The following is a 115343-nucleotide window of genomic DNA, read 5'->3' as shown; positions in this document are numbered from 1 at the left end:
CCGAACGGGACGTCCAACACGCCCTGACGAGAGCGCACGCGGGGCCGGTTGACCCGCTCCACATGCTGTCGGTGCGGGCTTCACGGATCGTCACGCGGCTTTCGCGACAAGGTGCCCATCACACCGCGGCGACAACATCCTTGCCACCAAGCCGGGATGGTTGTCTCATCGGTCTCAGCGTAGCGGTACGATGCGTGGCCCCGTCCTGTACTGTCCGCGATGCTCGATCACCGGTTCCGGCTGCGAGGGAGAAGGAATGCCCGCCGGGCAAGACAACGGGCCCTACGAATACGACGCGTTCATCTCGTACACGTGGCGACCGGACCTGGATATGGCCGGAGCAGTGCAGGACGGCCTGCAGCAATTGGCCAAGCCCTGGGCCAAACGGCGCGCTCTGCGAGTCTTCCGCGACGACACGCACATGGAGGCCACCGACGATCTGTCCAGCGGCCTTGAGGCAACGCTGGCCGGCTCGCGTTTCCTGGTCCTGGTGGCGTCGCCGCACAGCGCCAAGTCCAAGTACGTCCGCAGGGAGGTGCGGTGGTGGCGGGCCCATCGCAGCAGCCAGGACTTTCTGATCGCCTGGGTCGACGGCTCCCTGACATGGGACGACGACCACGGGGACTATGACTGGGAGCGGACCACCGCGCTGCCGGACGAACTGCGCGGCTGGTTCCGGGCGGAGCCCCTGACAGCGGACATGCGGGAGTTCACGACACGGCGGGAGGTGACGCTGCGCACCGACGACCGGTTCCGCGGGCGGGTGGCGACGCTGGCGTCGAGAATCCACGGCAGACCGAAGGACGAGTTGGTCGGCCGTGATCTCGATGAGCTGCGCAAGGGCCGCAGGTGGCGGCGCGCGGCTGTCGCGACGGTGTCCGTGGTGACGATCGCGGCGTTGACCGCCGGGGCATTATGGCTTCGGGAAGGCGGCCGTGCCGAGCGTGCGGAAGATGTCGGTCTTTCCCGGAGTCTGGCGAAGGCCGCGGAGAGCCGGTTGGCCGACAACGCCACCGACGCCGCGCGATTCGCACTGGCCGCCCGAGCGGCTGCCGACACCCCCGAGGCCCGGTCCGCACTCATGGCGGCCGTCGACGCCAATCGGTACACCGTCGGGCATGTCCGCGGGCCGGTCCCTCTGCCGTCCCGCAACCTCCCCGCTTCGGCGCCCCCGGATGCCGGCGTCGCGCTGAGCGACGACGGGGACCTGCTCGCGTACGGCACACGGGGCGAGGGGGTCGTCACGCTGTGGGACACCTCCGAACAGCGTGCGGTCGGGACACTCGATCCCCGGCGGTACGGCTCCGACGCCGGCGTACAAGAGCTGCGGTTCCTCCCCGGCAGCCACCGCCTGCTCGGTGTGCATGACGACCGCCACACCTTCCTGTGGGACACGGGCAGCCGCCGCGTGATCCACTCATTCGACTGCGGAGGCGGCTTCCCGGAGATGGCCGTCTCACCGGACGGCCGCTACTTCGCGGTACTCGACCTCGACCCGCCGCTCACCGCGCGGGACGTGACCTCGTCGCCCCGGATCTGGGACCTTTCCTCGGGACGTGAACTCCCCTCCCCCGAGCCGCCGTTCAGCGCCGGGCCGGATATCGTGTTCAGTCCGGACAGCGCGCGACTGCTCACCTTCGACGCCAAGGCGGACGATGAACCGTGGCCGCTGATGTCGTACGACATTCAGCAACGGCGTTGGAGTCAGGAGGACGCCGTCGTGGGCGGCTTCGGGGCTGCGCTGGCCACTGCGGTCGGGGGCTCCCGGCTTGCGCTGATCCGCGATGGCGCGATCGAGTTGTGGAATGACGCGGAGGGCCGCAGGATCGCTACCGCGAAGCCACCGGCTGATGGCACCTACCAGTCTGTGGCGCTGTCCGCGGACGGGGAGACCGTGGTTGCCGCCGACAACGCGTTCCGGATCTATGCCTTCGATGCCCGACTAGGATCACGTTCCTACCTGGGACAGCATGGGGAAGGGGTACTCGACCTGGCCCTGTCCCACGACGGTACCCTGCTCGCCTCGACCGCGATCGACTTTTCCGTCACCCTGTGGTCACCCGGGACGGACGCCCGGCTGCTGTCCCCCAGCGGTCACATGAACGTCCCGAGCGAAGTATCGGCGCTCGCGGTCAGCGCCGACGGGCACCGTACCGCTGTGGTGTCGAAAGGCGCGGCACAGGTGCTGCGCAGCGAAGACGGCCGGAGGATGAGGACGTTCGCCCTTGATACTCCGACGGGCGATCCCTTCGTGCACCGAGGCTATGCCGCGCTGGACCGGGACGGCGGCCGTCTGGCCGTTGTCCTGGGCGGCACGCTTCGTGTGTGGGATGTTTCCAGCGGGCGGGAACTGCTGTCACAGAAGCGCCCGATCCCTCAGGAGGCTGTATACGGTTCGGAAGGAGCGCGCTTCCTCCCCGATGGCCGTTCCCTTCTCGTCGACCGGGAAGACGGCCCGGAAGTGATCGCACTGCCCACCGGGCACGTACGGCAGAGGCTGCCGATTGACGTCCTGGGCGGGGGCTTTTCCGGGGCGGAGCAGGGGCACACGATTGTCGTCGCGGAGCAAATCCGGGCCGAAAAAACCCTGTTTGCCGTCTACCGCTGGTCCAGTGATCGTCTGAAGCGTGCCGAGACGTTCTCGACTCCCGGCATAGCTTACGAACTGGCCTTGAGTGACGACGGCAACCGGATCGCGGTCGCGAACCGGGACCGGCAGATCACACTGCGGGAGATGCGCAGCGGGGCCCTGCGGACGGTTCTCCTGGGACGACAGGACGTGTACTCGCTCTCGCTGCCGGGTACCGGCGACACCGTCGTCGTCGGCAGCGGGGACACGCTCGCGATGTGGGACTTCGCCTCCGGGCTCAGGCTCGGCGCCTGGGACACCGACGGACACCCCATGGCGGAGGGCGGCACCAGCGCTCGGCTGACGCCCACTGCCGACGGTGACGGCGTACTGGCCGCAGAGGGGCAAGGCGCGATGGCTAACTGGGCGGTGGACCCAGTGACGTGGCGCACGACTCTGTGTGGACTCGGCCTCCCGGAGCTCACCAAGGCAGAACGTGAACGCCACCTCCAGGGCCGGGACATCGGTTCACCGTGCCCCTGATGCGAGTCGAGGTCGTCCGCGCGACCGGGACACCACTACCCGGCACCCGCCCACCAGCCGTCCACCACCAATGGCGTACGGATCCACGACCCGGACCACCTGCCGGTTCGGAGCAGTAAGGCCGGCCGCAGTCGTCCTCTCCGGCGGGTCGGCCCGGCCTTGGTCGGCCGACCGGTCACGCGGGGAAGGTTCGGCCGGGGCGGACCGCGCCGGCGGCTGAGGCGGCTGAGGCGGCTGACTCAGGCAAGTAAGTCAAGCCTTACTTTCGTGGAAATCTGGCTGCATAGTGAAGGGCCGAGTCGAGAGGAAGGCCGCTGTTGTCGCAGTTCAGTGAGGGCGCCGTAGGACAGGTCGAAGTGGAGCAGGCCCACGTGTCCGCCATGTACGGCTTGCTTGATCAGCAGATCGCGGATGTACAGGTGCAGTTGGCGAAGGTGTTGAGGTCGTCGGCCGACAGCGCGGGCGAGGTGTACGCGCGGGATGTTGCCGCGGAGCGTCTGCCGAGGCAGCTTCGCCGGCTGGAGGGGGCCGAGGAAGGTTTGGTGTTCGGCCGGATCGATCACGCGGACGGAACCGTCCTGCACATCGGCCGGATCGGCCTGCACGTGGGTTCCCAGGGCCTGCCGCTGCTCGTCGACTGGCGAGCGCAAGCCGCGCGTCCCTTCTACGCGGCGACGGCCGTCCACCCGATGGGACTGCGGCGCCGCCGCCACCTGCTCGTCGTTCACCGTGTGGTCCACACGGTGAACGACGAACTGCTGGATGGATCCGCACCCGCGGCCGACGACATCGTCGGCGACGGTCCGTTGACGGAAGCGCTGGAAGCGCGGCGCACGGGGCGGATGCGTGCGGCGGTGGCGACGCTGCAGGCGGAGCAGGACGCGATCGTCCGGTCCCCGCACCAAGGGGTGACGGTGGTGCAGGGCGGCCCCGGCACGGGCAAGACCGTCGTCGCCCTGCACCGCGCGGCGTACGTGCTCTACGCGTTCGCGCGGGCCGCTGAGCGCGGTGTCCTGGTGCTCGGGCCGAACGGGCGGTTCCTCGACTACATCTCCCAGGTGCTCCCCTCACTCGGGGAGAACGACGTGGTCCTGACCACATGCGCGGATCTGACCGGGATGGTGCCCGAAACCGTGGAGCCGTCCGACGTCGCGCGGCTCAAGGGAAACCTCGCGCTGGCCGAGGCGCTGGCAAGCCTGGTGCGTTCCCGGCAGGCACCACCGGACGACGGGTTCGCCCTGCGGGTGGGGCAGGAGTGGGTCCGCCTGAAGAGCGCGGATATCGCGGCGGCGCGGGAAGCCGCGGCAACAAGCGGCCTGGCACACAACCGTGCGCGGGAGGTGTTCAAGGAGCACCTGATCAGCGCGGTCACCGACGCTCTGGAGCGTGGCACCGTCAAGGTTCTCAAGCACATCGACGCCGAGACCGCCGAGAGCACCGGCCTGGACCTCGATGCCGTGGCCGAGGCGGATCTGCGTGCCCTGGGCTTCGATGTCGACGACGCGCCTGCCGCGGACCCGCTGGAGATATTCGACGCGGACGCCGTCCGGGCAAGCCTTGGGGCCGATGCCCACCTGGACCGCGCGATGGGTTCCCTGTGGCCGCGGCTGACGCCCGAGGCGGTCGTACGGGACCTGCTGACGGACGCTCGTACGATGACCACGCACCTGCCCGTGCTCAGCGACGACGAGCGTTCCTGCCTGCTGCGTTCTCCTGGTGCCGCATGGACAGACGCCGATGTCCCGCTGTTGGACGAGGCGGCACACCTGGTGGATGGGCCGCCGGAGCGGACGTTCGGGCACGTCGTCATCGACGAGGCCCAGGAGTTGACCGCCATGCAGTGGCGGATGGTACTGCGCCGGTGTCCGGCCACATCGATGACAGTGGTCGGCGATTTCGCCCAGGCGGGACCCGCGACGGCGGCAAGCGACTGGTCTCAGGCGCTCGGCCCGCATCTCGACAACCGGTTCATCCTCCACACTCTGACTGTCAGTTACCGCACGACGCGTGAAATCCTGGCGACGACCCACGACCTGCTCTCGCGGATCTCCCCCGGTCAGGCCCCAAGCCGCTCGATCCGGCAGGGCGCCCCTCCACGCCACCTCACCGCATGCCCGCGCACCCTTACCAGCACCGTGACCGAGGAACTCCGGGCGCAGGCCGCCGCTCACCCTGGCGAACTGCTCGCCGTGATCTGCGCGGATGCCCGGGTCAAGGACATGGCATCCGCTGGTGTCGCCCGGTGGGCACGTCTCGTGCCGGCATCCGAGGCCCGGGGCCTTGAGTTCGACGCGAGCGTTGTCGTCGGCCCGGAGGAGATCGTCGCCGCTCGCCCCAGCGGCGAGCGAGACCTTTATGTCGCGCTCACCCGTGCCACCAAGAGGCTGTGCACGATCACCGTCCACCCCGTGTCACAGCGCGCCTCATCGCCCCCGCCCACCTGATCACCAGCCTGCCGCCCGGCGCGGCGACGCGTGCCCAGTTCGCCGACTGGATCAGAAGGCACTGGAAGATCGAAAACCTCCTGCACTGTGTCCACGACCGCTGCCACCATGATCGACCAGCCAAGAGATCTCGCGGGTAGGGGCGCCGTCGCGAGCGCCGCGATACCGCCGCCCGGACCGGCGGAATCTCTTGGTGATCGAGCGATGATCGGTCATGGCGACGGACCCGCGAGGGCGGTTTGCCGTCGGGGGCTGAGTAGTGCCCCACGCGCTCGGCCGAGAATTGACAGTTTGTTACTCGCTACAAACGGGTGCTCTGGTACGTCTGGCCGAAACGGTCGAACTGACAGGACACACATTCCCCACGCCTCCGAATTCCGGACAGAGACGTATTTGCGTTGGAGCGCACTCCAACTTCTAGGTTCGGAAGCATGCGATACATCAAACTCGGAACGACCGGACTGGAAGTCTCCGCCATCACCCTCGGCTGCATGAGCTTCGGCGAACCGGACCGGGGCGGCGAGCCCTGGTCGCTGGGCGCGGACGCCAGCCGGGACATCATCAAGCAGGCTCTGGAGAGCGGCGTCAACTTCCTCGACACGGCCAATGGGTACAGCGCCGGAAGCAGCGAGGAGATCGTCGGCCAGGCGGTCAAGGACTTCACCCGGCGCGAGGAGGTCGTTCTCTCCACCAAGGTCTGGATGCGGATGCGCCCCGGCCCGAACGGCGCCGGGCTGTCCCGCAAGGCGATCTTCGCCGAGCTCGATGCCTCCCTGAAGCGACTGGGGACCGACTACATCGACCTGTACCAGATCCACCGCTGGGACTACGACACCCCGATCGAGGAAACCCTTGAGGCGCTGCATGACGCGGTCAAGTCCGGGAAGGTCCGCTACATCGGAGCCTCTTCCATGTACGCCTGGCAGTTCACCAAGGCCCTTTATCTGGCTGACCTGAACGGCTGGACCCGGTTCGTGTCGATGCAGGACCACTACAACCTCATCCACCGAGAAGCAGAGCGGGAGATGCTCCCGCTCTGCGCCGACCAGGGCATCGGCGTGATCCCGTGGAGCCCGCTGGCGCGGGGCAGGCTGACGCGGGTCCGGGACACCGCCACGGCGCGTGCCGAGACCGACGAGGGCGGCAAGATCCTCTACCGCAACGAGGACCAGGCAGTGGCCGAGCGCGTCCACGAGATCGCGGGCAAGCGGGGTCTGTCCCCGGCCCAGGTCGCCCTGACCTGGGTCATGCGCAACCCGGCGGTGACCTCGCCCATCGTCGGGGTCACCAAGCCGGCCCAGCTGGCGGACGCGGTCGCCGCGGTGGACGTCGAACTCGACGAAGACGAGGCCGCCTACTTGGAGGAGCCCTACCAGCCGCACGAGGCCGCCTACCTGGAGGAGTCCTTCTACAAGCCGCACCCAGTGGCGGGCTCCCGGTAGTCCGGGCTACCGGTAGTCCGGACTACCGCCGGGCCTTCGACGAGTCCTTGGCTTCGGCCTTCACAGCCCTTGACCGGCCCGGCGGTGCTAGGTCCTGCGCGATTGCGTGATCCGCGCGCTGCCCGCCAGCGCGGTGAGCAGGATGCCCGCCACCGCGGCCGGCAGCAGGGCCACGCGCAGCGGAACGTGCCCGTGGGCATCGAAGTAACTGCTGGCCTGCTCCTCAGCGACCTCGACCTGTCCCGCGAGCGGCTCGTCGTACGGCGCCCCGGGAAGCGGCACATCATCTACCTGGACGAACTCACCTACCGCTGCGCTTCCGCGTGGATCCGCGAGCGCCACAACCGGTGGCCGGTCACGAGCAACCCGCATCTGCTGATCAACCGCTGGACCGCGATAGACACCACCCACTCTCCCACTGGACGTCAGCTTGACGTTCCGGGGTGGTTGGCGGATCCAGCCTGAGCTGTCGACCGACACCAGGGCACGCGCGTCCGCATTCACGGGCGACGGTGAGCCGCAACCGAGTCACCCGTCAGAGACGGCCGTCTTGCGGGCGCGGGCGAGTCTTGCGCGGCTCCCGTAACGCGGGTCGACAGGGATGTCGTGGGCGTCACGGCTGCGGTGGAGCATCTCGTCCGTGAGTTGAGTCCGATGGCGCGCACGGCAGGCTTGAACCTGCGTGCGGAGATCTACGATTCGGGGGACTCGCGTACCGGTTCCCGTGGCTTAGCGACCAGGATTCCTGGAACCCGCGCGCCTTCCCGTGCGGCGTGTGGGAGGCCGTCCACATCATCGAGGTCTGCCCGAGAACACGAGCGAGGTGCAGCCGACCACGGTGCACGCCGATACGCAGGGCCAGGGTGTGCCTTGCTGGTGGCGCCCCTTCGGGGGGCCGGGCCGGTATACGCCGGAATCCTGCCGCCAAGGGTTGTCCCGTAACTGCTGGTCACAACGCTGGCCAGCTTGTCGAAAGTGCGTAGCTGCTGAGTTCGCGGTGCCGGTATCGTCTGGTCTCCCGACCCGCCGTACCCGCGGCCTACGTTCAGAGAGCGATGCAGATGACCAGCCGGCAAGCAACGACGACCCTGTGGCGCCCCACCGGCCCCAAGGAGCTGGATCTGGTTCGGGAACTGCATTGGCGTGCCTGGCCACCCCGACTACCCGAGCAGCCGATCTTCTACCCGGTCCTCAACGAGGACTACGCGGTAAGGATCGCGCGGGACTGGAATGTGAAGCACGATGGCGCCGGCTTCGTCACTCGTTTTGAGGTCGAGTCGGAGTTCTTGAGCCGGTATCCCATCCAGCAGGCCGGCGGGCAGACGATTCTAGAGCTCTGGGTTCCGGCTGAGGAGCTGGACGACTTCAACGCCCACATTGTCGGCGAGATCCAGGTGGTTCACGAGTTCCGCTGAGGCGGAGAGGCCTGCTGGCGGGGCACGCTACGGTGCGATGATCCTGGCGTGGCTGGTGTGGTCACGGCGTCGGAGCCGTCCTGGACAGCTCCGTTCACCGGGCTGAGCCCGCGTGCCTTCGGGAAGCCGGTGACCGTGCTGCGGCGCGAGGGTGCGGACGCGGTCCGCAAGGGTCGGCCGTGGGGCCTGTCCCTGGATGACCGGGCGCTGCTGGTCGCGGCGTACCGGCCCACAAACCTGACGATGCGCCAGCTCGCCCCGCTGTGCGGGGTGTCGAGATCCGCCGCGGACCGCGTGATCAACCATCTCGGCCCGATGCTCGCGCTCCAGCCTCGCAAGCGGTTCGCCAGGGACATCCTGCTCATCGTCGATGGCACCCTGGTGCCCACCCGCGACCACACCATCGCCGAGCAGTCGAAGAACCACCGGTACTCCACCCATCACCAGGCCGTCATCGATGCCGACACCCGGCTCGTCGTCGTGGTCGGCCGACCGCTGCCCGGGAACCGCAACGACTGCAAGGCGTGGGAGGAATCCGGCGCCAAGGCCGCCGTCGGCAGGACACTCACGATCGCCGACGGCGGCTGTCCCGGCACGGGACTCGTCATGCCCCATCGCCGATGCAAGGGCGAAGACCTGCCCGACTGGAAGGAAGCACACAACAAGTCCCACAAGCAGGTCCGCGCCCGTGTCGAGCACGTCTTCGCCCGCATGAAGACCTTGAAGATCCTCCGTGACTGCCGCCTCAAAGGCGACGGAGTCCACCACGCCATGCGTGGCATAGCTCGGATGCACAACCTCGCCCTCGCCGGATAAGGGAGCGGGCCTCACGATGGCCAAACACGCCCGAGTTCACCCAAGATCACTTACGGGACAGCCCTTAAGGTCAGCCTCCAACACCGTGGCCTGGGCGGGTGATCCGCTAGCACTGCCGTGGGAACGGGGTTTTTGGCGGTTCTTGTGAGCCAAAGCCGCGTTTCAGAGGGCCATCCGCGCTGTTCTGCCTGCGGTGAACCCCGGCCCGACCGGGCTCGACGATCACTAAAGTCCCGTCTCATGACGACGATTACAACGCGCACGGTCGAGTACCCGGCCGACGGCCTGACCATGATCGGGCACCTCGCACTCCCGGCCGGTGCCGACCGCCGGCCCGCGGTGCTGCTCGGGCCGGAGGGCATGGGGCTCAGCGACGTCGAGCGCCGCCGGGCCGATGCTCTCGCCAAGCTGGGATACGTAGCGCTGGCCTTCGACCTTCACGGCGGGCGCTATTTGGGCGACCCCGAGGAGATGCTCGCCCGTTGCCTGCCGCTGCTCACCGACCCCGACCGGATGCGGGGCATCGGTCATGCGGCGCTCGACGTGTTGCGCGCCGAACCGCGGACCGACCCCGACCGGATCGCCGCCGTCGGCTACGGCACCGGGGGCGCCGTCGGGCTGGAACTCGGGCGCGACGGCGTCAACCTGCGCGCGATCGGGACCGTCAACGCGCTGACCACGGGCCGGCCGGGCGAGGCGGCGCGCATTCGCTGCCCGGTGTGGGCCGGGGTCGGATCGGAAGACCCGATCATGCCGCCCGCGCAACGCGACGCGTTCACCGCCGAGATGCAGGCCGCGGGCGTCGACTGGCGCCTCGTGGTCTACGGCGGCGCCTTGCACGCCTTCCACCACCCGACGGTCGACCACCCCGTGGTCCCCGGCGTCGGCTACCACCCACGGCACGCGCAGCGAGCCTGGCGCGACGTCGTCGACCTGCTCGCCGAGTGCCTGCCCGTGACGGAGGATCTGATCAGTCCAAGCCCGGCCACCCGCTGACCAGCGCCTACCGGCCACTACGGCACATTTCTTGCCTGTTCCGGTCCCCTCCCTTCCTTCAACGCCGCAGAACGCCGGCGACGCGCTCTCTGCCCAAGATCGGGGCCTCCACGCAACCTTCGGGAGTGACGAGGGGCTGCCGACCCACTTGGTGGGGCTCGGGAACATCGCAAGCCCGCAGATGAGTCGCCGCCCTGATCAGTTCAACGACGGAAGGCATCCTCGGTTCCGCTGGCCGCAGTCGCAACAGGCTCCACACGTACCGACGCACCCGCGCCCGCACCTTGGCAAGCCGCGTCGGTGTCGCCTCGTCGAGCGCGACCGGCGTGCGGAGGGCAGTGAGTTCCGGGGCCTCGGGCGCGAGCACCAGCCAATGACACAACGGAAGTTGCTCGGCCGCCGACAGGTTCGCCGCCCCGGCACGATCGCGACCGCGAGGTGCGCGGGCGTCCCCGCCGGTCCCCTCCGGTCGCCGCCGGCGGCCATCGCGCTGGACGGCAGCTACCCTGACCAGTGCGTCCGTCTGCCCCGTCCGGTCCACACACCGATGGGGCGCCACCGCCCCCGCATGCCCGATCAGCCTCTTCCCATCGGCCACCACCGACAGCACGCGATCCCACCACCTACGGGTCGGAGCCGCTCGTTTGACAGACACACTGCTGCCCGCGCAAGGAGGTCTCCACGTTCGGACGGGATTGCCGGCCACCACGCGGAATCCTGTGCGGGATGCTGGAACCACGGCGCTGACGAGGGAAGAGGACCGGCTGTGAAACTCCGCGGCATCGGCAAACGCTACGGCCGAGAGACAGCCGAGAGACATGGGTCCTCGCGGATGTGGACGTGGATCTGCCGTCCGGCGAGCTGATCGCGTTCAGCGGTGGTAACGGATCGGGGTAGTCAACCCTTCTGAAGATCCTGGTCGGTGTGACGCGGCCGACCACGGGTCGGATACCGGACCGGCCGACCCAAATCGGTTACGTGCCCGACCGGTTCCCGCCCGACCAACGGATGTCGGCGCACAGCTATCTGACCCACATGGGCCGTGTCAGCGGATGAGTGACCACGCGATCACCCCAGACGACATCCTGGTCGGCGTGCTTGCCCAACTGACCGGTGCGAGCACCGGTGTGGCAATCGGCCTGCTGGTTTCCCGTCCGGTGATCCGCCGCACCGGCTACTCGCTGATCACGGCGCGCGATCGCCAGATGATCAATTCCAAGGGATGCCTGCGGAGGGTGTGGGGTGGGCGGCGGCCGAAGCCACCGTGAGACGGTCAGGCGGCGGGCCGTCGGCCCTGGTTGTCGAGGTGGCAGCGGACAGTCAGGCGTCGGGGTCGACTTCGGGGTGCGTGAACCGCACGGGCTTGCCCAGCGACCGGGCGTAGCCGATTTCGGCTCGGGTACTGTCTCCGATGTAGTCGCCGACTACGAGCACCTCATCAGCGAGCCGGATCTTCGCCCGGTGCAGATCGTCGAGTCGAACCTTCAGTGCCTCGGCCTCGACAGGATCGGACCAAAGTTCGTGCGGCGACTTCATGTCACAGCCCGGTTTGACGACAATCTTTCCGGCTTTGGTCTCCCGCAGATCGGCCTCGTTCATCTCGGTCATGAAGCGGGTGGAGCCGCAGATCACGACGATACGCGGGAGGCCCAACAGTTTCTTCGCGTCGGCGAGCTTCTCCTCGGGGGTGAGCAGGTGCGGGGATGACACTGGTTCCTCCTGGTGGTGTGGTCCAAGGGGTGCCTGCGGAGACGGGAACGAGGCTGTCCACGATCGTCTTGCGACGAACGAGACGGACACCCTCGCGACAGCACCCTATGCGACCGACGACATGCTGAAGAAGCATCCCGACCCGGCGCCATGCCGCCCATCGGTCGGCATGACGCCCGCCTGAGCGATGCCGAACTGGTCACCCTCGCAACGACGCAGGCCATACTCGGCTACACCTCCGAGGCCAAATGGCTCCGCCACGCCCGTGCCCACCTGCGCCACCTCCTCCCCCACCCGCCTCAACAGCCCGCCTGCAACAAGCCGCTGCGCAAGGCCGCCGGTCTGATGCGAAACGTCATTGATCATGGTTTCACACGCGAACTGTCCGAGCGTGGAGTCCAACGGCGTGGTCAGCGTCGATCCTCTTGGCCGCCAGGGAGAACATCTTGGAGCTGAACCCCATCTGCTGCTTCTGCTACCTGATCATTGATCTTGATGAGGACGAGGGGGCAACCGTAGTCAAGCTTGGTGCAGTTGATCCGGCGAAGGGCGGTAACGTGACACAGCGTGCCTACTCGCACTCGGGCTGTCTGCGCGAGCGAGTCCACCCGAACATTGATCTCTGGTGGGAGTTCTGAGGCTTGGGTACCTCTCAGCGGCTCCGTCGATCTCGCCTTCAGCGTCGGCAGTGGCCTGGACGCACTGGAGGAGCATCTCCCAGGTGCCGTCGGCCGACCACTGCAAATGTCGCTTGTGGACGGTCTTCCACGGGCCGAAGCGCCAACCTCCCCTCCGCGCAACGCCTCCGCGATCAAGGCCGCCCATCAGCGACCGTCGATGGCGCTCGACCATGCTTTCGACAACCCCGTGGGAGACTGCCACAGCTCGCAGTAGCGGACGATCCGATTCCCCTCCGGCGTGCCCGGTCGCCTCGCCCGGCCCCGCTGTCCAGTGCCCGCGTCAGGCCACGTTCGCCCTGTCGGCGGTTTCGGCACCGGTTCCCGTTCGGAGGGCTCTTCGGCGGCGGACGAGCCGGCGTATCGCGGTGGGCGCCAGGCCGACGCCGGCCGAGAGCACGAGGGTTGTCGCGGCCAGGCTCGTCGTGCGCCAGGGCCAGGCCGGCCCCGACAGCTTCAGATGTCCCGAGGGGTACTCGGAGAACTTCGCGGTCATCAGCGCGGTCGCCCGGTCGGTGTGTGCGGCCAGGTCCCGCAGCACCGGATCGAAGCCGAATTCACCGCCGGCCCGTCCACCGCCGGGCATCTCCACCTCCAGACCGTGCCGGGAAGCCCAGCCCCGCAGCGGCTCGTTCACCTGCGAGGCGCGCGTGACGCCTGGGACGACCAGACGGTCAACGCCGTACGAGCCCGCGCCGTCACCCGCCGGCTGGGCGAGGAGCACCACGCCGTGCCGGGTGGTCACGCGCCCGCCCGCCGCCAGCGGGACGGAACGGAACGCGAACGACACCCCTTCGTAGACCTCGAACGCCGCCGCCGCGTCGATCTCGCCGACACCGTCGACCAGCCCGATGCCGAGCGTCGGGCGAAGCCACGGGAAGGCGGCGCCCAGGGCGTACGGAAGGTCCGCGGGGGCCTGCCGGTTCTCGGCGATCCTGGTGGGACCGTCCAGACTCCAGCCGGGGTAGGCGAGACCCTGCCCGATCCGCTCGGCCTCCGCGGTGCCCGCCAACTCCTCCACCACGCGCAGCGCGCCCACCGTGCCCGAAGTGATCCCGGCGGTCGTGGTGATCTCTCCGTCCTCGACGTACCGCTCACCGCGCTTCCAGTGCACCTTCGGGTAGTCGCGCTCAAGGGAGCCGATGTTCGACCAGAAGGAGGTGGCGTCGCGTCCGTCGAGCAACCCGGTCGCCGCCACCAGTTCGGAGCCCGCGCAGACACCGAGCACTCGGGCTCCCCGGCCGGCACGTTCGGTGATCCAGTCCCGGAGCGGTTCTTCCTTCTCACCGGACGGGTCGATGACGGCGGGGACGACCACGACGTCCGGTTCGGGCAGAGCGGCGGTGCCGGTCTCCTCCAGGGTGTGGTCGGGCAGCAGGCTCGCGCCGCCGGAGAGTGGTGAGGGCCGCCGCTTCTCGGCGACGGTGTAGACGAAGAACCGGTCCGAGGAGGCGAAGACCTCGAAGGGCGCCAGCACATCGGCGGCGACGGACCCTTCGTTGCTGACGGCGACGGCGACCGTGATCCGGCCCTCGGGCACGGCCGCCGCCGGGGGCAGCCCGCCTCTGAGCGCGGCCTTCGGCGCGGCGGTGAAGCTGTCACTCATGCCGGCGGACACCCCGGCAAAGGCGATTCCCGCGAAGGTGGCGAGGGAGAGAAGGGTGCCGAGCAGCACCCAGACAGCCCGGCGAAGCAGGCGTGACATCGAAGAACTCCGTTTCCGGGCAGGGCGAAGCAACGCGCCGTGCCCAGGGTCGAATGACGATACGAATGAAACGCGAGGAATCGGAAGAAAGGGGGCGAACCCTTGGAGTGGGTCAGCACGTGGGTCAGCGGGGGAACCCCTGGAGTGGATCCGCCCGTGGATCCGCCCGTGGATCCGCCCGTGGGTCAGCCCGTGGATCCGCTCGTGGGTCAGCCTGGGTCAGCCCGTCCCGCGCTCCGGATGACGGCCCACCGCTTCGGCGCGCGCCTGGGAGGGCGGGGTGCCGTGGTGTTCGGCGAAGAGCCGCCGCAGTTGTCTGGCGTCCCGGAAACCGCAGTGCTCGGCCACCGCCTCCACCGTCAGATCGGTCTCGGCCAGGAGCGCCCGCGCCCGCTCCAGCCGCAGCTGACGCTGGTATTCGAGCGGGGTGATCCCGGTGGCCGAGGTGAACGCCCGGCTGAGGCCGCGCGGCGACAGATGCGCCACGGCGGCGAGTTCCGCGAGGGTGTGCGGGGTGTCGAGATGCTGGGCGAGGTGATCCTGCACCCGGTGGACGGCGGGCTGGAGATGCGCCCGGTGCCGCAGGAACGCACTGATCTGTGGACTCGTCGCATCCCGGCGCAGATAGACGACCAACTCCCGGGCGACGGCGGCCGCGAGCGCCGGTCCGTGATCACGCTCGACGAGTGACAGGGCGAGATCGACACCCGCCGAGATACCCGCGCTGGTGCTGATCCGGCCGTCGTGCACGTAGAGGACGGCCTCCCGCACCCGGGCGGTGCGATAGCGCTCTCGCAGTGCGCCGGTGAGCGCCCAGTGCGTGGTGCACACCCGGCGGTCCAGCAGCCCGGCCTCGCCGAGCGCCGCGGCTCCACTGCACACGGAGGCGATCCGGGCCCCCGCGTCGTAAGCCGCGCGCAGCCAGTGCACCGCGGCTTCCGGTACGAGCGGGCGCGCGGCGGACGGCCGGTCGGATCCGGCCGTGAGCCGGGGGCCCGGGACCAGGACCAGATCGCCCGGCCCCACCACGGTCTCCGGCAGCGCGGCGAGCCCGGCCAGCCGCAGCCCCTGGGCCGAGGCCGTCTCGGGCAGCTCGGACACGTACTCCAGCCGGTAACCGGCACCGAGGAAGGCCGCCGTGTCGAAGACCTGCACGGGACCGGCCAGGTCCAGCAGGTTCACCTCCGGCAGCACCAGCACCACCGTCCGGCCGGTGCTCACCACATCCTGTTCGCTCACCCCTCCACCGTAGGCACCACCGGACCAGCCGGACAGGGCGGTACGGGACACTGAGCGGACGGATCTGGCACCCGCGGCCGAAGGCCCGAGCCCGACGAGAGAGGCACCCGCCCCGGCGTGTCCCCGACCAGGGTCCGTCGCGGGCGGGGGCGTCGGCGCCGCGCAGATCGCACACGCACCAGCCCTCGTGGCCGCCGGGGCCGCGAACGCGTGAAGGGACTGACCGGCGGCCCTGGCAAAAAGGACGGTCACGCGGTCTCGGCGTTCAGGACGCGCGCCGCGGGCTTGCGGGTGTGGGCCCACGCGGGAAGGGCGGCCAACGCCGCGACGGCCAGCAGTACGGCGAGCGCGGCGGTGAGCAGCCACGATCCCGGCGGCGTGATCCGTGTGCCGAAGAACCAGTACAGGCCGAGGCCGGCCGGAATGCCCGCCGCCACCCCGTCACGGCGAGCGTCTGCCCGACGGGCACCTCACGATCGACCTCATCGACGGCCCGCACCAGCCCCTCGTCCTGCCCGTAGGCGCGCGCCAGACCCACCGCCCGCAGCACCGGCGCACGCCCGTCAACGAATCCGCGGTCCCACACGTCACTCGTCATCCGATTCCTCCGCTTTCCCCATGCGAACCGCGGGCCGACCAGGTCCGCCCACACGCCTCCAACCAGCGCAGATCTGCCTGAAGCCGCAGGGCGATGCCCTCCAGGAGCAGTCCGGCCTCCGAGTCCGTGTCATGAGTGAGAGCGGCGTGCTGGGCTTCGGCGAGGCTGTGCAGCAACTCCCGCCGCCGCCCGTCCACCAGCACGAGCGGATCGGCCAGACCCGACTCGGCGGCGGCCACCAGCTTCAGATGAAACTCCGTCACATCCGCTCTGGGCCCGGCGCTCTCCGCCATCCACGCGGTCACCCGCTCCCGCCCCTCAGCCGTCAGCGCGTACACCTTGCGCTGCGGGCCACGCACCGGCGCATCCACCCGCTCCAGAACGACCAGCCCCGCCTTCTCCAGCCGGCCGAGCGTCACATAGATCTGCCCCGCGTTCAGCGTCTGTCCCAACGGTCCGAGCGCCACCGCCAGCCGGCGGCGCAACTCGTACCCGTGCGACGGCCCCTTGACCAGCAACGCCAGCACCGCATCCCGCACGGGCCATCCTCCTCCACGACACGCAATAGAGAGCGGTTATCCATTGAGTGTGTCAAAGCAGCCCACAGCCGCCGGGTTCGGCGAGGCGCTGAGCAGAAGGCCGAGAACGCCGGAGACACCTTTCAGGGCCCGGTCGCGCCTCGCCGCCGGCTCCGGCCATGCGGCGGCGCGGCTTTACCGCGATCCCGGGGAGCCCGCGAAGCGGGCCGAGTCGTATGTCTACCTCAGCGACCGCTGTGGGAACAGCGGTTGTCGTCCGGCCCGGCCGCCCGGCCTGATCGGCGACCGCGTCACTCCGAGCCGTAGTACAGCTGAAGGAACTCCTCCATCGCCGCGTCGACACCGGCGCGGTCACCGGTGGCGAGCAGGTCGAGCAGCAGACCCCGGACGGTGGCCAGTCCCAGTCTGGCGCGGTTCCGGGCCACGGCGGGGTCCGTACCCGCGGCGACCTCGGCGGCCATGAGCGGCTCCAGCCAGTCGTTCACGAACCCTTCGAGGAACAGGGCGGTTTCAGGACGGCCCCGCAGCGCGTGCCCGCAGATTTCGAAGAAGAGCCGCTCCTGACCGGCCAGCCGAGGGTCCGTCAGCTGCCGCCAGAGGAGCCTCGCGGCGTCGGAGGGCGAGAGACCGGGTTCCAGGCGGAATTGGGACAGCAGATCGCGCTGGCGCCGCTCCGAGGTGCGGACGATCTCGACGAGCAGCGCTTCCTTGGAGCCGAAGTAGTGGATCAGCATGCGGTGGCTGACGCCGATCGCGGCGCCCAGGCCGCGCAGGCTCAGGTCCGCGAAGCCATGTGCCGCGACGTAGTCGACGGCCGCGTTCACCAGTTGAGAACGCCGGTCCCCGTCCGTGCCGGGCGCAGCCTCACCCTCGGGATGTGAGCCGTCCATATTCATCACGTCACGAGTGTACCGATTGGTACATGCCCTGTGTACCGTGTGGTACATGAAGGCTGTCACCGTGTCGATCGACGTTCCGCAGACCCCAGAGCAGGTCTACGACTTCCTCGATGTCATGGCTCACCACGAGCGATTCACCAACCACTACCTGACCGGATGGCACTACAGCGGCCCGGGCCGCGGCATCGGATCGTGCGCCACGGTCACCGCCACGCTGGGCGGCAAGAAGACCGACGTCGCCATCGAGGTCGTCGAGGCAGACCCACCGCGGCGCATCGTCGAACGGAACGTCAGCGCGGCCGGCCGACGGCTGGCCCAGGGCGTCTACACCATCGAACCGCTGCGGATCGGCGGAAGCCGGGTCTCGTTCACATACGCCTGGGAGCGCGCCCCGCTCACCGACCGTCTGCTGGCCCCCGTCGTCCGGGCCACGATGCGGAGCGCCAACCGTACGGTCATGCAGCGCCTGGCCACCGAGTTGGCTCGCCACGTGTCCACCGCCGGATCCTGACGTCGGTCCACTTCCGCTCCGCTGTCACCGGATCAGCGGACTGCTCGTCACCATCGGCTCGTGGGGCAAGCGCCGACGTCGGCACGGCACGCCCTTCCGGACACCGTCCGTCCGCCGCCGTGCCGCCTCCCGACGCCGAGGCGGCACCCACCTCGTGCGACAGCGCACTCAGGCGGAGGCGGAGGCCACGAAGAACGGAATGGCGACGAGGAAGCGGCCGGCCTCGGCGCGTCGGCGCTGTTCGGCGAGCCACGCGTCCGCCTGGTCAGGGCCGACGGCGCCACTGGCGCAGGCCTGCTCGGCGAGCCTCACGAGCAACGACAGCATCGCGGGGTCGGTGAACACGGTGGTGTGCGCCTCGACCGTGACATCGTCGAAGCCACCGGCCAGGAGCAGGTTGCGGTACTGGCGGCCGGCGCGGGGTGTGCCCAGGAGGTCGGCGCGGGCGTGCACCATCGTGCGGGTGAGCGCCGCGTCATCCGAGTCGATCATGATGGCGTCCCAGTCCTGACCGACCAGGACGATCCTGCCGCCCGGACAGAGAACCCGTCGTGCCTCCGCCACCGCGCGTTCTGGCTCCTGGAGTACGTGAAAGACCTTGTCGGCACGGTAGCCGCGCACGCTTGCGTCGGCGAACGGCAGAGCCTCCGCCCCCGCCTCCCGGAACTCCGCCTGCGACCACCGCTTCCGCGCCGCGGCCAGCATCCAGGGGCTGGGGTCCACGCCCACCGCGTGGACGCCGCGTTCGACCAGTTCGGCGACGGCCCGTCCGGCGCCGCAGCCGACGTCCACGACGGTCGAGCCCGGGACTGGGGACAGCAGTTCGTAGGAGCGGGCCCGCAGCCGAACGGCGCTCGGCATCTGGTCCGCGGCGTCGAGGACGGCCAGCAGGGCTTCGGTGTCGCGGTGCTCTGCCACCGCATCCTGATTCTTGGACATGGACGTCATGCTGCGACTTAATGTCGGCATGAAGTCAAGCGACGACGGACCGGCCGGTACGTTGAGCATCGGCGCCCTCGCGGCACGTTTCGGCCTGGCCACACACGTGCTGCGACATTGGGAGGCGATGGGCCTGTTGCACCCCGGACGGGACGCCGGCGGGCGCCGCCGCTACGGTGCGGACGACCTCACCCGCGTGGCGACGATCCTCATGTTGAAGGACGCCGGCCTTGGTCTGAGCACCATCAGGAGCCTGTCCGCGACCATCGACCGCGGCACGCGGCACGCGATCCTGCGCCCCGCGGCCGAGGAACTCCGGTCGAGAATCGCAGCGGCCCAGGCCTCATTGGAGCTCATCGAGGGCGGCCTGAACTGCGCGTACGAGGACGTCTCCCAGTGCCCGAACTACCGGCGGCTCATCACCGAGCGGGCCGGCCCCGACGTCGGGCCGGAGAGCCGGTGAACGGGGCCGTGGCACCGACCTCATGAGACAGGATCTCGTCGTCGATCTTCACGCACCGGCCGGTGATGAAGGCGTCCAGGCGCTCGGTCGGCATGGCTGTCCTGATCGCGGCGCGCGCTGCCGAGCTGAGGTGTGGGGCATCGCGGCGGTGCGATGCCCCACTCATGCCGGATGATCCGCCCCGTTGCCGTGCGGTCACCGAATGGGGGCGGCCTCGGCGGCTTCCGCGTCGTTCGTGGGCGAGGGGGCTGGGTTGCTCGGGCCGCGGAGTGCGATGTGGACGAGCAGCACGCCCATGACGGCGACGCCTGCCCACATGGCCTGCTGCCATCCGTCGACGAAGGACTGCTGGGCGGCGTGGACCAGGTCCTGTGCGTATGAGCCCGCGCTGTCGGCGGCCTCGACGGCGTTGGCGATGCCTTCCCGCGCGGTGTCCGCGGTTGACCGCGGGATGCCGTGCAACCTGTCGTCGATGGCGCCGCGGTACCCGGCCGACAGAAGCGCGCCGAGCATGGCGACACCGAGTGCGGTGCCGAACTCGCGGGTGACGTCGTTGAGAGCGGAGGCGACGCCCTGCTTCTCGCGTGGCAGGGAGCTGGTGATGGCTTCGGTGGAGGGCGTCATCGACAGGCCCATGCCGATGCCCATGGCGAGCATGCCGGGAAGGATGGACACATAGCCGCCGTCGACGGAGACGAAGAGAGCCATGAGGGCCAGACCGGCGCCGGCCAACGCGATTCCCACGGTCATGGTCGCGCGGGCGCCGACGCGCGCGGCCATGGTGGGGGCCAGGCCGGAGGTCGCCATCATCATCACGGCCATGGGCATCAGCGCGAGCGTGGACAGCAGTCCCGACCAGCCGAGCACGGCCTGGAAGAACGGGAAGAGGACCACGGCTATACCGGCCTGCACACCGAAGACCACGAGCAGCGTGATCGAGCCGCCGGCCAGGCCCCGCTCGCGGAACAGGCGCACGTCCAGCAGCGACGCGTCCCGGCGGCGCAGCTCCCAGGACACGAAGGCGATGGCCGCGATGAGCCCGACGGCGAGGCTGATCAGGGTGGCCGGAGCGGTCCAGCCGCGCTCCGGTCCCTCCTGTAGGACGAAGATGAGCCCGACCACGGCGACGGCCGATAGCAGCGCGCCGACGGAGTCGAAGGAATGGCCGGACTTCTCGCGGGAGTTGGGAACCGACTTCAGCGTCATGACCAGGGCCACGACGATCAGCACCACGGGCAGGACGAACAGCCGGCGCCAGCTCGCCACGTCGACCAAGAGCGCGGAGAGGAACATGCCGATGATGCCGCCGCCTCCGGCGACGCCCGTCCACACACCGATCGCTCTTCCGCGCTGCTCCTCGGGGAAGGTGGAGGTGATGACGGCAAGGGTGATGGGCATGATCACCGCAGCGCCGATACCGCCGGCCACGCGCGCGGCGAGCATCACCTCGGCCGTCGGCGCCAGGCCCGCCGCGACGCTCGCGACGCCGAAGACGGCCAGCCCGGCGATCAGCATGGGCCTACGGCCCAAGCGGTCACCGATGGCGCCGAGCGGCAGCAGCAGTGCGGCCAGGGTCAGGGTGTAGATGTTGATGATCCACAGGACCGTGCTCTGCGAGGCGCCGAACTCGACGGCCATGTGGGTCTGGGCGACGTTCAGCCCGGACACCGACGCGATGACGGCCATCAGCGCGATCGAGACGGTGACCAGGATCGCGCGCAGCTGACGCTCGTCGGGCGCGGCTGCGCCGATCGCGGCAGCGGCTGCCACCTGCGGAGGCTGGTTCGTAGGCATGGATTCCTCTCAAAACGGCATACGGAGTCAGCGCCGGAGCACGGCCGGTCGCCGAGTGAACGGGGTGGGGGCCGCGCGCCGTGTGATGCGGTCGCGCGGTGGGCCGGTACGGGCCGGGCGTCAGGCGGGTGGTCCCAGCCGTTCTGGATCACTACGAGGACCGTAAACGCACTGTGCGTCGAGGGCATACAACGTTGCCTACGACGCAAGAGGATGGCGAGTTGAACAGCCTGGTACGCAAACGGATCCGGGCTCGCGCGGGCACGGGGCCGGTCTCCGAAGGAACGTCGAGAACGGTCGGCGCGGCCTCGCACCGGACCAGTTGGTCACCCTCGCCCACGCCCGGGACACTTTCCCGGGCCAGCTGGTGGAGACCGCCTTCGAAGTGAACCGGGAGATGGTGTGGCGCCGTCAGTCGCCGGTTGGGTGGGGGCGGATGAGCAGGAGGGCGATGTCGTCGCGGCGTGGGGCGGACCGTTCGGCATGGCGGATGAGGTCGTCGGCGAGATTGCCCAGGTCGTGGATCCGGGCGTGTGCGAGGTGCTGGGCGAGGGCGTTGGTGGTGTCGTCGATGTCGACGCCGGGGGATTCCACGAGGCCGTCCGTGTACAGGACGAGTACGGCGCCGGGCAGGAGGGGGATTTCGGTGGTGGGGTAGTCGGCATTCGGGTCGATGCCGAGCAGAAGTCCGGTGGGCAGGCGCAGGACTTCGGTGTGTCCGTCGGGATGGCGGAGCAGGGCCGGAGGATGTCCTGCGGTGGCGAGGTGGGCACGGTGGTGGACGAGATCGAGTTGTGCGACCAGGCAACTGGTGAACAGCCCGGCGTCGAGGTCGGTGAGGAGGCGTTCGTGCGGGTGAGGAGGTCGCCAGGGCGCGTGCCGGCGGCCGCGTGGGCGTGGACGGCGGTGCGGACCTGTCCCATCAGGGCGGCGGCGGTGGTGTTGTGGCCCTGGACGTCACCGATCGCCGCCGTGGTGGCGAGGGGTGCGTGGATGAGGTCGTAGAAGTCGCCCCCGATGTCCATGCCGTGGCCGGCGGGCTGATAGCGGGCGCCGATGTCCAGTCCGGGGACGTGGGGCAGTGCGTGGGGCAGCAGAGCGGTCTGGAGGGTGTGGGCGAGGGCGTGTTTGGCGTCGCAGAGGCGGGCGCGGTCCAGGGCCTGGGCGATCAGTCCGGCGAGGGAGGTGAGAAGGGCGCGTTCGGCGGGGACGAAGGTGCGTGGCCGGTCGTAGGAGAGGGCGACGGATCCGATGACGCGGCTGGAAGCGGTCAGGGGCAGGAAGGCCCAGGCGCTCCTGGCCTTGTAGCGGGGTGCCTCGGGGTAGGCGCGCCGGAAGTCGGCGAAGGTGGGGAAGAAGGCCGGATCACCCGAGGCCAGTGCCTCTGTGGCCGGGGTGTGGGAGGTCAGGCGCGTACCGTCGAAGGGTCTGAGGAACTCGGCGCTGTAGCCGCGGTGGCCGATGATGTGCATGCGGCCCTCCTCGGCGACCATGAGGACCAGACCCTGGGGGCCGAAGGCGGGCACGATCTGGTCGGCGACCACGTCGATCACGTCATGGACGCTCGCGGCCTCGGCGAGGGTGGCCGCCAAGTGCGTCAAGTGGTACAGCGCCATCGCGCCGACCGGTTCGTCGGATGCCGGAGTCCGCGCGGCGACCGTTTCCCCCGTGGAGGGCGTGATGTGGACGCTGATGCCGCTGTCGTCGGGGTAGAGCTCGAAGAGGAGTGCCGTTCCCGGGGGGCGCACGGCGGTGAAGGAAGTGGGCCGACAAGTGACCACCGCTGCCCGGTAGCTGTCTTCGCTGACCGGGGCGTGCATCCACGGCAGTACGTCCCAAGGGCGATTCCCCGTGAGCGAGGCGGCGTCGGCGCCCATCAGTTCGGCACCCGCGGAGTTGATGAAGGTGAGCCGGCCGTCGAGGTCCACGGTGCAACAGCCGACCGGCAGGCGTTCGGTGAATTCGAGCGCGGCCCTCGCCCGGTCGGGATCGGCCCCTTTGAGCGGTGGCGGAAGCGACCAGGGTTCCTCGGGGGGCAGCAGCGGAGTGCCGTGGTCGGCGGCTCGCTCAAGAAGATCCGTCACCTGCCCACAGCATGTGCTGACCGCTTCACGCTGATGCGGGCTGAGCCGTGGCGGCTGGCTGACGGGCCACAGCAACACGATGCCGCCCCACACCACGGTGCCGCTGGTGAAGGGGGCCGCCGCAAGCATGAAGTCGTACGGCAGCACGAGGCCCAGCTGCGGGTAGCGACGCGCCACCTCCTCCCGGCTGTCCAGCCACACCAGATGGCCATGGCGCATGGCATCCGCGACCGGCGTCGACGCGTCCACGAAGGCGCGGGCCCAGGGCGCGGCGATCTCCTGGGAGACACCGCACGTCAGAGCGAGCCGCAGCAGTCGTTCGCCGGGCGGCAGCAGGTAGAACAGGCCAATCGACGCGCCGGTCTCGCGCATCACGTCAGCCATGAGGGATTCCATATGCCCCTTACCGGGGCCGGAGCCGGAGGGCTCATGCATGGGCACTACCCGGCCCTCGTAGCGGATGCGGTGGCCGGGTGAGTGCGGGCCTTCCGGGAGCGGCCGACGCGTGCGGTGGGCGCCTCCCGAGCAACCGTGTCCTGGCCACCACGGCCTCCTGCCAATGGCGGCATGGGCACCAGGCCGCCTGCCGGTGCGCGGGCCGGGGGCCCTGGCGGCCGTGCGCCGACCACCTCAGAAGAGGAGTGCCGCACCAGTCGCACCGAATATCGCGCATATAGGGACAATACGCACATATGGGCATGACGTCCATGGTGGTGTGACGGCACAGTGTGGTGGTGTGACGGCACAGTGTGCGCGAATCGTGCCACTGAGGGGCACGGGCTCATTCGCCACGGCGCCGTTCACGGTTTCGCGATGCCGTCCCATCGCGGCGTGCGACACCAGCCTGGGCATCCGCGACCTCGCACCGTTCGCGATCCGGGCAGTCGTACATCTGCCGGCCACCGCCATCGAGGAGGGCCGGAACCTGTCCCCGATGACGGCGGTCTGGCCGGCACCGCCTACCGTCTGCTGCCCGGCAGACGACTCAGCCTCACTTCAGGTGTCGGCCGAAGAAACGGTCCCCGTCCTCGACCTCGAACCACGGAGTGCCGGTGTGCCCGCCCATATTGGCGTGCAGCGTCTTCTCCTTGCTGCCGAAGGCGTCGAACAGGTCCAGGGCCCGTTGCCGGGGGTTCCCCTCGTCGTCCCACTGCAGCAGGAACAGCAGCGGAACGGTGACCCGCCGGGCCTCCTCGCGCTGGGCGAGGGGCACGTACCCCCCGGCGAAGAAACCGGCGGCCGCGACGCGCGGCTCGACCACCGCCAGCCGAATGCCGAGGGCGGCCCACCCCGAGTACCCGACCGGGCCGCCGATCCCGGGCAGCTCAAGGAGGGCGTCCAGAGTGCTCCGCCAATCCGGGACCGCGTTCTCGACCAGCGGGCCGATGAACGACTCGAAGATCTCGTCGACCGGCTCACCGGCCCGCATCGCCCGCCGGAGGTCGACACGGGCCTGATCGTCGGCGGCGGAACGGGGCCGGTCGCCGCAGCCGGCGGCGTCGATGGCGGCGACCGCGTAGCCGCGTGCCGCGGTGTAACGGGCCCGGGCCACCAGCCGGGGTTCCGCCTTGGGCAGGCCGTTGTTGTGGGCCATCAGGACCAGCGGGACCGGTGCGGCGGATTCAGGCGTCCACAGGGTGCCGGGAATCTCGCCGAGGGAGAATGCGCGTTCGAGGACGCCCTCGTCGAGGCGCTGCTCGGAAGTGAAGTGCATCGTCGTGCCTTTCGGGAGTGCTCAGAGCGGCGCTCCCGGACGACCTATCGCCCGACCGTGACCCCGGAGGGGAGCACCCATGTCGATACTGCGTTCACGGGTACCACCTCCACGTTCTCTCGCACGGCCTCCGGGAAAGTAGCACTGGCCGCCGTGGTCCGCCAACGGGTTTTCGCGGAGGCTCCGCGGCCGGACGCACCAGGACTATCGGACAGGTGGAGCGTCGACGATGCGATAGCCCACTCCGGGCGTCGTCGTGATGACCGGCGGGCTGCCCAGTTTGCGGCGCAACCGGCCGATGGTGACGGTCACCGTATTGGTGAACGGGTCGGCGTTCTCGTCCCACACCTGTTCCAGGAGGTCCTCGGCGCTCAGGAAGCCCGGGCTGGCGCGCAGCAGCGCCTCCAGCACGGCGAACTCCTTGACGGACAGCTCCTGGGGACGGCCGTCGCGCAGGGCGGTCCGGCGTACCGGGTCGAGTTCAATGCCGGCGGCGCGCAGCGTGCGGGCCCGGGCGGTCGGCCTGCGGCGGGCCAAGGACCTAATGCGCAGGACCAGTTCCGGGAAGTGAAAGGGCTTGGCGAGATAGTCGTCGGCGCCGAGGGTGAGACCGCTGACCCGGTCGCCGGGCGCCCCGGCCGCGGTCAGCATCAGCACCATCGCGCGATCGTCCCGCTCGGTGATCATCTGGCAGAGCGTGTCGCCGTGGATGCGGGGCAGGTCGCGGTCGAGGACCACCACGTCGTACGCGTTCACGTCGAGCTTGGCGGCGGCGGCCAGACCGTCGTGCGCGACGTCGACGGCCATCCCCTGGTCCCGCAGACCCTCGGCGACGACTTCGGCGAGCGACCGAGCGTCCTCCACGACAAGAACCCTCACGGTGTCATCCTTCACAACCGGCTGCCGACGGCAGCACCGCCGCGACGCACAGGCCGCCCTCCGGCCGGGCGAGGAGGGCGAGGCGGCCGCCGTGCGCTTCGACGATCGCCGCGACGATCGACAGCCCCAGACCTGAGCTCCCCTCCGACCCCGTCCGGTCGGCGCCCAGGCGCTCGAACGGTCGCGTGAGCCCGTCCACCTGGCTCTGGTCGAGGACGCGTCCGCCGTTCTCGACGACAAGGCGTGTCTCGGTGTCGTCGTGTTCGGCGGCGATCCGGATCCAGCCGCCTTCCTGATTGTGCACGACCGCGTTGTCGACCATGTTCTCCACCATCCGGGACAGCAGCGCCGGACTCCCCCGCGTCCAGGCGTTCGGCAACACCTCGTCATCGACGGACAGTGTCTTCGCGGTGATGGCGGCCGCCCGAGCGGTCAGCGCCTCCTGTGCCAGCTCGCCGAGCGACACGGAGGTCCGGTCGGCCAACGTGCTGTGCTGCGCCCGCGCGAGCACGAGGAAGCCGTCCAGCAGGTGGTCCACCCGGTCGAGCTCGATCCGCAACCGGTCGGCGAGTGCGGTGGTCTGCGCCGCGGGCTCCGGTTTGGCGACGGCGACGTCCAAAGACGCCCGCATCGTAGCCAGCGGCGTACGCAGTTCATGCGCGGCGTTGCCGACAAACCGGCGCTGCGCGACGAATGAGGCTTCGAGGCGCTCCAGAAGACCGTCGACGGTGTCGGCGAGCTCCTTGACCTCGTCGACGGGGCCGGCCACGGCGAGGCGCTGATGAAGGCTCTCCGCGGAGATCCGCCGTGTCGCCGCGGTGATCAGCCGCAGTGGGCGCAGTACCCGGCCGGCGAGGACCCGGCCGAGCAGGAGTGAGACGCCCACCATCACCACCAGCGCGATCAGCGAGCCGACCAGCAGCTGGTGGTTCTGCTGCGCGTGCACGTCCGCGAGTTGCCTCCGCAGATCGCGGATCTGCTGCTCGGCGCCGGCGAGGTCGGGCGGGCCGCTCGGGGGCTGTTCAGGAGCGACGCTTGTCAACCGGCTGCCGGACATCAGGAAGGTCAGGGCGAGCAGCACGGTGCCGGATCCGAGGAATCCCGCGGCGTACAGGATCGTGAATCGCCGTCCAACGGTCGCGCTCCGTAGCTTGCCCATGGTCCTCTTCCCCCACTCGGGTCCGCCCGGACTCAGGATGTCCCACCGCACCTAACAGCGGCATGACAGGGGTGGTTCGGATCCTGTCATGGCCGGATCCGTAGAACCGGATCCATGCATACGGCGAACGAACCCACGACCAACGAACCACTCCGGCGGGAATGGACCGGCTTCCGGCGTCCGGGCCGGCTGATCTCCATGGCGGCCGCGGCTCTGGTCGTCATCACCTTCGGACTGCTCTACGCGTTCGGCAACCACGCGTCCTGCGACGGCCCGTGCCCGGCCGAACCTGTCGGGCCGGACGGCTCCCTCGTCAACGACCAGTTCTACTTCCTGCATCGCGATCTCGGCGAGAGCGGCAGCATCACCGTCCGGATGACCTCCATGACGGGCACGATCACCTACCCGCCGCCGAACCATGACCAGATCGTCCCGGGCCTGGTGCCATGGGCGAAGGCCGGGATCATCATCAAGGACGGGGTCCAACAGGGCTCCTCCTACGCGGCGTTGATGCTCACCGGCAGCCACGGCGTGCGAATGCAGTACGACTACCGCCATGACACCGCGGGCAGCGCCGGTGGGGTCTCGGCCAAGTCGCCGCGCTGGCTGCGGCTGACGCGGTCGGGCGACACCATCACCGGCTACGAGTCCGCCGACGGCGAGCGGTGGGCCAAGGTCGGCACGGCGAAGCTGTCCGGGCTGCCCAGGACCGTGCGGGTCGGCCTGTTCGCCACCTCTCCCGGAGACCTGACGCTACGGCCTGTCGGCCTGGGCGGTGCCACGGAAGAGGTGCGCTTCACGCAAGCCGGCGCTGTCTTCGACAACGTCGGCCTCCAGGGCTCGGCCACCAACGGGGGCTGGAGCAAAGACGCCGTCGGCGAGATGAACCGGACCGACTGGGAGAAGTACCACAAGGCGTCCGGGGCCGTTGAGGAGAACGGCACGTTCACCGTCACCGGCATAGGCGACATCGGGCCGGCAGGTTCCGGGAGCGTCGGCCGCCCGGTGGAGCGTACCCTCGGCGGACTGGCCTTCGGGCTGGTCATCGTGCTCGTGGTCGCCGTTCGGTTCGTCACCTCCGAGTACCGCCGCGTGCCCGCGCGCGCTGTGCCGGTCACCCGACGAATGCTCATGGCGAAGGCGATCGTCGTCGGGGCCGTCACGTTCGTGACGGGTCTCCTCGCCGTGGGCATCGTGATCCCGGTCGGCGTGGCGATCCTGAAGGGGAACGGGATCCCCGTCATCGACGTGTCTGCGCTCACCGGGGTGCGGGTCGTTCTCGGTACGGCCGCCGTACTCGCCCTCGCCGCCGTGCTCGCGCTCGCGCTCGGCGCCCTGCTTCGGCGGGCGTGGATAGCGATCCTCGTCGCCGTCCTGACGATCGTGGTCCCGTACGTCATGACCTCCTTCCCACTGCTGGCCGACGGCCTGTCACAGTGGCTGCTGCGGGTCACTCCGGCCGCCGGATTCGCCGTCCAGCAGACCCTCACCGAATATCCGCAGGTCGTCGCCCACTACGCGCCCTCGGCCGGATTCTTCCCGCTTCCGTGGTGGGGCGGGATCGCTGTGCTGTGCGTGTACGCGGTGATGCTTCTGGGGCTTGCTCTCAGCCGCCTCCCGCGAGGAGGTCAGCGGGCCGGGCGGCCGGCGGACTGGAGGTGACCCTTGACGGCGCGGGGGCCCGCGGGTCCCCGCGCCGTCACCGCGGCCGGCGCCACCGCCACCGTGCGCACCCCACCAGCACGCCGGTGTTCGGGAACACCTTCCGCGCTCGGTTCATGACGGGCGCCCGCCGAACTGCCAGTTGTGTACCTCGATGTCCGCGTACCCGTCCGAGGTCAGGACGGCGCGTGCCGTCTCCGGGTCGGGCGCTCGGATCAGCACCGCTGTGCCCAGCCAGGTGGCGCCGTCGTCGGACAACAACGGCCCGTAAGCGATCAGATCGTCCCGGACGGGCGGCACCGCGAGGTCCACGGCCTGCCCTGTGCCGAGGCCGAGCACCAGGTACCGGTTGCCGCCGGTCCGGCCACCGGAGAAGTCCCACATGGTGCGTCCCAGTGTGTTGCGCCACCGTCGCAGTAGCACGTCCCGGTAGACGCCGGCCTGGTAGTTCGGCTCGTCGAAGGCGAACGCGCGGGCGGCGGTGGGATCGGGCAGGTCGACCATGTGCACGCTTCCGGTGGGTGTGTCGCCGTCGTCGGCGAGGGTCGGGCCCCGGGCGATCATCTCCTTCGCGTACTGGTCCATATAAGACCAATGCTCTTCCAGCAACTCGTACCGCAGCACCGCGGAGTCGGGCCGGTCACGGTGATAGCAGAGGAACTCCATGCCCAGAGGATCTCTCCAAGGAGATATCCAGGTCGAGCGACTTTCCTCGCGACGGTTGCTCGGGAGCCTCCCCCAGAGGCACGTGTGCCGACTCCGTGCGGGCCTGGTCGGGCCGACGGTCACGACGAGGACCCCGCGCCGCGGCGGTCACGCCGAGGACCCCGCGCCGCCTGCGGCCGTTCGTGGACCTTCCCGATGACCGTCAGCGGCAAGGTCCACAAGGTCGAACCGCGGGAGGCCGGCGGCGCGGGACCCTCGGCCGGGTGATGAGCCGGATCAGCGAATCCGGGTGACCCGGTGCTCCTTCAGGGCGGCGCAGTTGGAGTTCTCCACCGACACGTACACGTTGTCGATGCTGCCGCCCCAGCTCACGCAGTAGCCCTTGCCGTAGACGTAGGAGGGTCCCGCGTACGACGTGTAATTCCCGGAGTCCCCGGCCCACTCGTCGGTGTCGGGGACGTAGATGTACGCGGACATGTACGTGGCCGTGCCGGGGTTGGCGCGGATGGTGGCGACGCAGTTCTTGCCGTTCGAGGAGTTGTACGTCAGGTACACGGTGCCCAGCTTGCCGACGGGCACCGAGTTCACGGTCTTGTAGGCGCTGCCGCAGACGCCCTGCGGTGTGACGTTGGGTGCGGCGGAGGCGGTCGTGCTGAACGCGGTCGTGGCGCCAGCCGCCAGTGCGGTTAATGCCCCGACGGCCACGATATTGCGTGTGATGCTCATATTTCCCCCTTGATTCCCTGAGAGCCGTTTGCTCCCACTTGATGTGACCCGCGAGCGGCACGGATGGTTGTGCCGTGTTCACGTTGACGGTGACGCCGCGCCGACGCGCAGGACGTTGACACCGCCCAGGACACTCGGGAACCACGGTCGGGAACTGGCGCGATTCGTCGCGCTGGCTTGCGGTCCCGGCCGATACGCCCGTCACACCGGACGTCGAGGCAGACCCGAACTATCCGGTGCTCAGGTGTGAGGGATGGGCATCAGAGTGGCTTGATGCGGGCCTTGAGCAGGCAGAACTCATTGCCCTCGGGATCGGCCAGAACATGCCACGATTCCTCCCCTGTCTGGCCGATGTCGGCCGGGCGCGCACCGAGCTTCAGAAGGCGTTCGAGCTCGGCGTCCTGATCGCGGTCGGTGGCGTTGACGTCGATGTGCAGCCGGGATTTCGCCTCCTCCGGCTTATCACTGCGGCTGAGGAAGATCGTCGGCTGCGGGCCACCGAACCCTTCGCGCGGCCCGATCTCCACCGAGCCGTCGTGCTCGCGATCGAGCACGACGAAGTCCAGGACCTCGCACCAGAACCGCGCCAGCGCCTCGGGGTCGCGACAATCGAGCACGAGCTCACCGATACGACATGCCATGACGAAACCTGCCCTCAGCCGGGGGAACTGCCGGGGCGGGAGGCCATACGCGAACCTCATGCGCTCCCAGCAGTGAGAACGACCCCGCGACCGTACCGGACCAGCCGAGCACGGGCGAGGAGATTTCCGGGGCGAACAAGCTCATCGTCGGCACATGAGCTTCACCCGGCCGGTAGCCCCCGTAGCGGCGGACCTGGTCGGCGGCCGGCCGCCCGGCTCGGTCAGTCGGCGTGCAGCGCCTGGAGCCGGCTGTCCGCGCTTGCCAGCAGCATGTCCAGAGCGACCGGGTAGGCGCTGTGGTTCATGCGTGCGGCGAGCAGCTGTGCGGTCGCCGCGATGTGCGGGTACTTCTCGGCCGGCAGCCGGGCGTAGGTGGATTCCCATTGCCGTTCGTCGGAGGTGCGGGAGGTCTCGGTCAGGGCGAGGGTGCCGGCGTCGAGGGCCGCGAAGGCCAGGCTCTGGTCGATGAAGGCGTGGAAGACCAGGACCGCGTCGGCGTCGGGGAAGCCGGCGGTGCGCAGGATGCCGAGGACTGTCTCGTCGGCGGCGATCTCGCGGGGGCGACCGGTCACACGGCCGGCGGTGAGCACGGCGGCCTGCGGGTGGTCGAGGTAGGCGCCGTGGATGCGCCGGCCGAGTTCGCGCAGGTCGGTGCGCCAGTCTCCGGTGGCGGTCCAGCCGTCGAGGGCTCGGCCGATCAGTTCCTCGCCGATGGCGAGGGTGAGGCCGTCCATGCCGTCGAAGTACCGGTAGAGGGTGCTGGGGTCGGCGCCGAGGGCGGTGCCGAGGCGGCGGACGGACAGCCCGGCGCTGCCGTGTTCGCGCAGCATTCGCAGGGCGGTCTCGATGATCAGCCGTTCGGACAGGACGGTTCCCTGCCGGGTGGGGCGCCGCCGTCTGCGTGCCCCTTCGGGTACCACTTGTTTGGCCATCGCGTATGCCTCTCGTGCCGGAGGACGGACGATCCCGCCCCGCCGGGCCGGTACCCGGTCCTTATGCCAACACCATTGACTTTAACTCGTGCGCCCGGCTTTCATCCCCTCCCATGGGGCGCGGATCGCGCGTACCCCACGGAGAGAGGGTTTCCTCATGCGTGTTCTGCTTGTTGGCGCCGGTGGCGTCGGTACCGCGATCACCCGGATCGCGGCCCGCCGGGATTTCTTCGGCCACTTCGTGGTCGCCGACTACGACCTCACGCGCGCCGAGGCGGCCGTGGCGGCGCTGGACGACGGCGCGGGCCGGTTCATCGCGCGCCGTATCGATGCCTCCGACCAGGCCGCGGTCACCGCCCTGCTCGCCGAGGAGAGGTGCGACGTGCTGCTGAACGCCACCGATCCGCGTTTCGTGATGCCGCTGTTCGAGGCCGCTCTCGCGGCGGGCAGCCACTATCTGGACATGGCGATGTCGCTGTCCCGGCCGCACGCCGCGCAACCGTACGCGCGGTGCGGGGTCAAACTGGGCGACGAGCAGTTCGCGCGGGCCGACGCGTGGCAGAAGTCGGGCCGGCTGGCGCTGGTCGGCATGGGGGTGGAACCCGGGCTGTCGGACGTCTTCGCCCGGTACGCGGCCGACGAACTGTTCGACGAGATCGAGGAGATCGGCGTCCGCGACGGAGCGAATCTGACCGTCGAGGGATACGACTTCGCCCCGTCCTTCAACATCTGGACGACGATCGAGGAATGCCTGAACCCGCCGGTGGTGTACGAGCGCGAGCGGGGCTGGTTCACCACCGAACCGTTCAGCGAACCGGAGGTCTTCGACTTCCCCGACGGCATCGGCCCGGTCGAGTGCGTCAACGTCGAACACGAAGAGGTACTGCTGGTGCCGCGCTGGGTGGACGCCCGGCGAGTCACCTTCAAGTACGGGCTGGGGGACGACTTCATCGACAAGCTGAAGACCCTGCACGCGCTGGGCCTGGACGCGACAGAGCCGGTCACGGTCCGCGACGCGGACGGCGCGCCGGTGCGGGTCTCCCCGCGTGACGTGGTCGCCGCCTGCCTGCCGGACCCGGCCACGCTCGGCGAGCGTATGACGGGCAAGATCTGCGCGGGCACCTGGGTGAAGGGCGTCAAGGACGGCCAACCGCGCGAGGTGTACCTGTACCACGTGGTCGACAACCAGTGGTCGATGCGGACGTACGGTTCCCAGGCCGTGGTGTGGCAGACCGCGATCAACCCGGTTGTCGCGCTTGAGCTCGTGGCCGGCGGGGTGTGGGCGGGGACCGGCGTCCTGGGCCCGGAGGCTCTCCCGCCGCGCCCGTTCCTGGATCTGCTGACCGCGTACGGCTCCCCGTGGGGGATCCGCGAGCACGGCTCCGAACAGCAGGACTGACTCTGACACCCCCCCAGGTCATGCGTTCCATACGCGCAGCGCGGACCACTGGAGGACGGCGAAACCGGCGACGGTCAGCGCCTGCACGGGGATCCAGACGGCGCCGGCCGTGGTCGGGGCGAGCCAGAGCGCGAGCGCGGCGACGCTGACGACGGCCCACAGCAGATTCGCCTCGACGACCACCTTCACGGGTAGCCGCGGCGGCCGGTGACGGGTGGCGAGAAAGCCGACTCCGGCCCCGAACAGGGTGAGAAATACGCCGAGGCCGAGCAGGAGGGTGTCGTCGACCCCGAGCAGCCGGCCGAGTGGCCCGGATGCCGCGACGTACGCCAGTCCGTTGACGCCGGTGGTGAGAGCGTCGAGGGCGAGGAACCGGCGCAGCATGGTCTGCGGCGCAGTGGTGCGGGCGATGCCGGCGAGCAGAGTTGCGGACATGGCGAGACAGCCTCCATCGAGGTCGTACCGGTTGGCGGGAGCCGGTACCCGGACGGAGTGCGCCGCCCGGGTTCCGGTACCGCAAGGCTGCCAAGTGAAGCGGGAGGCGTCGATTACGCGCGAGGTAATGGAGACAGGGGCCCGGCGGGCGTACGTGACGCCCCCGGGCCCGCTCCTTGGCCGCTCTGGGCCCGCGTCAGCTCGCCAGCGGCAGCGCCTTCCGCGACGGCACCGCGCTCAGCATCTCCGCTCCCACCGGCTCCCCGCTGTCCGCGTCCAGGAAACTGACGCGGACGACGGGATCGCCGGGGGTGTCGCGGCTGAAGGTCGCGTCGAGTGCGAACACCACGGAGACCGGCCGGGCATCCTCCGCCGTCTCGTACACACCCGAGAAGAGGAGAACGCGCCAGCCGTCCTCCTCCCAGTGGTCCAGCAGAGCCGACCGGACCACGGGTGAAGCCGCTTGCCAGGCAAGGGAGTTCTCCAGTAGCTCGACGCTCGCGGCGACCGGCACATGGCCTCCCGCCCCGGTGCCGAAGAGCGGATGCCCGAAGACACGCAGCCTCGCCCGACGCAACGGCAGCAGCCACCACCGGTCGAGATCGGCCGAGAGCGCGATCAGTACGATCGCGGCGGCGGCCAGGAACCCCAGCGACCCGGCGGGTTGCCCGGAGACCGTGGACCACCAACTGTCATGCGCCACGGCCGCCGCCACACCGCCCATCAGCACCACCGCGGCGCGTGCGAACGCGCGCCAGGTGATCGGCGTGTCCTCGTTCGCCGAGCAGCCGCACGACGACTCCGGGGCACGTGCCCGACCGTAGCCGAGATAGCCGAGAAAGCCCGCGCCGAGCAGGGCTGCGGCCGCCCCCGGCACCGGGTTCACCGGCGCGGCCAACAGCCCTGCGGCGATGAGCAGTTCTCCGGCGCCGACAGCGCGCAGCACCAGTGCCGCGCGCTCGCTGCTGCTCAGCATGCGGGCCAGCGCCGTCTTCGGCGCCGCGAGCACGGTGCCACGGCTGAACAGCTTGACCGCGCCGGTCCAGCCGAGCAGACCGGCAAGGACCAGCGGGGCGAGGCCCGTTGTCAGTGAGAGCATCTCCGCGTCCTCCACCTCACTCCCGCCGGTCAGTGCCCGACCGAGACACGGACGACGTCCACGGAGTTGTCGGACGGCCGCCAGGCTCCGAGAACCTGGGCGCTCTGCCCGATGCGCAACCGGGACAGGTCGGACGTGAGCGCGCGGCCCGCGTACGAGGCATTCGTGGTGTCCGCGAGGACGTTGCCGACGACTTCGTGCCGGCCGTGGGCGAGGTGGAGCCGGTTCTTCGCGATGCCGCGGATCTGGGTGTCGAGGTTCACGATGTTCACCCATACCGCGTCGGCGGCGACGGTGCCGTCGGGCATCGGCACACCACGGGCGTAGAGACCGTCACCGATCTCGATCGCCGCGGCGGTGACGGCCCGGACCTTCCACACACTGGTGGCGTTGGTCATCTGGACACGCGCGTGGTCACCGTAGGAGCCGGCGACCTCCAGGATGCTGCCGGTGATGCCGGTGATCCGGCCCTCCACGAAGGAGGACTTCGCGATCGCGGGGTCGAGTGACGGCTCGGCGGCGAAGGCGGCGTCGGCGTCGATGCCGCCGAGCGCGGTCGCTCCGACGATGGTGGCGCCGCTGAGGGCGGCGGTGGTGAGGAAGCGACGGCGGCCCAGGCCGCGGTGGTCGCCTTGGCGAGAGGTCATGTCCGCGTCCTTTCTCACTCGTAGATGTAGACCGGCAGCTTGCCGGAGCTGAGGTTGCCGATGGCCGAGAAGGCGGCCGGGGTCAGATCCAGGACGCGGTTGGTGCGGCAGGCGCCGTTGCAGCAGGCTGCCTCGCCGCACCATTCCTTCGTCCGCGGTCCGCAGTCGGTGATCGTGATGCACACCGTCGCGCCGGAACACTGGTGTCTGACGTTCATCACGGCGCCGCAGCCGCGTCTGGGTATGTTCTCGCCGCACAGGTCGGGCCGGGTGATGTCCCAGCATGCCTGTGACGCGTTGGGCCAGGCGCCGTGGTTGGCGCTTGACCGGCAGTTGCCGCAGGCGCCTCCGCCGGCGCTGCCGCACGGACCCCACGCGGATCCGCAACAGAACCAACTCGTTTCACCAGCCCACAGGCTGGTCGATCCGCAAGCCATGGTGCCGCCTCTCTCCGTTCAAAATTGACGTGCATATGTCAAATTCGCGAGAAGGTCGCGCGCTTGAAGCACCCCCATGATGCTGTTATCTACGCGCGTTGGCTAGAGGGCGGCTTGAGAGCCACCTTCACCGCGAGCCTTACCCGGCCGGGGCCGGGTCCGTGGCGATCCCTGATCGGGGACGGCGCCCGTATGCCGGCCGGACCAACCCCAAATGCCCCAGTTGCGAAGTTGATTGACACCACGTCAGCCGGGTGATTAGAAAGTCCACGCCCTGACCGGCTCCGTTCGCGTGAGGTCGCTTCCGATCCAAGGAGACGGCCTGGTTCCGCATGCCCTTGACAGCTGGTCAGAACCGGTATGCCAACGAAAGGAATGGCGTGAAACTCAGATACGGGCGGGCGATGGCCTGCCTCGTGGTCTCGGTGATAGCCGCGACCACGTTGCCACAAGTCGCGTACGCGGCACCGGTTTCGAGTGACGACAGCACGGCTGGAAGCGGCTGGTTCTCGGACGAGGCGAACGACCCGCCAAAACCGCCTCGGACCGGTGGAACTCCGACGCTGCCGGTGCGGGAGAAGCTCCCCAAGGGCAAGGCGGCTCCGAAGCCGAAGCGGGTCGGTGAGCTGCCCGCGCGACGTACGGCGCACGCGCGGTACTGGCAGTTGTCGGACGGTCGGGTGCAGGCCGAGGTGTCAGCGACGCCGACGGGGTATCGGTCGGGGAAGTCGTGGAAGGACATCGACCCGACGGTCCGGCCGAGTTCGGTCGCGGGTTTCCCGTTCGCCAACACGTCGAACGCGGCGCGTACGTCGTTCGGTTCGGATGCGGGCCGGCTGCTGCGGTTCGAGGCCGAAGGTCACACGGTGACGCTGGGCCTGAAGGGTGGTGCGGGGAAGCTGTCTCCGGAGGCTGCCGGCGACACGGTCACCTACAAGAATGTCGTCGCCGGGGCCGACCTCTCGTATCAGGTCGGCCCGGGGCAGGTGAAGGAGAACATCGTTCTCGACCGGAAGCCTTCGGGTCCGGTGTCCTTCACCTTCACGCTTGACGCGGGTGGTCTGGCGCCGAAGGCGAACAAGGACGGTTCGATCTCGTTCTACGGTGAGGGCGCGGACCCGGTCCTGGTGATCCCGGCCGCTTTCATGACGGACGCGAAGAAGAACGCGGCCTCGGCCTACGGCACGGGCTACAGCTCCGCGGTGACGCAGAAGCTGGCCAAGTCCGGCCAGGACTGGACGCTGACGGTCACCCCGGACGCCAAGTGGCTGGCGGCGCCCGAGCGGCAGTATCCGGTCGTCATCGATCCGACCATCTCGATCGCTCCGACGCCGACGACGGCGCAGGACGTGATGATCTCGTCGGACGGTCCGGCGACGAACTACAAGGACAACTGGCGTCTGTCGGTCGGCAACACCACGACCGGCACCTCGCGCGCGCTGATCCGCTTCCCGATCACCGGCGTCCCCGCCGGGACGAAGCTGGACTCGGCCGACCTGAAGCTGTGGTTCGACCAGACACACACCACGGGCGATTCCGAGGTGCGACTGGAGGCGCACCGCGCCACCCAGGCGTGGAGCGAGGACCAGGCGACGTGGAACAGCGCGAACGCCCTCACCGGTGAGCTGTCCGGTACCTCGGTGCTGGTGGACAACGGTGAGGCGGGACGTACGGCCGCGGTGGGCGCGTGGCCGGCGTCGGGGAACACGGCGTACACGCAGTACGCGGTGAACCAGACGTACATGTACAACAAGGATTCGGTCGCGGGTGACACGTACACCTGGCAGCCGAGCCTCCCGGAGGACGGCACGTACCAGGTCGAGACGCACTACGTCCCGGCCGAGGACCGCGCGACCAACGCCCCGTACACGGTCACGTACGACGGCGGCACCAAGCAGTACCTCGTCAACCAGCAGACCGGCACGGCCGGCGTGTGGAAGACGCTCGGCAGCCACCCGTTCAAGGCGGGCACGCTCGGCAAGGTCGTCCTCGGTGACGGTCCCGCGTCGACGACCACGGCGGTGCTGGCCGACGCGATGCGGTTCACCAAGGGCGGTGTGGTCACCAAGCAGCCCGGTGAGCTGAACACATGGCACACCTTCCCCGTGACGAAGACGGTCCAGCAGTGGATCGACGGCACGTACCCGAACAACGGCTTCGTGATCAAGGCCGGTGACGAGTCCGCCAACGGCCCGAAGGGCGGCCCTCGCTATGAGGGCAGCGAGTTCGGATACGGCGGTGAGACCGCGAACTACCCGCGTCTGCTCCTGACCTTCGGGCGGCAGGGCGTCGACCTCGCCGCCCCGACCACGATCCACGACACCGGTGCGGAGCTGTCCTGGTCCGCGTACGACGACCTGGATCCGATCGGCACCGGTGACGACCTTGTGGAGTACCAGGTCCACCGGTCGATCAACCAGACCTTCACGCCGTCGGCGGCGACGCTCGTCGCACCGGTCGCGCCGGGGACGACCTCGTACACGGACACGTCGGCGACGCCGACCAAGGCGGACGACCCGGACCCGTTCGGCCGCGCGTACTACTACATGGTCGCCGCCAAGACCAAGGACGGCCAGGTCGTCGCCGCCCCGACCCAGCTGGTCCGCCTGCCGAAGGCCGGACGGACGACGAAGGTCCTGGACGCGACGCAGGACACCACCTTGTCCTCGTCCCGTACGACATCGACGCACGACACCATCGACGACGGAGGCCCGAAGAACTGGCTCAGTGTCGGCAACAACTCCCCCACCTACGGCGACACCCGCGCCGTCCTGAAGTTCCCGGCCCTCGGTATCCCGGCGACGGCACGCGTCCTGGACGCCAAGGTCCGCCTGTGGTCGACCCAGACCGCCACCGACGCACCCGGCGCGCTGTACGAGATCCGGCCGCTGACGCGGGACTTCGACGAGGCCACCGCCACGTGGGTCAAGGCGAACGCCACGACCAACTGGACGAGCGGCGGCGGTGACTTCGGCGCGGTCGTGGGCGACACGGGCGCGAAGACGAACGACCCGGCCCGCCACGACTGGAACATCACCTCTCTCGCCCAGTCCTGGGTGACCACGCCCGCCTCCCAGCAGGGCGTGGTCATCAAGATGGCCGACGAGTCGGCACAGCAGGAACGCACCCTGTTCCTGTCCTCCGAGGGCACTGAGCAGCGTCTGCGCCCCAGAGTCGTCGTCACGTACATCGACTCCACCACCGAGTCCACGTACTACGCGCCGCAGACCCCCGCGCGCATGACCCCGAACAGCGACTACACGGTCGACCTCACGCTCACCAACACGACCACCGGCACCTGGAACGCGGCCGATGACGTCCTCACCTACAAGTGGACCCTGCCGGACGGCACGGATGTCACCAACGGCGGCAACCAGGTTCACACGGCGCTACCGCACGATGTCGCCCCCGGTGAGACGGTGCACCTACCGGCGCGGGTGAAGACACCGATCAACTCGGACAACGGCAACAAGCGCACCGACTCCGTACTGACCTGGGACGTCTACAACAAGACCGCCGACAGGTGGCTCTCCGGCACCACCGGCATCCCGGGTCTGAAGCAGAACGTGGCGGTCGAGGATCCGACCTCCAACCAGCTCGGCATGGAGAAGTTCTACTCCTACACGGGCAAGAACACCGGCGCCGGCTCCACGGTGATGAACAACCTGGCCGCCGGTAACAGCGTGTGGCAGTACAACGCGTTCAACAACCCCGGCCGAGGCCTCAACACATTCTTCCGGGCGGCGTACAACTCGCTGGACACCTCGGACACGGTCGCCGGCCACGGCTGGTCGTTCCAGGCCGCGGGCCCGATCAGGCTGGGTGCGCCGCTGGACTTCCACCCCAACCCGAACCCGACGGAGATCCGCCTCCCGGACGGCGACGGCACCACACACGTCTTCCGCAAGCAGGCCGACGGCACGTGGAAGGCCCCGGCCGGCGTCCACTACCGGATCACGCCGAAGGCGGGCCTGGACTGCACCCCGGCCAAGGACCCGATCCCGGACGCCTGGACGCTCACGCGCCCCGACGGCACCCGCTTCCTGTTCGGCTGCGACGGCTACATGACGTCCGCGATCGACAAGAACGGCAACACGCAGACGTTCACGTACGAGGAACGCAAGTCCAACAACAAGCCGACCAAGTTCCTGGTCTACATCACCGACCCGGCCGGCCGGCAGTCGCTCACGGTCGACTACTACGACAAGGCCGAGGCGACCTCGCCGAAGATCGAGGACCACGTCCAGTCGGTCACCGACATCTCGGGCCGCAAGCTCACGTTCGAGTACTCGGACAAGGGCCTGCTGACCAAGATGACCGACGGCGCGGGCTCGGACCAGCCGAAGGTCTTCGGCTTCACGTACGACGCCACGCAGGGCAACAAGAACGTCAAGCTGGTCCAGATCAACGACCCGCGGAACAACGCCACGAAACTGGCGTACAACGAGCCGTCGGCCGGTGACGACCCGAAGTACCACTGGTGGACGAAGGCGGTCACCGACCGTCTGAACGGGACGACCGGGTTCACGTACGCGGCCAACGCGTCGAACGCGAAGTTCACCGACGCCCAGGTGACGGACGCGGAATCGCACACCACCTCCTATGTGGCGGACGACTTCGGCCGTCCGGTGCAGACGACGAACGCCAAGTCCCAGACCACCAAGATGGCGTGGGACGCGGACAACAACGTCACATACCTGGAGGAGGCCAACGGCGCCAGAACCGCGTACTGCTACGACCAGTCGACCGGCTATCCGCTCTGGTCGCGGGACGCGGAGAACAACAAGTCCGGTGTTCCCGCCGCTTCGGAGTGTGCTCCGGCTACGTACCCGGCCAACTCGCAGCGGTACAGCTACCAGACCCGTCCGGACGGCTACTCAGCCGACCTGTCCACCAAGACCTCTCCGGAGGGCCGTAAGTGGCAGTTCGGCTATGACCCGTTCGGCAACCTCAAGACGGTCACCGACCCCAAGGGTGTCGCGACGTCGACGCCGGGCGACTACACCACCACGTACGAGTACGACGCCTACGGTCAGATGACCAAGACGGTCGACGCCAACGGCAACCCGACGACCAACAGCGACTTCGGTCCCACGGGTTACCCGGCGAAGATCACCGACGCGCTGGGCAAGGCGACGTCCTTCGTCTACGACGGGCGCGGCCAGGTCCGCGAGATCACCGACGCGCTGGGCAAGAAGACCACGCAGGCGTACGACGCGTTCGGCCGCCCGATGGTGAAGACGGTGCCGAAGGACCAGGCGGCGGGCGTCCTGATCACCATGCCGGCGCCGGTGTACGACGCGAACGACAACGTCATCAAGGCGACCGCGCCCAATGGTGCGCAGTCCACGGCGGTGTACGACGCGGCGGACCAGATCAGCTCGGACAACGCGCCGAAGGACACGCCCACCTCCAGCGAGCGCAAGACGGTCTTCACCTACGACAAGGTCGGCAACCTCAGGACGACGACCGAGCCGAAGGGCGCACTGACCACGTCGGATGCGACCGACTACGTCACGACCAACGCGTACGACGAGATCTACCAGCTCACCTCCGTGGTGAACTCCGACCAGGACAAGATCTCCTACACGTACGACAACGTCGGCAACGTCACCCAGATCGTCGACCCGAAGAAGAACGCCACGGCGGACACGTCCGACTACCTGACCAAGACCGCCTACGACCTGAACCGCCGGGTCACCACGGTCACGAACGCGGCCGGCAAGTCCACCTCGACCACCTATGACAAGGACTCCCTGGTCATCCAGACCAAGGACGCCGAGGGCAACATCACCTATGTCGACTACGACGAGCGCGGTAAGCAGAAGGAGGTACGGGTCCCTTACGAGGGCTCCACGTTCCGCACGACCCAGTTCGAGTACGACCAGGTCGGCAACACCACCAAGGTGATCACACCGCGGGGTACGGCAACGGCCACCGCGGACGACTTCGCCCAGCGCACCGAGTACGACGCGCTGAACCGTCCGGTCAAGCAGTTCCAGCCGTACGACCCGGCCGACGGCCGCTACAACAGCCCGAACGTCTACACCCAGACGGTGTACGACGCGGTGGGCCGGGTGACGAAGAGCTCGCTGCCGCCGTCGGAGGGCCAGACGGTCCGCAACGACACGGTCTTCGAGTACTTCGACAACGGCTGGACGAGGAAGTCCACCGACCCATGGGACATCACCACCACCTTCGACTACACCGAGCTGGGGCAGCAGAAGGCCCGCACGCTCACCTCCGCGGGCGGTTCCTCGGACCGCACCATGACATGGTCGTACTACGCCGACGGCAAGCTGAAGTCCAAGGCGGACGACGGCGTTCCGGCGGGCAAGTCGGTGGTCCTGGTGGACAACTCCGACACCCAGCACACCTCGCCCACAGGTACGTGGGCGACGGGCGACATCGCCGGGCAGCAGGGCTACGACCACCGCACGCACGCGGCCGGCACGGGCACCGACGCCTACACGTGGACGCTGAACATCCCCAAGGACGGCGACTACACCGCGTATGTGAAGTTCCCGAAGGTGACCGGCGCCGCGACCACGGCGAGGTACACCCTGTCCCAGGGCACGACCAGCCACCCGGCGGTGACCAAGGACCAGAACGCGTCCACGGGCACCTGGGTGCCGCTCGGCTCCTACAGCCTCAAGCAGGGCAACGACGCCAAGCTGAAGCTGGAGCAGAACGCCGGTGGGATCGTCGTCGCGGACGCGGTCAAGCTGGTGCGGGACACCTCGGGCGAGACCGACGGCGAGTCGAAGTCGTTCGCCTACGCCTACGACGTCAACGGCAACCTGACCTCGATCGACGACACCTCCTCCGGTGCGAAGATCGACGCCTACACGATCGCCTACACGGGCCTCAACCAGGTCCAGAAGGTGACCGAGGCGCTCGCCGGCCAGGAGAAGAAGGCCACGTCGTACGAGTACGACGCCAATGGCAAGCCGGAGACGATCACCCACCCCGACCAGTTCTCGAAGTACGCCTACGATCCGCGTGATCTGGTTCAGTCGGTCTCGGTGGGCAAGAGCGCCACGGACGCCTCGCCGAAGGTGACGTCCTACACGTACACCGACCGCGGGCTGAAGCTCCAGGAAACCAAGAACAACAAGAACACGGTCGACTACACCTACTACCTCAACGGTGCGGTCAAGACGGCCACCGAGAAGAAGCCGAACGGCACCCTCGTCTCCTCGCACACCTACGCCTACGACCCCAATGGGAACAAGGCGCAGGACGTCGCGAAGAAGATGAACGCCGACAACAACGCGGCGTACCTCGAATCGACGACGGACTACACCTACAACCCCGCGAACCGGCTCGCCAAGTCGGTCAAGACCGGCAACGGCGCCGGTACCGAGACGTACGTCCACGACGACAACGCCAACGTCATCAGCCAGACGGTCAAGGGCACGTCCACGACGTACACCTACGACCGCAACCGGCTGCTCTCGGCGACGGTGGGCGGCTCGACGGCCACCTACAACTACGACCCGTTCGGCCGTCAGGAGTCCGTCACCGGCGGTGGCAAGGTCATCGAACGCTCGGTGTACGACGGCTTCGACCATGTCGTCGAGTCCCAGAAGATGGACGACGCCGGCGCGCTGAAGTCGACGAAGTACGCCTTCGACCCGCTGGACCGCACGACGTCCAAGACGACCGACGGCAAGACCACCGACTTCACCTACCTCGGCCTCTCGACCGAGGTGCTGGGTGAGGAGGTCGCCGGCGAGCTGACCAAGTCGTACCAGTACAGCCCGTGGGGCGAGCGCCTGTCGCAGGTCGCGCACAACAGCGACGGCACCAGCGAGGACGGCTACTACGGCTACAACTCGCACACCGACGTCGAAACCCTCACCGACAAGGACGGCAACTCCAAGGCCACCTACGGCTACACGGCCTATGGCTCGGACGACGAGTCCGAGTTCACCGGCATCGACAAGCCCGACGCCGGTGACCCGACGAAGGAGGCCTACAACCCCTACCGTTACAACTCCAAGCGGTGGGACGCCCACGCCGGCACCTACGACATGGGCTTCCGGGACTACAACCCCGGACTCAACCGGTTCACCAGCCGGGACATGTACAACGGTGCCCTCGCGGACATGGGCCTCGGCTCGGATCCCTACACCGGGAACCGGTATGCCTTCACCGGTGGCAACCCCACGACCTTCGTGGAGATCGACGGGCACTGCTTCGGGTGGGATGCCTGCGAGGAATTCTTCGATGACGCCGCGGACGTTGTCGTCGGTGGCGCGAAGAAGGCGAGGGGCGGCTGGCTCACCGTCGTCGACACGTTCCTCACCGGTATCGGCTGGTACAACGAAACGGCCTCCAACGGGTACACGTCCGAGCCCACGGGCGACCTCAGCAAGGGCCGGCTCATCACGCCCGAGAACGAGTGGGACTGGGTACCTGGAGCGGCGCGGTTCCCGTTCACACAGGACAACTGCGGCGATGGCCAGAGCGCGGTGTTCTACCAGCCACTCGACCAGTACGACCGGGCGCAGGGAGTGCGAGCCTGCCTCAACAGTGGCGACTTCAGCTGGATCAACGACAGCGGCCAGACGATCGGCAACTCCGACTCCATGATCGCGGGGTCTCCGGTTCCGCGTCCCATGAGGAATTACCCGGAGACCATCACCCCGGGCATGAAGGCGGGGATGAACCGCGGTCATCTGTTGGCCAATCAGCTGGGCGGCAGCGGAACCGACCGCCGGAATCTGGTCTCCTTGTACGCCAGGCCCAACAGGTCCAACATGAAGAAGGTGGAGAACCAGGTTGCCAGGATGGTGGAGGCGGGGGACTCGGTCTACTACGAGGTAACCGCCCACTACACCGGCCGAAATGCCGCTCCCGATTACCTGACCATCTATTGGCTGAACATGGACACCGGGGAAGTTCCACTCGATCCCATTACGATCTGGAATACACCCTCAGGGCTCCAGCCCTGAGTTAGCCGGCCAGTTCGCCTGAGATACACTGGGTGTGGGTGAATATCGCTGGTGATATTCACCCACACCCTTTTCCTTCTGAAAGGTTGCCGTATGTGGGTGCAGCGTGTGATCGAGCTGACCGGGTGGGAGCCACTGGGGGTTTCTGTCGACTGGGCGGCGATGGAAGAGGAGCTGCGGTTCCCACTGCCGACGGACTACAAAGAGCTCTTCGAGGCCTTTGGTGGCGGCGTATTCTCTGATTCCGTCTTCTTTCTCGCGCGGGACGAGGGCCTCGCTTTCGACTTCCTCACGCAGTGGCGAGCGGACCTTTCGGTCGATCAGGACAGAGGGGCCGATGAAGTCTCCGCCGTGGATCCCCACTCGGTGTACGCGCCGGGCGGAAAGGGCCTCGTCACCTGGGCCTCCACGGAGTGGGGCGATGAGTACTGTTGGCTGATCGACGCCCAGCGGCCCGGCGAGTACCCCATTCTCGCCCGAGTCGAGGACAATGAGTGGCGCCGGTACGACATGTCCACATCGGAATTCCTCTACAGAGTTCTCGCGGACCCCGACTTCCAACCTTTCGGAATCGCGCGGTTCGACCTCGGCACGACGTTCAAGCCCGGCTCCGGCGACGACACCTGACGCGCTGACACCGACGTTCGAGCCGGTCACGGCCTCCGCCGTGACCGGCGCGCTCCCGTCGCGGCCCGGACCGCAGGGGCGTGCCGGAGAGGGCCTCGGTTGGCGTGCACGGGCGAAGACGACCACAGCTGAGCGGTTCGCGCGGCGTCGGCGGTAAGACGCCGTTATGTAACGTCCCATAAGGTTATTCCGGGGGGATCGCCGGACATTCGGCACCCCCGGCCTCAGTCAACGATCGGAATGTGGAAAGAATGTCGGTCGAGCGAACAGCTGGACGTGGATTGCGGATTGCCGGATGGGCGCTGGGCTCTGCCGGATTGGCTCTGGCCGCGGGCGCGATTCTGCTGATCGGCACCGGGTACACGTCGGCCAGGGTCAACAGCGACGCCATGGATCCGACCTATTCCCCCGGTGAAGTCGTCTTCCTCGAAAGAGTCGACGCGGGTGCGATAGAGCGGGGTGATGTGGTGCTCTACCGCACGGAAAACCGTTACGAGGGCATGGCCGTACTACAGCGCGTGATCGGCATGGGTGGCGACCACGTCAGGCAGAGCCCCGGCGGGCCCGTGACGGTGAACGAGAAGCCGCTTGTCGAACCGTACCTCAAGGACAGCGGTCCGTCCGGCGTGGTCCGGGCGTACGATGTGGTGGTGCCCGAGGGACGGCTCTTCCTGCTCGGCGATCACCGTGCGAACGCCAACGACTCCCGCTTCTTCCTCACCGAGCAGTCAGGCAGCATCGCGGCCACCGCGGTCCGGGCACGGACCCTCGACAGCCACACCGGCCTGCTCATGCTGGCATCGACCGCCCTGCTCGGGCTCCTCCTCGCCGCGGGCGGGCTCGCGGCCGGAATTGTCTCCTGGGTCAAGCGGCGGGCGGGGCGTTCCCTTATGCGGTGAAGTCCCAGGCACTGACACACGCTTGGCCGTCGGTTCATGCCGACACTCCGCTGAACGGCGACGCCCCGAGGAGCATCGTCAACCGTACGGGGACCGGAGGCGGGGCCCAGCCGGCCATTGCCATGTCTTATTGGTTTGCCACCGGCCGGCGCGGTCGGATAGGAAGCTCGCATGCTAAGGGGCAGCAAGGTCGGGCTCAGGGCCCGGCACGAGGACGACATCCCGATCCTACGAACCGAACTCTACGACGACGTGGTCAACGCCTCGCGATCCGAGGTCCGGCCATGGCGGCCGATCTCACCCGGCTCGAAGGACTCGCGGCTCGTCGTGGACGACACCGAGCAGGGCAACGTTCCGTTCTCGGTGGTGGAGTTGGACGGCGGCGCCCTGGTCGGCACCGCGGCGCTGTGGGGCATCGACAACCACAACCGGTCCGCGCACATCGGACTGGGGCTGCTGCCGTCCTCCCGCGGCAAGGGCTACGGAACCGACGTGGTCGCGGTGCTGTGCCACTACGGTTTCGTCGTACGCGGCCTGCGACGGCTACAGATCGACACGCTGTCGGACAACGCCGCGATGCTGCGCTCCGCCGAGCGCAACGGCTTCGTCCGCGAGGGCGTGCTGCGCTCCTCGGCCTGGGTGATGGGCGAGTTCCTGGACGAGGTGCTGCTCGGCCTCCTCGCCCAGGACTGGAAGCCGACCGCCGGGGTCTGAATTCTGTCCAGCGCATCACGGAAGTGCGTGGTCCGTTGGCCCGTCGCGCGGCTGCGGAACAGCCAGTCGAAGACGGGTTGGTACGGCGATCAGGCCGACGACCGCGCGAAGGCGGCTCCGCGTCGGCCGGGACGAGGTCCCGGCGCGGCGGGTCCGGTGTGACTGACGGGCCTCACTGCGCCAACAAGAGCAGGATCAGGATCAGGGCAGCGGGCGGAACGAGCATCATGGTGAGGTGGCTCAACGCCGTCCGTCGCATGCCCAGGACAAGGAACAGCACCAGTCCGGCCGCGAGCCAGCCACCGAAGATCCGGATGGCGGTGTGCTGGGCTGCCGTTTCCTGCTCACGGGTCGTGATCTCGTAGAACGGTACTGTGCCGATCATCATCAAGAAGAGCACACTGCTCATCAGCAGATTGCCCGCCCCGATGATGACCGCCGTCGGCTTGTCCCTCCGACGCGCGCTCTCCCAGACCCGTATGCCGCTCATTGGAGGATCCTATCCACCTGCCACGACTCGTTCGAGGCGTGGCAGGCCTGGCGGAAACGAACACCGGCGACCGGGCCGTTCGAATCGACCGAGATGCCGCGGCCCGGCCCACTCTGGGACATGACTCATGAGCACACAGGGCTCCTGTGTCGAGGTGTCGTCAAGGCTCCATGTCAGGTTGGGGCGAGGACGCAGAACTCGTGGCCCTCCGGGTCGGCCAGGCACGTCCACGGGACATCGCCCTGACCGAGGTCGAGGTCGGTGGCGCCGAGGGCCCGCAACCGGGCCACCTCCGCCGCTTTGTCGTCGCCGGGGTGGGGAAGCAGGTCAAGATGGACGCGGTCCGGCACGGTCTTCGCATCGGGCGTACGGATGAATTCGAGATACGGGCCCACACCCTTGGCGGAGCGCAACACCGCCTGATCGTCGGTCACCTCGCTCAGGGGCCAGTCCATCGCCTCGCCCCAGAACCGGGCCATGGCCCGCGGATCCACGCAATCGACCACCACCGCGGCGATCGGCCCGGTGTCCCGGTAGACCTCCCGAGGCTCCAGCACACAGAACTCGTTGCCCTCGGGGTCGGCGAGGACCGTCCACGGCACGTCGCCCTGGCCTACGTGGGCAGGCGTCGCACCGAGAGCCTGGAGGCGCGTGACCAACTCCGCCTGGTGGGCGGCAGAGGTGGTGGCGAGGTCGAGGTGCACACGGTTCTTTGTCGCTGTCTTGGGTTCCGGGACGGCGACGACGTCGACGCAGACGGCGACCGGGTCCGGCCAGACGAGGCCGCCGACGGGGCCAACGTAGGTGGTCACGCCGGAAGCTGAGCGGTAAGCACTCCAGCCGAGCGCCTCCGCCCAGAACCGCCCGACCGCCGCGTCGTCCAGAGCCTTGATGTTCACCTGAACAGGTCGCAGTGCCATGCCGACGATCCTATGCGCCCTCGCCGCGTCGGATCGGGCGATGTCGCCACGTTTGGTCCGTTGCCCGCGCTGCGGCTGATGGTCGTCGGCAGCGCGCGAGTCCACGCCGCCTCGTTGGCAGCGTGGACGCGGCCCAGCGGGATACCGCTGCTCATGGAGCGCCCCCGCGTCAGATCTCAGTCAGGTGTCAGTCAGACGTCAGCGGCAAACGGTGTCAGATGGAAACGGCGACACCGTTGAACGTCGTCTCGGGCGTCTGGGGGCTGGTGAAGCGGGCGTTGACAAGGTAGAGGCGATCGCCCCAGCGCGCGGCCGTGGTGGGAACGTCGAAGCGGGGGTCGGTGATCGTACGGCGCAGGGTTGCGGTGCGGACCTTGGCGTCGAGATCGAACACGCTGATCAGATTCAGCCGGTTCTGCACGACGTACAGCGTACGACCGATGCGGACGAGACCGTCGCCGTTGACGACGTTGTCCGCGCCGCTCAGGGCGATCTCGGTGGCGTGACCGGTCTTGAGGTCCACGTGGTAGAGCCTGCCGGCCGTGCTGCTGACGACGATCAGCCCGCGGCCGTCGGGGGTGCCCACGACGCCGTTGGCGTTGTTCACGTCGGGCAGCTGCACCCAGTCGCCACTGAGCGGCAGGCTGAGCACTTCCCCTGCGCGGCCGCGCGGTACTCCGTGGAGCACGCTGTCGCGCGAGTCGGTGAACCAGGCGCGACCGCCGAGCAGAATGACATCGTTGACGAAGTGGCCGCTCTGGCCGGTAAGTTGGTACGTGCTCACGAGCTTGCCGGTGCGGGAGTCGATGACCCGCGCGGATCCGCCGCCGCCTCCGGCGACGTAGAGCAGGCCGTCCCGGTCCAGTTTGAGGCCGATGGCCACCGTGCCGGTCGCCCCGGCGTAGATGAATCCGCCCTTGCCAGTGCGCAGATCGGTGCGGTAGACGGCGCCGTTGGCGCGCGATCCCATGTAGGCGTACGGCTTCTCGCCGATGCTGATCCCCTCGGGGAGAAACCCGTCGGGAAGCGGGAACTCGGTCGGGTACGCGCGAGTCGGGGCGCCGGAAGCGGCGCTCGCCGTACCGGCGTTGGCCGCCACCGCGAGCGCGGCGGCGGCACCGGCGAGAAGCGTGCGTCGGGACGGACTGGGATGGTTCTGGGACATGGTTCCGGGCCTCCGGGCAATGTCGGATGGGACTCGGCGGACTCAGTGGTTCAACGTTCCAGTAACTCGGTCAACGGCGTCAACTCTGTTGCGCCTTTTGCCCGTTCGTCACGGACCGTCAGCTGCGAGTCGCCGTGAACGTACCGTCCGTACCCGATCCGGACAGCGGTAGGTCACTTCCGCCGACGAAGGGCACGCGTCGCGATCCGTGGCGTCAGCAAGGTCTCGGGGCGGCGGTTGAGTGAGAGCACCCCGAAGAACGCTTCGGCGACGACCGGGTCGGTGTTGGCCACGGCCAGCACGCGCGCCAGGTAGTCCTGCTGCGTCCTGCCGAGCCGACCCGTCCGCGGTCCGTCCGTGCCCGGGTACCGGCGGTCCTCACCCGTGGCGATCATCCAGGCCGGCCTCACACACATCGCCACCGCTCTCTGCGTCTGTCGTGTCCGGGCAGCGATGTCCATCGGCTCACGCCTGTGGATCTGGCCCGCAATGACCTGGGCTTGGAGGGCCGCGACCGTCATGCCGTGCCCGTAGACGGGGTTGAACCGGCACAGGGCGTCTCCGACCACCAGCAGTCCGCGCGGCCACCGTTTCACGCGTTCGAAGTGCGTCCACTCATTCGCCGTCGCCCGGAAGGCGACCGCGTCCGACAGCGGCACCGCGCCCTTCAGCGCCTGCGACAACTCGGCCGAACGCAGCGACGCGGCGAACGCGAGCCATTCCTCCTCATCGGTGGGTGGTTGGTGTTCGCCTTGTCCGATGAGTGTGACCAGCCAACGGCCGCCGTCGACCGGAAGGAGCACACCGCCGCGTGGCACGTCCGGGTTGCCCTGGAGATACATGGCCTTCCAGGGTTCCTCGTCGTCCGGGCGCCGGTAGTAGCGGGAGGAATAGCCAAGACGCGCGTCGATCCGCTCGGTCGTCGGCATGGGGCGGCCCAACTCGCTCAGCCAGCCCGCGGCACGGGAACTGCGACCGGCGGCAACGACCACCAGCTCCGCCTCGACGGTGAACTCCGCTCCGTCCGCGCCCCGTTCACGCAGCCTCACGCCTCCCACCGCCTGCCCGGCCCGCGCCGGAAGAAGCCCGGTCACCTCATGACGGTCCAGCACGGTCACCGCGGACCCGTCCGCGACGACCGCGCGGCGCAGGGCCGACTCCAGGAGTTCGCGTGAGACGGACAGGTACTCCGTTCCGCGTACGCCGGTGAACCACCGTGCGGCGGAGAGCCACCGCATCTGTTCAGGGGCGCCGACCACAGCACCCCCGGCGGCTTCGAGGCGGGTGACGACACCCGGCAGAAGGTCTTCCAGCGCCGCCATGCCGCGCGACCACAGGATGTGCGCATGCCTGGACTGCGGTACGCCGGGCCGGAACACCGGGGGCCCGTCGCGGAGCGCGTCCCTCTCGATCACCGTGACACGCTCGAAGCGCCTGCCCAGCACATGGGCGGCGAGCAGACCGGACAACCCGGCGCCCACCACCAGCGCGTGACCCGTCACATCACCCGTCATCACGCACACCCTTCAACGGCGATCGCGCTCCGTATCATCTCGCACACGTCGGGTGGGCGACAGGGGGCACGAGGCAACGGCACACGTGCGCGGCGCGAGTCACGGTACGAGACGGCCCGTCATATCGCGTCGCGCTTGCGGGAGTTCACAGGGAGGCCGATGGTGCGGTCGGACGGCGAGCAGGCCCTGCCGCTGGAGTGAGACCGGCTGCCGCTCGTCCACGGCGGTGTGTCCGGGGACAACACCTCCTACGAGATACACGATCCGCACAGCGGTCGGATACGCGTCTTCACCGGTAGCCCGTACCGCGCCTCCACCGCCTACTGGCTGTCGGAGGTGGAGGACCGCAACGGCAACAGCATCTCCTTCTGGCGCCGCGATGGAGCACCGACGGCCGTGCGGCGGGACAGCGCCCGTCGGGGCTGTGTCGTGGACAGTCATGGACTTGTCGAATATCGATATGCTCCGCTAGCCTCCGGCATATCGACAATCGATGGGGAGGGGTGCGATGAACACGCGACTCACGAGGACTCTGGCCTCGGTGACCTTTGCGCTGGCGGTGCTCTGTGGGCTTGCCTTCGTCGGCAAGGGGGTCGTTCACATGGCCGACGACGGGGCGGTCTGCGTGCAGACGGACTTCTGGCGCAATGCCTCGCTGACGCACGGCCTGCCGGTTGCCACCGGCGTAGACGCGTCCAGCAGTGCCGCGACCCTCTGCCAGGACAGCCCCTCCGCGGGTCAGCGCGCCGCCGATCTCGGGGGCGCGCTGCCCTGGCTGCTGTTCGGCTCCCTCGCGCTGCTGCTCTTCTCCCGGCTGCTCAAGGCCGTCCTGCTCCAGGGGCCGTTCACCGACGCGGTGTCGCAACGGCTCTCCGTGCTCGGCTGGTTCGTCGCCGTGGGTACGCCGCTGGTCGGCCTCGTCGTCGGCTGGTCGCATTCCTGGCTCGTCGCGAGCATGGCGCCGATCGTAGGATCCGAGCCGACGGTCTCCGGGCCGACGGTGCTGGTCCTCGCCGGCCTCGCCGCGGTGATCATGGGGAAGATCATGCGGGAGGGCGTACGCATGCGAGAGGACCTCGAAGGGACCATCTGATGCCCGAGGAGGAACTCCACACGATCCGGATCCACCTGGACCGGCTACTCGTCGAGCGCGGCATGACGCTCACCGAACTGTCCGCACAGGTGGGCATCACCGTCGTGAATCTGTCCGTGCTCAAGAACGGGCGGGCCAAGGCCATCCGCTTCTCGACCCTGTCGAGGATCTGCGAGGTCCTCCGGTGTCAGCCAGGAGACCTGATCACCCACGACCCCGCCGAGCCCAGCTGAGCCGCCTCCGCCCTCCCGCGGCGGAGGGTGCGGGCGGGCAGTGGATGCGGGGGCGTACACCGTTGCGTCCCCGTCTCGCGCGCGAGAAGTCGGGCCCGAAGCCGAAGCTTTGGCGGCGCGCGCCGATTCGGCCGGTGAACGCAACGGCGTGGCCCTGGGTACGCCCGCGGCGCGGATGTGCGCCGCAGGCGCGGCGAACCCCTCTATGCTCAGGCGTTGATTGACGGCATTTGCCCCATCTTGCGGTGTACCTACCCAAGGAATCGGATACCGACATGCCACTGCCAACCTCCGCATGCGACGCCCCGGACGCGACCGGGAACCCCACCGCCCTGATGGCCGCGCTGGAATCGGTCATCGAGCAGACCATCGCCCCCCAGGCCGACGAAGTGGACGCCACCGGCCGTTTTCCCCGCTCCGGTGTAGAGGCGCTGGGCCGCGCCGGGATCCTCGGCGCCACCAGCGCGACGGCTGTCGGGGGCGGCGGCGTCCCGCTCGGCCAGGCCGTCGCCTTCGTACGACAGCTCGCCCGCTCCTGCGGCTCCACCGCCATGGTGGTGCTCATGCACTACGCCGCCACCGCGGTGATCGAGGAACACGGCCCCGACAAGACCCGGCGCGCGATCGCGGAGGGCTCCCACCTCACCAGCCTCGCGTTTTCCGAGGTCGGCTCGCGCAGCCACTTCTGGGCCCCCGTGGGGACCGCGACGCCCGACGGTGAGTCCGTCCGTCTCGACGCGCGCAAGAGCTGGGTGACCTCGGCCGACCAGGCGGACAGCTACGTATGGTCAAGTCGCCCCCTGCGGGCCGACGGGCCGATGAGCCTGTGGCTGGTGCCGGGCGACGCGCCCGGGCTGACCGTCGCGGGCGCCTTCGACGGCCTGGGTCTGCGCGGCAACGCCTCCCGCCCCATGACCGCCGAGCGGCTGACCGTACCGGCCTCCGCGCTGCTCGGCGCGGACGGCGCGGGTCTGGACCTGGCACTGGCGCTCGCGTTGCCCCGCTTCCTGGTCCTCAGCGCCGCCTGCTCGCTCGGCACCATGGACGCGGCCATGGAGCTGACCCGGACCCATCTGACCCGGACCCGCCTTTCCCACCTGGACCAGACCCTCGCGGACCAGCCGACCGTCCGCGCCCGCTACGCTCCGCTGCGCATCCGGACCGACGAGGTGTCCGCCTTCCTGGACGACACCGTGGCCGCCCTGGAGTGCGGTCGCGCGGACGCGACACTGCGGGTCCTCCAGGTCAAGGCCGTCGCGGCCGAGGCCGCACACGACGTGACGAGCGAGGCCATGCGGCTGTGCGGCGGCTCCGCCCTACGTCGGGAGTCGGGCCTCGAACGCCGCTTCCGCGACGCGTTGGCCGCCCGGGTCATGGCCCCCACCACCGACGCGCTGTACGACTTCGTCGCCCGGGCGAGCCTGGGCCTCCCGGTCTTCGGGGAGGCCGGCGCATGACACTGCTGGTGGGCGCGGTCGCCTACGACCCCAAGACCGTCACCATCTGGGCAGGTTTCCGCTCCTGGCTGGCCGAGCGGGGAGCGGCGACGGACTTCGTGCTCTACTCCCATTACGAACGGCAGGTCGAGGATCTCGTGGCCGGCCGCATCCAGGTGGCCTGGAACTCCCCGCTCGCCTGGCTCCGCGCCCGACGGCTGGCCGCGGCCCGCCGCGTCGTCCTGCGCCCGCTGCTCATGCGCGACACCGACCGGGACCTGACCTCGGTGGTCGTGGTGCGGCACGACTCCCCGCACCGCAACGTCACCGACCTGAAGGACACCACCGTTGCGGTCGGAGCCCTCGATTCGCCCCAGGCGACGTTGATCCCGCTGTCCCATCTGAACGGCCTCGGCCTACGCCCTCACGATGACTTCCGGGTGGTACGGCACGACGTGGGCGTGGGCCTGCACGGCGACCACATCGGCGGTGAACGCGACGCCGTCCGCGCCCTGCTCGCCGGACAGGTCGACGCGGCCTGCCTCCTCGACGCCAACCACCCGCTGTTCGGCCGTGAGGGAACGGTGCCGGTCGGCGCCACACGCGTTCTCACCCAAACCGCTCCCTACGACCACTGCCTCCTGGTGGCCGGCGAGACAGCACCGCCCGACACCACCGACCGGTTCACCGCCCTGCTGCTCTCCATGTCGTACGCGGATCCGGACGCCCGCCGCCTCCTGGACCTCGAAGGCATGACGGCTTGGTGTCCTGAACGCACCGACGGCTACGCCGCGTTGGACCTCGCGGTGGAGGAGAGCGGCTTCTACGACGCGGACGGCCGGGTCACCGCGCCGGGATACCGGCCGTGACCTGGGAGCACCCCACCACCTCCGACGGGTCTCCCGTCGTCGATCTCCAGGACCTCGGCTTCGACGAGGGAGCCCACCTCCTGGTGGGACGCGCGCTGGCGCGGGTGCCACCCGGCGAGGAGATCGCCGTAATGGGCTGTCGCCCCGACCTGACGACCGGCCTCGCGGCCTGGTGCCGAAGCGAGGGCTGTGAGGTCCGGTTCCCCGGCCCGTCCGACGCGCGAGACGGCCGACGGTCCGACGCTCAAGGTGGCCGGCCGGGCGGCGCGCCGCGGGCGTGGGTGCGGCCCGGGCGCCGCGTGGCGGATCGCTGGTCGGGGGCCGAGCGCGCCGGCGGCGCGGCCCCCGACGGTGTCGCGGCCCGGCCCCCAGCACACTGGGGACTGGCCGCGCGCGGGGCACTCGTCGAGGCCGGCGGGCCGGAGACGGCCTTCGACTTCGCCGACCGCGATGTGGTGTGGAGCGAACTGGCACCCAGCCTCTACGCCCACGCCGCGGCAGCCCAGTGGGATCCGGCGACCGCGATCCCCTGGGACAGCCCCTTCACGCTCCCCGACGCCGTGGAGCAGGCCGTCGTGCAGATCATGACCTACCTGGTGGAGAACGAGCAGGCCGCGCTGATCATCCCGGCGCGGCTGCTCGCCCGGGTGCATCCGCACTTCCGCGAGGTGCTGCAACTGCTCGCCGTGCAGGCGGCCGACGAGGCGCGGCACGTCGAGGTGTTCACCCGCAGGGCGCTCCTCAAGAGCGGCCGTATGGGCACCTCGTCGGTCGGCGGGCGGGCCTCGCTGACCACGCTGCTGGCCGAGCCCGACTACTCCCTGGCCTCCTTCCTGCTCTCCGTCCTCGGCGAGGGCAGCTTCCTCAGCCTCCTTGCCTTCCTGGACCGCCACGCACCCGACCCCGTCACCCGGCGCGTCGTCCAACTCGCCCGCCAGGACGAGGCCCGTCACGTGGCCTTCGGCATCGCCCACCTCGCACACCAGGCCACGGTCGACCCGGGACTGCGCCACCGGCTGCGGGCCGCCGTCGAGCGACGACACGACGCCTTGGCCGACACCGCGGGGCTCAACCAGGACGTGACGGACGCGCTGATCGTCATGGCGGCCGGGGAGTGGACGCCCCGGGCGATCGCGCGCGGCCACCGCGAAGTCCTGCGGCTCCAGGCGCAGATGGACGAGGGACGCCAGCGTCGGCTGGTACACCTCGGCTTCCCGCACCACGAGGCCGCGGATCTCTCCGCCCTGCACACCCGCAACTTCATGTGAAGGAGACTGGAGCGCAAGGCTCTCGCGGCTCATGGCCTGACAGTCTCCCCGAGTCTTCGGGCAGAACTCACTCGCAGAGATGACTCCTAGGAGTCGACTGTCATGAAGAGGCTGTTGAGGCCCTCGGCCAGCAACGGGTGCGTGAAGATCGCGTTCGCCATGGTGGTGAAGGGAAGCTCGCCCAGCATGGCGACCTGAATGATCGTCATGATCTCGCCGCCTTCGGCGCCCAGCACGGCGGCGCCGAGGATCCGCTGGGTACGGGCGTCGATGACCGCCTTCATGAAGCCGCGCGTCTCTCCGGTCTCCAGAGCCCGGATCACGGCGCTCATCGGCAGCTTCGCGACGCGGACCGCACGGTTCTGTTCCCTGGCCTGCCGCTCGGTCATGCCCACGCGGCCGAGTTGCGGGTCGATGAACACCGCGTAGGGGACGATCCTGTCCCGTGTGCTCACCTTCTCGCCGCCGAGCAAGTTGGTGTGCAGGATCCGGTAGTCATCGTAGGAGGAGTGGGTGAAGGAGGGGCCGCCCTTGACGTCCCCCATGGCGTAGACGCCGGGGACAGAGGTTTCCAGGTACTCGTCGACCTCGATGAAGCCCTTGTCGCGCAGCCGGACACCGACTGCCGCCGGCGCGAGCGCCTCCGTGTTGGGGATACGGCCGATGGCCGCCAGCAGGTGTGAGCCCTCGATCCGCCGCTCGCTGTCCGACGTGCGAACCGTCAGCCGCACCCGCCCGCCGCCCGCCTCCTCGACCCGGTCCGGCTTCGCCGACGTCAGGACCGTGATCCCGTCATCCCGCAAGATGGCGGCGACCTCGTCGGAGACGTCCTCGTCCTCACTCATCAACAGGCGCGGGCCGGTTTGGACGATCGTGACGTCGCTGCCGAATCTGCGGAACATCTGCCCGAACTCCAGCCCGATGTAACCCCCGCCGAGGATGATCAGGTGCTCGGGAAGCTCGCCCAGCTCCATGATCGACGTCGAGTCCAGGACAGGGACGTTCCGCGCGCCGCTGATGGCCAGGGGTTTGGCCCTGGCGCCCGTGTCGATGACGATCACAGGCGCACTGATCTCCCTCGTCCCGCCGTCCCTCAGGGCGATCTCGACCGTCTTGGGCGCCATGAAACGGGCCTCGCCTTTGATCAGGTCGAGCCCGTCCTGATCCAGTCGTCTCGCGTAGTTCTCCCGAGCGCCGGCGACCATCGCCCGCTTGCGTTCCCGTACGGCGGCGAGGTCGACCGACACCGGGCCGGTCCGTACCCCGTACTCGGCGCCGCGCCGTGCCTGGTAGGCGAGGCGCGCGCTGGCGACCATGGTCTTGGTCGGGGTACAGCCGGTGTTCACACAGACGCCTCCCGTGTGGCCGCGCTCGACGAGCGCCACCTTCTTGCCCGCCTTCGCCAGATCGACGGGGAGGAACCGGCCTCCCTGGCTGGTACCGATCACGATTACGTCATAGCCTTCGTCTGCCATGCGCCACAGCATGATCGGCTCCGTCCGGACCGAAAAGGGCCAATCCGGTGCATTCGGTCAAGTCGTTGGGCACTGCGACGACCGGCGCGCGACGCGCCGAACCCCCGGCGCCGTGCGACGCCGAGGAGAAGGCGTGTCACTCACCGGGGTAGGCGACGTCCAGGTCGCGGCGGATCTCGTCAAGGGCGCGCATGACCCGCAGGGTCTCGTCGAGGGGCATCAGGTCGGACTCCAGCCGCCCGGCGGCGACGCATCGGGCCGCCTCGGCGGCCTCGTAGCACAAGCCGCCCTCGCGCACCGGGGGAACGTAGGAGTCGAGCAGTCCGCGCTCGCGGCTGATCAGGCGGACCGTGGCGGGGGCGTAGAAGGCGCCCTCGATCTCCAGGCGGGCGTGCGTGCCCGAGATCGACGCCGTGGTCGGGGTACGGGCGAACAGCGTGGTGTTCAGGACGCCGTGCGCGCCCGATCCGTTGGTGACGACGATCGACGCCTGACCGTCGACGCCGGTGAAAGCCTTCTCCCCCACGGCGGTGAGCGACGCGAACGGCCCCAGCACCATCGACGCGAAAGAGACCGGGTAGACGCCGAGGTCCAGTAGCGCTCCGCCCGCCAGTTCGGGGGCGAAGAGCCGGTGGGCCGGGTCCGGATTCATGAACTGGCCGTGGTCGGCGGCGACCGTGCGCACCTCACCGAGCAGCCCGGAGTCGAGCACCTGCCGGACCACGTCGATGTGCGGAAGGAAGCGCGTCCACATCGCCTCCATGAGGAACACCCCGCGTCCTCGGGCGGCCTCGATCAATCGCTCCGCCTCGTGGGCGTTGCGAGTGAAGGCCTTCTCCACGAGCACATGCCGGCCGGCCTCGATCGCCCGCATGGCGTGGTCGAAGTGCGCGGAGTGCGGAGACGCGATGTAGACGATGTCCACGCGCGGGTCGTCGAGCACTTCGGCGTAGCTTCCGTAGGCCGCCGGTATCCCGAACCGGTCCGCGAAGGCGCGCGCCCGCAGGGGATCGCGGGATCCGACCGCCACCACTCGCTGTTCGGTGCGTGTGCGCAACGCCTCGACGAAGGAGGCCGCTATGCCGCCCGGGGCGATGACACCCCAGTTCAGCGGGGGCGCGTCGCGGGGAGAAGGCGTCCTCGGCGCGGGCAGCGGTCCGCCTGCCGCGTGCTGCGGATGTCCGTCGGCCTGGCGTGGGTGCGGCATGGGGCTCCTGTCCGGAACGAGGTACGGAGGTGACACGATGCAAAGGTACGAGATGCGCGAGCAACGCGGGGCGGAGACGACAGGGTACGGAAGTCGGATGTGCGGCGCCGGAGTCGCGTCGGCGCGTCGACGGGCGGTGACGTCGGACAGGCCCGGGGGCCGATGCGGCAGCGCGCGTCGGCCTCCTCGGCGAGTGTCCGACCACGCGCGACCGACCAAGCGCCGAGGAGGTGTCCCACCGCTGTGGAGCGGCGTCACCGGCCGGCGACGCCGCTCGGCCGGATCAGCCTGTGTTCACCTCGGAGGAGAAGGAGTTGACCTTGAGGCCTGCTCCGCCCTCCCACGGTTCGAAGCCCGCCTGGACGCTCGTGAGGTACCACGAGGAGTCACCGAAGCCGCGGCTGTTGGCGTGGTTGACGAACTCCTTGACGTCGAACCGAAGGTCGGCGACGGCGGTCGGCGCCACATAGGAAATGACCCTGTTCCGGCCGTTGTCGCCCTCCCACACCTGCCACGTCGTGCCCGCGATCGTCACGGTAGCGCCGGTGTTGGAGCCGATCGGCTGGATGGGGCCGACCTTGTTGGTCCAGATCATGATCTCGACCGCGGACACACCGTCCGTCCTGGGCTCGGGGTCGAGCCAGATGTCGTAGGAGGCGTTGTAGACCCCACCAGCGGTGTATCCGTAGGACACGCTGGTCGGCGCGCCGCTGATGGAGCTGATCCGCGCGGGCAGTTCGGTGCCGGGCGAGCACGCCGTGTAGTGACAGCCGTTGTAGATCGACGGATACGACTTGGGGGCACCGTCGGTGGGGACCCGCCCCTCCGCCTTCGTCAGCTCGAAGCCGGAACCGGTGGGGTTGACGCACTGCTGTCCGGAGGCGGGGTTCCACACATTGTTCTGGACCGTGTACGCGCCGACCGTGGCCCTGTCGTACTGACCACACATCTCGGCGGCTTGCGCGGGGCCGCCCAGCGTCATCAGCGCCGCCGACGCGGTGAGGGCGGGCAACAGGGTGTGGACGGCGGTTCGCGTGGAGAGGTTCATCGCGTTCTTCCCATCATGTGGGGATGACATGGAATGGTTCGTGACCTGCCAGGACTCAGGACCTGCCAGGACTGGGACTCACCGGTGGAGAAGGAGTGGAGATCAGCGCCGGGCCGCACCGCCACCAGCGAGGTCGATCTCGGTGTTCCAGTACGCGTCCGGAGGCAGGGTGTCCCAGGGGTTCTTGTCCGCCATGGTGTCCGGGGTGACGTAGACATGTCCGGCATTGCGCCGGCGTGAGAGTTCCATGACCTCACGCATCCGGCCCTCGTCCGGGACGCCGTGGACGAGGTGCCAGACCTTGCCGGGGGAAGCGCTGCTCTCCCATGGCTCCGGCCGGTGACCACGGTAGGAGTTCTCATCGCCCTCGAAGGTGACCAGGGTGTCGGCGGCCTCGGTGTAACACTCCTCGACACCGGTCCCCGGGTTGTCGACGACCACCGCGTCGTCGCCATGGCGGCTCTCGACGTAGTTCCTCAGCTCGATGTACCGGGCGACGTCGGTGTTTTCGGAACCGCATCGCGCCATGCCCTCGTCGAAGAAGATGCCGGCGAGCCCCGCTGCGCCGTAGAGCTGGTACCAGAGGTCGACATCGGAGGTGATCTGCCGCATCCAGTCGTCCGGGTCGGTGGAGCCGGACCGCGTGGTCATGCCGGTGGTGCCGAAATAGCCGGTCGCCACATAGCCGATGACGGAGATACCGGCGGCGTCGGCCTTCTTGATGGCGGCGGTGTACTGGTCATCACCGTCGCCGGGGCCGTTGTACGGGTTGGCGACCGCCAGCCCCACCCCTGTGCCTGCCTGGGTGAGCCGGTCCCACAGTGGGCCGGGATAGAAGTAGGCGGGTACGGAGATCTTCTGGGCGCCCGCCCGAGTGGCACTGCCCGCGGGCGCCTCCCGGGCGGCGGTGGCCGGAGCCGCGCACAGGGTGAGGGCTCCGGCGGCGGCGAGCACGGCGCACATCAGGGAGCGTCTGGAATGCGACGTCATGGTGAACCTCTTTCGTGGGGGGTATACCGGTGGTCGAGTGCGCGTCTGTCGCGGGCGCGATCGGCCGTCGGCCGGGTGAGGCTAGGCGGCGACCGCCCGTCGGTGGGGCCTGTGGGGCGTGCCGCGGTGCGGACGAGTGCGACTGGAACGTGACTTCGGAAGGTTCGTTCGTGCGTACAACAGCCCTTCCGCCGCCCACGGCAGGGAGGATCGGAAGCGCTCCCGCACACTCTAGGAGCCGCCTTTCCGGCTCACAAGACCGATGGTGACGCACCGTCACATCCCTTCGGGAAGTTGATGACCGAGCGCGACGAGAGGGTGAGATCGGGATCGACCGCGCGGTGGTTCGTGCGATCGGTCGAGGGTCGGATCGACGGCGGTCGGCGCCGGTCTCCACGCCGTGTCCGTACCCGCGAAAGCGCCCGCCGCAGCGGCTTGACCTGCGTTCCCCCTCCCCCACAACACAGGATCAGGCCCCTTCGTGGCGCGGCGAGTACACCGTCTCGCGCTGTCCGCATCCCACTCCATCCCACTCCGCGACGATGGTTCCCGCCTCGTCCGACAATGCGCACCGCGGTTGATCGTTGTCACCCCCGCCGTGTCCGGGGATGGGGATCGTCATCCCTGCGTGCCCACGGACGGCGGCACCGTGGGGTGCCACGGGAAAGACAACTGTCCGGTGTCACAAGGAGACCAGGAGATCAGCCGAACCGAACGCGGCCGTCGTCGACAGTCGGGGGAACGACCACGGTGGTGGTCGCCACACCGGTCTTCCGGAGGGCGGCGATGACGGCGGGATTCGCATGCGAGTCGGTCACGATGGTGTCGACGAAACCGACGTCGGCGACTTTCGCGTGACGCGCCCTACCCAGTTTGGAACTGTCGGCGACGACGATCTTGTGCTCGGCCTGTTCCAGCATGACGCGGTCGATATCCGCCCCACGGGAGCTGTGCCGCGTGATTCCGGCTGCCGGACTGATGCCGTCCGCGCCGATGATCGCGAAGTCGAAGTGGTACGAGCGCAGCGATTCCTCCGCGCCCTTCCCGACAAGGTCATTGGAGAGAAACCTGGCGGTTCCACCGGTGACGACGACGTGGACCAACTGACGCGCCGTAAGGGACGCCGCGGTGTCGAGGCCGTTCGTCACGACTGTCAGATCCGACCGGGTGGCCAGACTCTTGGCGACGAAATCCATTGTGGTGCCGCCACTCAGTGCCATGGTGAGCGGACGGTAAGGAATCAAGGACGAGGTCAGGGCCCCGATGCGGCGCTTCGCCTCGGTGTGCTGGGAGTGCCGCACGCTCGCCGGCAGCTCGGCGCCGCGCCGAGCCGCGGTGACTTTGCCGTACGAGCGGCGCACGAGTCCGGTTTCCTCCATCAGCGCCAGATCCCGCCGGATCGTGGCCCCGGAGACTCCGAGGGCTTGGGGAAGGAAACGAACCTGGAGTTCGCCGCGCTGTGACAGAAGCTTGAGAACGATCGAGATCCGCTCGTCACGTTTCCTGTCGGTCACCGGCTGCTCCGCCGAATCCGTGAGCAGGAGAACCGGCCGGTTCCACCAGAAATCCGTGTGGTCCGCTCGTCAGGATCTGAATCACCCGGGCGATCGAGGCTTGAATCGTGGTCACCAGATTTCATGAAGTTTGGGGAAGTGTTCACGTCAGCCGACGCGGGATGCGCCGACCGACCGCAACTGTCTCCCGCGCGCTCTGCGAACGGACCAGGGAAAATCCCTAGGTCCTGTCCGGTCGATCTTCGCGGATAAGCCCGCGGCGTCTGGTGCCGTGCATCGCAAGGCGGAGGATCGCCCATGTACTGGACGTACTTGGGCGACTGACGACAACGCGGCGAGGTGCGGTGCCAGACGCCGCGGGCCCGCGAAGATCGACCGGACAGGGCCTAGTGACCCGAGACGGAGACTGGTCGCTGGTCCGGCGCGCTCCCCCTGTCCACGTCTTCCCCTGGTCCGAAGGTGCCCTGGCGTACGCCCGGATGAGCCGTTGATAGGGGGCGATCACGCCCGGCGGACCCTGGGCACACACGCCGCACCGCCTGGGCCGGACGGCCGGCGACACCACGCCGCCGGCCCCGGTCCTGGTCGCCCCTCGCGGGGGCCGATACGCCTACCCGGTAGCGGGCGACCGTCCTCGTAGTGGCCCTCACCGAGCGGTTGGGACCAGCACGGTCCCGACACGTTCTAACCGTTGATGTCGAGTGCCGTCCCGTACAGTCGATCCACCTTGAGCCGGATGACCACCCGGCGCTCGGCGACCAGCTCCGCCAGGAACGCGTCCTCGTCCGTCGGCTTCAAGGCCTTGCGAAGCATGTCGAGCAGTTCCCGCCCGACCGCGTCACCTGGGGTGGTCGTGATCTCGGAAACCTCGGCCTCGCCCTCGGCGACGGCGAACGACCACACATCGCCGCCCGGCACATGCAGGGCCGCGCGCGGGTCGCGCCGCAGGTGCTTGACCTTGACGCGGTCCGCCGTGGTGGAGAACCGCACGATGCGGGCTTCAGGGTCCCAGCTGTAGAGCATGGTGGTCAGATGAGGGTGGCCGCTGCGTTTGTTGGTGGCGAGGGTGCCGAATTGCTCGGTGCCCAGCAGGTCGGAGAGGGCTTCGTCGGACAGGATGCGCGGTGTGGGACCTTGAGTCATGACGTAAGCAACTTCCTTACGTGGCCCGGCATTCCGCCGCGCGGACTGTAGCTTGCCCGTCAACTTCCTCTGTCCTCGAAGCCGTCGCGGGCCTGCCGGGACCGTTCATGCTGCCCGGGCTCAGAAGCAGGCGCTCAACGCCTCGCGTGTTTCGGCAAGGTGAGGATGTCGGCTCCGTCGCTGGTGATGGCGATCGTGTGCTCACTGTGCGCGGTCCGGCAGCCTGTCGCGCTTCGGAGCGTCCACCCGTCGGCATCAGTGACGAGTGCGGCGGTGTCCGCCATGACCCACGGTTCCAGCGCCAGCAGCAGCCCAGGGCGCAGTTTGTATCCACGGCCAGGCCGTCCGGTGTTCGAAACATGGGGGTCCTGGTGCATCGTTGACCCGATGCCATGACCGCCGAACTCGGTGTTGATCGGGTACCCCGCCTCGCTGAGGACCGTGCCGATGGCATGGGAGATGTCTCCGACGCGAGCCCCGGGCCCGGCAGCGGCGATCCCCGCGGCCAGCGCGCGTTCGGTCGCGTTGATCATCGCGACGCTCTCCGGTGGCTCCGAGTCACCCACGATGAAGCTGATGGCGGCGTCCGCGGCGACTCCCCCTTTGGAGACGGCGAGGTCGAGCGTCAGCAGATCGCCGTCGGCGAGTGTGTAGTCGTATGGCCGTCCGTGGAGCACGGCGTCATTGACGGCCGTGCAGATGTAATGGCCGAACGGGCCTCGTCCGAAGGACGGCTCGTAGTCGACGTAACAGGACAGCGCTCCCGCTTCGACGATCATGGCCTTGGTCCACCGGTCGATGTCCAGCAGGTTCGTGCCGACCGCGCTACGACTCTTCAGGGTCTGCAGGATGTCGGCGACCAGGGCACCTGTGTCCTTCGCTCGGGTCAGCAGGGTGGCGTTGAGGATCTCGATCATGCGGCGCTCTTCTCAGGAAACCAATAACTATACCGGCCATACTATACCGGTATAAGAATCGGGGTCGAATCAGGGCCGGGCCGCACCGGCGGCGGCGCCACGTTTCCGTCGGAAACACGGTGGAGCCCACTGATCTCGCTGGTTACTGTCGGGGGATGACTACTCGCACTTTCCGTATCACGGTCCGCGGCGTCTTCGACGGACTCACCGCCGATCAGCGGGCCGAACTTCTCGCCCGCGCCGCGGAGCACGACGTTCTGCGCGCGGCCTTCACGCCCGAGGGGCATCTCAGTTACGACCTCGCGGCGCGATCCGCCTTCACCTTCCGTTTCGTCGATTCCGGGGAGGAAGAGGAGGACATCCTGGAGGCGTCCGAACGCGCCGAAGAGGCGGCGAAGGCATGGCTGGCCGAGCGGGGCTACGGCCACAAGAACCTCAGGTCCCAGGCCGAGGACCTCTCCCAGGCACCGCTGGGCAAGCGGCAGCGTCGCGCCGCGGCGCAGAAGAACGTCTGACCCTCCCGCCGCACTCTCGCCACCCTGCCGTCGGGCGGGTACGCCGGTTCTCGCACCGGCCGACCGTCGCGGGGCAGCGGGCGCGCGGCACCGAAGTTCACACTCCTCGAACGCGGGCCCCCGGCATCCCCATCCCACGCTCGGGCCAAGAACTCCATCCGGCCGACAACCACAACAAATCCTTGAGTACTCAAACACTGATAAGCTTGAGCACTCAAGGAGGTAGCAATGAGTGATGCGCTGGACGCGTCGTTGCGTCTCGTGAGGGCCCAGACGGCCCTGGTGAAGCGGTTCGACGCGAGCCTGGGAGGGCTGCACGGTGTGAGTCTGGCCGACTTCACGACGCTGCTGCGTCTGGGGCAGGCGCCCGGTGGCCGGATGCGGCGGGTGGACCTGGCCGAGGCGCTGGGGCTGACAGCCTCCGGGGTGACCCGGGGGCTGGCACCGCTGGAGCGGATCGGGCTGGTGACACGCGAGACGGACGCCCGTGACGGCCGGGTGGCCTACGCGGCACTGACCGACACCGGCCGCGCACGCCTGACGGACATGCTCGCCACGGCCGAGCAGGTCGCCGGCGAGATCTTCGCCGCGCCGCCGTGGAGCAAGGGGGACATCGGCCGGCTGTCCACCCTGCTGACCCACCTCGGCGGCACCGGCCTTCCCGGCCACACCCCGGCCCCGTGACCCCGCACGCCCCCGACGGATGGTTCGTCCGCACCTCGGAGCACCCACATGAATCCAACCCCCGCCTCCGCACCGCCGACCCCGGCCGCCACCACGGCCCACGCCCCGTGGGCCATCCGCACGGAGGGCCTGCGCAAGGTATATCCGCACGCGAAGGACGGCCTTGTCGCCGTGGAGGGCCTTGACCTGACGGTCCATCAGGGCGAGTTCTTCGGCCTGCTCGGCACCAACGGCGCCGGCAAGTCCACCACCATCGGCATGCTCACCACCCTGGTCGCGCCCAGCGCCGGCAAGGCGTGGGTCGCCGGGCGCGAGGTGAGTGCCGATCCGGTCGGCGTGAAGTCCCGCATCGGTGTGGTCTCCCAGGCCAACACCCTGGACCGCGGGCTCACCGTCGCGGACAACCTCGTCTTCCGCGGACGCTATTTCGGTATGCCCGCCGCCGCTGCCCGGCGCCGCGCGCTCGAACTGCTGAAGCGGTTCGGCCTCGCCGACAAGGCCGACGCCAAAGCCCACCAACTCTCCGGCGGTCAGGCCCGTCGCGTCATGATCGGCCGGGCCCTGATGCACCTGCCGGACGTGCTCTTCCTGGACGAGCCCACCGCGGGCGTCGACCCGCAGGCACGCGACGACCTCTGGCAGACCATCGCGAGCCTGCACGAGACCGGCCAGACCGTGGTGCTGACCACCCACTACCTCGACGAGGCCGAGGCCCTGTGCCGGCGCCTGGCCGTCATCGACCACGGACACCTGCTCACCTGCGACACCCCCGAGGCGATCAAGGCGTCCAGCGGAGCACAGACGGTCATCACCGTCCGGTACGACGCCGACGCGGCCCCGGCCGCCGACGCCTTCCACAGCATCCCCGGCGGCCCCCACGACCTGGCCGTCGACGGCCCGACCGTACGGGTTCGCACCACACGTCCCGACGGCGTCCTGGGCCACCTGCTACGAGCCGGCGGCGCGGCCGGCCTCACCGTCCGCGACGCCGCGACCACTCCCCCCAGCCTGCAGACCGCCTTCCTCACCCTGACCGGACGTGACTACACGCCATGACCATCGCGAACCCGATCACCACCACCCCCCGGCCGCTGTCGTCCCGCCGGGCCTCCTGGCACGCCTACCGCGCGCTGACCACGCGCGATCTGTACGTCCTGGGCCGCAATCTGCCCGTACTGCTCCTCCAAGTCGCCCTCCAGCCGCTGCTGTTCACCTTCGCCTTCGCCTACGTGATGCCCAGCATCGGCAGCGGACTCGGCGGCGCGACCTCGTTCTCCACAATCCTGCTGCCCGGCCTGATCGCCAGCACCCTCACGCTGCAGAGCATCATGTCCGTGACCGGCCCTCTGGCCGCCGAGCTCGGCCCCGGCCGTGAGATCACCGACCGTGCCCTGGCGCCGCTGCCCATCTGGGCCCTCGGGCTCCAGAAGATCACCTCGTCCGCGATCTTCGGCCTGGTCTCGACCCTCGTCGTCGTCCCGATCGTCCGGCTCGTCCACGCCCCCGGCAACGCGCCCAGGGTCCACATCGACAACTGGCCTCTGCTCGTTGCCACGTTGGTGCTCAGCGCGCTGCTCGCCTCCGCACTCGGGCTGCTGCTCGGAACCGCGGTCGACACCTCCGCCTTCGGGGCTCTGCTCGGTCTGCTCCTGGCCGCGGCCACCATGCTGGGCTGCGTCTACTACCCGTGGACCGCTCTGCACCCGATCCGCTGGGTCCAGGTCCTGACCCTCGCCAACCCGCTCGTCTACATGAGCGAGGGCCTGCGCGCCAACCTCACGCCGTCCACCGGTCACATGCCCACCTGGGCCTACCTCGGCGCGCTCACCCTCGGCACCCCCGCCCTGGGCTGTCTTGCCGTGCGCCGCTTCGCTCGGCGGGTGCGGACCTGACGCCCCGCCTCGACGCACTCGTCCGCGCACAACTGGACGTGTGACTCGGCGTATTGGGGCGAGGCGGGGGCTGAACAACCTCTGTCCTCCAGTCGTCCAGCCCCCGGTGTCTAGCCGACGGCCACGGCGCCGCGCAGTGCCTCGCGCACCACCCCGATCACCTCCACCGCGCGCGGGCTGAGATAGAAGTGGCCCCCGCGGAACACCTGGATGTGGAACGCGGCTGTCGTGTGGGCGCGCCACGCGTCGGCTTCCGCGGGTGTCGCCTTCGGGTCGTCATCGCCCACCAGGGCGGTGATCGGGCAGCCGACGGTCGCCTCCACGGGACCGTACGTCTCGATCGCCCGGTAGTCGCTGCGGATGGCGGGCAGCACCATCCGCAGCAGTTCCTCGTCACCGAGCACCTGGGCGTCGGTGCCGCTCAGGGCCTTCATCTCGGCCACGAGCCCGTCGTCGTCGCGCTGGTGGACCGTCTCCACGCGCCGTGTCGACGGTGCGCGCCTGCCGGAGGCGAACAGCATCGCGGGCGTCCGGCCACCGCTCTCAAGCCTGCGCGCGACCTCGAACGCGACGACCGCGCCCATGCTGTGCCCGAAGAACACCACGGGCCGGTCGAACAGCGGGGCCACCACGGGCGCGATCCGGTCGGCCAGCACACCGATGTCGTCCACGCTCGGCTCGGTCCGCCTGTCCTGACGGCCGGGATACTGGAGGGTCACCACGTCGCTGTCGCTCGCGAGCGCGGCCGAGACGGGGAAGTAGAAGCTCGCCGAGCCACCCGCGTGCGGGAAGCACACGAGCCGGACCGGGGAAGCCGGCGCGGGGTGGAACCGGCGGAGCCAGAGGTCGCTGTCATCGGCAACTGTCATGTCGATTCGTCCGTTCTGCTGTCGTTGGGGTGCTCAGAGGGTTCAGAGGGTGGTGTCGCCCGGGCGCTCGCCGAGCCAGGTCCGCACGGCGAGCGCCGTCGACTCGGAGTGGTCTTCCATGATCGTGAAGTGGTCACCGGGGACGTACGCGTCCTCGTGCGGGAGCGGCCACTCGGGCTCCCAGTCGTCCTCGGTCTCCAGCGCCGCCGACTCCCCCGGCGGGAAGGTGGCGTGCACGTACAGCGTCGGCGCCTCGACCGGTTCGGGCTCCCAGTCGCTGAACACGGGCACGTAGCCGCCCTGCCCGGTCAGTTGCGCGCCGTTCATCAGCTCGAACGCCTTGCTGCTGGACAGACGCTTCCTCAACGCCGCCTCCAACCGGTCCTCGAACGAGGTCGTGGCGGTGTGGGTGTCGAGCAGCACCACCGCGGCCGGTGCGCTGCCCTGCTGTTCGAGCAGCGCGGCGACGGCGTTGGCCAGCCATCCGCCCGACGAGTAGCCGAGGAGTACGAACGGCCGGTCGCCCGCCTGCCTCCTGACGGCCTCGGCCTGGAAGCGGACGACCGCCTCCCTGGTCGCCGGCAGCGCCTCCCCCGCCGCGAAGCCGGGGTGGGGCAGCACGGTCACATCCCGCTCCCCCGCGAACACGGGGGCGAACCAGGCGAAGTAGTGCGGGCCGGAGGGTGCCATCGTCGGCGGGAAGCACAGCAGCGGGGTTCCCGGTCCGGTCGCCAGCGTGATCGACGGCAGTGCGGGCACCTCGTCCGGTGCCGTGAACACCGGCCGCACCCGTGCGGCGGCGGTCACCATGTGCCATCCCTCCTCGTACAGTCCGAGGTCACACGACTGCCGGAACAGACCGGTGAACGTGTCCTCGGCCGCCAAGGCGGTGGGCGCGGCCGGGGTGCCCACGGTCCCCGAGGCGAGTTCGCGCCGCAGGTACCCGGCGAGCGCCGGGCCGGTCGGCTGGTCGAACACGACGGTGGTGGGCAGACGCAGTCCGGTCGCGCTCGCGAGCCGGTTGCGCAGTTCCAGCGCGGTCAAGGAGTCCAGGCCGAGCTGGGTCAGGGAACCGGAGACATCGAGTTCGTCCGAGGAGTATCCGAGCACGGCCGCCGCCTGGTCCCGGATGACCCGGAGCACTTCCCGGTCCTGGTCCTCCTCCGTCAGGCCGGTCAATCGCTGGGCCAACCGCTCCACGCCCGCGCCGGCCGCGCCGGCCGCCCTGGTGGCCCGTGGACGCACGAGGCCGCGCAGGAGAGCGGGCACGTCGTCGGGCGCGCCGCGCAAGGCGCCGACGTCGAGCCGCATCGGCACCACGACCGCGTCATCGGCCGCGCACCCGAGGTCGAACAGCGCGAGGCCCTGTTCCTCGGTCAAGCCGGTGACACCGGAGCGTGACATTCGCGCCACATCGGTCCCCGCCAGTGCGCCGGTCATCGCGCCGGTCGTGTCCCACAGGCCCCATGCCAGGGACGTCGCGGGCAGACCCGCCGCCCTGCGGTGGTGGGCGAGCGCGTCGAGGAAGGTGTTGGCCGCCGCGTAGTTGCCCTGGCCGGGATTGCCGAACGTGCCCGCGACGGAGGAGAACAGCACGAACGCCGACAACTTCAGGTCCCGGGTCAGCTCGTGCAGGTGCCAGGCCGCGTCGACCTTCGGCCGGAACACCTTGTCGATCCGTTCGGGCGTCAGCGAGCCGATCACACCGTCGTCCAGCACTCCGGCCGAGTGCACCACACCGGTCAGCGGGTGGTCCGGGTCCACCGCGGCCAGCAGTCGCGCCAGCGCTTCGGGGTCGGTGACATCGCAGGCGGCGAGCGTGACCTGGGCGCCGAGGCCGGCGAGTTCCGCGCGCAGGTCGGCGGCGCCGGGCGCGGCGGCGCCGCTGCGGCTGGCCAGCAGCAGGTGCCGGACGCCATGGCCGGTCACCAGGTGCCGGGTGACAAGGCCGCCCAGCGTGCCGGTGGCACCAGTCACCAGGACCGTGCCACCGGGCGCGAACTCCGTCGGGGACTGCGCCGTCGACGGTCGGGACGGTGCGATGCGCGGCACCAGCGGGTCACCGGCGCGCACCGCCACCTGCGGCTCGGATCCGGCGAGTACGGCGGGCAGCGCCGCCCACGACGCGTCATGCACGTCCACGTCGACCAGCGCGAACCGGTCGGGGTTCTCGGACTGTGCCGACCGGATCAGGCCCCACACCGTCGCGTTGGCGACGTTGGGCACGTCCTCGTCCGACCCGGTCGAGACGGCCCAGCGGGTCACGAAGACGAGGCGGGAGTCGAGGAACCGGTCGTCGGCCAGCCACTCCTGGGCCAGCCGCAGCGCACGGAGGGCGGCGGTACGGGCGGCGGAGACCGGCTCCGAGCCGTCGTCGACGCACGGGACGACGACCAGTTCAGGCACCCCGGCCTCGGCGAGTGCCGCGAGGTCGCCGTATTCCTCCACGACCATGCCCGCCGCGGCGAGACCCGCGCCGGCCTTCAGGTCGTCCGGGCCGATAAGAGCGCAACCGCGGGAAGGAGCGGGGGCGGCCGCACGGGTCTGTGCGGCCACCCACTCCAACCGGAACAGTGAATCGCGGTGGCGCGCACCCCATTGGTCCGCGGCGATCGGCCGCAGGACCAGGGATGCGACCGTCGCCAGGGGGTGTCCCTGTGCGTCGGTCAGCTCCAGGGAGACGGCGTCGGGCCCGGCCGGCGTGACCCGTACCCGCGCCGTGGTGGCACCGGTCGCGTGCCACCGGACCCCGCTCCACGAGAACGGCAGCCGGGGCCGGCCGGCGTCCTCGACGAGGTCGCCGAGTGTGCAGGCGTGCAGCGCGGCGTCGAGCAGCGCCGGATGGACGCCGAACGACGCGGCGTCCCGGTGCTGGGCCTCGTCCAACTCGATCTCGGCGTATACGGCGCGCTCGCCGCGCCATGCCGCCCTGAGGCCCTGGAAGACGGGTCCGTATCCGAACCCGGCCCCCGCGAGCCCGTCGTAGAGTCCTTCGACGTCGACGGGTTCGGCTCCGGCGGGCGGCCATTGCGTGATCGCGGCCGGGTGAGTGTGGGCTCCCGTGGTGAGGAAGCCGGTGGCGTGCCGGGTCCAGTCGGTGTCGGCGACCGGGTCGTCCGGGCAGGAGTCGATACTCAGCGCCCGGCGGCCGGAGCCGTCGTCGCCGCCGACCGTCACCCGCAGCCGCACGCCGCCGCGTTCGGGCAGCACCAGCGGCGCGGCCAGCGTCAGTTCGTCCACCTCGTCGAGGCCGAGCCTGCCGCCCGCGGCGAGCGCGAGTTCCACAAATGCCGTGCCCGGCAGGAGGATCGCCTGTGAGACGGCGTGATCGGCGAGCCATGGGTGGGTGTCCGTGCCCAACCTGCCGGTGCATACGAGGCCCTGACCGTCGGCGAGGTCCACGGCGGCGCCGAGCAGCGGGTGGTCCGCGCCCGCCAGGCCGAGACCACCGGCCGCTTCGTCGATACGCGGATCGCGCGGGGCGTCCAGCCAGTAGCGCTTGCGCTGGAACGCGTACGTCGGCAGCGGGACCGAGCGCCCGCCGGGGAGCAGCCTCGTCCAGTCCACCGGCGCGCCCCTCGTGCCCAGCCGCGCCACGGCGGAGATCAGCGCGGGCTCCTCCGGGCGATCGCCGCGCAGCGCCGGTACGAAGACCGCGTCGGGCGCGGACTCCTGGCCCAGCGCGGACAGTGTCCCGCCCGGCCCGATCTCGACGAACGTCGCCACGCCCTCGGACACGAGCGTGCCGACGGCGTCGGCGAACCGCACCGACTCCCGTACGTGCCGCACCCAGTACTCCGGCGAGGCCAACTCCTCGGCCGTCGCCCGGGCACCGGTCAGCGTCGACACGATCGGAATAGACGGCGCCTCGTAGGACACGCCTTCCAGCACCGCGCGGAACTCGTCCAGCATCGGCTCCATCAACGGCGAGTGGAACGCGTGGCTGACACGGAGCCGCGTCACCTTACGACCCGCCTCACGCCAGAGCTCCGCCAGCACCTCCACATCGGCGGCGACACCGGAGACGACCACCGAGTTCGGTCCGTTGACCGCCGCGATGCCCACGGTGTCAGGCAGCCCTGGCGCGACCTCGGCCTCGGACGCCTGGATCGCCACCATCGCACCGCCTTCGGGCAGCGCCTGCATCATCCCGGCCCGGGCCGAGACCACCTTGGCGGCATCGGCCAGCGACCACACGCCTGACACGTGCGCAGCGGCCAGCTCGCCGATCGAGTGCCCGGCCAGCGCATCGGGCCGCACACCCCACGACTCCAGGAGGCGGAACAGCGCGACCTCGACCGCGAACAGCGCGGGTTGTGTCACTCCGGTCCGGTGCAGGGCATCGGCATCGTCACCGAACAGCACCTCGCGCACGCCCGGGTCGAACTCGCCCAGCACGGCGTCCAGCGCCTCGGCGAACACCGGGAACCGCTCGGACAGCTCACGGCCCATGCCGAGCCGCTGCGACCCCTGACCCGAGAACAGGAATCCGACGCCGCCCACGGCGACGGACCCTTCGACCAGCCCGGGGAAAGGCCGCCCCTCGGCCAGAGCGGTGAGCCCGTCCAGCAGTGCGTCGCGGTCGCCGCCCAGGACAACGGCGCGGTGGTCGAACGCCGATCGCGTCGTCACCAACGAGTGGCCGATGTCGACCACTTCGGCCCCCGGCTCGGCCGCGACGTGCTCACGCAGCCGGATCGCCTGATCCCGTAACGCCTCCGCGTGGCGCGCGGACAGCACCCACGGCACAACGCCCTCGACCGGCGCGGACGCACCGGCGGGAGCGGACTCCTCGGCTTCCGGGGCCTGCTCGATGATGGTGTGGGCGTTCGTCCCGCTCACACCGAACGACGAGACGCCAGCCCGTCGCGGCCGGCCCGCCACCGTCCAGGGCCGGGCCCGCGTCAGCACGTCGACCGCGCCCGCGGACCAGTCCACGTGCGGGGAGCGTTCGGAGACGTGCAGGGTACGCGGCAGCACGCCGTGCCGCATCGCCATGACCATCTTGATCACACCCGCGACACCGGCCGCGGCCTGCGTGTGGCCGATGTTGGACTTCAGCGACCCGAGCCACAGCGGCTCACCGGCACGGTCCTTGCCGTAGGTGGCCAGCAGCGCCTGCGCCTCGATCGGGTCACCCAGTGTCGTACCGGTCCCATGCGCCTCCACCGCGTCCACCTCGGACGCCGTCAGCCCGGCACTGGCGAGCGCCTGACGGATGACCCGCTGCTGCGACGGACCGTTCGGCGCGGTCAGACCGTTCGACGCGCCGTCCTGGTTGATCGCGGAGCCGCGCACCACCGCCAGCACCTGGTGCCCGTTGCGGCGGGCGTCCGACAGCCGCTCCACCACCAGCATGCCGACCCCTTCACCCCAGCCGGTGCCGTCCGCGTCGGCGGAGAACGCCTTGCAGCGGCCGTCCGGGGCCAGCCCACGCTGTCTGCTGAACTCCACGAAGGCCGCCGGGCTGGACATCACCGTCACACCGCCCGCCAGCGCCAGCGAGCACTCGCCGGAGCGCAGCGCCTGCGCCGCCAGGTGCAGCGCGACAAGCGACGACGAGCACGCCGTGTCCACGGTCATCGCGGGGCCTTCGAGGCCGAGTACGTAGGACACGCGTCCTGAGGCGACGCTGCCCGAGCTGCCGAACCCGAGCTGGCCCTCGAAACCCTCCGGGGCACGCCGCAGGCGGGCGGCGTAGTCGTTGTACATCACTCCCGCGAACACGCCGGTCGCGCTGCCTCGCAAGGACTTCGGCTCGATCCCTGCCCGTTCCAGCGCCTCCCACGAGGTTTCGAGCAGCAGCCGCTGCTGCGGGTCGACCGCCAGTGCCTCGCGCGGCGACATGCCGAAGAACGCCGGGTCGAACTCGGCGGCGTCGTAGAGGAAGCCACCCCAACGGACGCTGCTGGTGCCGGTGTGCTCGGGGTCCGGGTCATAGAGCGACTCCACGTCCCAGCCCCGGTCGTCGGGGAAGTCGGACACCGCGTCACGGCCATCGGCGACCAGTCGCCACAGGTCCTCCGGTGAGCGCACCCCACCGGGGTAGCGACAGCTCATGCCGACGATCGCGATCGGCTCGTCCTCGGCGACGGTCGCGCGGGTGGTCGCCGTCCGCGCGTCGTCACCGCCGAGCAGCGTGGCGCGCAGATGGCCCGCGAGCACCAGGGGCGTCGGATGGTCGAAGACCAGCGTCGCGGGCAGCCGCAGCCCGGTGGTCGTGTCGAGCCTGTTGCGCAGCTCGACCGCGGTGAGCGAGTCGAAGCCGAGTTCACCGAATGCCCGCTCCGGTTCCACCTCGGCGGCGGACGCGTGGCCGAGCACGGCGGCGACGCAGGTGCGCACGAGATCGAGCAGCAGCGGCAGGCGTTCGTCCTCCGGGAGCGCCGATACGCGCGCCGCCAGGCTCCCGTCGGGCTTGGCGGCCTCGGGGCGCGCCGTGCGCACCAGTGCGCGCAGCAGCGGCGGGACGGCCTCGGGGCGCGCCCGCAGCGGCGCCAGGTCCAGTCGCATGGGCACGGCCACGGCCGAGGGCAGCGCGATGGCGGCGTCGAACAGCCGCAGCCCCTCCCCGGCGGACAGCGCGGCGACACCGGCACGCGAGAGACGGCCGCGGTCGGCCGTGGCCAGTTCGTCGGTCATGCCGCTCGCGTCCGCCCACAGGCCCCACGCGAGCGAGGTCGCGGGCAGGCCGCCGGCGCGCCGGTGCTGGGCGAGGGCGTCGAGATACGCGTTGGCCGCCGCGTAGTTGCCCTGGCCGGGATTGCCGAACGTGCCGGCGGCGGAGGAGAACAGCACGAAGGCCGACAGGTCCAGGTCACGGGTCAGCTCGTGCAGGTGCCACGCCGCGTCGACCTTCGGCCGGAACACCGCGTCGACCTGATCCGGCGTCAGCGACCCGATCGTGGCGTCGTCCAGCACACCCGCCGTATGCACGACAGCCGTCACAGGATGCTCGGCCAACAACGCCGCCACCGCCTCCCGATCACCCACGTCACAGGCGACGGCAGTGACCTCCGCCCCCAGTCCGACCAACTCGTCGTGCAGGTCGCCCACATGGCCGCGCCTGCTCGCCAGCACCAGCCGCCGCACCCCGTGCCGCACCACCAGATGCCGCGCCACCAGACCACCGAGCATCCCACTCGCACCGGTCACCAACACCGGCCCCACACCGAACCCCGGCCCCTCCGACCCCTCCGACTCCACCACACCCGCACGCACCAGCCTCGGCACGAACAACGCACCCGCCCGCAGGGCAAGTTGAGGCTCACCGGCAGCGACGGCGCTCGGCACAGCGCGGACCGAGGCCGCCGACCCGTCGACGTCGACGAGCACGAACCGCTCGGGGTGCTCGGCCTGCGCCGCGCGCACAAGGCCCCACACGGGCGCGCCGGCCAGGTCGGGGACGTCCTCGTCGGCGCCCGCCGCAACCGCTCCGGCGGTGACGAACACCAGCCGCGCCGAGCCCAGCCGGTCATCGGCGAGCCAGCCCCGTATCAGTGCCAGCGCCCGGTGCGTCGCCTCCGCCGGGCCCTCGGCCGTGGGCACGGGGGCGAACACCAGGTCCGGCACCTCGTCCTCCGCCAGCGCGGCCAGGTCCGGATACGCGCGGGACGGCGCGGAGGTCTCCACCCGACCGAGTCCGTCGCCCAGGACCGCCCAGCGGGCGGGGGCCGAGGCGGCGGGCCGTACGGGCGACCAGTCGACCCGGAACAGCGAGTCCAGCCGGTCGCCGCCCAGCCCGTCCGCCGCCAGGGGCCGCAGCGACAGTGCCTCGACCGAGACGACGGGGGCGCCCGTGCCGTCGGTCAGGGCGATCGTGACGCCCGAGGCGCCCGCCGGGGACAGCCGTCCCCGAAGCGCGGACGCGCCGCTGCTGTGCAGCCGCACGCCACGCCAGGAGTACGGCAGGTGCAGCCGCTCCGCGTCGGCGACGAAGCCGCCGAGCCCGATGGCGTGCAGCGCGGAGTCGAGCAGCGCGGGGTGCATCCCGAAGGAGCCCGCGGTGTCGCCGTCGGGCAGTTCCACCTCGACGAACACCTCGTCACCTCGCCGCCACGCGGCGCGCAGACCACGGAACGCGGGCCCGTAGCCGAGTCCCGACGCGGCGAGGTCGTCGTAACGGCCCTCGATGTCGATCCGTTCGGCCCCCGCGGGCGGCCAGGCGTCCCCACCGGTGGCCGGGACCGCCTCGCCCGCCGCGAGCGTGCCGAAGGCGTGCCGCGTCCACGGCTGATCGTCGGGCGCGTCGTCGGCCCGCGAGTAGGCGCTCAGCGCGCGGCGCCCGGACTCGTCCGGCGCCCCGATGGACACCTGGAGCCGCACCGCGCCCACCTCCGGCAGGACCAGCGGCGCCGCCAGCGTCAGCTCCTCGACGTGGTCGAGCCCGACTTGATCACCCGCTCTGATCGCCAGCTCCACGAACGCGGCGCCCGGCACGAGGACCACACCCCCGACCGTGTGGTCGGCCAGCCACGGGTGGGTGGGCAGGGAGAGCCTGCCGGTCAGCAGGGCACCCTCCTCGTCCGCCAGGGTGACGGCGGCGCCCAGCAGCGGGTGGTCGGCGGGCCGCAGGCCCACCGAGGCCACGTCCCACGTATGCGCGCCCGCGTCCAGCCAGAAGCTGGTGCGCTGGAACGGGTACGTGGGCAGGTCGGTCCGCCGGGCGCCGCGTCCCGCGAACACCGCCTGCCAGTCGAGGGCGACGCCCCGCACGTGCAGTGCGGCGACCGCCGAGGTGAGCGTGGTGCCCTCGGGCCGGTTCGCACGTGACCCGGCCACCAGCAGCGCGCCCTCGTCGACGCAGTCACGGCCCATCGCGGTCAGTACCGCGTCGGGTCCCAGCTCCAGGAAGTTCGTGACGCCCTGGTCGCGCAGGCACCGCGTACCGTCGAGGAACCGCACCGCCTCGCGGACATGCCGCACCCAGTGCTCCGGGTCGCGCGCCTGTGCCGGGGCCAGCACGGCGCCGGTCAGGGTGGAGACGATCGGGATCGCCGGCGTCCCGTAGGAGACGGTCCTGGCGACGGCGCGGAAGTCGTCCAGCACGGCGTCCACGTGCGGCGAGTGGAACGCGTGGCTGACCCGCAGGTACCGGCTCTTCCCGCCGCGTTCCCGCCACGCGCCGTCGATGACCGACACGGCGTCGGCGTCGCCCGCGACCACCGTGGACTCGGGGCCGTTGACCGCCGCGACATCCACCGTGCCACCGTGCTCGGCGACCAGGCGGCGGACAGTGTCCTCGTCCGCGCGCAGTGACAGCATCGCTCCGCCCTCGGGCAGCGCGCCCATCAGCCGGCCACGGGCGGCGACCAGCGCGCACGCGTCGGCGAGGGAGAACACGCCCGACACATGCGCCGCCGCCAGCTCCCCGATGGAGTGGCCCGCGAGGAACTGCGGGGTGAGGCCCCATGCCGTGACGAGACGGAACAGCGCCACCTCGATCGCGAACAGCGCGGGCTGCGTGTAGGTGGTGAGGTCGAGCAGGGCGGCGGCCTCGGTGCCCTGCTCGGCGAAGAGCACCTCCCGCAGCGGCCGGTCCAGATGCGGGTCCATTGCGGCGCAGATCTCGTCCAGCGCGTGCGCGAACACGGGGAACTCCCCGTACAGTTCGCGGCCCATGCCCACCCGCTGGCTGCCCTGTCCGCTGAACAGGAACGCGAGTTTGCCGCGCGTGCCCACCGTGCCGCGCAGCACGTTGGCCGCCTCACCGCCCGCGGCCAGGGCCTCCAGCCCGCGCAGCAGTTCAGCGCGGTCGGCGCCGACGACGGCGGCCCTGTGCTCCAGCGCGGTCCTGCTCACGGCGAGCGAGTAGCCGACGTCCGCCACCGACGGGTCGCGCCCGTCCAGGTGGGACAGGAGAGCGGCGGCACGATCGCGCAGCGCGGCGGGGTCGTTGCCGGACAGTACCCACGGCACCGCGTCGGCCAGGACGGGGTCGACGGGCTCGCCCAGTTCGTCGTCGGGGTCCACGTCGGGAGCCTGTTCGAGGACGACATGGGCGTTGGTGCCGCTGATACCGAACGACGACACCGCCGCCCGGTGCGGCTGCCCCGTCTGCGGCCACGGCCGCGCCTCGGTCAGCAGTTCCACGGCACTGGCCGACCAGTCGACATGCCGGGAGCGCTCGCCGACGTGCAGCGTCCGCGGCAGCACCTCGTGCCGCATCGCCATGACCATCTTGATGACGCCCGCGACACCCGAAGCGGCCTGAGTGTGGCCGATGTTGGACTTCAACGACCCGAGCCACAGCGGCTCGCCGACGCGGTCCTTGCCGTAGGTGGCCAGCAGCGCCTGTGCCTCGATCGGGTCACCCAGCGTCGTACCGGTCCCATGCGCCTCGACCGCGTCCACCTGGGCCGGGGTCAGTCCGGCGCTGTCCAGCGCCTGCCGGATCACCCGCTGCTGGGACGGGCCGTTGGGCGCGGTGAGGCCGTTCGACGCGCCGTCCTGGTTCACCGCCGAACCACGCACGACCGCCAGCACCTGGTGGCCGTTGCGCCGGGCGTCCGACAGCCGCTCCAGCAGCAGCATCCCGGCGCCCTCGCCCCAGCCGGTGCCGTCGGCGCTGTCGGAGAACGACTTGCACCGGCCGTCCGCGGCGAGGCCGCGCTGCTTGCTGAAGCCGATGAACGTGTTCGGGGTCGCCATGACGGTGACACCGCCCGCGAGGGCGAGCGAGCACTCGCCCGAACGCAGCGCCTGCGCCGCCAGGTGCAGCGTGACCAGGGAGGACGAACAGGCGGTGTCCACCGTGACGGCGGGCCCCTCCAACGCGAAGGTGTACGACACACGGCCGGAGGCGACGCTGCCGAAGCTGCCGGTGCCGAGGAAGCCGTCCAGCCCCTCCGGCACCGACCGCAGCCGCGACACGTAGTCGTGGTACATCACACCGGCGAACACGCCCGTCCTGCTGCCACGCAGCGACGACGCGTCGATTCCCGCCCGCTCGAACGCCTCCCACGATGTCTCCAGCAGCAGCCGCTGCTGCGGGTCCATCGCCAGCGCCTCGCGCGGCGAGATCCCGAACACGCCGGGGTCGAACTCGGCCGCGTCGTGCAGGAATCCGCCCTCGCTGAGGAACACCCGGTCGGGGTCCTCGGGGTCGGACAGCTCGACGTCGCCCCAGCCCCGGTCGGTGGGGAAGGCCGTCACACCGTCGCGACCGTTCGCGACCAGCTCCCACAGGTCCTCGGGGGAGTGTACGTCGCCGGGGTAGCGGCAGCTCATACCGATGATCGCGATCGGCTCCTGCTCACCGTCCTCGACCTCGCGCAGCCGCCGGCGTGTCTCACGCAGGTCGGCGGTGACCCGCTTCAGGAAGTAACGGAGCTTGTCCTCGTTGTCCATGCCGTCTCTACTCCAGGGAACGTCAAGCCAGTGGGGTGGTCGGGCGGGTCAGGAGATGCCGAACTCTTTACCGAGGAGCTCGAATACCTGGTCGTCGGTCGCGTCGTCGAGATCGTCGGACACCTGCGCGGCGGCGTCGGCACGACTGTCGCGCCACACGGCCAGCAACGCCGACAGACGGGCGCCGATCCGGTCGTCCTCGTCGTCGCCGAGCTCGATCGAGGCGAGGCTCGCCTCGATACGGCTCAACTCTGCGAGCAGCGGCGCCACTCCGCCGGGCTCGTCGACGACGAGTCCTTCCGAGAGGAGGCCGACCAGGTCGAGCGGGGTCGGGTAGTCGAATATCAGAGTCGCGGGCAGCCGCAGCCCGGTGGCCGCGCCCAGTCGGTTACGCAGGTCGACGGCGGTCAGCGAATCGAAGCCCAGCTCGGTGAAGGCGCGCCGCTCGTCGACCGCCTCGGGACCGGGGAGCGCCAGCACGGCGGCGACCTGCGTGCACACCACGTCCACCAGGGCGGACGTCCGTTCGGTCTTCGGCAGCGCCGCCAGCCGGTCCAGCAGCACGGCGGCCGGGTCGACCCCGGTGTCCACCGCCCTGCGGGTCGTCGTACGCACCAGACCGCTGAACACCGGTGGCACCACAGGGAGTTGCCGGATGGCCCGCAGGTCGAGCCGCATCGGCACGACAACCGGATCCGCGCCCACGGCCACCGCGTCGAACAGCTCAAGGCCCTCCTCGGTGGAGAGGCCCAGGGCCCCGGTCCCGGCCATCCGGGCGCCCATCCCGTCCTCTCCGACCCACAGGCCCCATGCCAGCGAGGTCGCGGGCAGGCCGCCGGCACGCCGGTGCTGGGCGAGGGCGTCGAGATACGCGTTGGCCGCCGCGTAGTTGCCCTGGCCGGGATTGCCCAGCGTTCCCGCGGCGGAGGAGAACAGCACGAACGCCGACAGGTCCAGGTCACGGGTCAGCTCGTGCAAGTGCCACGCCGCGTCGACCTTCGGCCGGAACACCGCGTCGACCTGATCCGGCGTCAGCGACCCGATCGTGGCGTCGTCCAGCACACCCGCCGTATGCACGACAGCCGTCACAGGATGCTCGGCCAACAACGCCGCCACCGCCTCCCGATCACCCACATCACAGGCGGCCACGGTCACCTCGGCACCGAGTCCGACCAACTCGTCGTACAGATCGCCCACATGGCCACGCCTGCTCGCCAGCACCAGCCGCCCGACCCCGTGCCGCACCACCAGATGCCGCGCCACCAGACCACCGAGCATCCCACTCGCACCGGTCACCAACACCGGCCCCACACCGAACCCCGGCCCCTCCGACTCCACCACACCCGCACGCGCCAGCCTCGGCACGAACAACCCACCCGCCCGCAGGGCCAGTTCGGGTTCCGTGCCGGTGACGGCCGACTTCCAGCCGTCCTCGTCGTCGATGTCCACGAGTACGAAGCGGTCCGGGTTCTCCGACTGCGCCGTCCGCACCAGACCCCACACCGCGCTCGCCGCCAGATCCGGCACGTCGTCCTCACGACCGACCGCGACGGCGCCCCGGGTCACCAGCACCAGCCGCGAGGACACACAGCGGTCGTCGGCCAGCCAACCCTGTACCAGCTCCAGAACGGCCAGCACCTCCGAGCGTACGGCGGCCACATCGCGCGACCCGGCACACCGCACCACGACGTACTCCGGCAGCGATTCCCCCGCGTCCAGCGCCGACCGCACAGCGGCCCAGTCCGCGAACTCCGCCGCGGAACCGGCACCCCCGGCCGACGCCGAAGCGGTCACCCAGTCCAGCCGGAACAGCGACTCATGCCTGCGCGCCGACCCCAGCGAACCCGCCGACACGGGGCGCAGCACCAGTGAGTCGATCGTGGCCACCGGAGCTCCCGCCCCGTCCGCCACGGTCAGCGCCACCCCGTCCGACCCCGCGCGCGCCAACCGCACCCGCAGCACCGTCGCACCGGAAGCGTGCAGCCGCGCACCCGACCACGAGAACGGCAGCTTGCCGGAACCGTCGGAATCACCCATCAGGCCGATGGCGTGCAGCGCCGCGTCCAGCAGCGCCGGATGCAGACCGAATCCGTCGGCACTCACGTCTTCGGGCAACGCGACCTCGGCGAACACCTCGTCCCCACTGCGCCATGCGGCCCGCAGCCCCTGGAACACCGGCCCGTAACCGAAACCGCCATCGGCCATCCGGTCGTAGAGCCCGGCCAGGTCCACCGCCTCCGCCCCGGCGGGCGGCCAGGCACCGACATCGACCGACGGTACCTCGGCACCGCCGCTCGCGAGCACGCCACTCGCGTGCCGCACCCACAACTCACCGTCGTCGTCCCGCGCGTGCACCGTCACGGGACGACGACCGGACTCGTCCGGCACACCGACCCGCACCTGTACCCGCACCGAGCCGTTCTCCGCCAGGACGAGTGGCGCCTCCAGCGTCAGCTCCTCGACCAGGTCGCACCCGACCTGGTCACCGGCACGCACCGCCAACTCAAGGAACGCCGTACCGGGAATCAGCACCGAACCCTGGATGGCGTGATCGCCCAGCCACGGGTGCGTCCGCCGGGACAGCCTGCCGGTGAACAGGACGGTGTCCTCGTCCGCCGGGGTGACCGCCGCACCCAGCAGCGGGTGGTCGGCGGAACCGAGCCCGAGCCCGGTCGCGTCGGTGGCGGGCCGCACGCTCGTGTCGGGCCAGAACCGCTGGTACTGGAACGCGTACGTCGGCAGATCCACCCGCCGTGCGCCGCTGCCCGCGAAGTAGGCGGCCCAGTCGACGTGTACGCCCCGCACATGCAACTCGGCGAGCGCGGTCATGAGGGCGCCGTCCTCCGTCCGGTCACCGCGTAGCACCGGGAAGAACGCCGCGTCCGGCAGGGACTCCTGGCCCAGCGCAGACAGCACGCCACCGGGTCCGATCTCGACGAGGACGTCCGCTCCGGTGGCGACCACGGCGTCGGCGAACCGCACCGACTCCCGTACGTGCCGCACCCAGTACTCCGGCGAGACCAACTCCTCGGCCGTCGCCCGGCCACCGGTCAGCGTCGACACGATCGGAATGGACGGTGCCTCGAACGACACACCCTCCAGCACCGCGCGGAACTCATCGAGCATCGGGTCCATCAACGGCGAATGGAACGCGTGGCTGACACGGAGCCGCGTCACCTTACGACCCGCCTCACGCCACAGCTCCGCCACCACCTCCACGTCAGCGGCGACACCCGAAACCACCACCGAGTTCGGGCCGTTCACCGCAGCGACGCCCACAGTGTCGGGCAGATCCGGCGCGACCTCGGCCTCGGACGCCTGGATCGCCACCATCGCACCGCCCTCGGGAAGCGCCTGCATCAACGCGCCCCGAGCCGACACCACCTTGACCGCGTCGGCCAACGACCACACACCGGCCACATGCGCCGCCGCCAGCTCGCCAATCGAATGCCCGGCCAGCACATCCGGCCGGACACCCCACGACTCCAACAACCGGAACAACGCCACCTCAACCGCGAACAACGCCGGCTGCGTCACCCCCGTCTCATTCAGCGCCTCGGCGTCCTCACCGAACAGCACCTCACGCACCACCGGACCGAACTCGCCCAGCACACCGTCCAGAGCCTCCGCGAACACCGGGAACCGCTCAGCCAGTTCACGCCCCATACCCAGCCGCTGCGAACCCTGACCCGAGAACAGGAAACCCACCCGGTGCTCGTCGGCGACACCTCGTACAGACCCGGCGGCCGGCCGCCCCTCGACGATGTCGGTGAGCCCGGCCACCAAGTCGGTCACGTCCCGCCCGACGACGGCGAGCCGGTGCTCAAAGTTGGCACGCGACGTCGCGAGCGCACGGGCGATGTCCGCAGGGTCGAGGTCGGGCCGGGCGGTCAGGTGGTCACGCAGCCGCACCGCCTGGTCACGCAAGGCGCTCTCGGTACGGCCGGACACCAGCCAGGGACCGAGCGGCACCCCGGCGTCGGAAACGCGCGGCGCGTCGACGCCCGACATGGACTCGATGATGACGTGCGCGTTGGTACCGCTGAAGCCGAAGGACGACACACCCGCCCGCCGGGGGCGGTCCGTCTCGGGCCAGGGCCGCGCCTCGGTCAGCAGTTCCACCGCACCCGCCGACCAGTCGACGTTCCGGGAGCGCTCGCCGACGTGCAGCGTCTTCGGCAGCACACCGTGCCGCATCGCCATCACCATCTTGATGACGCCACCCACACCGGCGGCGGCCTGGGTGTGACCGATGTTGGACTTCAGCGAGCCCAGCCACAGCGGCTCGCCCGCCCGGTCCCGCCCGTAGGTGGCCAGCAGCGCCTGCGCCTCGATCGGGTCACCCAGCGTCGTACCCGTGCCGTGCGCCTCGACCGCGTCCACCTCGGACGGCGCCAGTCCAGCGTTCGCCAGGGCCTGGCGGATGACGCGCTGCTGCGACGGGCCGTTCGGCGCGGTCAGCCCGTTCGACGCGCCGTCCTGGTTCACCGCCGAACCACGGATCACCGCCAGCACCTGGTGACCGTTGCGCCGGGCGTCCGACAACCGCTCCAGCACGAGCATGCCGACACCCTCGCCCCAGCCGGTCCCATTGGCGTCGTCCGAGAACGAGCGGCACCGGCCGTCCGGCGACAGGCCCTGCTGGCGGCTGAAGTCGATGAACGCGGAGGGCGTCGACATGACGGTGGTGCCACCCGCGAGGGCGAGCGAGCACTCGCCCGACCGCAGCGCCTGTGCCGCCAGGTGCAGGGCGACCAGCGACGACGAGCACGCCGTGTCCACGGTCATCGCGGGGCCTTCAAGGCCGAACGTGTAGGACACACGGCCGGACGCGACACTGCCCGCGTTGCCCGTACCGAGATAGCCCTCGACGCTCTTCGGTACACCGTGCAGTTGGCTCGCGTAGTCGTGGTACATCACGCCCGCGAACACACCGGTCGTGCTCCCCCGCAGTGATCTGGGGTCGATGCCGGCCCGCTCGAACGCCACCCAGGAGGTCTCCAGCAGCAACCGGTGCTGCGGGTCCATCGCCAACGCCTCGCGCGGCGAGATCCCGAAGAACGCCGGGTCGAACAGGTCGGCGTCGTGCAGGAAGCCGCCCTCACGGGTGTAGGAGCTGCCGACCCTCTCGCCCGACGGGTCGTAGAGCTCGTCGGTGTCCCAGCCGCGCTCGGTCGGGAACAGTGTGATGCCCTCGGCTCCGTCGGCGACCAGCCGCCACAGGTCCTCAGGCGAGCGGACGTCGCCGGGATAGCGGCAGCTCATGCCGACGATCGCGATCGGCTCGTCGGTCACGGTCGCGGCCGTGCCGGTGGTCGCCGCGGCGACCGGCGCGCCCGCGAACTCGGCGCCGACGAAGGCGGCGAGCGCCGTGGGGGTCGGATAGTCGAAGACCAGCGTGGCGGGCAGGCGCAGCCCGGTGGCCGCGCCCAGCCGGTTACGCAGGTCGACGGCGGTCAGCGAGTCGAATCCCAGCTCCGTGAACGCCTGGCCGGACCCGACCGCCTCCGGCCCGGAGTGGCCGAGCACCGCGGCGGCCTGGGTACGGACGAGGTCGAGCAGTATCCGGTCGCGTTCGGCCTCGGCCAGCGGTGCCAGCCGGTTCCGCAGCGCGGCGGCCGGGTCGGCGCCGCTCCCCGCCGCCCTGCGGCTGGTCGTCCGGACCAGGCCGCTGAACACCGGGGGCACCAGCGGGAGTTCCCGTACGGCCTTCAGGTCGAGCCGCATCGGTACGACGACCGGGTCGGTCCCGGAGACCGCGACGTCGAAGAGCGCGACCCCCTCTTCCGCCGACAGACCGGTGGAGGCGGAATGTGCCACCCGAGCACCCATGCCGTCCGCCCACAGGCCCCACGCCAGCGAGGTCGCGGGCAGGCCCTGAGTACGGCGGTGCTGCGCGAGCGCGTCCAGGAACGTGTTCGCCGCCGCGTAGTTGCCCTGGCCCGGGCCACCGAGAGTGCCGGCCACCGACGAGAACAGCACGAACGCCGACAGGTCAAGGTCACGGGTCAACTCGTGCAGGTGCCACGCCGCGTCGACCTTCGGCCGGAACACCGTGTCGACCTGATCCGGCGTCAGCGACCCGATCGTACCGTCGTCCAGCACACCCGCGGTATGCACGACAGCCGTCACAGGATGCTCGGCCAGCAGCGTCGCCACCGCCTCCCGATCACCCACATCACAGGCGGCCACGGTCACCTCGGCGCCGAGTCCGACCAACTCGTCGTACAGATCGCCCACATGGCCACGCCTGCTCGCCAGCACCAGCCGCCCGACCCCGTGGCTGCCGACGAGGTGCCGGGCGACCAGACCGCCCAGCGCGCCTGACGCGCCTGTCACCAGGACCGAACTGTGCGGCCCGAACGCCTGGTCGGTGCCGGCCTGCGGCCGTACCCGCGCCAGGCGGGCCACGAACACCCGTCCGTCCCGCACGACGGCCTGGGGCTCCCCGGTCGCCAGCGCCGGCCTCCAGCCGTCCTCGTCGCCGATGTCCACGAGTACGAAGCGGTCCGGGTTCTCCGACTGCGCCGTCCGCACCAGACCCCACACCGCGCTCGCCGCCAGATCCGGCACGTCGTCCTCACGACCGACCGCGACGGCGCCCCGGGTCACCAGCACCAGCCGCGAGGACGCACAGCGGTCGTCGGCCAACCAACCCTGTACCAGCTCCAGCGCGGCCAGCACCTCGGGGCGTACGGCGGCCACATCGCGCGACTCGGCACACCGCACCACGACGTACTCCGGCAGTGATTCCCCCGCGTCCAGCGCCGACCGCACAGCGGCCCAGTCCGCGAACTCCGCAACAGAACCGGCACCCCCGGCCGACGCCGAAGCGGTCACCCAGTCCAGCCGGAACAACGACTCCCATCCCTGCCGCGACAGCGTCGCCGCCACCGGGCGCAGGACCAGTGAGTCGATCGTGGCCACCGGAGCTCCCGCCCCGTCCGCCACGGCCAGCGCCACCCCGTCCGACCCCGCGCGCGACAACCGCACCCGCAGCACCGTCGCACCGGAAGCGTGCAATCGCATACCCGACCACGAGAACGGCAGCTTGCCGGAACCGTCGGAATCACCCATCAGGCCAATGGCGTGCAGCGCCGCGTCCAGCAGCGCCGGATGCAGCCCGAATCCGTCCGCGCCCACCCCCTCCGGCAGCGCGACCTCGGCGAACACCTCGTCCCCACTGCGCCATGCGGCCCGCAGCCCCTGGAACACCGGCCCGTAACCGAAACCGCCATCGGCCATCCGGTCGTAGAGCCCGGCCAGGTCCACCGCCTCCGCCCCGGCGGGCGGCCAGGCACCGACATCGACCGACGGTACCTCGGCACCGCCGCTCGCAAGCACGCCACTCGCGTGCCGCACCCACAACTCACCGTCGTCGTCCCGCGCGTACACCGCCACCGAACGACGACCGGACTCGTCCGGCACACCCACTCGCACCTGCACCCGGACGCCGCCGCGCTCGGGCACCACGAGCGGCACCTCCAGCGTCAGCTCCTCGACCAGGTCGCAGCCGAGCTGATCGCCCGCGCGGATCGCCAGCTCGGCGAACGCCGTGCCGGGCAACAGGACCGAGCCCTGGATCGCGTGGTCCGCCAGCCACGGCTGGGACTCCAGGGACAACCGGCCCGTGAAGAGCCGACCGTCCGAGTCCGCCGTGTCGACGACCGCACTGAGCAGCGGGTGGTCGGCCGAACCGAGCCCCGCCGCGTCCAGGTCGGCGGCCGAGACCCCGGCGTCCAGCCAGTAGCGCCGGTGCTGGAAGGCGTACGTCGGCAGGTCCACCCGCCGCGCGCCACGACCGGCGAAGAACGCCTCCCAGTCCACCCGTACGCCCCGCGTGGACAGCTGTGCCACCGCGGAGATCAGCGCCGGCTCCTCCGGGCGATCGCCGCGCAGCGCCGGTACGAAGGTCGCTTCCGGCGCGGACTCCTGGCCCAGCGCCGACAGCGTGCCGCCCGGCCCGATCTCGACGAACGTGACCGCGCCCTCGGCGATCAGCGTCTCGACGGCGTCGGCGAACCGCACCGACTCCCGTACGTGCCGCACCCAGTACTCCGGCGAGGCCAACTCCTCGGCCGTCGCCAACCGGCCCGTCAGCGTCGACACGATCGGGATCGTGGGCGTCTCGAACGACACGCCGTCCAGCACCGCGCGGAACTCATCGAGCATCGGATCCATCAATGGCGAATGGAACGCGTGACTCACCCGAAGCCGGGTCACCTTCCGACCGCCCTCACGCCACCGCTCGGCAACAGCCTCCACATCGGCGGCGACACCCGAAACCACCACCGAGTTCGGCCCGTTCACCGCCGCGACGCCCACAGTGTCGGGCAGGTCCGGTGCGACCTCGGCCTCGGACGCCTGGATCGCCACCATCGCACCGCCCTCGGGCAGAGCCTGCATCAGCACGCCACGAGCCGACACCACGTTGACCGCATCGGCCAACGACCACACACCCGCCACATGCGCCGCCGCCAGCTCACCGATCGAGTGTCCGGCCAGCATCGCGGGTCGAATGCCCCACGACTCCAGCAGCCGGAACAACGCCACCTCAACCGCGAACAACGCCGGCTGTGTCACTCCTGTCTCATTCAGCGCCTCGGCGTCCCCGCCGAACAGGACTTCACGCACCGCCGGGTCGAACGCGCCCAGCACTCCGTCCAAGGCGCTCGCGAACACCGAGAATCGGGCGGACAGTTCACGCCCCATCCCGAGCCGCTGCGAACCCTGGCCCGAGAACAGGAAACCCACACCGCCGACGGCGACGGACCCGGTGACCAGGCCGGGGAACGGCCGCTCCTCGGTCAGTGCGGCGAGGCCGTCCAGCAGCGCCTCACGGTCGTCCGCCACGACGACGGCCCGGTGGTCGAAGGCGGACCGCGTCGCGGCCAGCGAGTAGGCGACGTCCAGCACGCCGATCCCCGGATCGCCCGCGACACGCTCCCGCAGCCGCGATGCCTGCTCCCGCAGCGCTTCCGCGCTCCGGCCCGACACCACCCATGGTGCGACACCGTCGACCGGGACCGGTACCGGAAGGGGATCCTCGCTCGGCGCGTGCTCGATGATGGTGTGCGCGTTCGTGCCGCTCACACCGAACGACGACACACCGGCACGACGCAGGCGACCCGTCTCCGGCCAGGGCCGGGCCTCCGTCAGCAGTTCGACATCACCGGCGGACCAGTCCACCTGGGACGTGGGCTCGTCGGCGTGCAGGGTCGGTGGCAGCACACCGTGCCGCAGCGCCATGACCATCTTGATGATGCCGCCGACCCCGGCCGCTGCCTGGGTGTGGCCGATGTTCGACTTGATCGAGCCGAGCCACAGCGGATCACCAGCGCGATCCTGGCCGTAGGTGGCCAGCAGCGCCTGTGCCTCGATCGGGTCACCCAGCGTCGTACCGGTCCCATGCGCCTCCACCGCGTCCACATCCGACGGGGACAGCCCGGCACTGGCGAGCGCCTGGCGGATCACCCGCTGTTGCGACGGACCGTTGGGCGCGGTGAGACCGTTCGACGCGCCGTCCTGGTTGATCGCGGAGCCGCGCACGACTGCCAGCACCTGGTGACCGTTGCGCCGGGCGTCCGACAGCCGCTCCACGAGCAGCATGCCGACGCCCTCGCCCCAACCGGTGCCGTCCGCGCTGTCGGAGAACGACTTGCACCGACCGTCGGCGGCCAGACCCCGCTGGCGGCTGAAGTCCACGAACGTACCCGCGGTGGCCATCACGGCGACGCCGCCGGCCAGCGCCATATCGCACTCCCCGGACCGCAGCGCCTGCACCGCCATGTGCAGGGCGACCAGCGACGACGAGCACGCCGTGTCCACCGTGACCGCGGGGCCCTCAAGCCCCAGCACGTAGGCGACGCGGCCGGACGCGACACTGCCGGACGCGCCGGTGCCCAGATAGCCTTCCACGTCCTCCGGTACGGAACGCAGCCGCGCCGCGTAGTCGTGGTACATCAGACCCGCGAACACACCGGTCGCGCTGCCCCGCACCGACTCCGGGGCGATCCCCGCCCGTTCGAACGCCTCCCAGGAGGTCTCCAGCAGCAGCCGCTGCTGCGGATCCATCGCCAGCGCCTCACGGGGCGAGATCCCGAAGAACGCCGGGTCGAACTGATCGGCGTCGTACAGGAAGCCGCCTTCACGCGTGTAGGAGGTGCCCATGTGTTCCGGGTCCGGGTGGTACAGCCTCTCCACGTCCCAGCCGCGATTGGCGGGGAACTCGCCAATGGCGTCGACACCGTTCAGCACGAGCTGCCACAGGTCCTCGGGCGAGTTCACCCCGCCGGGATAGCGGCAGCTCATGCCGACGATCGCGATCGGCTCGTCGGTCACGGTGGCCACCGCGCGAGCGGTCGCCGCCGTGACGACCGGAGAACCCGCGAGTTCGGTGCCGAGGAAGGCGGCCACCGCCTCGGGGGTCGGGTAGTCGAAGACCAGCGTCGCGGGCAGGCGCAGCTCGGTGACCGCGTTGAGGTTGTTGCGCAGTTCGACAGCGCTGAGGGAGTCGAAGCCGAGTTCCCTGAACGCGCGGTCGGGTGCGATGGCGTGCGCCGAGCTGTGGCCCAGCACCATGGCGACGTGGCCGAGCACGAGGTCCAGCAGTACCTTCTCCCGCTCGGCGTCGGTGAGTCCCACCAGCGACTCGGCCAGCGCCGAGCCCGCGACGGCCGCGCGCTCGACTGCCCTGCGTGCCGTGCCGCGCACCAGACCGCGCAGGACGAGCGCCACCGGGTGTGAACGTGCCTGCCGGTGCAGGGCGGGCAGGTCCAGGGGCACCGGCGCGAGCACGGCACGTCCCGTCGAACCCGCCACGTCGAAGAGAGCGAGCCCCTGGGCGGTACGGAGCGGGATCAGACCGCCCCTGCTCATCCGCTTCACATCGGCCTCGTCAAGCTGACCGCTCATACCACTGGCTTCGGCCCACAAGCCCCACGCCAGCGACGTCGCGGGCAGGCCGGCGAAGCGCCGGTGCTGCGCGAGCGCGTCCAGGAACGTGTTCGCCGCCGCGTAGTTGCCCTGGCCAGGACCACCGAACACGCCGGAGGCGGAGGAGAACAGCACGAATGCCGACAGGTCCAGGTCACGGGTCAGCTCGTGCAGGTGCCATGCCGCGTCGACCTTCGGCCGGAACACGGTGTCGATGCGCTCCGGCGTCAGCGACCCGATCGTGCCGTCGTCCAGCACACCCGCGGTATGCACGACAGCGGTCACGGGATGCTCGGCCAGCAGCGCCGCCACCGCCTCCCGGTCCGCCACATCACACGCCGCGAACACCACCTCGGCACCCCGCGCAACCAACTCCTCGCGCAACTCCTCCGCACCCTCCGCCGCAACACCACGCCTGCTGACCAGCAGCAGACTCCGCACACCCCGCTCCACCACCAGATGCCGGGCAACCAGACCACCCAACGTGCCCGTCGCACCCGTGACCAGCACCGCACCCGAACCAAACCCGGGCTCATCCACCACCGACCGCCCCACCCTGGCAAGACGGGGCACTCGGATATCGCCGGAGCGCACCGCCAACTGCGGCTCCCCAGTGGCCAACGCGGACGGCAACGCGTCGAGCGAGGCCACTTCGTCGTCGAGGTCGACCAGCACGATCCGGTCCGGGTTCTCCGACTGCGCCGACCGCACCAGGCCCCACACAGCGGCCTGCGCGACGTCCCGTACGTCCTCGTTGTCCGAGACAGCGACGGCGCCGCCGGTCACCACGACCAGGCGTGCCGCGTCGAACCGCTCGTCCGTCAGCCAGGTCTGGACCGCGTCGAGTGCCCAGTGCGCCGCCTCGTGCGCCGAGGAAACGGGGTTGGACGCGGACATGATCGGACGTGTCAGGACGACGTAGTCGGGCAGTTGCGCCGACGGCGTCAGCGTCTCCAGCTCGGTCCACTCGGTCGTCGGGGGATCGCCGTCGGGTAGCGGCACCGGCACCCAGTCCACGCCGAACAGTGCGTCGGCGAGATCGTCATCCGCCAATTGCTCCTGCGAGACCGGTCGGATCACCAGTGAGTCGATCGTGGCCACCGGGGCGCCCGCCCCGTCCGCGACCGTCAACGCGACCCGGTCCGCCCCGGAGGGGGTCAACCGTACCCGCAGCATCTCCGCGCCGGAGGCGTGCAGCCGCACGCCCGACCACGCGAACGGCAACCGGCCTACGCCGTCGGCGTCGTCTGCGAGGCCGATGGCGTGCAGCGCCGCGTCCAGCAGCGCCGGATGCAGACCGAATCCGTCGGCACCCACGCCCTCGGGCAGCGCGACCTCGGCGAACACCTCGCCATCGTGCCGCCATGCCGCACGCAGCCCCTGGAACACCGGCCCGTAGCCGAACCCGCCGTCGGCCATGAGCTCGTAGAAGCCGGCCAGGTCCACGGCCTCGGCACCGGCGGGCGGCCACTCGGCCAGGGAAGCCCCCGCAGAGCGCCCGCCTGCCCGCAGCACACCGATGGCGTGCCGGGTCCACGAACGGCCGTCATCGCTGTCACCGGCGCTGGAGTGGAGGGTCAGCTCGCGCCGGCCCGACTCGTCCTCCGCACCGACCCACACCTGTACGCGCACCGTGCCGCTCCTGGGCAGGACGAGCGGCGCCTCCAGCGTCAATTCCTCGACCAGGTCGCACCCGACCTGGTCACCCGCACGGATCGCCAGCTCAAGGAAGGCGGTGCCGGGCAGCAGGATCGAGTCGAGTACCGCGTGATCGGCCAGCCAGGGGTGGGTCTGGGCCGACAGACGTCCGGTGAGCAGCACACCGTCCGTACCGCCGAGAGCGACGGTCGCACCCAACAACGGGTGCTCGGCCGCACCGAGCCCGGCCGCCGTGACATCACCCATCGCGGGCCGCACGATGGGCCAGTAGCGCTCGCGCTGGAAAGCGTAGGTGGGCAGATCCACCCGACGCGCGCCACTGCCCTCGAAGAAGGACTCCCACTCCACCCGTACACCACGTACGTACAACTGTCCCGCGGCCGTCGTAGCGGCCACGGCCTCCGACCGATCCGCCCGCAGCGCCGGTACGAACGTCGCCTCCGGCGCCGACTCCTGACCCAGCGCGGACAGCGTCCCGCCCGGCCCGATCTCGACGAACGTGACCGCGCCCTCGGCGATCAGCGTCTCGACGGCGTCGGCGAACCGCACCGACTCCCGCACATGCCGCACCCAGTAGTCCGGCGAACCCAACTCCTCTGCCGTCGCCCGCGCACCGGTCAGCGTCGACACGATCGGGATCGCCGGCGCCCCGTAGGACACGCCTTCCAGTACCCGGCGGAACTCATCGAGCATCGGATCCATCAACGGCGAATGGAACGCGTGACTCACCCGCAGACGAGACACCTTACGACCCGCCTCACGCCACAGCTCCGCCACCACCTCCACATCGGCGGCGACACCCGAAACCACCACCGAATTCGGACCGTTCACCGCCGCGATCCCCACAGTGTCGGGCAGATCCGGCGCGACCTCGGCCTCGGACGCCTGGATCGCCACCATCGCGCCACCATCGGGCAGCGCCTGCATCAACGCACCACGAGCCGACACCACCTTGACCGCATCGGCCAACGACCACACCCCTGACACATGCGCCGCCGCCAGCTCACCAATCGAATGACCAGCCACCACATCCGGCCGGACACCCCACGACTCCAACAACCGGAACAACGCCACCTCAACCGCGAACAACGCCGGCTGCGTCACCCCCGTCCCATTCAGCGCCTCGGCATCCTCACCGAACAGCACCTCACGCACCACCGGATCGAACGCGCCCAGCACCCCGTCCAGCGCCTCCGCGAACACCGGGAACCGCTCAGCCAGTTCACGCCCCATACCCAGCCGCTGCGAACCCTGACCCGAGAACAGGAAACCCACCTGACCGGGATCGTCGACACCCCCTGTGACCACGGCCCCAGTCGCTTGGCCATCGGCCGCGGCCGCCAAAGCGGCCAGGAATTCGGACCGTTCCCCGGCGACCACCACGGCACGGTGCTCCAGCACCGCCCGCGAAGACACCAGCGCACGACCCACGTCCGCCACCGTCAACTCAGCGTCTTCGTCCACGAAGAACCTGAGTCGCGCGGCCTGCTCCCGTAACGCCTCGGGGGTCCGAGCCGACAGCACCCACGGGACCAGTCCGTCGCGCACCGGCGCCGGGGCTTCCTCCCGCTCCACCACGGGAGCCTGCTCGAAGATGACGTGCGCGTTCGTCCCGCTCACACCGAACGCGGATACGCCCGCCCGCCACGGCCGCCCCGTCTGCGGCCACGGCCGATTCTCCGCCAGCAGTTCCACCGCACCCGCCGACCAGTCCACATGCGACGACGGTTCGGTGACATGCAGCGTCCGAGGCAGCACACCGTGCCGCAGCGCCATCACCATCTTGATCACACCCGCCACACCCGCGGCGGCCTGTGTGTGACCGATGTTCGACTTCACCGAACCCAACCACAACGGCTCACCGGAGCGGTCCCGCCCGTAGGTGGCGAGCAGCGCCTGCGCCTCGATCGGGTCACCCAGCGTCGTACCCGTGCCGTGTGCCTCGACCGCGTCCACCTCTGACGGAGCGAGACCCGCACTGGCGAGCGCCTGACGAATCACCCGCTGCTGCGACGGGCCGTTCGGCGCCGTCAAACCGTTCGACGCGCCGTCCTGGTTCACCGCGGAGCCGCGCATCACCGCCAGCACCTGATGACCGTTCCGCCGCGCGTCGGACAGCCGCTCCAGCAGCAGCATGCCGACGCCCTCGCCCCACCCGGTGCCGTCCGCGCTGTCCGAGAACGCCTTGCAGCGCCCGTCCTCCGCCAGCCCGCGCTGGCGACTGAAGTCGATGAACACGCCCGGCGTCGACATCACTGTCACACCACCGGCCAGCGCCATTGAGCATTCCCCGGAGCGCAGCGCCTGGCTCGCCCAGTGCAGCGCCACCAGCGACGAGGAGCAGGCCGTGTCCACCGTGACCGCGGGACCCTCAAGGCCGAACGTGTAGGACAGCCGGCCGGAGATGACACTCGCCGCGCTGCCCGTGCCGACGTATCCCTCCACCCCTTCCAGGCTGTCCGGCGCGGCCATGAGCAATGTCGGGTAATCCTGGCCGTTGGTGCCGACGAACACGCCCGCCCGGCTGCCCCGCAGCGAGTTCGGGTCGATGCCCGCCCGCTCGAAGGCCTCCCAGGAGGTCTCCAGCAGCAGCCGCTGCTGCGGATCCATCGCCAGCGCCTCACGCGGCGAGATCCCGAAGAACGCGGGGTCGAACTCCCCGGCGCGGTCGAGGAAAGCGCCCATGCGGGTGTACGACGTGCCGATACTCGCCGGGTCCGGGTCGTACAGCGCGTCCAGGTCCCAGCCGCGGTCGGCCGGGAACTCCACCACGGCGTCCCCGCCGCCGACCAGTAGGTGCCACAGGTCCTCCGGCGAGTCCACCCCGCCGGGGAATCGGCAGCTCATGCCGACGATCGCGATCGGCTCGTCCACGGCGACGGCTGTGTGAGCGGTCTCCGTCAGGACGGGTGCGCCCGCGAGTTCCGCGTCGAGGAAAGCCGCCAGTGCCGCGGGGGTCGGGTAGTCGAAGACCAGCGTCGTGGGCAGGCGCAGTTCGGTGACCGCGTTGAGGAGGTTGCGCAGTTCGACAGCGGTCAGCGAGTCGAAGCCGAGTTCCCTGAACGCCCGGTCGGGCGCGATGGAGTGCGCGGAGCTGTGGCCCAGCACCATGGCGACGTGGCCGAGCACGAGGTCCAGCAGTGCCTTCTCCCGCTCCGCGGCGGTCATCGCGGCCAGCGAGTGCGCGAACGCGGACTCGGCGACGGAGCCGGCGTCGGCGGTCCTGCGCACCGTGCCGCGCACCAGGCCACGCAGGATGTGCGCCACGGGGTGGGTACGCGCCTGCCGCTGCAACGCGGGCAGGTCAAGAGGCGCCGGCGCGAGCAGGGCACGCCCGGTCGAGCCCGCCGCGTCGAACAGCGCGAGCCCCTCGGCCGTACGGAGGGGGAGCAGGCCGCCCCGGCTCATCCGCTTCAGGTCGGCGTCGTCGAGCTGGCCGGTCATACCGCTGGCCTCGGCCCACAGGCCCCACGCCAGTGACGTGGCGGGCAGCCCGGCGGCCTGGCGGTGCTGGGCGAGCGCGTCCAGGAACGTGTTCGCCGCCGAGTAGTTGCCCTGTCCAGGGGCGCCGAGGAGGCCCGCCACCGACGAGAACAGCACAAACGCCGAGAGGTCCAGGTCTTTCGTCAGCTCGTGCAGGTTCCACGCGGCGTCGACCTTCGGCCGGAACACGGTGTCGATCCGCTCCGGCGTCAGCGAGCCGATCGTTCCGTCGTCGAGCACACCGGCGGTGTGGACGACAGCGGAGACCTCGTGCTCGGCCAGCAGGCCCGCGACGGCCTCCCGGTCGGCCACGTCGCAGGCCACCACGTCAACCTCGGCCCCCAGAGCGACCAGTTCGGCACGCAGTTCCTCGGCGCCCTCCGCCGCCGCACCACGTCTGCTCGCCAGCAGCAGGCTGCGCACTCCCCGCGCCGCGACCAGGTGCCGCGCGACGAGAGCTCCCAGTGTGCCCGTCGCACCCGTGACCAGCACCGCGCCCGAACCGAAGCCGGGGTCGTCCACCACGGACCGCGGAACCCTGGCCAGCCGCGGAACGGTGACGGCACCGGAGCGCACCGCCATCTGCGACTCCCCGGTGGCCAACGCGGCGGGCAGCACATCGAGCGAGGCCACGTCGTCGTCCAGGTCCACCAGGACGATCCGGTCCGGATTCTCCAACTGGGCCGACCGCACCAGACCCCACACCGCCGCTTGCGCGATGTCCCGCACATGCTCTTCGGACGCGGCGGCGACGGCGCCCCCGGTCACCACGACCAGCCGGGCCGCGTCGAACCGCTCGTCCGTCAGCCACGTCTGCACCGCGTTCAGCGCCCAGTGCGCCGCCTCGTGCGCGGCGGGCACCGGACCGGACGCGGACGTGACAGGACACGACATGACCACGAAGTCGGACCGCGGTTGTGTCAGGGTCTCCAGGTCGGTCCACTCGACCGTCGGGGCGTCGTCGTCGGACAGCGGGACCGGCACCCAATCGACACCGAACAACGCGTTGCCGCCATCCCCACCGGCGAGCTGGTCCAGCGACACCGGGCGCAGCACCAGCGAGTCCACGGTCGCTACCGGAGCACCCGCCCCGTCCGCCACCGTCAACGACACCTCGTCCGCCCCTGCGGGCGCCAGGCGCACTCGCAGCACCGTCGCGCCCGAGGCGTGCAGCCGCACGCCCGACCACGAGTACGGCAAGCGACCGATCCCGTCGGCATCGCCGGCCAGGTCCACGGCGTGCAGCGCGGCATCCAGCAGCGCCGGGTGCAGGCCGAAACCCTCCACGCCCACACCGTCCGGCGGTACGACCTCGGCGAACACCTCGTCCTCGCGCCGCCACACGGCCCGTAGCCCCTGGAAAACCGGCCCGTAGCCGAAACCGGCATCGGCCGCGCGGTCGTAGAGCCCGTCCAGGTCGACGACTTTGGCGCTCGCGGGCGGCCACTCCACGAGGGAGGTCCCGGCGGAGCGCCCGACCGCCCGCAGCACACCGGTGGCGTGCCGTGTCCACGGCCGGTCGTCGTCGGTGTCGCCCGCGCTGGAATAGACGGTCAGCTCGCGCCTGCCCGACTCGTCCTCGGCGCCGACCCACACCTGCACCCGGACGCCGCCGCGCTCGGGTACCGTCAGCGGCGCCTCCAGCGTCAGCTCCTCCACCAGGTCACACCCGACCTGGTCACCCGCCCGTACCGCGAGCTCGACGAACGCGGTACCGGGCAGCAGAACCGAACCCTGGACCACATAGTCGGCCAGCCACGGGTGGGACTGAACCGACAGTCGACCGGTCAGCAGCACTCCATCCGTGCCCCCGACCGTGACAGCCGCGCCCAGCAGCGGGTGGTCGGCCGAACCGAGCCCGGCCGCCGTCACATCACCGACCGCGGGCAGCGCGTCCAGCCAGTAGCGCTCGTGCTGGAACGCGTACGTCGGCAGGTCCACCCGTCGCGCGCCACGACCGGCGAAGAAGGGCTCCCAGTCCACCCGGACGCCACGCACATGCAGCTGCCCCACGGCGGTCGTGACGGCCACGGCCTCCGGCCGGTCACCGCGCAACATCGGCACGAACGTCGCGTCGGGGGCGGACTCCTGACCCAGCGCGGACAGCGTCCCGCCCGGCCCGACCTCCACAAACGTCGCCACACCCTCGGCCACCAGCGCCTCAACGGCGTCCGCGAACCGCACCGACTCGCGCACATGCCGCACCCAGTACTCCGGCGAACCCAACTCCTCGGCCGTCACCTGCGTGCCGGTCAGCGTCGACACGATCGGGATCGTGGGCGCCTCGAACGACACGCTTTCCAGTACCCGGCGGAATTCATCCAGCATCGAGTCCATCAACGGCGAATGGAACGCGTGGCTGACGCGCAGACGAGACACCTTTCGCCCCGTCTCGCGCCACCGCTCCGCGACCGTCTCCACATCGGCGGCAGCGCCGGAGATCACCACCGAGTTCGGGCCGTTGACCGCCGCGATCCCCACGGTGTCGGGCAGATCCGGCGCGATCTCCGCCTCGGTCGCCTGGATCGCGACCATCGCACCGCCCTCGGGCAGCGCCTGCATCAACGCACCCCGGGCCGACACCACCTTGACCGCGTCGGCCAACGACCACACCCCTGACACATGGGCAGCGGCCAGCTCACCGATCGAATGCCCGGCCAGCACGTCCGGCCGGACACCCCACGACTCCAGCAGCCGGAACAGCGCCACCTCGACCGCGAACAGCGCCGGCTGCGTCACCCCCGTCTCACTCAGCGCTTCGGCGTCCTCACCGAACAGGACTTCACGCACCACCGGATCGAACTCGGCCAGCACCTCGTCCAAGGCGCTCGCGAACACCGGGAAACGCTCGGCCAGTTCGCGCCCCATACCCAGCCGCTGCGACCCCTGACCCGAGAACAGGAAACCCACCTGACCGGGATCGTCGACAGCTCCCGTGACCACGGCGCCGGTCGCTCGACCATCGGCCACCGCCGCCAAGGCGTCCAGGAACTCGGACCGTTCGGCGGCGACCACCACCGCACGGCGCTCCAGTACCGCCCGCGACGTCGCGAGCGAGTAACCCACATCGACAGGGGACTGATCGCTCACAGAGGACAGGAGCCGCTCGGCCTGACCGCGCAGCGCGGCCTCGTCACGCGCCGACAGCACCCAGGGCACCAGCCCGTCGTGCGGCACCAGCCCTTCGCCCACCGGTTTTTGGGCTTCCTCCCGCTCCACCTCGGGAGCCTGCTCGACGATGACGTGCGCGTTCGTCCCGCTCACACCGAACGACGACACACCGGCACGCCACGGCCGGCCCGTCTCCGGCCACGGCCGGGCCTCCGCCAGCAGTTCCACCGCACCCGCCGACCAGTCCACGTGCGACGACGGCTGGTCCACGTGCAGCGTCTTGGGCAGCACACCGTGCCGCATCGCCAGCACCATCTTGATCACACCGGCGACACCCGCGGCGGCCTGCGTGTGACCAATGTTCGACTTCAGCGCCCCCAGCCACAGCGGCCGGTCGGCGGGCCTGCCCTGGCCATAGGTGGCCAGCAGCGCCTGCGCCTCGATCGGGTCACCCAGCGTCGTACCCGTGCCGTGCGCCTCGACCGCGTCCACATCGGACGGTACGAGGCCCGAGTGGGCCAGCGCGGCCCGGATCACCCGCTGCTGCGACGGACCGTTCGGCGCTGTCAGACCGTTCGACGCACCGTCCTGGTTCACCGCCGAACCCCGCACCACCGCCAACACCGGATGCCCGTTGCGCCGCGCGTCCGACAGCCGCTCCAGCAGCAACAGACCGGCGCCCTCGCCCCACCCGGTGCCGTCCGCGGCGTCGGCGAAAGGCTTGCACCGGCCGTCCATCGCCAGCCCGCGCTGGCGGCTGAACTCGATGAAGGTGTCCGGTGTCGCCATCACGGTGACGCCGCCCGCGACGGCGAGCCCGCACTCGCTGTGCCGCAGCGCGTGTATCGCGAGATGCAGGGCGACCAGCGACGACGAACAGGCGGTGTCGATGGTCAGCGCGGGGCCCTCCAGGCCGAGCACGTAGGAGATGCGGCCGGACACGACACTGGCCGCGTTGCCGGTGAGGAAGTACCCCTCGTAGCCGTCCGGTACGCCGCCCTTGGCCAGGCGCGCCAGGTAGCCCTGGCCGTTGGTGCCGATGAAGACGCCGGTCTTGCTGCCCCGCGCCGAGTGCGGATCGATGCCCGCCTGCTCGAACACCTCCCATGACGTCTCCAGCAGCAGCCGCTGCTGCGGGTCCATCGCCGCGGCCTCGCGTGGCGAGATACCGAAGAACGCCGGGTCGAACTGGTCGACGTCGTGCAGGAAGCCGCCTTCGCGGGTGTAGCTGGTCCCCTGCTGATCGGGGTTCTCGTCGTACAGCCCCTCCAGGTCCCACCCACGGTTGGTGGGGAACCCGGAGACGGCGTCCCGGCCGTCCGCCAGGAGGTGCCACAGATCCTCCGGCGAGCGCACACCGCCGGGGAACCGGCAGCTCATGCCGACGATCGCGATCGGCTCGACCTCGCGCTCCTCGGCCTCGCGCAGCTTGCCGCGCATCTCCTGCAGGTCCACTGTGGCCCGCCGGAGGTAGTCGAGGTACTTCTCCTCGTTCGACATGTGTTCCGACCCTTCAGGCGAGTTCATTGGCTCAAGACCTACCGAGTTCTTCGTCGAGCAGCGCGAGCAGTTCGTCCGCCGTGGCGGTGCGCGCGTCCGGTCCGGAGTTGACGGGTTCCGTGCGGGTGTGCGCTTCGTCCCACCTGGTCAGCAGCGTGCGGAGGCGGTCGCCGACGGCGGCGCTCCGCTGGTCGTCCGGCGTCAGGAGGGACAGTGTGGCCTCCAGGCGGTCCAGCTCGGCGTCGATGGTCGGCGCCCCCACTCCCGGCATCTGGTCGAGCACGTGCGCGGCGAGCGCGGACGGGTTGGGGTGGTCGAAGACGAGCGTCGAGGGCAGGCTCAACCCGGTGGCCGAGTTGAACACGTTGCGGAACTCGACCGCGGTCAGTGAGTCGAAGCCGAGGTCCTTGAACGCCCGACCGGGTTCCACCTGCGCGGTGCTCTCGTAGCTGAGGACGGCGGCCACCTGCTCGCGCACCAGATCCAGCATGACGCGCTCGCGGTCCGGCCCGGACATCGTGGCGAGCCTGGCCGCCAGGTCGAGCGGCGCCGCCTCGGCGGGGGCCGGGGCCGTCCGTCGAGCGTCGGGCAGTTCCCGCAGCAGCGAGGCCGGCAGCGAAGGCGCGTACAGGTCCCAGTCGATGTCCGCCACGACCAGCACCGTCGGGTCGCTCTGGCGAACGGCCCTGTCCAGTGCGGCGATCGCCGACTCCGGCTCGAACGGGGCCGTGCCCCGGCCGCGCAGAATCTCGCCGAGCTTCTCGCCGACCATGCCGCCGCCGCCCCACGGCCCCCACGCGACCGAGCTGGCGGCCAGGCCCGCCGCCACGCGCCGTTCGGCGAAGGCGTCGAGGAAGGCGTTGGAGGCCGCGTAGCTGCCCTGCGCGACCGCGCCGAACGTGCCCGAGATCGAGGAGAACATCACGAACGCCGACAGCTGCCGGTCCCTGGTCAGTTCGTCCAGGTTGACGGCGGCGTCGACCTTCGGCCGCAACACGGCCGCGAACCGGTCCGGGGTGAGCGCGGTCAGCACACCGTCGTCCAGGACACCCGCCGTGTGCATGACCGCGGTGAGCGGGAACTCCTGCGGAATCGATGCCAGCAGCTCCGCCAGCGCCTCCCGGTCGGCGACATCGCAGGCGGCGATCGTCACACGCGCGCCCAGCTCGGTCAGCTCCGCACGCAACTCCTCCGCGCCGTCGGCGTCCGGACCGCGCCTGCTGATCAGCAGCAGATGTTCCGCGCCCTTCGTGGCCAGCCACCTGGCCACATGCGCGCCGATCCCGCCGGTGCCACCGGTGACCAGCACCGTGCCGGTGGGGTCCCAGTCGCCGAGGTGCCCCGAGGGTGCCCGCACCAGCCTGCGGGCGAACACGCCGCCGGCGCGGAGCGCGACCTGGTCCTCCTCCCGTGTGCCGGACAGGACTCCGGCGAGGCGGGCGGCGGCACGGTCGTCCAGTGTGTCGGGCAGGTCGACGAGACCGCCCCAGCGCTCGGGCTGTTCCCGCCCGGCGCATCGGGCCAGCCCCCACACCATCGCCTGCTCGGGGCAGACGGGCGTGTCGGAGCGGCCGACCGAGACACCGCCGCGCGTCGCGTACCACAGCGGAGCGGCGAGTCCGGCGTCGCCGAGCGCCTGGACGAGAGCGAGGGTCGCGTACACACCGCCCGACGGCAGTTCGGGGTCCAGCGCGAACAGCGACAGGACGCCCGCGACGGGCTCGTCGACCGCCAGCCGGGCCGTCAGCGAGTCCCGGTCCACCGCCTCTCCTGCCCGGACCGACAGCACTCGCGCGCCGTGCCGGGTCAGCGCGTCGGTGACGGATTCCTCACCGGCGCCGTCCCTGCTGACCACCAGCCAGGTGCCTGTGAGCGCGGCGGTGGGCTCGGGCACCGGCAGCCAGGTGACGCGGTAGCGCCAGCCGTCGATCTCGGAGTGCTCGGACTGCGACTGCCGCCAGGACGCCAGGCGGGGCAGCACCGCGCCGATCGGGTCGTCGAGGGACACGTCCAGCTCGTCCGCCAGTTCACCGAGGTCGCCGTCCGCCACGGCCGCCCAGAACCGCGCGTCGACCGCTCCGGTGACGTCGCCCGCGGGGGCCGCCGCCATGCTCGGCCAGAGCCGCTTGTGCTGGAAGGCGTAGGTCGGCAGGTCCACCTGCCGCCCCTCGGCGACCACGTCGCGCCAGTCGAACGGCAGGCCCTGTACGTATGCCTCGGCGGCGGAGAGCAGGAACCGGTCGAGATCACCGTCGTCGCGGCGCAGTGTGCCCACGACCACGGCCTCCGCACCGGTCACGTCCAGCGTCTCGCGCACCCCGAAGGTCAGCACCGGGTGCGCGCTGCACTCCACGAACACACCGACGCCCCAGTCGAGCAGGCCGCGCGTCGCCTCCTCGAAGCGCACGGTGTTCCGCAGGTTCTGATACCAGTAGTCCGCGCCCACTTCCGTGCCGGTCAGCCACTCCCCGGTGACCGTGGACAGCATCGCTACGCTCGCCCGCGTCGGCTCCACCCCGGCCAGCTCGGTCGCCAGCGCCTCCCGGATGCGCTCGACGTGCGGTGAATGCGACGCGTAGTCCACCGGAACCCGCCGTGCCCGCACATCGTCGGCGGCGCACAACTCGATCAGCTCGTCGAGCGCGTCGACATCGCCCGCCACCACGACCGAGCCGGGGCCGTTGACCACCGCGACCGAGATCCGCCCGTTCCACCGCGCGATCCGCTCGCGTACGTCGTCGACCCTCGCCGCCAGCGACACCATTCCGCCCTGGCCCGACAGCGCCAGGATCGCCTTGCTGCGCAGCGCGACCACCTTGGCGGCGTCGGGCAGCGACAGCGCGCCCGCGACACAGGCGGCGGCGATCTCGCCCTGGCTGTGCCCCACCACCGCGTCGGGCTCCACACCGTAGGAGCGCCACAACGCGGCCAGCGACACCATCACCGCCCACAGCGCGGGCTGCACCACATCGACTCGCTCCAGCTCGGCCGCGTCGGCCAGCACGTCGTACAACGACCAGTCCACGTACGGGGCGAGCGCATCGGCACACGCGTCGAGCGAGGCGCGGAACGCCGGCGACGACTGCGCCAACGCCGCGCCCATGTGCAGCCATTGCGCCCCCTGACCGGGGAACACGAACGCCACCTTGCCCGCGGGCCGGGTCACACCCATCGCCACCCGGGTCGACTCGACGCGGCGGGCCAGCGCCGTCGGCCCCTCGATGAGCGCGGCGAGACCGGCGAGCAGACCGTCGCGGTCATGGCCGACGACAACCGCCCGGTTGTCGAAGGCCGATCGCGCCACGGCGAGCGTGCCGGCGACATCGAGCGGGTTCAGCTCGGGGTGCGCCACGAGATGGGCGCGCAGCCGGTCGGCCTGTGCCCGTAGCGCGTCGTTGTCCTTGGCCGAGACCAGCAGCGGCACCGGGGACGTGTCCGGCACGGCCGTCCGCGGGGCGACCTCGGTGACCGGCGCCTGTTCGATGATGGCGTGCGCGTTGGTGCCGCTGAACCCGAACGACGACACACCGAAACGGCGCGGACGGTCGGTGTCCGGCCAGGAGCGGGCCTCGGTGAGGAGCGCGACGTCGCCGGCCGACCAGTCGACCTTCGGGGTGGGCTCGGCGACATGCAGCGTCTTCGGCAGCACGCCGTGCCGCATCGCCATGACCATCTTGATGATGCCCGCGACACCGGCCGCGCCCTGCGTGTGGCCGATGTTGGACTTCAGCGACCCGAGCCACAGCGGCTCACCGCTACGGTCCTGGCCGTACGTGGCGAGCAGCGCCTGCGCCTCGATCGGGTCACCCAGCGTCGTACCCGTGCCGTGCGCCTCCACCGCGTCCACATCGGACGACGTGAGCCCCGCTCCGGCGAGCGCCTGGCGGATCACCCGCTGTTGCGAAGGCCCGTTGGGCGCGGTGAGACCGTTCGACGCACCGTCCTGGTTGATCGCGGACCCCCGCACGACGGCGAGCACCTGGTGCCCGTTGCGCTGCGCTTCGGACAGCCGCTCCAGCACGACCATTCCGACGCCCTCGCCCCAGCCGGTGCCGTCCGCGTCCGACGAGAACGGCCTGCACCGACCGTCGGTGGACAGCCCGCGCTGGCGGCTGAACTCGATGAACGAACCCGGCGTCGACATCACCGTCACGCCACCCGCCAGCGCCATCGAGCAGTCACCGGTGCGCAGCGCCTGCACCGCCATGTGCAGTGCCACCAGCGACGACGAGCACGCGGTGTCGACCGTCACCGCGGGACCTTCGAGACCGAACGCGTAGGCGACCCGCCCGGACACGACACTTGCCGCGTTGCCCGTGCCGACCAGTCCTTCGACAGTCTCCTCACTCGCCGTCAGCAGCGTGGTGTAGTCCTGCACGTTCGAGCCGGTGAAGACGCCGATGTCGCGCCCCCGCACCGCATTCGGGTCGATGCCGGCCCGTTCGAACGCCTCCCAGGAGGTTTCGAGCAGCAGCCGCTGCTGCGGGTCCATCGCCAGCGCCTCACGGGGCGAGATCCCGAAGAACGCCGGGTCGAACAGGTCGGCGTTGTACAGGAAGCCACCTTCACGCGCGTACGAGGTGCCGGCGTGGTCCGGGTCGGGGTCGTACAGGTTCGCCAGGTCCCAGCCGCGGTTGCCGGGGAACTCACCGATGGCGTCGACCCCGTCCAGCACGAGTTGCCACAGGTCCTCGGGCGAGTTCACCCCGCCGGGGAACCGGCAGCTCATCGCGACGATCGCGATCGGCTCGTCGAGGACGGCCGCTGCCGTACGGGTGATCGCCGCGACGGCGGGTGTGCCGACGAGTTCGGCGCCGAGGTGCGCCGCGAGCGCCGCGGGGGTCGGATAGTCGTAGATCAGCGTGGCGGGCAGCCGCAGTTCGGTCGCGCCGCCCAGCCGGTTACGCAGCTCGACGGCGGTCAGCGAGTCGAATCCGACCTCCTTGAACGCCCGATCGGGCGCGACGGCGTGCGTCGAGCTGTGACCGAGGACCACGGCCACATGGTCCAGTACGAGGTCCAGCAGCGCCTTCTCCCGCTCGGCCTCGGTCAGCCCCGCCAGCTGTCGCGCGAACGCCGACCCGGCCACAGCGGCGGACTCGACGCTCCTGCGCGCGGTGGAGCGCACCAGGCCGCGGAGCATGTGCGGCACCGGCTGGGTACGTGCCTGCTTGCGCAACGCGGGCAAGTCCAGGGGCACCGGCGCCAGCACCGCACGCCCCGTCGAACCCGCGACGTCGAACAGAGCCAGGCCCTCAGCCGTACGGAGCGGGATCAGACCGCCCCTGCTCATCCGCTTCAGGTCAGCGTCGTCGAGCTGGCCGGTCATACCACTGGCCTCAGCCCACAGGCCCCACGCCAGCGACGTCGCGGGCAGCCCCTGAGTACGGCGATGCTGCGCGAGCGCGTCCAGGAACGTGTTCGCCGCCGCATAGTTGCCCTGGCCGGGACCACCCAATATGCCCGCCACCGACGAGAACAGCACAAACGCCGACAGATCCAGCTCACGGGTCAACTCGTGCAGATTCCATGCCGCGTCGACCTTCGGCCGGAACACCGCGTCGATACGCTCCGGCGTCAGCGACCCGACCGTGCCGTCGTCCAGCACACCCGCGGTATGCACGACAGCGGTCACGGGATGCTCGGCCAGCAGCGCCGCCACCGCCTCCCGGTCCGCCACATCACACGCCGCGAACACCACCTCGGCACCCCCCGCGACCAGCTCGTCGCGCAACTCCTCCGCACCCTCGGCCGCAGCGCCACGCCTGCTGACCAACAGCAGACTCCGCACACCCCGCTCCACCACCAGATGCCGGGCAACCACACCACCCAACGTGCCCGTCGCACCCGTGACCAGCACCGCACCCGAACCAAACCCGGGCTCATCCACCACCGACCGCCCCACCCTGGCAAGACGGGGCACTCGGATGTCGCCGGAGCGCACCGCGAGCTGTGGCTCCCCGGTGGCCAGAGCCACTGGCAGCGCTTCGAGCGAGGCAGCCTCGTCGTCGAGGTCGACCAGCACGATCCGGTCCGGATTCTCCGACTGCGCCGACCGCACCAGGCCCCACACAGCGGCCTGCGCGACGTCCCGCACATCCTCATCGAGCGAGGTGGCCAGCGCACCCCTGGTCACAATGACCAGGCGCGCCGCGCCGAACCGCTCCTCCGCCAGCCAGGTCTGAACCGCGTTCAGCGCCCAGTGCGCCGCCTCATGCGCGCCATCGACCGTGGCGGACGTGGCGACGACCGGGCACGACACGACCACGAAGTCGGACAACGGTTCGGCCAGGGCATCCAGCTCGGTCCACTCGGTCGTCGGAGCATCGACGTCGGGCAGGGCAACCGACACCCAGTCGACGCCGAACAGCGACTCCGAGTCCTGCCGCGCCAGTGTCTCCGGCAGCGGGCGCAGCAGCAGCGAGTCGATCTCGGCGACCGGCGCACCGGTGCCGTCCGCGACCACCAACGACACCCCGTCCGACTCCGCGGGCGACAGCCGCACCCGCAGCATCCGCGCGCCGGAGGCGTGCAGTCGTACGCCCGACCACGCGGACGGCAGAGTGTCAGGAGCATCCGCAGCGTCCATCAGGCCGATGGCGTGCAGCGCCGCGTCCAGCAGCGCCGGATGCAGCCCGAATCCGTCGGCACCCACGTCTTCGGGCAGCGCGACCTCGGCGAACACCTCGTCCCCACTGCGCCATGCGGCCCGCAGCCCCTGGAACACCGGCCCGTAACCGAACCCGTCATCGGCCGTCCGGTCGTAGAAGCCGTCCAGGTCCACTGTCTCGGCACCGGCGGGCGGCCACTCGACCACGGAAATCCCATCGGACCGGCCGGCCGCACGGAGCACTCCGCCGGCATGCCGGGTCCACGACACGCCGTCGTCGCCCGCGCTGGAGTGGAGCGTCAGCTCACGTCGGCCCGACTCGTCCTCGGCACCGACCCACACCTGTACGCGCACCGTGCCCTTCTCGGGCAGGACGAGCGGCGCCTCCAGCGTCAATTCCTCCACCAGGTCACACCCGACCTGGTCACCCGCACGGATCGCCAGCTCAAGGAAGGCCGTACCGGGCAACAGAATCGCCCCCTGGACGACGTAGTCGGCCAGCCAGGGGTGGCTCTGGGCCGACAGACGTCCGGTGAGCAGCACACCGTCCGTACCGCCGAGAGCGACGGTCGCACCCAACAACGGGTGCTCGGCCGCACCGAGCCCGGCCGCCGTGACATCACCGACCAGCGGCACCACATCAACCCAATAGCGCTCGCGCTGGAAGGCGTAGGTGGGCAGATCCACCCGACGTGCGCCGCTGCCCTCGAAGAAGGACTCCCACTCCACCCGTACACCACGTACGTACAGCTGTCCCGCGGCCATCGTAGCGGCCACGGCCTCCGACCGATCCGCCCGCAGCGCCGGTACGAACGTCGCCTCCGGCGCCGACTCCTGACCCAGCGCCGACAGCGTCCCACCCGGCCCGACCTCGACGAACGTGGTCATGCCCTCAGCAACCAGCGTCTCGACGGCGTCGGCAAACCGCACCGACTCCCGCACATGCCGCACCCAGTACTCCGGCGAACCCAACTCCTCGGCCGTCGCCCGGCCACCGGTCAGCGTCGACACGATCGGAATAGACGGCGCCTCGAACGACACACCCTCCAGCACCGCACGGAACTCATCGAGCATCGGCTCCATCAACGGCGAATGGAACGCGTGACTCACCCGCAGACGAGACACCTTCCGACCCGCCTCACGCCACCGCTCCGCCACCACCTCCACATCAGCGGCGACACCCGAAACCACCACCGAATTCGGACCGTTCACCGCCGCGATCCCCACAGTGTCAGGCAGATCCGGCGCGACCTCCGCCTCGGACCCCTGGATCGCCACCATCGCACCGCCCTCGGGAAGCGCCTGCATCAACGCACCACGAGCCGACACCACCTTGACCGCATCAGCCAACGACCACACACCCGCCACATGCGCCGCCGCCAACTCACCAATCGAATGACCAGCCAACATGTCCGGCCGGACACCCCACGACTCCAGCAACCGGAACAACGCCACCTCAACCGCGAACAGCGCCGGCTGCGTCACTCCTGTCTCATTCAGCGCCTCGGCGTCCTCACCGAACAGCACCTCACGCACCACCGGATCGAACGCGCCCAGCACCCCGTCCAGAGCCTCAGCGAACACCGGAAAACGCGCGGCCAGTTCACGCCCCATCCCAAGCCGCTGCGACCCCTGACCCGAGAACAGGAAACCCACCCGGTGCGATGTCGCTTCACCCACCACCGCACCCGGCCCGTCCCGCCCCTCGACGAGAGCGGCGAGAGCCGACAGGAACTCGGAACGGTCCGCGGCCACAACCACCGCACGGTGGTCCAATGCCGTCCGAGATGTCGCGAGCGAGTAGCCGACATCGACAACCGCGTGCTCGTCCACCATCACCATGGACATCAGCCGGCCGGCCTGGCCACGCAGGGCGCTCTCGTCGCGCGCCGATATCACCCACGGCACCAGGTCGAGGCCGTCACGCACAGGCTCCGGAGCTTCCTCCCGCTCCACCACGGGGGCCTGCTCGATGATGGCGTGCGCGTTCGTGCCACTTACACCGAACGACGACACACCGGCCCGCCACGGCTGACCGGTCTGCGGCCACGGCCGAGTCTCCGTCAGCAGTTCCACGGCGCCCGCCGACCAGTTCACGTGCGACGACGGTTCGGTGACATGCAGCGTCCGAGGCAGCACACCGTGCCGCAGCGCCATCACCATCTTGATCACACCCGCCACACCCGCGGCGGCCTGCGTGTGACCGATGTTCGACTTGATCGACCCGAGCCACAGCGGCTCACCGCCACGGTCCTGACCGTAGATGGCCAACAGCGCCTGCGCCTCGATCGGGTCACCCAGCGTCGTACCCGTGCCGTGCGCCTCCACCGCGTCCACATCCGACGGGGACAGGCCCGCGCTCGCCAGCGCCTGACGAATCACCCGCTGCTGCGACGGACCGTTCGGCGCCGTCAAACCGTTCGACGCACCGTCCTGGTTCACCGCCGAACCCCGCACCACCGCCAGCACCTGGTGCCCGTTGCGGCGGGCGTCCGACAGCCGCTCGACGAGCAGCATGCCGACACCCTCACCCCAACCGGTCCCATCAGCGCTGTCGGAGAACGCCTTGCACCGACCGTCCGGAGCCAGGCCACGCTGCCTGCTGAACTCCACGAACGAGCCCGGTGTCGACATCACCGTCACACCGCCGACGAGCGCCAGCTCACACTCACCCTTGTGCAGCGCCTGCGCGGCCAGATGCAGCGCGACGAGCGACGACGAGCACGCGGTGTCCACCGTCACCGCGGGCCCCTCAAGGCCGAAGGTGTAGGACAGCCGGCCGGAGATGACACTCGCCGAGAGCCCGGTACCCGCGTAGCCCTCCACACTCTCCGGCGCAGCCATCAACAACGCCGCGTAGTCCTGACCATTGGTACCGACAAAGACACCGGACCGGCTGCCCCGCAACGAGTTCGGGTCGATGCCCGCCCGCTCGAACGCCTCCCAGGAGGTCTCCAGCAGCAGCCGCTGCTGCGGATCCATCGCCAACGCCTCACGCGGCGAGATCCCGAAGAAACCCGGGTCGAACTCCGCCGCATCGGCCAGGAAGCCGCCTTCTCGCGCGTAGCTGGTGCCCGAGTGCTCGGGGTCCGGGTCATACAGCGCGTCCAGATCCCATCCCCGGTCGGCGGGGAATCCGGACACCGCGTCCACACCGGACTCGACAAGACGCCACAGATCCTCCGGCGACTCGACCCCACCGGGGAACCGGCAGCTCATACCGACGATCACGATCGGTTCGTCGCTCACGGCCGCGGCGGCATCGTGGGCTGCCGCATCGAGCACCCCACCCAGCAGCTCGGCTCCGAGGTGCGCCGCGAGAACAGCGGGGGTCGGGTGGTCGAAGACAAGCGTGGCAGGCAGAGCCAGCTCGGTGGCCACGCCCAGCCGGTTGCGCAACTCGACGGAGCTGAGCGAGTCGAAGCCCAGTTCCCTGAACGCGCGGTCGGGCGCGATGGCGTGCGCCGAGCTGTGGCCGAGGACCACGGCCACATGACCGAGTACGAGGTCCAGCAGCGCCTTCTCCCGCTCGGTCTCGGTCAGCCCCGCCAGCGACCGCGCCAGCACGGACCCGACGGCGGGCCCGGAATCGGCGGACCCGCGCGCGGTGGAGCGCACCAGGCCGCGGAGCATGTGCGGCACCGGCTGGGAACGTGCCTGCTTGCGCAACGCGGGCAGGTCCAGGGGCACCGGCGCCAGCACGGCACGCCCCGTCGAACCCGCCACGTCGAACAGAGCCAGGCCCCGGGCCGTACGGAGCGGGATCAGACCGCCCCTGCTCATCCGCTTCAGGTCAGCGTCGTCGAGCTGGCCGGTCATACCACTGGCCTCAGCCCACAGACCCCACGCCAGCGACGTCGCGGGCAGCCCCTGAGTACGGCGGTGCTGGGCGAGCGCGTCCAGGAACGTGTTCGCCGCCGCATAGTTGCCCTGGCCGGGGCCACCCAATATGCCCGCCACCGACGAGAACAGCACAAACGCCGACAGATCCAGCTCACGGGTCAACTCGTGCAGATTCCATGCCGCGTCGACCTTCGGCCGGAACACGGTGTCGATGCGCTCCGGCGTCAGCGAGCCGATCGTTCCGTCGTCCAGCACACCCGCGGTGTGCACGACAGCGGTCACGGGATGCTCGGCCAGCAGCGCCGCCACCGCCTCCCGGTCCGCCACATCACACGCCGCGAACACCACCTCGGCACCCCGCGCGACCAGTTCGTCGCGCAACTCCTCGGCACCCTCGGCCGCAGCGCCGCGCCTGCTGACCAGCAGCAGACTCCGCACACCCCGCTCCACCACCAGATGCCGGGCAACCAGACCACCCAACGTGCCCGTCGCACCCGTGACCAGCACCGCACCCGAACCAAACCCGGGCTCATCCACCACCGACCGCCCCACCCTGGCAAGACGGGGCACTCGGATATCGCCGGAGCGCACCGCCAACTGCGGCTCGCCAGTGGCCAACGCGGACGGCAACGCATCGAGCGAGGCCGCCTCATCGTCGAGATCCACCAGCACGATCCGGTCCGGATTCTCCGACTGCGCCGACCGCACCAAGCCCCACACCACGGCCTGCGCGACGTCCCGCACATCCTCGTCGTGCGAGGTGGCCAGCGCACCCCTGGTCACAATCGCCAGGCGCGCCGCGCCGAACCGCTCCTCCGCCAGCCAGGTCTGAACCGCGTTCAGCGCCCAGTGCGCCGCCTCATGCGCGCCATCGACCGTGTCGGACGCGGCGACGACCGGGCACGACACGACCACGAAGTCGGACAACGGTTCGGCCAGGGCATCCAGCTCGGTCCACTCGGTCGTCGGAGCATCGACGTCGGGCAGGGGAACCGACACCCAGTCGACGCCGAACAGCGCGTCGCCCTGATCGTCACCGGCGATCTGGTCCGCCGACACCGGGCGCAGCACCAGCGAGTCGATCGTGGCCACCGGAGCACCTGCCCCGTCCGCGACCGCCAAGGACATCCCGTCCGACCCCTCGGGCGACAGCCGCACCCGCAGCACCGTCGCGCCGGAAGCGTGCAGTCGCACCCCCGACCACACGGACGGCAAGCTGCCAGGAGCGTCGGCGTCGCCCATCAGCCCAATGGCATGCAGCGCCGTATCCAGCAACGCCGGGTGCAGACCGAATCCATCCACGCCCACGTCTTCGGGAAGCGCGACCTCGGCGAACACCTCGTCCCCACTGCGCCACGCGGCCCGCAGCCCCTGGAACACCGGCCCGTAACCGAAGCCGAGCTCCGCCAGCCGGTCGTAGGCCCCGTCCAGGTCCACGGCCTCCGCACCGGCGGGCGGCCACTCGACCAGAGAAGCCCCACCGGAGCGGCCTCCCGCACGCAGCACACCCGTGGCATGCCGGGTCCACGAACGGCCGTCTTCGGTATCACCCGCGCTGGAATAGACGGTCAGCTCACGCCTGCCCGACTCCTCCGCCGCGCCGACCCACACCTGCACCCGCGCCGAGCCGTTCTCGGCCAGAACGAGGGGTGCCTCCAGCGTCAATTCCTCCACCAGGTCACACCCGACCTGGTCACCCGCACGCACCGCGAGCTCGACGAACGCCGTACCGGGCAGCAGAACCGAACCCTGAACCACATAGTCGGCCAGCCACGGATGGGACTGAACCGACAGTCGACCGGTCAGCAGCACACCATCCGTGCCCCCCACGGCGACCGTCGCACCCAGCAACGGATGCTCCGTCGATCCGAGCCCGACCGCCGCGACATCGCCGATCGCCGGCAGCGTGTCAGGCCAGTAGCGCTCTCGCTGGAACGCATAGGTGGGCAGGTCCACCCGCCGCGCGCCGCGACCGGTGAAGAAGGCCTCCCACTCCACCCGGACACCGCGTACATGCAGCTGTCCCGCAGCCGTCGTGGCGGCCACGGCCTCCGGCCGATCCGCCCGCAGCGCCGGTACGAACGTCGCCTCCGGTGCGGACTCCTGGCCCAGCGCGGACAGCGTCCCACCCGGCCCGACCTCCACAAACGTCGCCACACCCTCGGCCACCAGCGCCTCGACGGCGTCCGCGAACCGCACCGACTCCCGTACGTGCCGCACCCAATACCCCGGCGATGCAAGCTCCTCAGCGGTCACCCGCGTACCGGTCAGCGTCGACACGATCGGAATGGACGGTGCCTCGAACGACACGCCCTCCAGCACCGCACGGAACTCATCGAGCATCGGCTCCATCAACGGCGAATGGAACGCATGACTCACCCGCAGACGAGACACCTTCCGACCCGTCTCGCGCCACCGCTCCGCGACCGTCTCCACATCGGCGGCAGCACCGGAGATCACCACCGAGTTAGGACCGTTCACCGCCGCGACGCCCACGGTGTCGGGCAGATCCGACGCGACCTCCGCCTCGGACGCCTGGATCGCGACCATCGCACCGCCCTCGGGCAGCGCCTGCATCAACGCACCCCGAGCCGACACCACCTTGACCGCATCGGCCAACGACCACACACCTGACACATGGGCAGCGGCCAGCTCACCGATCGAATGACCGGCCAGCACATCCGGCCGGACACCCCACGACTCCAACAACCGGAACAACGCCACCTCCACCGCGAACAACGCCGGCTGCGTCACCCCCGTCCCATTCAGCGCCTCGGCATCCTCACCGAACAGCACCTCACGCACCACCGGACCGAACGCGCCCAGCACCCCGTCCAGAGCCTCAGCGAACACCGGGAAACGCGCGGCCAGTTCACGCCCCATCCCAAGCCGCTGCGACCCCTGACCCGAGAACAGGAAACCCAGCCGACCGGGATCGTCGGCGACTCCCCTGACCACCGCGCCGCTCGACGTGCCTTCGGCCACGGCCGCCAGAGCGGCCAGGAACTCGGATCGGTCACCGGCGATCACCACCGCGCGGTGGTCCAACGCCGACCGCGACGTCGCGAGCGAGTACCCGACATCGACAACCGCGTGCTCATCCACGGTCGACATCAGGCGCTCAGCCTGGCCACGCAGGGCACCCTCGCCGCCTGCCGACAGCACCCATGGCACCAGGCCGTCGCGCACCGGCTCCGGGACTTCCTCCCGCTCCACCATGGGGGCCTGCTCGATGATGGTGTGCGCGTTCGTCCCGCTGAACCCGAACGACGACACACCGGCACGCCACGACCCACCGGTCTCCGGCCAGGGACGTGCCTCCGTCAGCAACTCGACCGTGCCCGCGGACCAGTCCACATGTGGCGACGGCTGATCCACGTGCAGGGTGCGTGGCAGCACACCGTGCCGCATCGCCAGCACCATCTTGATCACACCGGCCACACCGGCGGCGGCCTGGGTGTGGCCGATGTTCGACTTCAACGACCCCAGCCACAGCGGCCGACCCTCGGGCCGGTCCTGCCCGTACGTCGCCAACAGCGCCTGCGCCTCGATCGGATCACCCAACGTCGTACCGGTGCCATGCGCCTCCACCACGTCCACATCCGACGGCGCCAGACCCGCACTGGCCAGCGCCTGCCGGATCACCCGCTGCTGCGACGGGCCGTTCGGCGCCGTCAAACCGTTCGACGCACCGTCCTGATTCACCGCCGAACCCCGCACAACAGCCAGCACCTCATGTCCGTTGCGCTGAGCGTCCGACAGCCGCTCGACGAACAGCATGCCGACGCCCTCACCCCAACCGGTGCCGTCCGCGTCGGCGGAGAACGCCTTGCACCGGCCGTCCACCGACAGCCCGCGCTGGCGGCTGAACTCGATGAACGCACCCGGCGTGGACATCACCGTGACGCCACCCGCCAGCGCGAGCGAGCACTCGCCCGAGCGCAGGGCCTGCACCGCCAGATGCAGTGCCACCAGCGACGACGAGCACGCCGTGTCCACCGTCACCGCGGGGCCTTCGAAGCCGAACGTGTAGGACAGCCGGCCGGAAGCCACACTCGACGCGGTGCCGGTCGCCGCGTAACCGCCCACGTCCTCGGCGGCGCCGTCCAGGACCATCCCGTAGTCCTGCATGTTCGACCCCACGAACACGCCGACGCGCTCACCGCGCAGCGACGCCGGGTCGACCCCGGCCCGTTCGAGCAGTTCCCAGGAGGTCTCCAGCAGCAACCGCTGCTGCGGGTCCATCGCCAACGCCTCACGGGGCGAGATCCCGAAGAAGTCCGAGTCGAAGTCCGCCACCCGGTCGAGGAACGCGCCCATCCGGCTGTACGACGTGCCGACACCCGCCGGATCCGGGTCGTAGAGCGCCTCCACGTCCCACCCACGGTCGGCCGGGAACTCCGCCACCGCGTCCCCACCCGCCAGAAGGACATCCCACAGATCCTCCGGACTCGACACACCACCCGGGAACCGACACGCCATCGCCACAATCGCCACCGGCTCATCCACCACACCAAGGACGGAGACCGCGGCCGCCGGATCAGCCGCCTCCACACCCGACAACTCAACACGCAGAAAAGCCGCCAACGCGGCAGCCGTCGGATAGTCGAACACCACCGTCGCCGGCAGAGC

The 115343-nt window shown here is 70.2% G+C and carries 59 protein-coding genes and 5 pseudogenes (1 of these 64 running past the window's edge); 28 read left to right on the top strand and 36 right to left on the bottom strand.

Features of this window, described 5'->3' with window-relative positions; genetic code table 11:
- The 5 genes and pseudogenes from ABTZ59_RS20865 to ABTZ59_RS20845 all read left to right on the top strand — a co-directional run.
- Window positions 1–27, top strand: partial view of a toll/interleukin-1 receptor domain-containing protein gene (locus tag ABTZ59_RS20865; RefSeq protein ID WP_351406565.1) — the final stretch only. Its footprint begins 2817 nt before the window's first position; 27 of the gene's 2844 nt are visible here — the last part of the coding sequence; the start codon falls outside the window, past its left edge; it ends in the stop codon at window positions 25–27.
- A gap of 229 nt (window positions 28–256) precedes the next feature.
- On the top strand, window positions 257–3112 hold the full coding sequence (locus tag ABTZ59_RS20860) for a TIR domain-containing protein (protein ID WP_351406558.1): 2856 nt from the start codon (window positions 257–259) through the stop codon (window positions 3110–3112).
- A 317-nt stretch (window positions 3113–3429) separates the two neighbouring features.
- Window positions 3430–5556 carry a HelD family protein gene (locus tag ABTZ59_RS20855; protein ID WP_351406552.1) on the top strand — a complete coding sequence of 709 codons (2127 nt, stop codon included), beginning with the start codon at window positions 3430–3432 and terminating at the stop codon, window positions 5554–5556.
- Window positions 5487–5696, top strand: a pseudogene (locus ABTZ59_RS20850) (hypothetical protein); the annotation flags it as partial. The gene ABTZ59_RS20855 and the pseudogene ABTZ59_RS20850, both read left to right, overlap by 70 nt.
- A gap of 291 nt (window positions 5697–5987) precedes the next feature.
- A complete protein-coding gene (locus ABTZ59_RS20845; protein WP_351406543.1) occupies window positions 5988–6998 on the top strand; it encodes an aldo/keto reductase in 1011 nt (336 codons plus the stop codon).
- An 87-nt stretch (window positions 6999–7085) separates the two neighbouring features.
- Here ABTZ59_RS20845 and ABTZ59_RS20840 read toward each other — a convergent pair whose 3' ends face one another.
- Window positions 7086–7280: a LapA family protein gene (locus ABTZ59_RS20840; RefSeq protein WP_351406536.1), complete on the bottom strand. Its 195-nt coding sequence runs from the start codon at window positions 7278–7280 to the stop codon at window positions 7086–7088.
- A 773-nt stretch (window positions 7281–8053) separates the two neighbouring features.
- Here ABTZ59_RS20840 and ABTZ59_RS20830 point away from each other — a divergent pair.
- The 4 genes from ABTZ59_RS20830 to ABTZ59_RS20815 all read left to right on the top strand — a co-directional run bounded on the left by ABTZ59_RS20830 (window position 8054) and on the right by ABTZ59_RS20815 (window position 11493).
- A complete protein-coding gene (locus ABTZ59_RS20830; protein ID WP_351406529.1) occupies window positions 8054–8413 on the top strand; it encodes a hypothetical protein in 360 nt (119 codons plus the stop codon).
- Window positions 8414–8461: 48 nt separating this feature from the next.
- On the top strand, window positions 8462–9229 hold the full coding sequence (locus ABTZ59_RS20825) for a transposase (protein WP_351406522.1): 768 nt from the start codon (window positions 8462–8464) through the stop codon (window positions 9227–9229).
- Window positions 9230–9469: 240 nt separating this feature from the next.
- Window positions 9470–10225, top strand: a complete 756-nt coding sequence (locus ABTZ59_RS20820; RefSeq protein WP_351406502.1) for a dienelactone hydrolase family protein — start codon at window positions 9470–9472, stop codon at window positions 10223–10225.
- A gap of 1052 nt (window positions 10226–11277) precedes the next feature.
- Window positions 11278–11493 (top strand): hypothetical protein, encoded by a 216-nt coding sequence (locus ABTZ59_RS20815; RefSeq protein ID WP_351406492.1) that lies wholly within the window; start codon window positions 11278–11280, stop codon window positions 11491–11493.
- Between the two features lie 52 nt (window positions 11494–11545).
- Here the strand turns inward: ABTZ59_RS20815 and ABTZ59_RS20810 are convergent, their stop codons facing one another.
- Window positions 11546–11935 carry a hypothetical protein gene (locus tag ABTZ59_RS20810; protein ID WP_351406484.1) on the bottom strand — a complete coding sequence of 130 codons (390 nt, stop codon included), beginning with the start codon at window positions 11933–11935 and terminating at the stop codon, window positions 11546–11548.
- 121 nt (window positions 11936–12056) lie between these two features.
- Here ABTZ59_RS20810 and ABTZ59_RS37410 point away from each other — a divergent pair.
- A pseudogene (locus ABTZ59_RS37410) lies at window positions 12057–12292 on the top strand (IS982 family transposase); the annotation flags it as partial.
- An 89-nt stretch (window positions 12293–12381) separates the two neighbouring features.
- Window positions 12382–12573, top strand: coding sequence for a hypothetical protein (locus ABTZ59_RS20800; protein ID WP_351406809.1), 192 nt, complete (start codon window positions 12382–12384; stop codon window positions 12571–12573).
- A gap of 322 nt (window positions 12574–12895) precedes the next feature.
- Here the strand turns inward: ABTZ59_RS20800 and ABTZ59_RS20790 are convergent, their stop codons facing one another.
- From ABTZ59_RS20790 to ABTZ59_RS20770, 5 genes are all read right to left on the bottom strand, one after another.
- Entirely contained in the window at window positions 12896–14317 is a 1422-nt protein-coding gene (locus tag ABTZ59_RS20790; RefSeq protein WP_351406473.1) for a DJ-1/PfpI family protein, read from the bottom strand.
- A 219-nt stretch (window positions 14318–14536) separates the two neighbouring features.
- Window positions 14537–15556: a GlxA family transcriptional regulator gene (locus tag ABTZ59_RS20785; RefSeq protein WP_351406464.1), complete on the bottom strand. Its 1020-nt coding sequence runs from the start codon at window positions 15554–15556 to the stop codon at window positions 14537–14539.
- A gap of 248 nt (window positions 15557–15804) precedes the next feature.
- Window positions 15805–15993, bottom strand: a complete 189-nt coding sequence (locus ABTZ59_RS20780; RefSeq protein WP_351406457.1) for a hypothetical protein — start codon at window positions 15991–15993, stop codon at window positions 15805–15807.
- Between the two features lie 157 nt (window positions 15994–16150).
- Window positions 16151–16693, bottom strand: coding sequence for a PadR family transcriptional regulator (locus tag ABTZ59_RS20775; RefSeq protein WP_351406451.1), 543 nt, complete (start codon window positions 16691–16693; stop codon window positions 16151–16153).
- A 290-nt stretch (window positions 16694–16983) separates the two neighbouring features.
- Window positions 16984–17589: a TetR/AcrR family transcriptional regulator gene (locus ABTZ59_RS20770; RefSeq protein WP_351406791.1), complete on the bottom strand. Its 606-nt coding sequence runs from the start codon at window positions 17587–17589 to the stop codon at window positions 16984–16986.
- 49 nt (window positions 17590–17638) lie between these two features.
- Between ABTZ59_RS20770 and ABTZ59_RS20765 the strand changes: the two genes are divergently transcribed.
- Window positions 17639–18103, top strand: coding sequence for an SRPBCC family protein (locus ABTZ59_RS20765; protein ID WP_351406444.1), 465 nt, complete (start codon window positions 17639–17641; stop codon window positions 18101–18103).
- Between the two features lie 168 nt (window positions 18104–18271).
- Here ABTZ59_RS20765 and ABTZ59_RS20760 read toward each other — a convergent pair whose 3' ends face one another.
- Window positions 18272–19042: a methyltransferase domain-containing protein gene (locus ABTZ59_RS20760; RefSeq protein WP_351406432.1), complete on the bottom strand. Its 771-nt coding sequence runs from the start codon at window positions 19040–19042 to the stop codon at window positions 18272–18274.
- 28 nt (window positions 19043–19070) lie between these two features.
- Here ABTZ59_RS20760 and ABTZ59_RS20755 point away from each other — a divergent pair, with 28 nt between their 5' ends.
- Window positions 19071–19505 (top strand): MerR family transcriptional regulator, encoded by a 435-nt coding sequence (locus tag ABTZ59_RS20755; protein WP_351406785.1) that lies wholly within the window; start codon window positions 19071–19073, stop codon window positions 19503–19505.
- A gap of 195 nt (window positions 19506–19700) precedes the next feature.
- Here the strand turns inward: ABTZ59_RS20755 and ABTZ59_RS20750 are convergent, their stop codons facing one another.
- From ABTZ59_RS20750 to ABTZ59_RS20725, 5 genes and pseudogenes are all read right to left on the bottom strand, one after another.
- Window positions 19701–21299, bottom strand: a complete 1599-nt coding sequence (locus ABTZ59_RS20750) for an MFS transporter (protein WP_351406424.1) — start codon at window positions 21297–21299, stop codon at window positions 19701–19703.
- Between the two features lie 411 nt (window positions 21300–21710).
- A pseudogene (locus ABTZ59_RS20740) lies at window positions 21711–23818 on the bottom strand (SpoIIE family protein phosphatase).
- Window positions 23819–24374: 556 nt separating this feature from the next.
- Entirely contained in the window at window positions 24375–25097 is a 723-nt protein-coding gene (locus ABTZ59_RS20735; RefSeq protein WP_351406415.1) for a dienelactone hydrolase family protein, read from the bottom strand.
- Window positions 25098–25301: 204 nt separating this feature from the next.
- On the bottom strand, window positions 25302–25976 hold the full coding sequence (locus tag ABTZ59_RS20730) for a response regulator transcription factor (RefSeq protein WP_351406409.1): 675 nt from the start codon (window positions 25974–25976) through the stop codon (window positions 25302–25304).
- Window positions 25977–25980: 4 nt separating this feature from the next.
- On the bottom strand, window positions 25981–27135 hold the full coding sequence (locus tag ABTZ59_RS20725; protein WP_351406402.1) for a sensor histidine kinase: 1155 nt from the start codon (window positions 27133–27135) through the stop codon (window positions 25981–25983).
- 114 nt (window positions 27136–27249) lie between these two features.
- On the opposite strand from ABTZ59_RS20725, the gene ABTZ59_RS20720 reads away from it, so the two are divergent.
- Window positions 27250–28797, top strand: a complete 1548-nt coding sequence (locus ABTZ59_RS20720; protein WP_351406397.1) for a DUF1349 domain-containing protein — start codon at window positions 27250–27252, stop codon at window positions 28795–28797.
- 114 nt (window positions 28798–28911) lie between these two features.
- Here ABTZ59_RS20720 and ABTZ59_RS20715 read toward each other — a convergent pair whose 3' ends face one another.
- The 4 genes from ABTZ59_RS20715 to ABTZ59_RS20700 form a co-directional block, all read right to left on the bottom strand.
- The gene (locus ABTZ59_RS20715) at window positions 28912–29463 is read right to left on the bottom strand and encodes a YciI family protein (RefSeq protein ID WP_351406392.1); all 552 of its coding nucleotides are present in this window, start codon (window positions 29461–29463) and stop codon (window positions 28912–28914) included.
- A gap of 276 nt (window positions 29464–29739) precedes the next feature.
- A complete protein-coding gene (locus tag ABTZ59_RS20710) occupies window positions 29740–30189 on the bottom strand; it encodes a spore-associated protein (RefSeq protein WP_351406387.1) in 450 nt (149 codons plus the stop codon).
- Window positions 30190–30449: 260 nt separating this feature from the next.
- On the bottom strand, window positions 30450–30830 hold the full coding sequence (locus ABTZ59_RS20705) for a VOC family protein (RefSeq protein ID WP_351406381.1): 381 nt from the start codon (window positions 30828–30830) through the stop codon (window positions 30450–30452).
- Window positions 30831–31051: 221 nt separating this feature from the next.
- Window positions 31052–31762, bottom strand: a complete 711-nt coding sequence (locus ABTZ59_RS20700) for a TetR/AcrR family transcriptional regulator (protein ID WP_351406373.1) — start codon at window positions 31760–31762, stop codon at window positions 31052–31054.
- 157 nt (window positions 31763–31919) lie between these two features.
- On the opposite strand from ABTZ59_RS20700, the gene ABTZ59_RS20695 reads away from it, so the two are divergent.
- Window positions 31920–33161 carry a saccharopine dehydrogenase family protein gene (locus tag ABTZ59_RS20695; protein WP_351406362.1) on the top strand — a complete coding sequence of 414 codons (1242 nt, stop codon included), beginning with the start codon at window positions 31920–31922 and terminating at the stop codon, window positions 33159–33161.
- Between the two features lie 18 nt (window positions 33162–33179).
- Here ABTZ59_RS20695 and ABTZ59_RS20690 read toward each other — a convergent pair whose 3' ends face one another.
- The 4 genes from ABTZ59_RS20690 to ABTZ59_RS20675 form a co-directional block, all read right to left on the bottom strand.
- Entirely contained in the window at window positions 33180–33596 is a 417-nt protein-coding gene (locus ABTZ59_RS20690; RefSeq protein WP_351406355.1) for a hypothetical protein, read from the bottom strand.
- Between the two features lie 196 nt (window positions 33597–33792).
- Window positions 33793–34695 carry a MauE/DoxX family redox-associated membrane protein gene (locus tag ABTZ59_RS20685; protein ID WP_351406350.1) on the bottom strand — a complete coding sequence of 301 codons (903 nt, stop codon included), beginning with the start codon at window positions 34693–34695 and terminating at the stop codon, window positions 33793–33795.
- A gap of 29 nt (window positions 34696–34724) precedes the next feature.
- On the bottom strand, window positions 34725–35342 hold the full coding sequence (locus ABTZ59_RS20680) for a cell wall protein (RefSeq protein ID WP_351406342.1): 618 nt from the start codon (window positions 35340–35342) through the stop codon (window positions 34725–34727).
- A 14-nt stretch (window positions 35343–35356) separates the two neighbouring features.
- The gene (locus ABTZ59_RS20675; RefSeq protein ID WP_326613926.1) at window positions 35357–35560 is read right to left on the bottom strand and encodes an RlpA-like double-psi beta-barrel domain-containing protein; all 204 of its coding nucleotides are present in this window, start codon (window positions 35558–35560) and stop codon (window positions 35357–35359) included.
- 623 nt (window positions 35561–36183) lie between these two features.
- Here ABTZ59_RS20675 and ABTZ59_RS20670 point away from each other — a divergent pair.
- The 4 genes from ABTZ59_RS20670 (at window position 36184) to ABTZ59_RS20655 (ending at window position 46979) form a co-directional block, all read left to right on the top strand.
- Window positions 36184–44739, top strand: a complete 8556-nt coding sequence (locus ABTZ59_RS20670) for a golvesin C-terminal-like domain-containing protein (RefSeq protein ID WP_351406772.1) — start codon at window positions 36184–36186, stop codon at window positions 44737–44739.
- A gap of 108 nt (window positions 44740–44847) precedes the next feature.
- Window positions 44848–45366, top strand: coding sequence for an SMI1/KNR4 family protein (locus tag ABTZ59_RS20665; protein ID WP_351406316.1), 519 nt, complete (start codon window positions 44848–44850; stop codon window positions 45364–45366).
- A gap of 317 nt (window positions 45367–45683) precedes the next feature.
- Complete coding sequence (lepB, locus tag ABTZ59_RS20660; RefSeq protein ID WP_351406307.1) at window positions 45684–46265, top strand: signal peptidase I; 582 nt, start codon at window positions 45684–45686, stop codon at window positions 46263–46265.
- A 171-nt stretch (window positions 46266–46436) separates the two neighbouring features.
- Window positions 46437–46979, top strand: coding sequence for a GNAT family N-acetyltransferase (locus ABTZ59_RS20655; RefSeq protein WP_351406297.1), 543 nt, complete (start codon window positions 46437–46439; stop codon window positions 46977–46979).
- 172 nt (window positions 46980–47151) lie between these two features.
- Here the strand turns inward: ABTZ59_RS20655 and ABTZ59_RS20650 are convergent, their stop codons facing one another.
- From ABTZ59_RS20650 to ABTZ59_RS20635, 4 genes are all read right to left on the bottom strand, one after another.
- Window positions 47152–47469 carry a hypothetical protein gene (locus ABTZ59_RS20650; RefSeq protein WP_351406289.1) on the bottom strand — a complete coding sequence of 106 codons (318 nt, stop codon included), beginning with the start codon at window positions 47467–47469 and terminating at the stop codon, window positions 47152–47154.
- Window positions 47470–47642: 173 nt separating this feature from the next.
- Window positions 47643–48389, bottom strand: coding sequence for a VOC family protein (locus tag ABTZ59_RS20645; RefSeq protein ID WP_351406283.1), 747 nt, complete (start codon window positions 48387–48389; stop codon window positions 47643–47645).
- Between the two features lie 214 nt (window positions 48390–48603).
- Window positions 48604–49554, bottom strand: a complete 951-nt coding sequence (locus ABTZ59_RS20640) for an SMP-30/gluconolactonase/LRE family protein (RefSeq protein WP_351406277.1) — start codon at window positions 49552–49554, stop codon at window positions 48604–48606.
- Window positions 49555–49727: 173 nt separating this feature from the next.
- Window positions 49728–51068, bottom strand: coding sequence for an NAD(P)/FAD-dependent oxidoreductase (locus tag ABTZ59_RS20635; RefSeq protein ID WP_351406273.1), 1341 nt, complete (start codon window positions 51066–51068; stop codon window positions 49728–49730).
- A 508-nt stretch (window positions 51069–51576) separates the two neighbouring features.
- On the opposite strand from ABTZ59_RS20635, the gene ABTZ59_RS20630 reads away from it, so the two are divergent.
- The 5 genes from ABTZ59_RS20630 to ABTZ59_RS20610 all read left to right on the top strand — a co-directional run bounded on the left by ABTZ59_RS20630 (window position 51577) and on the right by ABTZ59_RS20610 (window position 55967).
- Window positions 51577–52161 (top strand): DUF2975 domain-containing protein, encoded by a 585-nt coding sequence (locus ABTZ59_RS20630; protein ID WP_351406264.1) that lies wholly within the window; start codon window positions 51577–51579, stop codon window positions 52159–52161.
- Complete coding sequence (locus ABTZ59_RS20625) at window positions 52161–52394, top strand: helix-turn-helix domain-containing protein (protein WP_351406259.1); 234 nt, start codon at window positions 52161–52163, stop codon at window positions 52392–52394. The genes ABTZ59_RS20630 and ABTZ59_RS20625 overlap by 1 nt, the downstream gene beginning before the upstream one ends.
- Window positions 52395–52669: 275 nt before the next feature.
- Window positions 52670–53851, top strand: coding sequence for an acyl-CoA dehydrogenase family protein (locus ABTZ59_RS20620; RefSeq protein WP_351406250.1), 1182 nt, complete (start codon window positions 52670–52672; stop codon window positions 53849–53851).
- Window positions 53848–54699, top strand: coding sequence for a phosphate/phosphite/phosphonate ABC transporter substrate-binding protein (locus tag ABTZ59_RS20615; RefSeq protein WP_351406243.1), 852 nt, complete (start codon window positions 53848–53850; stop codon window positions 54697–54699). The genes ABTZ59_RS20620 and ABTZ59_RS20615 overlap by 4 nt, the downstream gene beginning before the upstream one ends.
- Window positions 54696–55967: a ferritin-like domain-containing protein gene (locus ABTZ59_RS20610; RefSeq protein ID WP_351406235.1), complete on the top strand. Its 1272-nt coding sequence runs from the start codon at window positions 54696–54698 to the stop codon at window positions 55965–55967. Before ABTZ59_RS20615 ends, ABTZ59_RS20610 begins: the two co-directional genes overlap by 4 nt.
- Window positions 55968–56053: 86 nt before the next feature.
- Here the strand turns inward: ABTZ59_RS20610 and ABTZ59_RS20605 are convergent, their stop codons facing one another.
- The 7 genes and pseudogenes from ABTZ59_RS20605 to map all read right to left on the bottom strand — a co-directional run bounded on the left by ABTZ59_RS20605 (window position 56054) and on the right by map (window position 64261).
- Window positions 56054–57442 (bottom strand): mercuric reductase, encoded by a 1389-nt coding sequence (locus ABTZ59_RS20605; RefSeq protein WP_351406230.1) that lies wholly within the window; start codon window positions 57440–57442, stop codon window positions 56054–56056.
- A 136-nt stretch (window positions 57443–57578) separates the two neighbouring features.
- Window positions 57579–58649, bottom strand: a complete 1071-nt coding sequence (locus ABTZ59_RS20600; RefSeq protein WP_351406223.1) for a Gfo/Idh/MocA family protein — start codon at window positions 58647–58649, stop codon at window positions 57579–57581.
- 286 nt (window positions 58650–58935) lie between these two features.
- Window positions 58936–59697 (bottom strand): annotated as a pseudogene (locus tag ABTZ59_RS20595) (GH12 family glycosyl hydrolase domain-containing protein); the annotation flags it as partial.
- Window positions 59698–59799: 102 nt separating this feature from the next.
- On the bottom strand, window positions 59800–60687 hold the full coding sequence (locus tag ABTZ59_RS20590; RefSeq protein WP_351406212.1) for a spherulation-specific family 4 protein: 888 nt from the start codon (window positions 60685–60687) through the stop codon (window positions 59800–59802).
- A gap of 701 nt (window positions 60688–61388) precedes the next feature.
- Window positions 61389–62201, bottom strand: coding sequence for a DeoR/GlpR family DNA-binding transcription regulator (locus ABTZ59_RS20585; RefSeq protein ID WP_351406203.1), 813 nt, complete (start codon window positions 62199–62201; stop codon window positions 61389–61391).
- 684 nt (window positions 62202–62885) lie between these two features.
- The gene (locus tag ABTZ59_RS20580) at window positions 62886–63344 is read right to left on the bottom strand and encodes a PPOX class F420-dependent oxidoreductase (protein ID WP_351406198.1); all 459 of its coding nucleotides are present in this window, start codon (window positions 63342–63344) and stop codon (window positions 62886–62888) included.
- 134 nt (window positions 63345–63478) lie between these two features.
- Window positions 63479–64261, bottom strand: coding sequence for a type I methionyl aminopeptidase (map, locus tag ABTZ59_RS20575; RefSeq protein ID WP_351406191.1), 783 nt, complete (start codon window positions 64259–64261; stop codon window positions 63479–63481).
- Window positions 64262–64416: 155 nt separating this feature from the next.
- On the opposite strand from map, the gene ABTZ59_RS20570 reads away from it, so the two are divergent.
- From ABTZ59_RS20570 to ABTZ59_RS20555, 4 genes are all read left to right on the top strand, one after another.
- Window positions 64417–64776 (top strand): DUF6204 family protein, encoded by a 360-nt coding sequence (locus ABTZ59_RS20570; protein ID WP_351406179.1) that lies wholly within the window; start codon window positions 64417–64419, stop codon window positions 64774–64776.
- 228 nt (window positions 64777–65004) lie between these two features.
- Window positions 65005–65460, top strand: coding sequence for a MarR family winged helix-turn-helix transcriptional regulator (locus tag ABTZ59_RS20565; protein WP_351406170.1), 456 nt, complete (start codon window positions 65005–65007; stop codon window positions 65458–65460).
- Between the two features lie 48 nt (window positions 65461–65508).
- Complete coding sequence (locus ABTZ59_RS20560) at window positions 65509–66516, top strand: ABC transporter ATP-binding protein (protein ID WP_351406160.1); 1008 nt, start codon at window positions 65509–65511, stop codon at window positions 66514–66516.
- On the top strand, window positions 66513–67352 hold the full coding sequence (locus ABTZ59_RS20555) for an ABC transporter permease (RefSeq protein WP_351406152.1): 840 nt from the start codon (window positions 66513–66515) through the stop codon (window positions 67350–67352). Before ABTZ59_RS20560 ends, ABTZ59_RS20555 begins: the two co-directional genes overlap by 4 nt.
- A gap of 110 nt (window positions 67353–67462) precedes the next feature.
- Here ABTZ59_RS20555 and ABTZ59_RS20550 read toward each other — a convergent pair whose 3' ends face one another.
- The 4 genes and pseudogenes from ABTZ59_RS20550 to ABTZ59_RS20535 form a co-directional block, all read right to left on the bottom strand.
- Window positions 67463–68221, bottom strand: a complete 759-nt coding sequence (locus tag ABTZ59_RS20550) for a thioesterase II family protein (RefSeq protein ID WP_351406143.1) — start codon at window positions 68219–68221, stop codon at window positions 67463–67465.
- A gap of 42 nt (window positions 68222–68263) precedes the next feature.
- A pseudogene (locus ABTZ59_RS20545) lies at window positions 68264–79570 on the bottom strand (type I polyketide synthase); the annotation flags it as partial.
- Window positions 79571–79618: 48 nt separating this feature from the next.
- Entirely contained in the window at window positions 79619–100285 is a 20667-nt protein-coding gene (locus ABTZ59_RS20540; protein ID WP_503003248.1) for an SDR family NAD(P)-dependent oxidoreductase, read from the bottom strand.
- A 4-nt stretch (window positions 100286–100289) separates the two neighbouring features.
- Window positions 100290–115328: a type I polyketide synthase gene (locus ABTZ59_RS20535; RefSeq protein ID WP_503003246.1), complete on the bottom strand. Its 15039-nt coding sequence runs from the start codon at window positions 115326–115328 to the stop codon at window positions 100290–100292.
- Window positions 115329–115343 lie beyond the last annotated feature (15 nt).

This window comes from Streptomyces sp. NPDC094034 (genome assembly GCF_040303865.1).
In the GTDB taxonomy this organism is placed as follows: domain Bacteria; phylum Actinomycetota; class Actinomycetes; order Streptomycetales; family Streptomycetaceae; genus Streptomyces.
The sequence above is the reverse complement of the archived record's forward strand: the minus strand, read 5'-3'. Positions and strand labels throughout refer to the sequence as shown.

Coding starts and splice junctions, on each gene's coding strand:
- ABTZ59_RS20615 (WP_351406243.1), top strand. CDS start 53,848: ATGACACTGCTGGTGGGCGCGGTCGCCTACGACCCCAAGACCGTCACC.
- ABTZ59_RS20760 (WP_351406432.1), bottom strand. CDS start 19,042: ATGTCCAAGAATCAGGATGCGGTGGCAGAGCACCGCGACACCGAAGCC.
- ABTZ59_RS20720 (WP_351406397.1), top strand. CDS start 27,250: ATGCATACGGCGAACGAACCCACGACCAACGAACCACTCCGGCGGGAA.
- ABTZ59_RS20830 (WP_351406529.1), top strand. CDS start 8,054: ATGCAGATGACCAGCCGGCAAGCAACGACGACCCTGTGGCGCCCCACC.
- ABTZ59_RS20640 (WP_351406277.1), bottom strand. CDS start 49,554: ATGTCCCAGAACCATCCCAGTCCGTCCCGACGCACGCTTCTCGCCGGT.
- ABTZ59_RS20860 (WP_351406558.1), top strand. CDS start 257: ATGCCCGCCGGGCAAGACAACGGGCCCTACGAATACGACGCGTTCATC.
- ABTZ59_RS20680 (WP_351406342.1), bottom strand. CDS start 35,342: ATGACCTCTCGCCAAGGCGACCACCGCGGCCTGGGCCGCCGTCGCTTC.
- ABTZ59_RS20690 (WP_351406355.1), bottom strand. CDS start 33,596: ATGTCCGCAACTCTGCTCGCCGGCATCGCCCGCACCACTGCGCCGCAG.
- ABTZ59_RS20755 (WP_351406785.1), top strand. CDS start 19,071: ATGAAGTCAAGCGACGACGGACCGGCCGGTACGTTGAGCATCGGCGCC.
- ABTZ59_RS20700 (WP_351406373.1), bottom strand. CDS start 31,762: ATGGCCAAACAAGTGGTACCCGAAGGGGCACGCAGACGGCGGCGCCCC.
- ABTZ59_RS20550 (WP_351406143.1), bottom strand. CDS start 68,221: ATGACAGTTGCCGATGACAGCGACCTCTGGCTCCGCCGGTTCCACCCC.
- ABTZ59_RS20765 (WP_351406444.1), top strand. CDS start 17,639: ATGAAGGCTGTCACCGTGTCGATCGACGTTCCGCAGACCCCAGAGCAG.
- ABTZ59_RS20565 (WP_351406170.1), top strand. CDS start 65,005: ATGAGTGATGCGCTGGACGCGTCGTTGCGTCTCGTGAGGGCCCAGACG.
- ABTZ59_RS20670 (WP_351406772.1), top strand. CDS start 36,184: ATGGCCTGCCTCGTGGTCTCGGTGATAGCCGCGACCACGTTGCCACAA.
- ABTZ59_RS20725 (WP_351406402.1), bottom strand. CDS start 27,135: ATGGGCAAGCTACGGAGCGCGACCGTTGGACGGCGATTCACGATCCTG.
- ABTZ59_RS20590 (WP_351406212.1), bottom strand. CDS start 60,687: ATGACGTCGCATTCCAGACGCTCCCTGATGTGCGCCGTGCTCGCCGCC.
- ABTZ59_RS20560 (WP_351406160.1), top strand. CDS start 65,509: ATGAATCCAACCCCCGCCTCCGCACCGCCGACCCCGGCCGCCACCACG.
- ABTZ59_RS20645 (WP_351406283.1), bottom strand. CDS start 48,389: ATGGCACTGCGACCTGTTCAGGTGAACATCAAGGCTCTGGACGACGCG.
- ABTZ59_RS20790 (WP_351406473.1), bottom strand. CDS start 14,317: ATGTCACGCCTGCTTCGCCGGGCTGTCTGGGTGCTGCTCGGCACCCTT.
- ABTZ59_RS20815 (WP_351406492.1), top strand. CDS start 11,278: ATGAGTGACCACGCGATCACCCCAGACGACATCCTGGTCGGCGTGCTT.
- ABTZ59_RS20770 (WP_351406791.1), bottom strand. CDS start 17,589: ATGAATATGGACGGCTCACATCCCGAGGGTGAGGCTGCGCCCGGCACG.
- ABTZ59_RS20675 (WP_326613926.1), bottom strand. CDS start 35,560: ATGAACGTCAGACACCAGTGTTCCGGCGCGACGGTGTGCATCACGATC.
- ABTZ59_RS20625 (WP_351406259.1), top strand. CDS start 52,161: ATGCCCGAGGAGGAACTCCACACGATCCGGATCCACCTGGACCGGCTA.
- ABTZ59_RS20600 (WP_351406223.1), bottom strand. CDS start 58,649: ATGCCGCACCCACGCCAGGCCGACGGACATCCGCAGCACGCGGCAGGC.
- ABTZ59_RS20685 (WP_351406350.1), bottom strand. CDS start 34,695: ATGCTCTCACTGACAACGGGCCTCGCCCCGCTGGTCCTTGCCGGTCTG.
- ABTZ59_RS20555 (WP_351406152.1), top strand. CDS start 66,513: ATGACCATCGCGAACCCGATCACCACCACCCCCCGGCCGCTGTCGTCC.
- ABTZ59_RS20845 (WP_351406543.1), top strand. CDS start 5,988: ATGCGATACATCAAACTCGGAACGACCGGACTGGAAGTCTCCGCCATC.
- ABTZ59_RS20570 (WP_351406179.1), top strand. CDS start 64,417: ATGACTACTCGCACTTTCCGTATCACGGTCCGCGGCGTCTTCGACGGA.
- ABTZ59_RS20695 (WP_351406362.1), top strand. CDS start 31,920: ATGCGTGTTCTGCTTGTTGGCGCCGGTGGCGTCGGTACCGCGATCACC.
- ABTZ59_RS20580 (WP_351406198.1), bottom strand. CDS start 63,344: ATGACTCAAGGTCCCACACCGCGCATCCTGTCCGACGAAGCCCTCTCC.
- ABTZ59_RS20750 (WP_351406424.1), bottom strand. CDS start 21,299: ATGCCTACGAACCAGCCTCCGCAGGTGGCAGCCGCTGCCGCGATCGGC.
- map (WP_351406191.1), bottom strand. CDS start 64,261: ATGATCGAGATCCTCAACGCCACCCTGCTGACCCGAGCGAAGGACACA.
- ABTZ59_RS20540 (WP_503003248.1), bottom strand. CDS start 100,285: ATGAACTCGCCTGAAGGGTCGGAACACATGTCGAACGAGGAGAAGTAC.
- ABTZ59_RS20715 (WP_351406392.1), bottom strand. CDS start 29,463: ATGGAGTTCCTCTGCTATCACCGTGACCGGCCCGACTCCGCGGTGCTG.
- ABTZ59_RS20630 (WP_351406264.1), top strand. CDS start 51,577: ATGAACACGCGACTCACGAGGACTCTGGCCTCGGTGACCTTTGCGCTG.
- ABTZ59_RS20620 (WP_351406250.1), top strand. CDS start 52,670: ATGCCACTGCCAACCTCCGCATGCGACGCCCCGGACGCGACCGGGAAC.
- ABTZ59_RS20820 (WP_351406502.1), top strand. CDS start 9,470: ATGACGACGATTACAACGCGCACGGTCGAGTACCCGGCCGACGGCCTG.
- ABTZ59_RS20655 (WP_351406297.1), top strand. CDS start 46,437: ATGCTAAGGGGCAGCAAGGTCGGGCTCAGGGCCCGGCACGAGGACGAC.
- ABTZ59_RS20735 (WP_351406415.1), bottom strand. CDS start 25,097: ATGCACTTCACTTCCGAGCAGCGCCTCGACGAGGGCGTCCTCGAACGC.
- ABTZ59_RS20650 (WP_351406289.1), bottom strand. CDS start 47,469: ATGAGCGGCATACGGGTCTGGGAGAGCGCGCGTCGGAGGGACAAGCCG.
- ABTZ59_RS20635 (WP_351406273.1), bottom strand. CDS start 51,068: ATGACGGGTGATGTGACGGGTCACGCGCTGGTGGTGGGCGCCGGGTTG.
- ABTZ59_RS20710 (WP_351406387.1), bottom strand. CDS start 30,189: ATGAGCATCACACGCAATATCGTGGCCGTCGGGGCATTAACCGCACTG.
- ABTZ59_RS20705 (WP_351406381.1), bottom strand. CDS start 30,830: ATGGCATGTCGTATCGGTGAGCTCGTGCTCGATTGTCGCGACCCCGAG.
- ABTZ59_RS20605 (WP_351406230.1), bottom strand. CDS start 57,442: ATGGCAGACGAAGGCTATGACGTAATCGTGATCGGTACCAGCCAGGGA.